General features: G+C 56.3%; 78 protein-coding genes (1 of these 78 cut by a window edge). 39 read left to right on the top strand and 39 right to left on the bottom strand.

Annotated elements, in window-relative coordinates; genetic code table 11:
• The first annotated feature begins 145 nt into the window (after positions 1–145).
• From ACQY5R_RS08525 to ACQY5R_RS08515, 3 genes are all read left to right on the top strand, one after another.
• Positions 146–1219 (top strand): hypothetical protein, encoded by a 1074-nt coding sequence (locus ACQY5R_RS08525; RefSeq protein WP_428606973.1) that lies wholly within the window; start codon positions 146–148, stop codon positions 1217–1219.
• A 143-nt stretch (positions 1220–1362) separates the two neighbouring features.
• Positions 1363–2355, top strand: a complete 993-nt coding sequence (locus ACQY5R_RS08520) for a response regulator (protein WP_428606971.1) — start codon at positions 1363–1365, stop codon at positions 2353–2355.
• Positions 2356–2357: 2 nt separating this feature from the next.
• On the top strand, positions 2358–3320 hold the full coding sequence (locus tag ACQY5R_RS08515) for a diguanylate cyclase (protein ID WP_428606969.1): 963 nt from the start codon (positions 2358–2360) through the stop codon (positions 3318–3320).
• A gap of 43 nt (positions 3321–3363) precedes the next feature.
• On the opposite strand, the gene tsaB is transcribed toward ACQY5R_RS08515, so the two are convergent.
• Positions 3364–4059: a tRNA (adenosine(37)-N6)-threonylcarbamoyltransferase complex dimerization subunit type 1 TsaB gene (tsaB, locus tag ACQY5R_RS08510; RefSeq protein WP_428606966.1), complete on the bottom strand. Its 696-nt coding sequence runs from the start codon at positions 4057–4059 to the stop codon at positions 3364–3366.
• A 161-nt stretch (positions 4060–4220) separates the two neighbouring features.
• Between tsaB and ACQY5R_RS08505 the strand changes: the two genes are divergently transcribed.
• Positions 4221–4613, top strand: a complete 393-nt coding sequence (locus ACQY5R_RS08505) for a PilZ domain-containing protein (RefSeq protein WP_428606964.1) — start codon at positions 4221–4223, stop codon at positions 4611–4613.
• A 125-nt stretch (positions 4614–4738) separates the two neighbouring features.
• Here the strand turns inward: ACQY5R_RS08505 and ACQY5R_RS08500 are convergent, their stop codons facing one another.
• The 5 genes from ACQY5R_RS08500 to ACQY5R_RS08480 all read right to left on the bottom strand — a co-directional run bounded on the left by ACQY5R_RS08500 (position 4739) and on the right by ACQY5R_RS08480 (position 11028).
• On the bottom strand, positions 4739–6685 hold the full coding sequence (locus ACQY5R_RS08500; RefSeq protein WP_428606963.1) for an ATP-dependent DNA helicase: 1947 nt from the start codon (positions 6683–6685) through the stop codon (positions 4739–4741).
• A gap of 8 nt (positions 6686–6693) precedes the next feature.
• Positions 6694–7191: a hypothetical protein gene (locus tag ACQY5R_RS08495; protein ID WP_428606962.1), complete on the bottom strand. Its 498-nt coding sequence runs from the start codon at positions 7189–7191 to the stop codon at positions 6694–6696.
• Between the two features lie 112 nt (positions 7192–7303).
• Positions 7304–7843: a tetratricopeptide repeat protein gene (locus ACQY5R_RS08490; protein ID WP_428606961.1), complete on the bottom strand. Its 540-nt coding sequence runs from the start codon at positions 7841–7843 to the stop codon at positions 7304–7306.
• Positions 7840–10215 carry a penicillin-binding protein 1B gene (gene mrcB, locus ACQY5R_RS08485; protein ID WP_428606958.1) on the bottom strand — a complete coding sequence of 792 codons (2376 nt, stop codon included), beginning with the start codon at positions 10213–10215 and terminating at the stop codon, positions 7840–7842. Before mrcB ends, ACQY5R_RS08490 begins: the two co-directional genes overlap by 4 nt.
• A 66-nt stretch (positions 10216–10281) precedes the next feature.
• Positions 10282–11028 (bottom strand): L,D-transpeptidase family protein, encoded by a 747-nt coding sequence (locus ACQY5R_RS08480; protein ID WP_428606955.1) that lies wholly within the window; start codon positions 11026–11028, stop codon positions 10282–10284.
• A gap of 188 nt (positions 11029–11216) precedes the next feature.
• Here ACQY5R_RS08480 and ACQY5R_RS08475 point away from each other — a divergent pair, with 188 nt between their 5' ends.
• Positions 11217–11627, top strand: coding sequence for a hypothetical protein (locus ACQY5R_RS08475; protein ID WP_428606952.1), 411 nt, complete (start codon positions 11217–11219; stop codon positions 11625–11627).
• A 62-nt stretch (positions 11628–11689) separates the two neighbouring features.
• Here the strand turns inward: ACQY5R_RS08475 and ACQY5R_RS08470 are convergent, their stop codons facing one another.
• The 3 genes from ACQY5R_RS08470 to ACQY5R_RS08460 all read right to left on the bottom strand — a co-directional run bounded on the left by ACQY5R_RS08470 (position 11690) and on the right by ACQY5R_RS08460 (position 13881).
• Positions 11690–12181: an STAS domain-containing protein gene (locus ACQY5R_RS08470; RefSeq protein WP_428606949.1), complete on the bottom strand. Its 492-nt coding sequence runs from the start codon at positions 12179–12181 to the stop codon at positions 11690–11692.
• Entirely contained in the window at positions 12174–13361 is a 1188-nt protein-coding gene (locus ACQY5R_RS08465) for a response regulator (protein WP_428606947.1), read from the bottom strand. The genes ACQY5R_RS08470 and ACQY5R_RS08465 overlap by 8 nt, the downstream gene beginning before the upstream one ends.
• A 256-nt stretch (positions 13362–13617) precedes the next feature.
• On the bottom strand, positions 13618–13881 hold the full coding sequence (locus ACQY5R_RS08460) for a DUF1127 domain-containing protein (RefSeq protein ID WP_428606944.1): 264 nt from the start codon (positions 13879–13881) through the stop codon (positions 13618–13620).
• 120 nt (positions 13882–14001) lie between these two features.
• Here ACQY5R_RS08460 and ACQY5R_RS08455 point away from each other — a divergent pair, with 120 nt between their 5' ends.
• Positions 14002–14874 (top strand): LysR substrate-binding domain-containing protein, encoded by an 873-nt coding sequence (locus ACQY5R_RS08455; RefSeq protein ID WP_428606941.1) that lies wholly within the window; start codon positions 14002–14004, stop codon positions 14872–14874.
• Positions 14875–14921: 47 nt separating this feature from the next.
• Positions 14922–15536 (top strand): riboflavin synthase subunit alpha, encoded by a 615-nt coding sequence (locus ACQY5R_RS08450; RefSeq protein ID WP_428606939.1) that lies wholly within the window; start codon positions 14922–14924, stop codon positions 15534–15536.
• Here the strand turns inward: ACQY5R_RS08450 and ACQY5R_RS08445 are convergent, their stop codons facing one another.
• The 3 genes from ACQY5R_RS08445 to ACQY5R_RS08435 form a co-directional block, all read right to left on the bottom strand.
• Positions 15537–16130, bottom strand: a complete 594-nt coding sequence (locus ACQY5R_RS08445; RefSeq protein ID WP_428606936.1) for a uracil-DNA glycosylase family protein — start codon at positions 16128–16130, stop codon at positions 15537–15539.
• Between the two features lie 181 nt (positions 16131–16311).
• Positions 16312–16761, bottom strand: a complete 450-nt coding sequence (locus ACQY5R_RS08440) for a CBS domain-containing protein (protein WP_428606934.1) — start codon at positions 16759–16761, stop codon at positions 16312–16314.
• 556 nt (positions 16762–17317) lie between these two features.
• On the bottom strand, positions 17318–18070 hold the full coding sequence (locus tag ACQY5R_RS08435) for a hypothetical protein (protein WP_428606931.1): 753 nt from the start codon (positions 18068–18070) through the stop codon (positions 17318–17320).
• Between the two features lie 309 nt (positions 18071–18379).
• On the opposite strand from ACQY5R_RS08435, the gene ACQY5R_RS08430 reads away from it, so the two are divergent.
• Positions 18380–19024, top strand: a complete 645-nt coding sequence (locus tag ACQY5R_RS08430) for a hypothetical protein (protein WP_428606929.1) — start codon at positions 18380–18382, stop codon at positions 19022–19024.
• A 129-nt stretch (positions 19025–19153) separates the two neighbouring features.
• Here ACQY5R_RS08430 and msrA read toward each other — a convergent pair whose 3' ends face one another.
• The gene (gene msrA / locus ACQY5R_RS08425; protein ID WP_428606927.1) at positions 19154–19744 is read right to left on the bottom strand and encodes a peptide-methionine (S)-S-oxide reductase MsrA; all 591 of its coding nucleotides are present in this window, start codon (positions 19742–19744) and stop codon (positions 19154–19156) included.
• A gap of 605 nt (positions 19745–20349) precedes the next feature.
• Here msrA and ACQY5R_RS08420 point away from each other — a divergent pair.
• The gene (locus ACQY5R_RS08420; RefSeq protein ID WP_428606924.1) at positions 20350–20592 is read left to right on the top strand and encodes a hypothetical protein; all 243 of its coding nucleotides are present in this window, start codon (positions 20350–20352) and stop codon (positions 20590–20592) included.
• 19 nt (positions 20593–20611) lie between these two features.
• Here ACQY5R_RS08420 and ACQY5R_RS08415 read toward each other — a convergent pair whose 3' ends face one another.
• The gene (locus ACQY5R_RS08415; protein ID WP_428606922.1) at positions 20612–21205 is read right to left on the bottom strand and encodes a hypothetical protein; all 594 of its coding nucleotides are present in this window, start codon (positions 21203–21205) and stop codon (positions 20612–20614) included.
• Positions 21206–21607: 402 nt separating this feature from the next.
• Here ACQY5R_RS08415 and ACQY5R_RS08410 point away from each other — a divergent pair, with 402 nt between their 5' ends.
• The gene (locus ACQY5R_RS08410) at positions 21608–22222 is read left to right on the top strand and encodes a DUF1326 domain-containing protein (protein ID WP_428606919.1); all 615 of its coding nucleotides are present in this window, start codon (positions 21608–21610) and stop codon (positions 22220–22222) included.
• Between the two features lie 26 nt (positions 22223–22248).
• Positions 22249–23046 carry a DUF2182 domain-containing protein gene (locus ACQY5R_RS08405; RefSeq protein WP_428606917.1) on the top strand — a complete coding sequence of 266 codons (798 nt, stop codon included), beginning with the start codon at positions 22249–22251 and terminating at the stop codon, positions 23044–23046.
• A 254-nt stretch (positions 23047–23300) separates the two neighbouring features.
• Here the strand turns inward: ACQY5R_RS08405 and ACQY5R_RS08400 are convergent, their stop codons facing one another.
• Together ACQY5R_RS08400 and ACQY5R_RS08395 are read right to left on the bottom strand one after the other, a co-directional pair.
• Complete coding sequence (locus tag ACQY5R_RS08400; protein WP_428606914.1) at positions 23301–24263, bottom strand: DUF1566 domain-containing protein; 963 nt, start codon at positions 24261–24263, stop codon at positions 23301–23303.
• A gap of 504 nt (positions 24264–24767) precedes the next feature.
• On the bottom strand, positions 24768–25151 hold the full coding sequence (locus ACQY5R_RS08395) for a hypothetical protein (protein ID WP_428606912.1): 384 nt from the start codon (positions 25149–25151) through the stop codon (positions 24768–24770).
• A 577-nt stretch (positions 25152–25728) separates the two neighbouring features.
• On the opposite strand from ACQY5R_RS08395, the gene ACQY5R_RS08390 reads away from it, so the two are divergent.
• Positions 25729–26151 (top strand): hypothetical protein, encoded by a 423-nt coding sequence (locus tag ACQY5R_RS08390; protein ID WP_428606909.1) that lies wholly within the window; start codon positions 25729–25731, stop codon positions 26149–26151.
• Between the two features lie 159 nt (positions 26152–26310).
• Here ACQY5R_RS08390 and nirD read toward each other — a convergent pair whose 3' ends face one another.
• Positions 26311–26634 (bottom strand): nitrite reductase small subunit NirD, encoded by a 324-nt coding sequence (gene nirD / locus ACQY5R_RS08385; protein ID WP_428606906.1) that lies wholly within the window; start codon positions 26632–26634, stop codon positions 26311–26313.
• Position 26635: 1 nt separating this feature from the next.
• Complete coding sequence (nirB, locus tag ACQY5R_RS08380) at positions 26636–29074, bottom strand: nitrite reductase large subunit NirB (protein ID WP_428606904.1); 2439 nt, start codon at positions 29072–29074, stop codon at positions 26636–26638.
• A gap of 376 nt (positions 29075–29450) precedes the next feature.
• On the opposite strand from nirB, the gene ACQY5R_RS08375 reads away from it, so the two are divergent.
• From ACQY5R_RS08375 to ACQY5R_RS08365, 3 genes are all read left to right on the top strand, one after another.
• Entirely contained in the window at positions 29451–30917 is a 1467-nt protein-coding gene (locus ACQY5R_RS08375; RefSeq protein WP_428606901.1) for a NarK family nitrate/nitrite MFS transporter, read from the top strand.
• A gap of 74 nt (positions 30918–30991) precedes the next feature.
• Complete coding sequence (locus ACQY5R_RS08370; RefSeq protein ID WP_428606899.1) at positions 30992–32701, top strand: protein kinase domain-containing protein; 1710 nt, start codon at positions 30992–30994, stop codon at positions 32699–32701.
• 167 nt (positions 32702–32868) lie between these two features.
• Positions 32869–33891: a thioredoxin family protein gene (locus tag ACQY5R_RS08365; RefSeq protein WP_428606896.1), complete on the top strand. Its 1023-nt coding sequence runs from the start codon at positions 32869–32871 to the stop codon at positions 33889–33891.
• A 243-nt stretch (positions 33892–34134) separates the two neighbouring features.
• On the opposite strand, the gene boxB is transcribed toward ACQY5R_RS08365, so the two are convergent.
• From boxB to ACQY5R_RS08350, 3 genes are all read right to left on the bottom strand, one after another.
• Positions 34135–35601: a benzoyl-CoA 2,3-epoxidase subunit BoxB gene (gene boxB / locus ACQY5R_RS08360; protein WP_428606893.1), complete on the bottom strand. Its 1467-nt coding sequence runs from the start codon at positions 35599–35601 to the stop codon at positions 34135–34137.
• Between the two features lie 4 nt (positions 35602–35605).
• A complete protein-coding gene (boxC, locus tag ACQY5R_RS08355) occupies positions 35606–37255 on the bottom strand; it encodes a 2,3-epoxybenzoyl-CoA dihydrolase (protein WP_428606891.1) in 1650 nt (549 codons plus the stop codon).
• 353 nt (positions 37256–37608) lie between these two features.
• Complete coding sequence (locus ACQY5R_RS08350; protein WP_428606889.1) at positions 37609–38529, bottom strand: hydrogen peroxide-inducible genes activator; 921 nt, start codon at positions 38527–38529, stop codon at positions 37609–37611.
• Positions 38530–38629: 100 nt separating this feature from the next.
• On the opposite strand from ACQY5R_RS08350, the gene ACQY5R_RS08345 reads away from it, so the two are divergent.
• The 3 genes from ACQY5R_RS08345 to ACQY5R_RS08335 all read left to right on the top strand — a co-directional run bounded on the left by ACQY5R_RS08345 (position 38630) and on the right by ACQY5R_RS08335 (position 40594).
• Positions 38630–39106, top strand: a complete 477-nt coding sequence (locus tag ACQY5R_RS08345; RefSeq protein WP_428606887.1) for a rubrerythrin family protein — start codon at positions 38630–38632, stop codon at positions 39104–39106.
• A 49-nt stretch (positions 39107–39155) separates the two neighbouring features.
• On the top strand, positions 39156–39320 hold the full coding sequence (locus tag ACQY5R_RS08340) for a rubredoxin (RefSeq protein ID WP_428606885.1): 165 nt from the start codon (positions 39156–39158) through the stop codon (positions 39318–39320).
• 131 nt (positions 39321–39451) lie between these two features.
• Positions 39452–40594, top strand: a complete 1143-nt coding sequence (locus ACQY5R_RS08335; RefSeq protein ID WP_428606883.1) for an FAD-dependent oxidoreductase — start codon at positions 39452–39454, stop codon at positions 40592–40594.
• Between the two features lie 131 nt (positions 40595–40725).
• Here ACQY5R_RS08335 and hybE read toward each other — a convergent pair whose 3' ends face one another.
• From hybE to ACQY5R_RS08295, 8 genes are all read right to left on the bottom strand, one after another.
• Entirely contained in the window at positions 40726–41262 is a 537-nt protein-coding gene (gene hybE, locus ACQY5R_RS08330; protein WP_428606881.1) for a [NiFe]-hydrogenase assembly chaperone HybE, read from the bottom strand.
• 7 nt (positions 41263–41269) lie between these two features.
• A complete protein-coding gene (locus ACQY5R_RS08325; protein ID WP_428606879.1) occupies positions 41270–41578 on the bottom strand; it encodes a HypC/HybG/HupF family hydrogenase formation chaperone in 309 nt (102 codons plus the stop codon).
• Positions 41579–41616: 38 nt separating this feature from the next.
• Positions 41617–42132 carry a HyaD/HybD family hydrogenase maturation endopeptidase gene (locus ACQY5R_RS08320; RefSeq protein WP_428606876.1) on the bottom strand — a complete coding sequence of 172 codons (516 nt, stop codon included), beginning with the start codon at positions 42130–42132 and terminating at the stop codon, positions 41617–41619.
• A gap of 238 nt (positions 42133–42370) precedes the next feature.
• Positions 42371–44071, bottom strand: a complete 1701-nt coding sequence (locus tag ACQY5R_RS08315) for a nickel-dependent hydrogenase large subunit (protein WP_428606874.1) — start codon at positions 44069–44071, stop codon at positions 42371–42373.
• Positions 44072–44107: 36 nt separating this feature from the next.
• Positions 44108–45247: a Ni/Fe-hydrogenase cytochrome b subunit gene (gene hybB / locus ACQY5R_RS08310; RefSeq protein ID WP_428606872.1), complete on the bottom strand. Its 1140-nt coding sequence runs from the start codon at positions 45245–45247 to the stop codon at positions 44108–44110.
• Between the two features lie 32 nt (positions 45248–45279).
• The gene (gene hybA, locus ACQY5R_RS08305) at positions 45280–46251 is read right to left on the bottom strand and encodes a hydrogenase 2 operon protein HybA (protein WP_428606870.1); all 972 of its coding nucleotides are present in this window, start codon (positions 46249–46251) and stop codon (positions 45280–45282) included.
• Positions 46252–46260: 9 nt separating this feature from the next.
• A complete protein-coding gene (locus ACQY5R_RS08300) occupies positions 46261–47394 on the bottom strand; it encodes a hydrogenase small subunit (RefSeq protein WP_428606868.1) in 1134 nt (377 codons plus the stop codon).
• Positions 47395–47699: 305 nt separating this feature from the next.
• A complete protein-coding gene (locus ACQY5R_RS08295; RefSeq protein WP_428606865.1) occupies positions 47700–48977 on the bottom strand; it encodes an acetyl-CoA hydrolase/transferase family protein in 1278 nt (425 codons plus the stop codon).
• A 120-nt stretch (positions 48978–49097) separates the two neighbouring features.
• Between ACQY5R_RS08295 and ACQY5R_RS08290 the strand changes: the two genes are divergently transcribed.
• Together ACQY5R_RS08290 and ACQY5R_RS08285 are read left to right on the top strand one after the other, a co-directional pair.
• Positions 49098–50006: a hypothetical protein gene (locus tag ACQY5R_RS08290; protein WP_428606862.1), complete on the top strand. Its 909-nt coding sequence runs from the start codon at positions 49098–49100 to the stop codon at positions 50004–50006.
• Positions 50007–50034: 28 nt separating this feature from the next.
• Positions 50035–51351, top strand: coding sequence for a protein kinase domain-containing protein (locus ACQY5R_RS08285; protein WP_428606860.1), 1317 nt, complete (start codon positions 50035–50037; stop codon positions 51349–51351).
• 193 nt (positions 51352–51544) lie between these two features.
• Here ACQY5R_RS08285 and nosD read toward each other — a convergent pair whose 3' ends face one another.
• Positions 51545–52849, bottom strand: a complete 1305-nt coding sequence (gene nosD, locus ACQY5R_RS08280) for a nitrous oxide reductase family maturation protein NosD (protein WP_428606857.1) — start codon at positions 52847–52849, stop codon at positions 51545–51547.
• A 102-nt stretch (positions 52850–52951) separates the two neighbouring features.
• On the opposite strand from nosD, the gene ACQY5R_RS08275 reads away from it, so the two are divergent.
• The 5 genes from ACQY5R_RS08275 (at position 52952) to ACQY5R_RS08255 (ending at position 61209) form a co-directional block, all read left to right on the top strand.
• Positions 52952–53674, top strand: a complete 723-nt coding sequence (locus ACQY5R_RS08275; RefSeq protein WP_428606854.1) for an SDR family NAD(P)-dependent oxidoreductase — start codon at positions 52952–52954, stop codon at positions 53672–53674.
• An 8-nt stretch (positions 53675–53682) separates the two neighbouring features.
• The gene (locus ACQY5R_RS08270; protein ID WP_428606852.1) at positions 53683–55194 is read left to right on the top strand and encodes a DUF4080 domain-containing protein; all 1512 of its coding nucleotides are present in this window, start codon (positions 53683–53685) and stop codon (positions 55192–55194) included.
• Between the two features lie 164 nt (positions 55195–55358).
• Positions 55359–58118, top strand: coding sequence for an XrtA/PEP-CTERM system TPR-repeat protein PrsT (gene prsT / locus ACQY5R_RS08265; RefSeq protein WP_428606850.1), 2760 nt, complete (start codon positions 55359–55361; stop codon positions 58116–58118).
• A gap of 218 nt (positions 58119–58336) precedes the next feature.
• Positions 58337–59092 carry a substrate-binding periplasmic protein gene (locus ACQY5R_RS08260; RefSeq protein WP_428606847.1) on the top strand — a complete coding sequence of 252 codons (756 nt, stop codon included), beginning with the start codon at positions 58337–58339 and terminating at the stop codon, positions 59090–59092.
• A complete protein-coding gene (locus tag ACQY5R_RS08255) occupies positions 59092–61209 on the top strand; it encodes a putative bifunctional diguanylate cyclase/phosphodiesterase (RefSeq protein ID WP_428606844.1) in 2118 nt (705 codons plus the stop codon). The genes ACQY5R_RS08260 and ACQY5R_RS08255 overlap by 1 nt, the downstream gene beginning before the upstream one ends.
• A 50-nt stretch (positions 61210–61259) precedes the next feature.
• Here the strand turns inward: ACQY5R_RS08255 and ACQY5R_RS08250 are convergent, their stop codons facing one another.
• From ACQY5R_RS08250 to ACQY5R_RS08235, 4 genes are all read right to left on the bottom strand, one after another.
• The gene (locus ACQY5R_RS08250; RefSeq protein ID WP_428606841.1) at positions 61260–62276 is read right to left on the bottom strand and encodes a zinc transporter ZntB; all 1017 of its coding nucleotides are present in this window, start codon (positions 62274–62276) and stop codon (positions 61260–61262) included.
• Positions 62277–62406: 130 nt separating this feature from the next.
• Entirely contained in the window at positions 62407–64866 is a 2460-nt protein-coding gene (locus tag ACQY5R_RS08245) for an EAL domain-containing protein (RefSeq protein WP_428606839.1), read from the bottom strand.
• Positions 64859–65326 (bottom strand): response regulator, encoded by a 468-nt coding sequence (locus ACQY5R_RS08240; RefSeq protein WP_428606837.1) that lies wholly within the window; start codon positions 65324–65326, stop codon positions 64859–64861. Before ACQY5R_RS08240 ends, ACQY5R_RS08245 begins: the two co-directional genes overlap by 8 nt.
• The gene (locus ACQY5R_RS08235) at positions 65323–67866 is read right to left on the bottom strand and encodes a sensor histidine kinase (protein ID WP_428606835.1); all 2544 of its coding nucleotides are present in this window, start codon (positions 67864–67866) and stop codon (positions 65323–65325) included. The genes ACQY5R_RS08240 and ACQY5R_RS08235 overlap by 4 nt, the downstream gene beginning before the upstream one ends.
• Positions 67867–67906: 40 nt before the next feature.
• Between ACQY5R_RS08235 and ACQY5R_RS08230 the strand changes: the two genes are divergently transcribed.
• The gene (locus tag ACQY5R_RS08230; RefSeq protein WP_428606832.1) at positions 67907–68110 is read left to right on the top strand and encodes a hypothetical protein; all 204 of its coding nucleotides are present in this window, start codon (positions 67907–67909) and stop codon (positions 68108–68110) included.
• Between the two features lie 113 nt (positions 68111–68223).
• Here the strand turns inward: ACQY5R_RS08230 and ACQY5R_RS08225 are convergent, their stop codons facing one another.
• Positions 68224–68448: a hypothetical protein gene (locus ACQY5R_RS08225; RefSeq protein ID WP_428606829.1), complete on the bottom strand. Its 225-nt coding sequence runs from the start codon at positions 68446–68448 to the stop codon at positions 68224–68226.
• A gap of 25 nt (positions 68449–68473) precedes the next feature.
• A complete protein-coding gene (locus ACQY5R_RS08220) occupies positions 68474–69919 on the bottom strand; it encodes a TrkH family potassium uptake protein (protein ID WP_428606826.1) in 1446 nt (481 codons plus the stop codon).
• Positions 69920–70088: 169 nt separating this feature from the next.
• On the opposite strand from ACQY5R_RS08220, the gene ACQY5R_RS08215 reads away from it, so the two are divergent.
• The 11 genes from ACQY5R_RS08215 (at position 70089) to ACQY5R_RS08165 (ending at position 81260) form a co-directional block, all read left to right on the top strand.
• Positions 70089–71597: a sensor histidine kinase gene (locus tag ACQY5R_RS08215; RefSeq protein ID WP_428606824.1), complete on the top strand. Its 1509-nt coding sequence runs from the start codon at positions 70089–70091 to the stop codon at positions 71595–71597.
• Positions 71598–71599: 2 nt separating this feature from the next.
• Positions 71600–72307 carry a response regulator gene (locus tag ACQY5R_RS08210; RefSeq protein WP_428606822.1) on the top strand — a complete coding sequence of 236 codons (708 nt, stop codon included), beginning with the start codon at positions 71600–71602 and terminating at the stop codon, positions 72305–72307.
• 434 nt (positions 72308–72741) lie between these two features.
• Complete coding sequence (locus tag ACQY5R_RS08205) at positions 72742–73986, top strand: efflux RND transporter periplasmic adaptor subunit (protein WP_428606819.1); 1245 nt, start codon at positions 72742–72744, stop codon at positions 73984–73986.
• Positions 73987–73988: 2 nt separating this feature from the next.
• Positions 73989–77165 carry an efflux RND transporter permease subunit gene (locus ACQY5R_RS08200; protein WP_428606816.1) on the top strand — a complete coding sequence of 1059 codons (3177 nt, stop codon included), beginning with the start codon at positions 73989–73991 and terminating at the stop codon, positions 77163–77165.
• 42 nt (positions 77166–77207) lie between these two features.
• Positions 77208–77564: a YciI family protein gene (locus ACQY5R_RS08195; RefSeq protein WP_428606813.1), complete on the top strand. Its 357-nt coding sequence runs from the start codon at positions 77208–77210 to the stop codon at positions 77562–77564.
• 83 nt (positions 77565–77647) lie between these two features.
• Positions 77648–77995, top strand: coding sequence for a GFA family protein (locus ACQY5R_RS08190; RefSeq protein ID WP_428606810.1), 348 nt, complete (start codon positions 77648–77650; stop codon positions 77993–77995).
• A 273-nt stretch (positions 77996–78268) separates the two neighbouring features.
• Positions 78269–78622 carry a DUF1428 domain-containing protein gene (locus ACQY5R_RS08185; RefSeq protein WP_428606808.1) on the top strand — a complete coding sequence of 118 codons (354 nt, stop codon included), beginning with the start codon at positions 78269–78271 and terminating at the stop codon, positions 78620–78622.
• A 2-nt stretch (positions 78623–78624) separates the two neighbouring features.
• Positions 78625–78996 carry a VOC family protein gene (locus ACQY5R_RS08180; RefSeq protein ID WP_428606806.1) on the top strand — a complete coding sequence of 124 codons (372 nt, stop codon included), beginning with the start codon at positions 78625–78627 and terminating at the stop codon, positions 78994–78996.
• Between the two features lie 43 nt (positions 78997–79039).
• Positions 79040–79444: a YciI family protein gene (locus ACQY5R_RS08175; protein ID WP_428606803.1), complete on the top strand. Its 405-nt coding sequence runs from the start codon at positions 79040–79042 to the stop codon at positions 79442–79444.
• Between the two features lie 97 nt (positions 79445–79541).
• Positions 79542–79946: a VOC family protein gene (locus tag ACQY5R_RS08170; RefSeq protein WP_428606801.1), complete on the top strand. Its 405-nt coding sequence runs from the start codon at positions 79542–79544 to the stop codon at positions 79944–79946.
• A 9-nt stretch (positions 79947–79955) separates the two neighbouring features.
• Positions 79956–81260, top strand: a complete 1305-nt coding sequence (locus ACQY5R_RS08165; protein ID WP_428606799.1) for an RNA polymerase sigma factor — start codon at positions 79956–79958, stop codon at positions 81258–81260.
• A 71-nt stretch (positions 81261–81331) separates the two neighbouring features.
• Here the strand turns inward: ACQY5R_RS08165 and ACQY5R_RS08160 are convergent, their stop codons facing one another.
• Genes ACQY5R_RS08160 through ACQY5R_RS08150 form a run of 3 tightly spaced genes read right to left on the bottom strand, consistent with a single transcriptional unit; the run spans position 81332 to position 86026 of the window.
• Complete coding sequence (locus tag ACQY5R_RS08160) at positions 81332–82486, bottom strand: osmoprotectant NAGGN system M42 family peptidase (protein WP_428606797.1); 1155 nt, start codon at positions 82484–82486, stop codon at positions 81332–81334.
• A gap of 4 nt (positions 82487–82490) precedes the next feature.
• Positions 82491–84242 (bottom strand): N-acetylglutaminylglutamine synthetase, encoded by a 1752-nt coding sequence (gene ngg, locus ACQY5R_RS08155; protein ID WP_428606795.1) that lies wholly within the window; start codon positions 84240–84242, stop codon positions 82491–82493.
• 11 nt (positions 84243–84253) lie between these two features.
• Positions 84254–86026: an N-acetylglutaminylglutamine amidotransferase gene (locus tag ACQY5R_RS08150; RefSeq protein ID WP_428606978.1), complete on the bottom strand. Its 1773-nt coding sequence runs from the start codon at positions 86024–86026 to the stop codon at positions 84254–84256.
• A gap of 152 nt (positions 86027–86178) precedes the next feature.
• Between ACQY5R_RS08150 and ACQY5R_RS08145 the strand changes: the two genes are divergently transcribed.
• On the top strand, positions 86179–86709 hold the full coding sequence (locus ACQY5R_RS08145) for a MarR family winged helix-turn-helix transcriptional regulator (protein ID WP_428606793.1): 531 nt from the start codon (positions 86179–86181) through the stop codon (positions 86707–86709).
• Between the two features lie 328 nt (positions 86710–87037).
• Positions 87038–89289: the 5' portion of an alpha/beta hydrolase gene (locus tag ACQY5R_RS08140; RefSeq protein WP_428606790.1), read on the top strand. 88 nt of this gene lie beyond the right edge of the window; the window shows 2252 of its 2340 coding nt (coding positions 1–2252); its start codon is at positions 87038–87040; its stop codon lies off the right edge, out of view.

Genomic DNA, 89289 nt, shown 5'->3' with positions numbered 1-89289 from the left:
AGTCCCAAGGCAATATCGAAGCACTCGAACAGTCGATCAGTAAGGCCGTCAACCAGGTCTATGAGGAGCGGATCCATCCCATCACCCAAGAGATGGAAGATATCAAGAAGCTGCTCCGGGACGGTTTCCGGCTACACGAGGACGTATGAACCCCGACAACAGCTTCGTCGACCTGCGGTTAAACCGCCAGGACGGCCAGAACCAGGAGAGTTTCTGGCCATCCTTTACAGACATCATGACCGTTATCGTGATGATCTTCGTGATCGCCATGGTGGTCCTGTTGCTGCGCAACCTGGAGCTGGTCAAACAACTGCGCGCCACCATGGAGGCGGAACGGGCGGCGGTCGAGCTGGCCAAGTCCACAGGGGAAGAGAAAGAGAGTCTGGCACTGAAACTGTTCGCTGCCGAAAACGATATCTCCATGCTGCGCATGCGTCTCATGCAACTGGAGGAGCAGCGCGAAAAGCAGGCCGGCACCATCGATGTCCAACACCGCGACATCGCCAAGCTGCAATCGGAGAAGGAGGCGTTGCAGATGCTGCGCGACCGCCTCAACGCTGAAAATTTCACCCTCAATCAACAGTTGAAGAAGCGTGACGCGCTGGTGCAACAGCAGCAGCAGAGCCTGGAAGATCTGCAGCAGACCCTGCACTCGGCACAACAGCAACTGAGTCGATTCCAGGAAGAAATCGCCTCCGCCCACTCGGCGCTGAACACGCTAGAAGAGAACTATGCGGCCGTGCAGGAGCAATTGGCCCAACTGCAACAACGCTACAGCAACCAGTCGAGCGAACTGCTGTCTGCACGGGTAGCCGAACGCGAAAGCGGCCGCCAGCTACAGACACTGCAGTCCGATTTCGAACAGTTGAAAATAAAATATGACAAGCTGATTCGCCCGGCCCGCTCACCAGCCGGCCACTATCTGGTGGAGGTGCGCTACACCAAATCGGGCGGACAGATCCAGGCGGAATACCAAACCCAGGAAAAGCCGGGCTATACACCCATCTCCCAGGCGGGTCTGGAAAAGGTGCTCGGCAAGCTGAAAACAGAGCAACCTAATGGCCTTTATATTAAAGTCATCTTCCCCGAGAAGAGCGGACTTACCTTCACCGAGGCGTGGGGACTCACCTCCCACCTGCACGGCCAATACGACTACTACTTCCAGGGTGGCGGGCCGGAACTGGTTCCGGTGCTTCCTCCCCTTGAGAAGAGCGAGTAACCCGCCGATGGGCAATCCAACTGTGATGAACGGCAGACAATAGAGAGGCGAATTGCCCCATTATGGGGCACCCCTTCCCTTATCATGGTGTTTTGTTGTTATACTCGGCCGTTAGTGCAAAATAATTATAAACCGGTCTGCCTATGTCCACGCCCGTCATCATTTGTGACGACTCCAGTTTTGCCCGAAAACAGGTCATGCGCGCCCTCCCTTCCGGTTGGGACGTGGAGCTGACACTCTGCGAAAACGGACAAGAGGCGGTTGCAGCAATCGAAGCAGGAAAAGGGGATATCCTCCTGCTCGACCTGACCATGCCGGTGATGGACGGCTTTGAAGTACTGGAGTACATCCGTAAAAAAGATCTACCCACCCTGCCTATCGTTATCTCCGGTGATATCCAGCCGGAGAGCCACAAACGGGTCATGTCCCTCGGCGCGGTCGCCTTCATCAAAAAGCCGGTCGATGGGAATGAGTTGACCCGAGTACTCGAGCAATTCGGTGTGTTGGGCATCCTGACCGAAACCGACTTGCCTGCCGATGATCGCCAAATTACCTTCAATGAGTGGGTACAGGAGATCACCAACGTCGCCATGGGCCGGGCGGCGGACTTGCTGGTCCGGGTGATCAACGAAAAAGTGGAACTCTCCATCCCACATGTCAGCCTGATGGAACAGGGCGAACTGGAAATGACCCTGAACGCCACGGCTGACGGCGATAGCTTCTCTTGTATTACCCAGGGATTTATCGGCGGCGGCATATCCGGCGAAAACCTGCTGCTGTTCCATGACACCGATATCCGCCACGTCGCCAAGCTGCTCAATTTCGATCTCAATAGTCTGGAAGCCGCTACCGAGATCGAACTCTATATGGATATCGCCAATGTACTGGTCGGCGCTTTCCTCAAAGGTTTTGCTGAACAGCTGGATGTCAACTTCAGCCAGGGACACCCGCGCATCACCATCCATAACGAAGACAGTGCGGTTTTGTTGGCCAACCATCAAGGACAAGAGAGAATTTTGACCATCGAAGTCAACTACGTGATTGGTGACAATCAAGTGAGTTGTAATCAACTGGTGCTGATCACACCGGAATCAATACCCGCACTAAAGATACGTTCAGGTGAGGAGATTATCTAACAATGAGCTCACTCAATGACGATATCGCCGAGATGCACCAACTAATGGGAATCGTCCACAATGTGGACGTCGGACTGGTGGTCCTCGATCGCGAATACCGTATTAAAACCTGGAACCATTTCATGTGGAACCACAGCGGCATCAGCCCTTTTTCCCTGAACGACAAGAATCTGTTCGAGGAGTTTCCTGAATTACCGACGCTATGGTTGAAGAAGAAGCTGGACACCGTTTTTTTACTTAATAACCGCTCTTTCTCCTCCTGGCAACAGCGCCCCTATATTTTTAGATTTCACAGTTACAACCCCATCACCGGCCGTACCGATACCATGTATCAAAATATGACCATCTTCCCGCTGACCGGCATATCGGGCGCAGTCGAGCATGTCTGCCTGATGCTCTATGACGCAACCGACGCCGCCATGGATGAGGTGGCCTTGCAGTCAGCCAATGAAGAGCTGGACCGGCTGGGACGCACCGACGGATTGACCGGTCTGCTGAATCGCCGGGCGTGGGAAAACCAGCTTCAATCCGAGTTCAAACGCTTTCCGCGCAGTCAGAAAGTCTCCACGCTGGTGATGTTCGATATTGACCACTTCAAAAAGGTGAACGATACCTACGGCCATCAGGCCGGCGATGAAGTCATACGCGCCACCTCAGCCCTGTTGCAGGATACCAAACGGGAAATTGATATTGCCGGCCGCTATGGCGGTGAAGAGTTCTGCGTGATCCTGCTGGATACCGACTGCCAGGGCGGCATGATCTTTGCCGAACGTTTGCGCAAGGCGATAGAGTCGGTGACGGTCAATTATGAAAATCTACAGATCAATTTCTGCATCAGCCTCGGCGTCGCAGAGATCAGCAAAAACATCGATAGCCATACTGCCTGGCTGGAACAGGCGGATAAGGCGCTTTACCAATCCAAGGAGGGGGGACGGAACCGCGCCACGCTTTATACTCAGGCGTGAGCCGGTTTCCGGCGACAGACACCACCTTGATCGGACGGGAAGGTCATTTCTCCTGTCTCTCCCCCGGCTTGGAGGCCACCTTGTCACGCAGATAGACCGGCGCGGCCTGCTCCGCCGCCACCGCTTCACCATTGGCCAGTGCCGCCACGGCAAGCGACGCCACGTCATGGGCACTGCAAAGTAGATCGCCTTCAACCGACACCACGGCGTTGCCCAGCCGCTGTTCCAGCAGCGGTCGATAACTGTTCCAACCGGCGCCGACCCCCTGCCAACCGTAACCTGACGGCTGGGTTACCCGATCCGGTGCGGCGACTTCATCGTCAACGCATGCCACGACCAACCCTTGCGGCCCCACCTCGTAAGCCCCCCAGTAGACCTCTTGCATACGGGCGTCGTAAGCCGGCAACAAACGCTGCCAGCCCAGCTCGCGGTAACCGCGCTGCGCCAAGGCAGCTAAAGTGGAGATTGGCACCACCGGCAGATCGCCGGCGAAGGCCGCCCCCTGTGTCACGCCGACGGCGATGCGCACACCGGTAAAGGCCCCCGGACCGCGACCGAAAGCGATGGCATCCAGCGCGGTCAGCGCCAACCCGGCCTCGGCCAGGAGTTCATCCATCATCGGCAAGATCAATTGGCTATGCATGCGCGGCTGTACCTGATAGCGCTCGATGACGTTACCGTCAATCAACAGCGCGGCGGAACAGGCTTCAGTGGCGGTTTCTATGGCAAGTATCTTCATGACATCAAATTGTATCTCAGCCGTTGCTGAAAGCGACCCCTTTTACCGCCTACCGGGCCAATTCATTTACTGGTAACGGCTCCGCTACAGAGAAGGAGCATGCATGCTATTTTATGGCTACAATTGGGGTAATCGTATGTGCTGAGCTGGGAGTCCCTGATATGTACTTTGGTAAAAAATACGAAACCGCTCCTCATGGTGACAGTGTGGCTGACGAACGCCGGGCCATCCTGCGTCGTCATCTCATTTACTACCTGCGGGTCTGGGATACCGCCACCAACAAACTGCTCGGCCACATCGTGGATATCAATACCGATGGCCTGATGCTGATCAGCGAAAAACCGGTCGAGACCGGCAAAGAGTTCGAACTGGAAATTCGTTGGCAGGATATGGAAGGCAAACCGGAAGATATCCGCTTTTCAGCCATCAGCCGCTGGAGCAACAACGACATTAACAGCGCCTTCTACGATACCGGATTCCAACTGGTCGACCCTTCGGAAGAGATACTGGAACCCATTCGTAAGATGATCCACCAATACGGTTTTGGCGAGTAACGCCGGAACCGCCAGAGGCCCGTTCCGGGCCGAATAGGCGTTCCCACGCAGAGAGTGGGAACGAGGAACCTCCCCTCTGTAGGAGACCCGCCTCTTGGCCGATTATCGCGGCGGTAGCGCCTTTCCTACGCGTCTTCGTTTGTGCTGCCGGCAGGTGGCCCGGCCTGAAAAAACTGCACCACATCCTCCAACTCCCGGGTACGCGCCATCGGCGGCATGCTCTCCAGGAACAGATGACCGTAACCCTTTTTCAGCAGGCGCGGATCGCAGATAACCAGCACCCCACGATCGGTCTCATCCCGAATCAATCTTCCTGCCCCTTGTTTCAAGGCGATGGCCGCCTGCGGCACCTGAAACTCCATAAACGGGTTGCCGCCCTGTTTTCGTAAGGCATCGATACGGGCCTGCAACACCGGATCCCCCGGTGAAGCAAAGGGTAGCTTGTCGATAATGACGCAGGAGAGCGCCTCGCCCCGCACATCCACCCCTTCCCAGAAACTGGCAGTCCCCAATAGCACGGCATTGCCCAACTGACGGAAGCGGGCCAGCAGTTCCCCCTTTGGCATGCTGCCCTGTACCAGCAGCGGGTAGTCAAGCCGGCTCTCCAGACTCTCGGCTGCCTCCCGCAACGCCCGGTGACTGGTAAACAGGATAAAGGTACGTCCCTGGCTGGCCTCTATCACCGGTACCGCCACATCCAGCACCGCCTGGGTGTACGCCCGTTCACGGGGTTGCGGCATCCCTTTGGGGACAAACCAGAGTGCCTGATGTGCATAATCGAACGGACTGTCCCAGCAGGCGGTACGCGCTTCATCCAATCCCAGTTGACGCTGAAAATGGTCAAAGCGCCCGCCCACCGCCAGGGTGGCGGAAGTGAAGACCCAACTGCCCGGATGACTGGCCATGCGCGCCTGGAACAGCGCGGAGATATCCAGCGGCGTGCGATTCAGCCGAAAGCTCTGGCGATAGGTTTCGAACCAGCGGATATATTCGCCCTGTGTCTCGTCTTCCTGGGTCAATTCATTGAGGCATTGGCGCAGCGACTGGCAACGCGCCAGGCAACTGTCCAATCCCTTGCCGCGTCCCTCGACCAGTTGCAGCAGCTCGATCATTTTCGCCAACGACTCGTCCAGCTGATTCAGGGCACGCTGGATCTGCGGGTCATCCGCCATCTCCGACCAGGGGCCGCGCCGCAGATCCAGGCCGAATAGCAGCCGCAGGTCTCGTGTCACCTTGGCCAGTTGCGCCGACTGTTCCGGCACGGCCTTGAGATCCCCCGCTTCACGCTGATATTCGGTATCGATATCGCGACAGAGATCCAACAGCTGCCGGCCGCTGATCCCGGAACCGAAGAAGTTTCCCGCCACCTCCGGCAGCTGGTGTGCCTCATCCACGACGAAACAGTCCGCCCCCGGAAGCAGTTCTCCGAAACCGCCCTCCTTCAGGGCAAAATCGGCACACAGCAGATGGTGATTGATCACCACCAGATCGGCTTCCTGAGCCCGACGTCGCGCCTCGACCAGATGGCAGGCGCTATAGGCACCGCACTCGGCACCCAGGCAGTTTTCCGTGGTCGAGGTCACCAGCGGCCAGATACGGGCATCTTCCGGGATCTCGGTAAGCTCCGCTACGTCACCGCTACGGGTACGGCCCGACCAACGTTGGACCTGCATCAACTGGTCCACCATTTCACGGCTATTGAGACGCCCCTCCAGCAGGGTCATCTCCATTCGATGAATGCAAAGGTAGTTGGCGCGACCCTTGAGCAAGGCGATATCCGCCGGCACGGCCAATGCCTGTTTGACCCGGGGTAGGTCACGATGGAATAACTGGTCCTGCAAGTTTTTGGTACCGGTGGAGATTATCACCTTCTGGCCCGACAGCAGCGCCGGAACCAGGTAAGCGTAGGTCTTGCCGGTGCCAGTGCCCGCTTCGCTGATCAGCACTTCACCATCGTTCATCGCGGCCATCACCGCCTCGGCCATCGCCTCCTGCTGCGGGCGGTAGGTAAAACCCTCCACGCAGCCGGCCAACAGGCCTTCGGGGCCAAGAATTTCGCTGATTTCAGACATACTGAGGATTAACCGGCCTGGTTGTCCCACACCTCGGGGGCCAAGCCTTCATCACGGGACCAGACCAGACGGCCGATGATCTTGAAACGGGCCACCGAGAGGGCACCGCGCTTGGAACGCCCGCTGCTGGAGTGTTCCATGAATTCGAGCAACTCATCCCGATCCGCCTCATAGAGTTCGTAGGGCTCATAATCGTCATCCATGAGTACCAGCACCACGGCGTCCCAGGGTTGTTCAGCCTTGATCTGGCCGATGCGCTGACCGGTCTTGCTCTCATCGAAAATGGTCCGGCTCTTGATCTGGATGCGCCGGTCGTCCCGTGCCGGATCGACCGCATCGAATCCGCCCACCGCGGCATCGACCGGTTTAAGGTTCAGCAGGCGGATCGCGTCATGCAAAGCGATCTCGTTGCTGATGCCGGGCAAAGGTTTGCCCATGGTGCGCCGGTACTCCGCTGCGAGTTGGCGTGCCTGGCCGATCAATTTGTCAGCGGCATAGAGGCTCATGCCGATAAATCTCCCCGGATTTCAATGGCTTTCAGCAGGATTGTATCCTAAACCTTAGGTAACTGCCGCATCCTTGGTAAAACCGCCCGCAGCGCCGTTCGGCACGCGAGTATCAATTGAGCATGCGCGCCTTGCGCTCGGCCACCTTTGCGCCGGAAATATCTCCTGTCGCCCGGCGCGCCCGGGCAATCAGTTGCCAGTTTTCCCGCTTCAGCGCGACATCCGCGCCGGCCAGTGAAAGTGATTTAGTGGCCAGATCGGAAGCCAGTGCATGGCGGCCCTGGGTCATTCGCAGGGTGGCCAAGCGGTACCAAAGGTGGGCATTGCGCGGTTCAATACGCAGTGCCCGCTCAATGGTACCGACTGCACCGACCAGATCGTTGTTCCGCTCCTGCTGCTGGGCGGTATTCAACAACGCCCCCACCGCCTTGCTGTGCAACGGTGTCAACGGCGCTGCCGGGGCCGGCTCGTAGGCGCTGATCTGTATCTCCTTCTCTTCCGCGGGCGTCACCACGGCGCCGCCACTTGCTGGGTCATAGTTAGGGGTAGTCTGTCGTGGCGCGGCCGGTTCTGCGGGACGTTGCGGCGCCGTATAACAGCCGGCCAACAACAAAACCGGCAAAACCAGTGCGCTATACCTTTTCCAATTCATTCAAAAAAACTCCGAAACAGCCGCCGAATCGAGTTCCCCGTCCGCCCCACACAGGAGGCGGTAACCGTAGGCGCCGAACCGACTATAAATGGGTACTGCCGTGCCTCTTCGCACCCTTCATCGGCCCGGAAACCGGACGCCGGATCAATCCATATCGTCTCGACCGATTCCGGACGTAACAGTGAGAGTGGCATCGGGTGCATACGTCGCATCATATCACCCCACACCTGCAGTGCGCCCGTCGCTCCGGTCAATCCGGCCGGTTTATTGTCATCGCGACCGACCCAGACCACCGCCACCTTGTCACCGCTGAAGCCGGCGAACCAGCTATCGCGCAACTGGTCGGTGGTGCCGGTCTTGCCGGCAATATTCAGCGAACTGTCGAGATAGTTTGCCAACCCGCGCCCGGTACCGCTACGCACCACTTCCTGCAGATTGCGGTTCAACAGATAGACCGGCCCGGCATCCACCGACTGGCGCACCGTGAGCGGATAACGCTGCAACGGTTGGCCACTGCTGGACTGGACTCCTCGAATGGCGCGCAGGGGGGAGTAAAAACCGCCGGCGGCAAAGCTCTGGTAGAGCTGAGCCACTTCCAGGGGAGAGAGCGACAGCGCCCCCAACAGCATCGCCGGTACTTGTTCGATAGGCCGATTGATTCCGAGCCGTTCCAACAGGCCGGCAACCGAGCCGAGGCCGATATCCATACCGAGCCGCACCGTGGCCAGATTATAGGACTTGGCCAGGGCCAGATGCAGCGGCACCTGCCCATGGGAGCTGTGATCGTAGTTTTCCGGTACCCAGCGCTCCCCCTCCCGACTGGCAATACTCAGGGGACTGTCGTCCAGCGGTGTCACCAGATTGTATCGATCGGCGCGCATCAGCGCGGCCAGGTAGATGGCCGGTTTGACCAGGGAACCGATCGGCCTGATCGCGTCCAGGGCGCGGTTGAAACCGGCATATTGCGCACTTCGCCCCCCCACCATGGCCCGGACTTCACCGCTCTCGCCATCCACCAAGACGGCGGCGCCCTCCAGCTTTCCGGCCGGCAGGCGATACTGTTTCTCCAGCCGAGTCAGGCGATCTGCCACGGCGGTTTCAGCCTGCTGTTGCGCCCAAGGATCCAGGGTGGTGAAGATGCGCAAACCTTCCGAGGTCAAATCCTCTTCCCGATAATCCCGGTGCAGTTGCCGGCGCACCAGATCCATAAAGGCGGGATAACTGCCGCGACCGTCTCCTTTCTGTTGCACGCCCAGTGGCCGCTTTTGCGCGGCCGCCGCCTGCCCGGGAGTAATCATTCCCTGCTCCTGCATCACCTTCAGCACCAGATCGCGCCGTTCTTTGGCCCGTTGCGGATGGCGGCGCGGATCATAGTAGGAAGGTCCCCGTACCTGGGCGACCAGCAAGGCCATCTGGGACAGATCCAGCTCTTGCAGGCTACGGTTGAAATAGAAGTGACTGGCCAATCCGAAACCGTGAATGGCGCGCCCGCCATCCTGCCCCAGATAGATCTCATTGGCGTAGGCGCCCAGGATCTCCTCCTTGTCATAATGGGCTTCCAGCAGCAGCGCCATGGTCGCTTCGTTGAGTTTGCGCCAGAGGCTGCGCTCCCGGGTCAAATAGAAATTCTTCACCAACTGTTGGGTCAGGGTACTCCCCCCCTGCACCACACCACCGGCCCGCAGGTTGGCCCAGACCGCCCGGGCGATCGCTTTTGGATCGATGCCGTAGTGCTCATAGAAGGTGCGATCCTCCATCACCACCAGCGCCTGCACCAGGGGTTCCGGCAACTCTTTTCGCTGCACCAGAACCCGGTCTTCGTTGTGTGCCGGATAGATGCTGCCGATCTCCGGCGCTTCCAACCGCACCAGCGCCAGATCACCCTGGCCGACCTCCGACAACTGCTCTATACGCTGCCCATCGAAACGTATATCCAGGAAACGGCCCGGCGCCTTCTCGTCCCAAAAGTGGAATTCACGCGCTTTGACCAGGAAGCGCCCGCCATTGCGCGACCAACTGGCCGGCTGTTTGGGATAGCGGACTTTCTGATATCCCATCCGCTGCAGCTCTGCCACCAGTTGTTCCGGGGTGACTGGGGCACCCGGATAGAGTTCCAGCGGACGGCCATAGACCCGCGCCGGCACCGCCCAACGCTTGCCTTCAAATTTGATTCTGACGGTGTTATCCAGGTACAGCAGATAGACCCCCAGAACCAGGGAGAAGAGGAAACCAAGAGCCAGTAACCGACTGACCCAGCGACGTGATGTACGGCGTCTGGCGCCTGCCCGGCTTTTTGAACGACGCTTGCGGGTGCTGTTCGTGGGTGTCTTCTTGGTGGTCGAGCGGGTACGTTTTCGGGGTGCTTTAGCCATCGAGTGCTACTTGAATAATCGCTTTAAATTGAGATGCCTGCCAGGCAATCGGGTATGTCATGGGTATTAATGTTTGTCCGCCAGGGGGAACCGCTGCAGTTGACTGGCTATTTGGCTATGCAGATCGTGGACCCAGGCGGGCGCATCCGCGGGAATCGGCTGATCCGGCCGGAAACGGTAGTCCCGTGGCGTAATCAACACCGACACATTGGATTCGCCAACCAGGGCGGTCAATACAAACAGCTCCTCGGCAGCCCGATTACCGACGGCCAGGCAACCGGTTGACACACGGCCGCCGTGAATAAAAATATCACCGCCCAGATTGTTCCGCCCCTCCATGTCCGCCTGCTGGCGATCAAAGGTATTCGGGTAATCCAGCTTTAACGACAGATGGTAGGCACTGTTGGGGTTAAGAAGTTCAATCCGGTACTCCCCCTCCGGCACCTGTCGATCTCCCTCCTGGAGTTTGGGGCCGGCGCGACCGCTCATGGCCTTCACGCGATAGTCCTTAATATGTTGCCAGACACCTTCGCTCAACGCCCACAACTCGATCAGTCGGGTATCTTTAAAAGCCACCAGCGATACCCGCTGCGGCGGCCACGCCACATCGGCAAATTCAAAACGGGGCTGTAACCGCAATGCAACCTTTTCGCCATAGAGCCTCACTACATCATCCACCGTGCGCATGGCACCGAGTGCCATCACCGGCATCGGCTGGCATGAAAACAGTCCGATCAACAGGATTTTGATCAGCAGACGAAAACGAAACCCTGAGCAGGGTGTGGTTGATAACAGCAATGACGGAACGCTCATAGCCCTGCATATCTACACTATACCGCCGAAAAATGAAACCGCCGGCTCGGTCGGGGCCTGATAACCGGCCTTTTCATCGTGCGGCATTGGCGGACGGTAAATATGCGACCGGACGCACAGCAAATCGACCGCGGCCATCTAAAATGACGGGAGCCTACTCGATAACCAGGACAACAGGGCAACGGGTTATGTGGATCATCATCCAGGGAATTCCCCTCACCACCAATCAACAAGAGCTACAGCAATTTCTCAGCCAGCGGCTCAAGTGCGGCAGCTGGTTTGGCTTGCCGTTCAAACGGCGAAGTGGTTTGAAGAGTGTCTCGATCCTCAAGATGACCGATCGACTAACCGGCGAGGTGGAGTGTCACGGACTGGCGGAGCTGGATACCCTTTCGCCGAACGAGGAGACCTTGCGGACTCTCAACGGGCACCCGTTTCGCGGACGCCGGGTGACAATTCGCAAGTATTACCACCGTTCGTCCAAACCCTCACAGAAAGTACGGGGCAGCCAGCCGGTCCAACCTGAGCGACGCCGGCCTGACCTGCACATTGAGATGCTGCGGAACAAACCGATTGACGCCCTATTGAACCGTCGTTAACACCACACGGGTAACCGGCGCATCGACGCTGCCCTCTTCCGAAGGCAAGCGCTTCCTACCGGTCAGCTCTTTAACTCTTTCTCAAACGCTTTAACTACATCCTTGAACAGGGCCCGATTCTGTTCATTCAGGTCCATGAGCGCACGGTGCGCCTCCAGCAGTAAACGACTGTTGCGCTGATCGCCCGCCTCTTCCGGTTGGATTTCATCCAGATCCTCCGTCTCGGTATCTTGCCGGTCGACAATATTGAACACCTGATCGAAACCCACCGCATCCAGCAGTTCGTTGATATCCGGTTGATTGGAGATCAACGTCACTTTCGGTAAACCGGCCTTTTGCATCGCTCGAGCCAAGCGGGCCAGGATGCCCAGGTTGGTGCTGTCGATACTCTGCACATCGGTCAGGTCGACAACAAAGCCTTGCAGATCAGGCCGCTCCAACAGCTGCTGCAGGTAGCGGTCCAGCGCGACACATATCGTGTGCCGGACATCCCCGCGATAACGCAGAACCTCTACACCGTTGTGCGATCCGTGCAGAATTTGACCATCACTCATTTTGCTCACCACGCACAATAGATAGGAATGCGATATCGTCGGGAATCTCATCCAGGTTTTCGATATCAAACCGTTCGACCAGCGCCTCAATGGAGGGCGCCCCGCTCGTCACCATCTGTAACAGCCACTCGGTTCTGCGCCGTGCGGAGTCACGCGGGAACAGTTCCAGAATACCGTCTGAAATCACCAGCAGCTGTTGAATCGGTTGGAAGTCGATCTGATGTTGGGTATAGATGGAATCCTCGAACAGACCCACCGGTTTATCGTGGCTGGTCAAGGTATTGATCTGTTCGCCATCGAACAGTATGGGATAGGGAAACTGTCCGCCGGAACAGAAGCGTAACGCCTGCTCCCGGGTATCCAGCACACCATAGAAGATGGTTAGATATTTCTCGATCGGTGACTGATACAACGCCCGGTTCAGATGATCCAACATTTCATGGGGTTGGCGAATCACCTCCTCTTGAGCACGTTGAAACGCATCCAGATGTTTTTCAAACAGCGTCTTGAGCATGACCGTGACAAAGGCCGAAGCGGCGCCATGTCCGGAAATATCGGCAATGTAGAAACCTACTTCGTGATCACCGATTGGAAAGTAATCGACAAAGTCACCGCTTAACAGCAGTGAGGGAAAGAGTTGACGCCGAAACAGGAAATCACCGTATTGCACCTCGGGTGGAGGCAACAGGCTGGATTGCAGTGCACGGGCCGCTTCTTCATCTTCACGCAGTTGCCCCAAGGCTACCGACAACTCCTGGTTAAGTGCCTCCAGGTGTTTTTGATAATCCTGGTTTTCCTTGATCAGGCGCGCCCGATTGAGGGCCCGCTCGATTGCCGTATCCAAGACCTGAAAATCCACAATCGGCTTGGTGATGTAATCCCAGGCCCCGCGCTTCAGCGCTTGAATGGCATCACTGACCTGATTCGCTCCCGACACAATAATAATGGGGGTATCGGGCGCATTCTCGGCAATAGTGGAGAGCACGTCCAAACCATCCATACCGGGGAGCCGCAGATCACACAGCACCAAGTCAGGTTTGGACGACTCAAACAGGTCGATCCCCTCGGCCCCGTTTGTTGCTTCGATGTAGTCGTAATCCAGATCTTCCAGATGGGCGACCAGACTGCGTCGAACCGCGGTCTCATCTTCGATGGTTAAGATGCGTACTGCTTGATCCATTGCTATTCCAGGGACTCTTTATTATCGCTTGCCAACCGGATAACGGCACACGGCTCTGCGGGAAATGCCCCCTAATCGGTGCCTGACTATTAGTTTAGACAGCTTACGCGAGAAACGGGTAGATTAATTTGCCGGTCGGTATGGAGGATTGAATGGATCGGCTACTGCCGGGTAATAGAGTAGGAGCGGTATGAGAGTGCGTGACCTATCCGGAGCTGCCTGAATGTTTACGCCATGCAGCCCCGGCACAGGGGAATCAACGTCGGATCCCTTGATCATCCCAAAATGGTCGCCTTGCTTCGCTCTCGGCATCGAGTCGACTGATACCGATATCTTTCAACGTCGCATCGCTCAATGTCATCAGCAGATAGCGTTCACGTGAGAGCATGCGCCAGCGATGGAGGCTGTCAGCCAGCTTACGCAGCAGCCCAACCAACGTCCACTTGCACTGGCGCTCGAGGGTGACGCACGGCGATGCCGGGGTGAAAAAGGATGGATGGTCTGAGATAAACTGTTTCATAACGCCTCCTGATCGGGTTGACCGGTTCCTGTTCCGGTTGCAGAAAGTCTGGGCCCATGCTAAACATTATTCAAACGAATAGTTTTGATGTGACACATCAACAGACGTGATGGATTAGAGATGACCCCGATACTGGACAATGACCTGCTGCGTACCTTTGTCGCCATCGCCGATGCCGGCGGCTTTACCCGCGCCGCCGAGATGGTGCACCGCTCCCAGTCCGCCGTCAGCATGCAGATGAAGAAACTCGAAGAGTCGGTCGGTCGACCGCTGTTCGAGAAAGTGGGTCGTGGCATGGTGCTGACCCCGGACGGGGAGGTGCTGCTGAATTACGCCCGACGCATCCTGCGCCTGCATGAAGAGGCCGTCTCCACCCTGCAACAGCCGGATATGGTGGGCAGTGTGCGAATCGGCATACCGGACGACTATGTAGCCGCATTTATTCCGCGCATCATGGCCCGGTTTGCCAAATCCTATCCGATGGTTCAGGTTGAGGTGATCTGCCAGAATAGCGAGCATTTGACCAAGTCGGTTCGGGCCGGGGAACTCGATCTGGCCATCGTAACGGCAGTACCCGGCAGTATGGATGGAGAAGTGCTACGTCGTGAATCAACCGTCTGGGCGACCTCAAAGAACCACTTCATCCATGAACAGGAACCGCTACCGCTGGTGCTGTTCCAACCCGGCTGTATCTTCCGCCACTGGGCGATGAAAGCGCTGGACAAGAGTGGTCGTCCCTACCGGATCGCCTATTCCAGCCCCAGCATTACCGGCATCGAAGCGATCGTCAGTTGCGGGCTGGGTGTAACGGTGCTGGTAGGCAGTATCGTGAACGAAAATATGCGCATCTTGACCGCCGCCGAAGGATTCCCGGAACTGCCGGAATCGGCCATTACTCTGTTGCGTTCCAAGGTCTCCGCCTCGCCCGCCATCAACTGCCTGGCGGATTATATTTCTGAAGGATTCCGGGACAACCAGGCCAGCGCCGCCTGATACTCCGGTGATACAATCGGCGCTGAAGTAACAGTCGGAGAGTTCAGATGTTTACCGGAATCGTCCAAGGCACGGCAGAAGTCATCGCCATTGAGGAAAAACCGCAGTTTCGCACTCATACCGTCCGCCTACCGGCGGAGCGCCTTACTGGACTGGAACCGGGCGCTTCCGTGGCACACAACGGTTGTTGCCTGACGGTGACCGATATCGAAGATGACCGGGTCTCTTTCGACCTGATGCAGGAGACCCTGCGCGTCACCAACCTGAGTCTGCTGAAGCCGGGCTACCGGGTCAATATCGAACGGGCCGCACGCTTCGGCGACGAAATCGGTGGCCACGCCATGTCCGGACATATTCTCTGTATGGCTCCGATCACCCGCATCATTCGTAGCGAGAACAACCGCCAGGTCTGGTTCCGCCTGCCGGAAGCGTACCGTCGCTACCTGTTCACCAAGGGTTACATCGGTATTGACGGCATCAGCCTGACTATCGGTGAAGTGGACGGTGGCGATTTCTGCGTCAACCTGATTCCTGAAACCCTGGAGCGGACCAATATGGGTTTCCGCCAGGAACAGGATCAGGTCAATATTGAAATCGATCCCCAAACCCAGGCGATTGTAGATACGGTTGAGCGGGTGATGGCGGAACGCGCCGCTAACTGATCAGTCAGCGGCCATCAATTCCCCGACCCGCTGTTGCAGATGAGGGATCACCTCTTCTTCAAACCAAGGATTGCGCCGTAGCCAGAGATTATTGCGTGGACTGGGATGCGGCAGCGGCAGCAGTCCGGGCCCGAAATGTTGCCAATGTTTCACCGTCTCGGTCAGGTTGCTCTTGCGTTCCGCCCCCAGATGCCAAGCCTGGGCATATTGGCCGATAGCCAGCACCAGTCGGATATTCGGCAGATGTGCCAGCAGTTGTTCGCGCCACTGCGGCGCACATTCGGCGCGGGGCGGCAAGTCACCGTTTTTACCGGTACCGGGATAGCAAAATCCCATGGGTAAAATGGCGATGCGACGAACATCGTAAAACTGTTCACGCGTCACGCCCATCCACAACCTGAGACGATCGCCGCTCGGGTCATTGAACGGAATGCCGGTTTCATGAACCCGTCGCCCCGGCGCCTGGCCGGCTACCAAGATTACCGCCTTGGGATCAGCCCTGAATACCGGATTGGCGCCCATTGGCAAATGCGCCGCACAGATCGTGCAGTTGTTGATCTGATCAACCAAAGAGACAAAACGTTGCTTGGACATACCGAGGATCTCTTACAAGAGCTTCCCACGGACGATAGCAACTCAACAGGGAAAAGTGTAGTGACAACCCTTTGCGGTCATTTGGGTCGGTATCGTCAAAGACGCCAACCCAAATGACCCGGGATTATCATCGAACCGCTACAATCCCGGCACCTACGCGAACAGGGCACATAGATCAGGATTAGATGACCACCGCCTTGTTGGCACCGGCGATACTGGCCTGGAAGATCGCTTTATGCACATCGCCCAAACTCAGCATACCTTGCAGCACACCGCCTTCCGCAACCGGTATCCGGCGAAACTTGTGACGGACCATGGTGGTGGCCGCCTGCAGTATGTGATGGTTAGGTGAAACGGTAATCACATCCTTCGCCATCAGATCGGACACCTTGAGCGTCACCACATCCTTGTACTTATCCATCATGCCGGAATAATCGCCGGCGCCCAGACCATCGGTCATCATATCTTCCAGAGTGGGAAACAGACGGTGAAACACATCTTTCTCGGCGATAAATCCAACCATCTTTTCCCCCTCCATTACCGGCAGACCGCTATAGCGATAGAGGCACATCAGTGAAACCACTTCCAGCAGACCGGTTTCAGGTGTCACCGTACGCGGGGATTTGGTCATTATCTCTTTAACCTGCATAGCTTCATCCTCCTGGGTTTCGCACAACATCGGTTGAATGGTGCAACCCGGCTCGACATGGCAACGCTGTTCTTGTTATTTCGTTGTCGACAGCGGAAGCGACTTTCAGCAGCCGACCGACACACTGTCAAAACCGTGCCGAACCGTGGTTTACCTTAGTAATGGCCGATTTATGACTGTTTTGTCTACCCGGTTTATCTTTATGCGGGCATAAAAAGAGGCTCGAAAAATCGTAACAACTGCTTGTTTTGCGGACTTTTAAGGAAGGCATTCAACGCTTTAAATACGGGGTTTACGGCTTCTGAACCGAGACATTTATATCAATGGACGCATTACTGTTCCATTAGGGCGTCCCTTCTCACCAAGGGAGAATGGCAGGATGAGGGATAATAAAATCAAGCGGTTAACTGTATCCATCCCCTCACCCCAACCCTCTCCCTGTTGGAGAGGGGGCTTAGGGCACAGTAGTGCCATGGATGTAAAAAATGCCTTCGCACTGTGGTGCGATATTCTGCCGGCCGCACCTTGTCACTAACCGTTAACGGGCCAATATTCGGATCTTGCCGAATAGCGTCCGCATCTCGGTGTTATCGATAAACGAGAGATTGTACGGATGCTCGCAAACCAATTGTGGATAGCGGTTGGCACAGGGTATGGATTGAATCTGTTCGGCAATCTTGCCCCACAGTACCAGGGTGGGTAATTGCTCACCACGTGCCTGTTGCAAGCCATTTAAAAAGCGTTCCATGAACTGTTGCCAGTATCTCGCCTCCCGGTTGGGTTTGCGATCCGGATGCAGTACCGGCGTCGCGTTAAGCATCAGAAAACCAACCCGTTGCAGGGCTTCAAACAGTTCAGCAATGGTTTGCACCATACCCGCCTTGGGTACTTCCGCCACCAGGGATTGTGGGATTTTCCCCTCTTGAGTAGGAACCAGCCGCCCCTCTGCAACCAAAGCCGTTTTGAGAATATTACGTAGTGAAGTGGCCCGGTTCACCGATTTGGAAAGGCCCGAATCACTCCATAAACCGTCCACCGCCGCGTCATAAAAAGCGATACCGTTCGCCGACGCTTTACGTGGATAGGGCGACTCGCCAAACAGCACATATTGCACACCTTCCAGATCCCGTTGAAACGCGGCAAAGATCTTGTCCGGTCCCGGTAGCCAGGCTGAATCGGCCAATAAATCTTCCAGGTACGCCTCATCCATGGTGCGTCCCGCTTCCATCAGCAACGGTTGCCATCGGGGATGCACCTGTGAACGTGTGAGCAGTGATTCTATAGCATTCATGGGACCAACAACCGGTAGATAAACCGACCTAAAACAGATGGGCGCAAAGTTTACCATCAGCCGGAAAGCGGACTCGAATTATTTTTTCCAGACTGGCTGGTTATCCTGCTGGTAGGGGATTGCCAATCCAAACCCTGATAGTTAAGCGAATTATTTCCGGTTCCCGGCCAGCCCCTTTTTCACTCTATCGGACTCAAAAATATATCCACGGATTGACGCCGATGGGATAGCGGAGAATAAACTCTGTGTCTACACTGAATCCTGTATAACGAGCGTGCGTGCCATAAAAAGTCAACGGAGGATTCAACCATGCAGCATAAAGCCATTCTGTTAGTGATGGGAATGGGCGCCCTTGGCAGCTCATTCATATTGGAGGCAGAACAGCGCCCGATGGGATTTTTCGTCACCAGCGTCAGCATGGGGGACGGCGCCAACCTGGGCGGATTGGCGGGTGCCGATGCCCACTGTCAAAAACTGGCGACAGCTGCGGGCGCAGGCAATCGGGAGTGGCGCGCCTATCTCAGCACCGAAGAGGATGGCAAGCGCGGCATCTCTGCACGGGAACGCATCGGCAACGGCCCTTGGTATAACGCCCACGGTATACTGATTGGCGCCAACCCCACCGACCTGCACCTGTACAATAAAACCATCACACTTGAAACGGCACTGGATGAAAACGGCAATCGCATTAAAGGCCGTTATGACAAACCCAACCAACATGACATCCTCACCGGCAGCCAGGAAGACGGTACCGCCTATTTTCCTGACGAGGCAGATCACACCTGCAAAAACTGGACGAGCAACGGAGAAGGCAGTGCCCAGGTCGGTCACCATGACCGCCACGGCGGTGGCAACAGTTCCTGGAACTCGGCCCATGCCACACGCGGCTGCGGTAAGGATGATCTTCCCAAAACAGGGGGCAACGGCTATCTCTACTGCTTTGCTGCTGATTAAAGATAAAGCGGTGCCGAATTAGTCTAATTCCGGCACCGCTTTATTAACACGCTCGACTCAGTAGAAAAAGCGAACAGCTGAGCAGAGTGTCGATCATACTCAGGTATCGGCTCGCTCACTCCCGTTCGCTCAATGTGTCGCCTTCTCTCCCCATATCTGTTTCAGACGCTGATCCCGCCCGCAGTTCCAGCGGTAAAACTTATAGCGAACCGGATTATTCTTGTAGTAATCCTGGTGGTAACTTTCGTTGCCTTTAATGGGGTAAAACGTTGTGGCCGCCAAGATCGGCGTTACAACCTTTTGATCAGGAAATTGCGCTTCCACTTCTCGTTTAGACTCTTCGGCTATCTTCCGCTCATTATCATTCGCCACAAAAATCGCACTCAAATAACTATGCCCTTTGTCGCAAAATTGGCCGCGATCGTCGAATGGATCGATGTTCACCCAATAATAATCCAGCAGCTCTTTATAGCTCACCTTGTTCGGGTCATAGGTGATTTCCACTGATTCGTAGTGACCGGTGTGGTCCCCGTTATAGGTAGGGTTATTCAAGGTGCCGCCGGTAAAGCCGGAGACAACATCCGTGACGCCGCCCAGCTTTTCAAAATCGGATTCCATACACCAGAAACACCCACCGGCCAATATAGCCTTATCGGCAAGAACCGTTGATGAGCCACACAACAGACTGCTCAATAGAAAGACTGTCCACTTCTGTTTCACAATATTTCTCCCTCTAATTTAACGGTAAGCCCGTAGCCTGGGTGCGATAAATCCCCTATCCAAAGATCTTTGTTCAAGATAGCGGAAACACTTGGCACGACAGCCCATTAACTCTCTCCCTTAATGACCCGGCTGGCAATCAAAATACTTCAGACGTTATCATTTTGTTATAAATAGCCGGGTAGTTCCCCTATTTTGCGTCACCCAAACTAGGATTGTAGCGCGGCGTATGGCGGAATGACCGCTGGTACGGCTCCACACCGGTTCGCCGAAGCCGTGTTTTTAAACTATCTTTATAGACAAGCACCGAAATTGCGAGCGACTCATACACGGGATCGCCCCGGACAACTTGATCGGTCACTTACAACAACAGACTGACGGGGGCGAAGCAATTAGCCCGCGGAGGAGTTGACAATCTGCAGTGACCGATGGTTTTGTACGCAATGCAAACAAATTCGGTGCAGACAAAAAGTACAGCAGAAGCTGCTGTGGAGATTGCTGGGGAGTTAACCTAGCCACCGTCCTATCCGGGGCGGCGCGGCTAACGTTGATAACCGTGACCGTGAAGGAGACAAGACTGTTCCCGATCGGCTAAAGAGGCAGTCATGAAAACACTACTACTGCTGGCAACACTGACCACGCCACCCCTCTCATTTGTCTCTATTGACTGTACACAGTACGGTAAACCCGGTACACCCTATATGATCATGTCGCACCAGGGAACCGGTGTTACCGTACCGGTCAGAACACTGCACCAATTTCCACAAGCCTTGATGCTACTCAAAGATATCGAAGCGGTGGTGCATGAACGCTGGATCGACCCCAAATGCGAGTGGATCAAGTCATAGCCGTCGACGCCGTGTCACGTCATTCATGCGGCGAGGTAGATAGTGGCTTATCGGGATAGGCTGGATTGCGATGATAGCCCGGTCCCAACACAGGTGGTACAGGGCTGATCAGCTTACCGTCGATATTGGACCGGTAGTGCAAAACTGAAGACCACATGACACGCTCATCCACCCTGGAAAGCACACGCAATTCCACCCGATAAGGACGGCCGGCAATCACACCCTGCAAAGGAGGTGTTCGCAACTGAATCGGCTCATGCGTCAAGCCAAACTGTTTGCGCACCGGAATATCGGGGCCACCGGCAGGGTCTTCAAACCTGGCTTCGACGACATCGCCCACTTCAACCGAATGGACAGGCACCACGGCCACGCCGTAGAAGATATCGCTGACACGATAATTGAATATAAATCCGCCACCCAATACATGCAGATAGGGCTGCGTTCCGGTTTTCTCCGCTGTGAGCCAACCGATTCCCACCAGTAACATAACAGCCGCCACACCATAGGCGGCGAGATAGGGGAGTGGATTACTTTTTAACCGCACCATCCAACCACTGGTCCACTGAACAAATGCCGGCCAGTCACCGCCGTGATTCACCGCCAACTTATGCATGCTCATCCCCTCACGCTTTATTACATGACTGAATAATAGATCTGTTCTGGGTAAACGGACACCTTCCCACTGAAATACCTACTACATTTAAGTAGGCAACAGGTTCCCGAGGTGGCCCGTTGGCTTCAACCATGTAGCTACCGCCTAACGGGAAGGGTGTTGATGGAACAGCCGTGCTCACCACATTTAAATCGCCATAAACCACAAATAGCAAATGGTTTACTGCGCCGCCATAGAGCCAGCCGAGGACTATACTCATTTTCACCGTTGCCTCGGCAGCGGATCAAAGGCGACAGCCGGCCAAGTGGAAATCCAGTAAACGCCAGGGAAGCGGCAGAAGTCGAGTACCGACCGACTGCGCCCTCTAAATGAAATCAACAAAGAGTTAAGAGGGAGGCAAACATGGCTAACTGGCAGATCAAAGGGCAATACATGGAAACCTGCAACTGCAATTTCATTTGTCCCTGCATCGGGAGTAATTTGACGTCGGCACCCACCGAAGGAAATTGCAAGGCAGCCATCGCCATGCAGATCGACCAGGGACAGAAGGAGGGCGTAACATTGGACGGCCTGGCGTTTATCGTCCTACTCCAATCCCCGGGCCCGATGATTGAAGGCAACATCAAGATAGGTCTCATCATCGACGAGAAGGCCGATCAGGCCCAGTGCGATGCTATTACCGGAATTGCCTCGGGCGAAGCTGGGGGGCCCATGGCCGCCCTGGTACCGCTGGTCAGTGAAATTGCCGGTATTGAGAAACGCCCCATACGCTTTGAGATGGATGGGATGGATCGTCATGTCACTGCAGGTGAGCTGATCGACCAAGCCCTCAGCGGCATACCCAGCGCGGTCAAAGAGGGCGATACCCTGTACCTGGATAATGTGGCCCATCCCGTCTCGTCCAGAATCGCCCTGGCCAAAGCCACCCACAGCCGCTTCCACGCCTTCGGTATTAACTGGGAGGACAGCAGCGGACTGCGCAACGGCCATTTCGCGCCCTTCTCCTGGGCTGCCTGATTCCAGCACGGACCAAGCGTTACGGCATGTCCAGTCAGGGCCATATCGCCATCGCCCGGCGTGATCGGTGGACCATTCTTGTCAGCCTGTTTACGCTGGCCCTGCTGGCGTGGCTCTATTTATGGATCGACGCAGGGAAAATGGAAATGATGTCAGCACATGACAACATGGCAAACCGTACCATGGCTGACACCCTACCTTCCGCCCCCTGGCAACTGGAGTCACTGCTACTGACCTTCCTGATGTGGGCGGTAATGATGGTCGGCATGATGCTACCCAGCGCAGCACCGGCAATCTTGCTCTACGGTCGCTTGGCGAATAACCGCCAAACCGTCTCCCTCCTGCCCGCCACCGGGTTGTTCAGTTCCGGATACCTGACAGTCTGGACACTGTTTAGCCTGTCCGCCACACTGTTACAAGCGACATTCGAGAGCCAACGCATGCTGAGCCCGCTGCTGAGTTCATCAAGCACCTGGCTCAGCGCCACACTGCTCCTTATCGCCGGCCTCTACCAGTGGCTGCCACTTAAAAAGGCTTGCCTCAAGAAATGCCAAAGCCCGCTCAATTTCTTTCTCATGCACTGGCGCCCGGGAGCCCTGGGCGCCTTCTGCATGGGCATGGAACACGGCCTATATTGTGTGGGTTGCTGCTGGGTGCTGATGCTGCTGCTGTTCGTGGCCGGCGTGATGAACCTGCTCTGGGTAGCCCTAATCGCCGGCTTCGTGCTGGCTGAAAAGTTACTGCCATCAGGACATCTGATCGGCAATGTCGCCGGAATCGGACTGCTGCTAATCGGCTCGGGCATGCTCGTTACTGCCATCTAAACCAATAGTTCATCTACTTTCTTGTGATGGTCAAGGCCAACAAGATTCTAATCTTTTATACCTGCTTCCATTGAGGGGAAATCAAGTATATTTGATAATTATGGTCTTGTTCGTGGAGATCACCTTCCAGGTTCAAGAGCGTGATAGCATCAAGATCATCATAATAGGCACTATCTGTGTACTGACGCTGATTACCTATCCGGGATATTACAAACAATTGAATGAATAATGGATGTCCTTGTTCCTTTAATCCGCTAATTACGCACAAATCTAATGTATGACTTTACATGTCCATAATGAGACGCATTGTAGCTATTACCGTCTTTCATATTAAAATAGCGTGCATGCCAATTAGATTGAGTAGCATCAAATGTAGCAAACTCGCCAGTTGGCGTATTAGGAAAAACATCTGCATTAATCGTAGGCACACAAGCATTTAAGATTAAGTTATTCATCTCTGATTTATAGGGGATACGCCACCCCATACCATTACCGACATATAGCTTTTTACCAATACTTTCTGCCTGCCAAACCGTGATTTCCTTTGGATCACCTATGCAAGTTTCACCATCCCACTGTTGTCCATAACTACACCTCATCCATATGCGATTATTTCTTCTATCTTTTACTGTACCATCGCCGTTATCAATAAATGGGCATGACTGTTCCCCTAAACACCTTGCACACGTGCCCCCCGATGCGGCTTTTATACCGGGTTGTTGTACCATGGTATTGTCGTTGGAATTAACATCAGAGCTTAATAGCTTCTTTTTAGCAACAACTGGTTGAATAATTTGCTGATCGGTTACATAGACCACTTTTTGCGAACCCATAATGACAGATATATTGGCCGGGTACTCATACCCGCTACCCTTGGAGTGATCGATAACAGCCCCAATAACACCGCCAAATATAATATTTCCATACATACCAGCTGATGCACTTGATACAGCTCTGACAAATCCATTTTTTAAACCTTCCTTCTCGCAATCAATCAATAAATCCTGTGATGACTTATGCACTGAAACCACTGTTGGCGTCTCTATATCCCATTTTCCTTTATCATTAATAATCGAACATTTTGCCGCCGTTATTTGCTCACCCGTAGTTTCTTTGCTAGATACAGCAATCGACTGCATTTCAGAAGAAGTAATACTGGCACAACCACTAAGTACCAAAGCAATAACAGACAAAAACAAGATCCCCAAAATACGCATTACATAACCTCTAATTATTGATTAATAAACTATCTTTACTTCGTCGATCTGTTTTTTGGATAGAATCATTTAATGATCTAACGAATGATTACTGAAAACGGAATTTGAGGACACCCATCATTCTCCCACCACCTTTCATGTCACCCCTTTTCAAGTACGTGACGAACCGGCGTGAATCGGTACAACATTCTGACCTTTCCAAGTGTTGGATATCCTTGTTCTTGCCTCTGTCATTTAAGCTAATAGCTGGATAAAGGTTCTTCTACTAACTTGTGATGATCCATACCTATAAGATTCCAATCTTTTATACCTGCTTCCATTGAGGGGAAATCAAGTATATTTGATAATTATGGTCTTGTTCGTGGAGATCACCTTCCAGGTTCAAGAGCGTGATAGCATCAAGATCATCATAATGGGCACTATCTGTGTACCGACGTTGATTACCTATCCGGGATATTACAAACAATTGAATGAATAATGGATGTCCTTGTTCCTCTAATCCAACTATGCAAAAAAACTCAAATACCCCAGAACTAATCCTAGAAGAATAAAGCCAATTCCTGAAAGGCGTAACGTTTTAACCGTAGGCTTACCTGATTTAAGTGTTGCGCCTGGAAACACAATAATTGCTATACCTTTAGCAAGGTACATAAAACCTAATAGAGTAACCAGTATTGCTAAAAGGTTATCCCAAAGAAGATGATTCGTTAGAATTGCAGCTCCAATATACAAATGAATCGCTCCTTGTAAAGTGACAGCCAAAGAATCACTCTTACTCGAGTTCATTAATTGATTTGCGTAAAATTCTCGTGAAATAAGAAATCCGAGTCCATAAACCAGCCAATAGATTGCAGAGATCTTGCCGATGAATAAAGTTATTGGTTCCATATGATTATTGATATTAATGTTGCTCGCGCATTATTTGTAAAACTCGACTTATCCGTGCCGGGCATTGACCTTCCTGCTCTGTCGTAGTTGATCCGTCGGAATACTGATTTGGAGTAATTTTCGCATCCCGCCAAGCAGATATCCCTTACATTTTTGGAAGATTATCAAACAATAGGTGACGAGTGAACTAATTTCACATCAACAAGTGAGGAGCATGCGGAATAGCAACTGGATGTTGGGCAACTGGATGTTGGGTGTCCTCGTTCTGTTTCTTGGGCAACTGGATGTTGGGTGTCCTCGTTCTGTTTCTGCTTACTCGTTCTGCATTCTTTTGTTCTCTGTTCTTTCGTTCGTATTGTTACAAACAGATGACAACCATCCCTTTCAACCGAGCAAAACAAATATGACACTCATCCCTTTATGACGGCAAAAGCGTTGGCTAGGTCACAGTGAAGGCCGCACTTTTTTACTTAGAATGAGTCCTATTGAATTGAATCGGCACCACAACGCTATTTACTCGTTGAGCGCGACGATTGAATACAATCTTTGAGGCAAACTTCACAAGAAGGTAATCGCAATGAAAAAAAACGCATTGTTACCGCTTGACCAAGATGAAGAGTCTGTCGATCTGTGTCGACGCTCTGCACTCAAACTCTTTGGCCTTGTCCCTCTGGCCGCTTTTGCTGCCCCGAGTTTCTTAATCGTCAGTGAGGCCCATGCAGACGGTGATGGTGGTGGTGACGGAGGTGGTGATGGTGGTGGCGGCGATGGCGGGGGTGGTGACGGAGGCGGTGATGGCGGCGGCGATGGCGGTGGTAGTGATAGTGGCGGCGATTCGGACAGTGGCAACGATTCGGACAGTGGCAACGATTCGGACAGTGGCAACGATTCGGACAGTGGCAACGATTCGCACAGTGGCAGCGATTCGCACAGTGGCGATTCTATAGACGACAGCTCCGGCGGCTCATCTGACGTGTCAAGTGATGACTCCAAGGTTTAACTGCGGGTCAGGTAGATGATACTGTCTGAATTAGTTGTCACGACGCCGGCCTTTTTATCGAGGCCGGTATAACCAAAGACCTGTCAAGTTTGACAGGTCTTTTTTCAAGCGTGTTCTATTCTTATTACAGTTAGTGAGACAAGGCAATCCTCCACGGCATCATATCGCTAGTAGGATCATCTCCCCCTCCATCCGCACCGGGTAACTTCTGGCACAGCCCACGTCGGGGGCAACCGCCTCGCCGTTTTCCAGTTCGATCACCCAGTTGTGCAACGGGCAAGTCACCCGGTGACCGTGCAGGATACCCTCTGAGAGGGGACCTTGTTTGTGCGGACAGCGATTGGAGAGAGCAAACACACTGTCATCCGCCGCACGGAATATGGCGATCTCATCCGTAGCGGTACGGACTACGCGTGAGCCGAGTCTAGGTATCTCGTCCAGAGTTCCGATCTCCACCCACTTTTCACTCATTACTGCGGACATGTCACTCTCCTATCTGTTTTATCGGGGTGAACTCATGGGCCTCGGCGCCGTTGGCACGCGCGGTCCAGGGATCGTGCTGGGCCACTTCCTGTGATTCTAGGAAGCGTTCATACAGAGCCTTTCTACCAGGTACGTCTTCAACAATACGCTTTTTGATTTCGGAGAGGCCGACCCGCTCGATCCAGGGCGCGGTGCGCTCCAGATAGCGTGCCTCTTCCCGATAGAGCTGGATGAATGCGGCACAGTGCTCCATCACCTCTTCCTCGGTGGTGACACGACAGAGAACATCCGTGGCGCGCACCTTAACACCGCCGTTGCCGCCGACATGCAACTCGTAACCGGAATCGACACAGACCACGCCAAAATCCTTGATGGTAGCTTCGGCGCAGTTACGCGGACAACCGGAGACGGCCATCTTGAATTTGTGTGGCATCCAGGAGGCCCAGGTCATCTCTTCCAGCTTGATGCCGAGCCCGGTGGAGTCCTGGGTACCGAAGCGGCACCAGGTGGAACCGACGCAGGTCTTCACCGTACGCAGCGCCTTGCCGTAGGCGTGACCGGAGACCAGACCACGTTCGGTAAGGAACGCCCACATCGCCGGCAGGTCCTCCTTCTTTACGCCCAGCATGTTGATACGCTGGCCGCCGGTCAGGTTGACTTCACCGACGTTGAATTTATCCGCCGCATCGGCGATGGCGCGCAATTCATCAGGTGTTGTCTTGCCACCCAGGATGCGCGGAATTACCGAGAAGGTACCGTCCTTCTGGATGTTGCCGTGAACCCGCTCGTTGACGAAGCGCGACTGGGCATCATCCTTCGCCTTGCCCGGCCAGGCCGAGATCAGGTAATAGTTGATGGCGGGGCGGCAGACGTGGCAACCGTCCGGAGTACGCCAATCCATCTTGTCGAAAACCGCCTGCTTGTCGGTCAACTCATATTCGCGGATGGTGGAACGCACCTGGTCGTGGGTGAAATCAGTACAGGCACAGATCGGTTTGGCTTCCGGTGCCGAATAGTCGCCACCCAAAGTATTGGCCAGGATCTGCTCCACCAGACCGACACAGGAGCCACAGGAGGCGCCCGCCTTGGTATGCGCCTTCACCTCATCCACTGTGAACAAACCTTCGCTGGTGATCGCCTTGACGATGTCGCCCTTGCAGACGCCGTTACAGTCACACACCTGGGCCTCGTCGCCCATGGCCGAGGCCTTGGACTGGCCACCGTGTCCCGAGCTACCCAGATGCGCCGCTTCACCGAACAGCAGGCTCTCGCGCATATCGGAGATATCGGTACCTTCGCGCATCAACTGGAAGTACCAGGCGCCATCCACGGTGTTGCCGTAGAGCACGGCGCCACTGATACGGTTATCCTTGATCACCAGTTTTTTATAGGTGCCGCCGGCCTGATCCTGAAACACGATCTCTTCTGTTTTCTCGTCGCCGTGGAAATCACCGGCCGAGAACAGATCGATGCCGGTCACCTTGAGTTTGGTGGAGGTGACCGAACCCTCGTAGCGACCGTAACCCAGCTCGGCCAGGTGATTGGCACACACTTTGGCCTGTTCAAACAGCGGCGCTACCAGACCGTAGCAGGTGTCACGGTGCTGCACACATTCGCCCAGGGCATAGACACGTGGATCGTAGGTCTGCATGGTGTCGTTGACCACCACGCCCCTCTCGCAATGGAGACCGGCTTGTTTGGCCAGTTCAATGTTGGGACGAATGCCCACCGCCATCACCACCAAGTCGGCCTTGACCTCTGAGCCATCCTTGAACCGTACGCCAGTAACCCGTTCCTCGCCCAGGATCGCTTCAGTCTGCGCACCCATCAAAAAGTGCATGCCGTTCTCTTCCAAGGAACGCTTAAGCATGGCACCCGCCGCCTCATCCAACTGACGCTCCATCAGGGTGTCCATGAGATGAACGACCGAGACCTCCATGCCCTGCTTAATCAAACCGTTGGCCGCTTCCAGACCCAACAGACCGCCGCCGATGACCACGGCGTGTTTATACTGTTTCGATGCCGCCAACATCTGCTCGACGTCGTGGATATCACGGAAGCTGATCACACCTTCCAGGTCGGCACCGGGTACGGGGATAATAAAAGGCGACGAACCGGTGGCCAGCAGCAACCGGTCATACTCCGCTTCCACTCCGTTGGCCGCGACCACTTTGCGTTTCACCCGGTTGATTTCAACCACCGGCGACCCGCTGTGCAGAGTAATATTGTTCTGCTCATACCACTCACGCTTGTTCAGAACGATATCGTCAAACTTCTTTTCTCCCGCCAGCACCGGGGAGAGGAGGATACGATTGTAGTTCGGGTGTGGTTCGGAACCGAAAACCGTAATCTCATACTTGTTCGGCTCCAGCTTGAGCAACTCTTCCAGCGTACGCACGCCGGCCATGCCGTTACCTATTAATACCAATCGTTCTTTCATGTTTTGCCTCTCAACACATCGGGTCGATCAAAACTCCCAAATACATATGACCCTCATTTGCAACCGCTATGCCAACTTTCACTTGAGCCGTAAATAACGGGGGTTTCGCGCTGATGCGGCAGTTTCAGGTAGATAAAAAATGAATCAATCTGGTGCCGGAAGGCGACTAAACGCACTGAAATATGGCATGCGAAAAATCGTTTGCCGAAACTGACCCGAAATCGGGCGACATTCCTTTTGCTTGCACCCGGAGAGTGCGCAAATCGTTGACCCATCTCAAAAAAATGAGTTTTTAATGTTATTTTTCATATGGTTACAAAATTGGCACAGGCAATGCTATAGACAGGCAAACGTTGTCAATCTCTGGAGCACGTCCATGTCAGAAAGCAAATTAAACCTCTTCTCCTTTAGCGGAAAGATACGAACGCTACATATCACCTGGTTCGCTTTTTTCCTCTCCTTTATGGTCTGGTTTAACCATGCCCCATTGTTGGCGTCGATTCAGCAGACCCTGGGACTGAGTGCGCAGGAGGTGAAGGCGCTGTTGATCCTGAACGTCGCACTAACCATCCCGGCACGCATTATTATAGGTATGCTGGTGGATAAGCTGGGACCGCGGATCGTCTACTCCACCTTGCTGTTCATCTCCAGCTTTATCTGTTTCGCCTTTGCCATGGCCGACTCCTTTGAGGCACTGGCCATCAGCCGTTTCCTGCTCGGGTTTGTCGGTGCCGGTTTTGTAATCGGTATCCGCATGATCGGCGAATGGTTCCCGGCCCGTCAGGTCGGTCTGGCTGAAGGTATCTATGGCGGTTGGGGCAACTTCGGCTCCGCCGCAGCCGCCCTCGCCCTGCCTACCATTGCCCTACTGTATGGCGGTAATGAGGGCTGGCGCTATGCCATCGCCTCCACGGGTGCTATCACGCTGGCCTACTCCCTCATCTACTATAAATTGGCGCGCAACACTCCCAAGGGATCGACCTATTTCAAGCCGAAAAAGACCGGCGCAATGGAGGTCACCAGCAAGGGAGACTTCTATTTCTACCTGTTTATGAATATCCCCATGTATGCCGCGCTGGCAATCCTGGCATGGAAACTCGGCCCATCTAATCTCGGCTTGCTGAACGAGGCCGTCACCTACAGTATCTACGTCAGCCTGATTCTGCTCTACGGGTATCAGACCCTGCAGGTCTGGCGCATTAACGGCCACATCTTCGTTCAGCCCGTACCGGAACTCCACCGCTACAAATTCAAACAGGTTGCCATTCTCGACGTCGCTTACCTGGTCACCTTTGGATCCGAGTTGGCTGTGGTCTCCATGCTGCCACTGTTCTTTAAAGATACCTTTGATCTCTCGCTGGTGCAGGCGGGCTTATTGGCTTCGGGTTACGCTTTCATGAACCTGTTGGCCCGCCCCACCGGGGGTCTGTTCAGCGACAAATTCGGTCGCAAGAAATCTTTGACCATTCTGATCGGCGGCCTGGCAGTCGGCTACTTTATATTGAGCAGCATCACTTCTGAGTGGCCGATCGCCCTGGCGGTAGTGGCTACCATGGCTTGTTCATTCTTCGTTCAAGCCGGTGAAGGGGCGGTATTTGCCATCGTACCGCTGGTTAAACGGCGCATGACCGGTCAGGTAGCCGGTATGGCGGGCGCTTATGGTAATGTAGGAGCCGTGCTGTTTCTGACGGTCTTCTCCTTCGTCACGCCGCAGCTGTTTTTCCTGGTGATCGCCGGTGCGGCCATTGTCACACTGGCCGCCGTACAGTTTCTGGATGAACCGGAAGGTCAGACCGCTGAAGTGTTGCCGGACGGCACCGTGCAGATGATCGACGTCAGTTGATCGCCCCCGATACGCTCCGACACGGATAAGGTCGGGGCGTATCGGCACCAACCTTTGGCGTATGCAGAATAGCGATGAAGAACACCCTGGAAATTGATTACGCCTGCTGTACCGAAACGGGTGCCAAACAGCAAAATGCCGACGCGGCAGATGCCCGGATACCACCGGATGACCTGCTGCTGAGCAAAGGTGTGGCGGCCGTGATCGCCGACGGCATGAGCAGCAGTGAGGGCGGTCATGAAGCCAGCCAGATTTGTGTCACCGGTTTTCTAAACGACTACTTCAGTACGCCCGAGTCCTGGAGCGTCAAGACATCCGCCAGCAAGATTCTCAGCGCACTGAACACTTGGCTGTGCGGCCAGGGACAGAGCCGCTACGACTCCCCCAAGGGGATGGTCACCACATTAAGCGTGGCGGTGATCAAATCCACCACGGCCCATCTGTTCCATGTGGGTGACAGTCGCATCTATCTCTACCGCGAACAGCGACTGGAACAGCTGACCAAGGATCACCGGGTCTGGGTCTCCAAGGAGCAGGATCTACTCTCCCGTGCCATGGGCATAGACAGCCACCTGGAGATCGACTACCGCTCCATTGCGCTGAATCCGGGTGACTTGCTGATCTTCTCCACCGACGGGGTGCATGATTTCCTTACCGACCGCGAGTTACAGCGGCTGATCAAAACCCATCAGGGCAACCTGCCGCAGGCCGCCCGGGCCATTACCCAGACCGCGCTGGAACAGGGCAGTAACGACAACGTCACCTGCCAACTGCTGCGGGTGATCTCGCTCCCCGACGAGCAGATTGACGATATCTATCAGCGGGTGGCGGAGCTGCCGTTCCCACCCAACCTGTTGCCCGGCATGAACATCGACGGTTATGAGATTGTGCGCGAAATCCACGCCAGCAAACGTAGTGAAGTGTACCTCGCCATCAACAGTGAAACCGAAGAACAGGTGGCGCTCAAGACCCCGTCGGCCAACTTCAACGACGATGCGGAATTTCTCAACAGTTTCTTGAATGAAGAGTGGATCGGCCGCCGCATCAACAACCCACACGTATTGCGCGTCTACAAACCGGCACGGCGGCGTTTTCTCTACCACGTTACCGAATATTTGGATGGACAGACCCTGCGCCAGCGCATAGATGACTTGGGCCAGATGAATATCGAACAGATGCGAGACTATCTGACCCAGATCATCAGTGGCTTGCGCGCCTTCCACCGCATGGAGATGGTCCACCAGGATCTGAAGCCGGACAATATCCTGATTAATAAAAATGGCGTCCTGAAGATCATCGACTTCGGTTCAACACGTATCGCCGGGGTACAGGAACTGCGCCAAGACAGTCCGGCCACCCCCCTGGGGACCATCAACTATTCGGCCCCAGAATACCTGGATGGCAGCCCGGGCACGCAACGTTCCGATATTTTTTCTCTCGGAGTGATCGCCTACGAGATGCTGACCGGCGCGCTCCCCTATGGCGACCATGAAAAACCGCTGCCGGCACACAAACTGCGCTACCACTCTGCCCGGGAATACAATCCCGCTATCCCCGCCTGGATCGACGGCGCATTGAAAAAGGCCACCCATCCGCTGCCGGAAAAGCGTTATGAAGCGCTCTCCGAATTCCTCCAGGATATGACGCGGCCGAACCAGCAGTTGGTCGACGATCGACCCAAGCCGCTATTGGAGAGACACCCATCCATGTTCTGGAAGATACTGGCCGGGCTGTTGCTGATTGCCAACCTCGCCACATTGATATTCCTGTTTGCCGGGAGATAGACAAGCCCCACGCCCTGGCTAATAATGACCGCACACAAGATAGATTTTCAGTGGTTATTCCAAAACGGCCTGACAAGCGCCATCCGGCAAGATGGACGGCAACTCACTGAATAGTATCGCAATATTAGAGCCGGATAGCGGCCAGATGGACCCCGTGGAGGATAACTATGTTCAACCGTTTAGTCGGCGTCATCGGACTTGTCTGCTGTACCCTGTTCAGCCTGCAGAGTGTCGCCACCACCCAGCCGGGCAAACTCACCGGCGGCGTACCGACGATCCATCCGGACTGGTTCAAGGAGAGCTTTCTCGACATTGCCAGCGACGCCCAGGAAGCGGCCGAATCGGGCAAGCATGTCATCCTGTTCATGCACCTGAACGATTGCCCGTACTGCGCCAAGATGGCCGATGAAAATTTCGCCCACGCCCCCTACACCCCCTTCATCCGGAAAAACTTTGATGTCATCTCAATCAACATCAAAGGGGACCGGGAAGTGGCCTTCGATACCCAGACCAGCGTCAGCGAAAAGGAGCTGACCAGAATATTGAAAGTGCGATACACCCCGACCATTCTGTTTCTCAATAAGGAGAACAAAACCGTCCTCCGGCTCAACGGCTACCGTTCGGTTCCCGCCTTCAAGCATGCGCTCGACTATGTTCAGCAGAAGGCGTACCTGAAAACCAGCCTAAGCCGATTTATCGAGCAGCAGCAAACCACGCCGGTCTATCGATTCCGCGAACAACCGATGTTTAAGGCGATCAGCGATCTGCAGTCTGTCGCCGGCCAACCCCTGGCGGTCCTGTTTGAAGACAGCAGTTGCGATGCCTGTGACGACTTGCATGACGGTCACCTGAAAAACCCGGAAACCCTGAAGATCCTGGAGAACTTCACGGTGGTGCGATTGGATGCCAATAGCAACGATCCGATCATCGACCCGGCCGGCAACAAAACCACACCCAAGGCGTTTGCCGAACAGCTGGGTCTCACCTATCGGCCCGGCATTGTGCTGTTCGACCAAGGCAAGGAGATCAGCCGCATTGACGGCCTGCTGTTTACCTATCACTTCCAGGAAGTGTTGCGTTATGTCGGAGAGCGGCATTATGTGCAGTACCCGAATAGTTTTTATCAATACCTCAACGTGCGCACCGCAGAGATCCTGAAAAGCGGGCGCAATATCGATTTATCGAAATAGCCGGCATCCGGGAAGGACAGAGACAAGGGCCGGCACAGGGGCCTGCCCCTACAACGACGGGCGGACGCAACACCTTCCCGTTTATCGGACCTCGGTCTGTAGCCCCCCCGTGGTTGCCCGCCCATCCCGGGCAAAGCCGCTTCCGTTCTGCTCCCGGCCATCCCTGGCCTTCACGGCATAAGGCCGTCCTTGGCCAAAAAAAGGGCAGCCCTCGGGCTGCCCAACTGGGGAGTTGTCATTCGGTTAGTTCAGCGCGACATATTCAAAGTCACCCGGTTTCTTGTCGATGCCCTGTTTCGGCGGTGCAATCCAGTCGGCATACTTGCCTTTCTCGGTCACCGGTTTCATCAGGCTCAGCAGATAATCCTCATCCGCCTGGGTCGGCAGCCACTCATCGCGTTTGGCCTGCCACGCTTCGGCGCTTAGCAGATTGCCTTGCGGGTCCACGTGCACGTCGCAGAACTCGCCGACCCGCCGATGGAACGCCTTGTGCGGAGGGGCGATCTCGAAGTCCACGCCGCTATTCTCAAACAGCTTGTTCCAGCGTTTCACGCCGGCGGTGGCATCGGCAATGTAGTCGTCCAGCAAACGCGCATTGATCGCGTTCAGCGCCGGCTCTTCTACCACTTTCAGTTCGCCATCCACATGACGCAACACCGGGTAAGTGGCATCCAGTAACTGGTGATCGTCCTCCAACTTGTCTTCGCGGTAGCGCCCCTTGATACCGGCGTTAAAGGCGTTGGCCGCATTGGTGGAGACTTCGGCGCCAAACAGATCCAGCGTCACCGAAAAGTGGAAATTGACCTTGCGCTGCAGGGTCGGCAGATCCACGACCCCGAGGGCACGCACCGCTTCCACCTCGTTGGGATCGCTGATGCCGGCTTCCTGCATCTTTTCCAGTGTGCGCCGGATGGTCCGGGCCACGCCCGATTCGCCGACAAACATGTGATGCGCCTCTTCAGTCAGCATGAAGCGGCAGGTGCGGGCCAGCGGATCGAAGCCGGACTGGGCCAGGGACTCCAGTTGCATCTTGCCGTCCCGGTCGGTGAAGAACGTAAACATGAAGAATGACAGCCAGTCAGGGGTCTTTTCGTTGAAAGCACCGAGGATACGCGGCTTGTCTTCATCGCCGGAGCGGCGATCAAGCAGTGCTTCGGCCTCTTCGCGGCCATCCTTGCCAAAGTATTTTTGCAACAGGTAAGCCATGGCCCAGAGGTGACGACCCTCTTCTACGTTGACCTGGAACAGGTTGCGCAAGTCATAGAGTGAGGGACAGGTCTTGCCCAGGTAACGTTGCTGCTCCACCGAGGCCGGCTCGGTGTCACCCTGGATCACAATCAGTCGCTTCAGCATGGAGCGGTACTCACCCGGCACCTCTTGCCAAGCCGGCTCACCTTTGTGTTTGCCGAAGGGGATGGTGCGTCCCTCCTCTTTGGAAGCCAACAGGATGCCCCAGCGGTACTCCGGCATCTTTACATAGTCGAATACCGCCCAACCCTTGGGATCGGCACCGACAGCGGTGCGCAGATAGACTTCCGCCTCCTGGAAGCCATCCGGCCCCATGCTCTTCCACCAGTCGATAAACTCCGGTTGCCATTTCTCCATCGCGCGCTGCAGTCGACGGTCTTCGGACAGATTCACATTGTTGGGAATCTTGTCGGCATAGTTGACTTCGATGGTGGGGCTCATTTCTACGGTCTGTTCACTCATTGTGTTACACCCTTTTCTGATCATAGTGTGGACGTTCGCCCGTGCCGAAGCACTTCAACGCGCCGTGCTCCCCAACGGCGTTGGGGCGTTGGAATATCCAGTTCTGCCAAGCGCTCAGGCGACCAAAAATCTTGGTTTCCATGCTCTCCGGTCCGGCAAAGCGCAGATTGGCCTCCATACCGGTTAAGGCATCCGGCGAATAGCTGGCCCGCTCTTCCAACAGGAAGCGGATATCGTCTTCCCAGTCGATATCGTCCAGGGCGAAGGTCACCAGGCCGGCTTCGGCCGCCGCCGCCGCCGCCAGCGACTCGCCAAGCAGCGATTGGGCCCGCTCCAGACTGGCGGGTTCACCCAGGAAACGGGTCTCCAACCGGGTCAAGCCGTTACCCATCAGCAAGCGGCCAAAGTTCAACTCAGAGATACGGATCTCCGGGGCCGGACGCTCATCGCCCGGGAACTGCCCCTCCAACATGTAGCTGCGATCCACAGCGAACAGGATCTCCGCCAGGAAACCGCTGAAACAGCTACCCGGCTCAATAAAGGCAAAGGTACTGCGAGAGGTGTAATCGATCCGTTTCAGAGTGCGCTTGAGATAGAGCAGCACTTCGCGGATAAACCAGTCATCCTGATGTTGCAGCAGAAAGCGCTCATAAGCGGTCACCTGCTCGGCATCGCCCTGGGTCTTGAAGATGAGGGTGCCGGTTTCCGGCTCATTGGTGCGCAGGTGCAACAGGGCGTTATCCAGCTCCCGGACCAGAGCCAGCGGCCAGAAGTCGCAGCCTTCCTGCTTTGCTGCAGCCAGATCAGCCGGCACGGCTTGATCGGTACCCTTCAGTGTCAGAGTGGCCACGCGAGACTGCCGGTCCACCGAGAGATCCAGGTGGTTATAGTGCAGGTGGGATTCATCACCGCCGATCTGCAACGGCTTGAGTTCGATACCCGATTCATCAGCGGGCCGATCGGAGCTTTCCGCCATCTGCTGCGCACGGTTATCCACTGCCTCTTGGAATTTTGAGGAGACCACCACTTCATCCACCAGGCGCCAGTCAACCGCCCGCTGTCCTTTCACCCCCTCTTCAATGGAGCAAAAGACATCGGCCAGGTCACGTCGCATCTTGCGCTTGTCCACCAGCCGGGTCAGACCGCCGGTACCCGGCAATACCGCCAGCAGTGGCACTTCGGGAAGGGAGACGGAAGCATTGCCGTCATCAATCAGCATGATGTGGTCAGCCGCCAGCGCCAGCTCGTAACCGCCGCCGGCCGCCGTGCCGGTAATCGCACAGAGATAGCGCTGACCGGAGAATTCGCTGGCATCTTCGATGCTGTTGCGGGTTTCGTTGGTGAACTTACAGAAATTCACCTTGTGCACGTGGGTCGAGCTGCCGAGCATGCGGATATTGGCACCGGCGCAAAATACCCGCTCCTTGGCCGATTCCAGAATCACACTCTTAACCTCCGGATGCTCAAAGCGCAGACGCTGAACGGCGTCATACAGTTCGATATCCACACCCAGATCATAGGAGTTGAGCTTCAGCTCATAGCCCGGTACCAAACCGCCATCCTCTTTGACATTCATCTTGAGGTGGGCGACCGGCCCGTCGAAAGCCAGCTGCCAATGCTGGTATGCCGCAGGATTGGTCTGAAAACTGATCATTAATACCCCCGTACTGTGATCATGAATAAGCACTATATTTCCTACTATTTGGGTAAGGATATGGCATTAAATGACATTTGTCACGTTTTTATTTATGAATTATATTTCATTTTGTATGACTTAAATTCATTTCAGATACCGAATTCATTGCCAAACAGCTAGATACACCCGCTCTTCGGGCTATCGCTTGGCCCTATCTATAATCTTAGTGGGGTTCAGGAATCGGGTAGACACGGGGGCCTACCCCTACCGGGACGGGCGGTGGTTATAACAGACACAAGGGGCAACCCCCTGTGGGTGCCCTTATCGCCGAGTCTCTGGATATAAGGTAGACATGAAACCAGCCCTAGGTCTCACGCTACTTTTTGCGGATAGCAGGCCGCCAACAGCCCATGCATAGAGTCAGCAAGCAGTGCCAAATCGGCTTTACGGTGGTAGGAGGTACGCCACACCAGACAGAGTTCACGATGCGGCCCTTTCTCCACCAGCGGGCGGACGGCTATCGCGTTTTGTGCGAGAAAATCCTCATCTACCGCCATCTCCGGTAAAAAGGTGATGCCCTGTCCACCGGCCACCATCTGCACTAGGGTGTAGAGACTGGTGCCTTGGAACGACGCCCGCTTTGCCACCGCCTTCATGTGGCATACCGCCAGTGCGTGGTCGCGCAAGCAATGCCCCTTTTCCAGTAACAACAGTTCACTGCTCGGCAATTTTTGGGAAGCGATGGGACCGCCTTGGCTCAGGGGATGGTCCGCCGGAAAGGCCACCAGGAAATCTTCCTGCCAAAACACTTGATATTCCAGTCCGCCCAAGTCGAACGGCAAGGCGAGAATCGCACAATCCAGTTCTCCTGCCGCCAACCTCTCCAATAGATTCTGTGTCTGATCCTCCAAAAGAAACAACTGCAATTCCGGATAGGCGTGGCGCACACCCGACAACACCTTGGGCAGTAGGAAAGGGCTGATGGTGGGGATCACTCCCAGACGCAATTCACCGCTCAGCGGTTGGCGGTCAACCTGGGCATCCAGCACCAGGGACTCGGTCATACTGATAATCTCCCGCGCCTTGTCCGCCAGCTCCATCCCCAGCTTGGTCGGGATCACCTTGCGCTTGGTGCGCTCCAGCAGTTGCACACCCAACAACGCCTCCAACTCCTGGATGGCGGTACTGAGGGTCGACTGGGTGACGAAGCAGCGTTCCGCCGCCTGCCCGAAATGGCACAACTCCACCACGGTCACCAGGTAGTGCAACTGTCTCAATGTCGGCAGATTCATAAATCGTTTTTTCCTATTAAATTTAACTTTTAATTCAATTGGACCGAATTTACACCATTCCGTAACCTACATCCATCGAATCAAACCACTGGAGAAGATCATGACCGAGCAAGACGTTTCACAGACAGTCAATAACCTTGAAGCTGCCTTTGCGGGCGAATCGATGGCCAATCGCAAGTATCTCTATTTCGCCCGCATCTGTCGCGAGTTGGGAGCGGACGATGTGGCAGCGGTATTTGAAAAGACCGCTGAGCAGGAGACCGCCCACGCCTTTGGCCATCTGGACCTGCTCTATCCGAAGGCGACCTTAACCGTAGAGAAAATGCTGGAACTGGCGATTGAAGGCGAAACATACGAATATACCGAAATGTACCCGGCTTTCCGTCACACGGCACTGGAAGAGAAGAATTACCAGGCCGTGCAGGAGATGGATGAGCAAATCGCCGAATCGGCCGAACACGCCGAACGTTTCTCCAAACTGCTGGAGACCGCGGCCAAACGTTTTAACGCGCTGGCGAAGATTGAGGAGCGGCACGCCAATCACTACCGTGATGCCCTCAACAAAGTCAGCAGCTGAACAAGACGATTTACGCTAACCGATAAATTTATGAGAGAAGGAATAAGGCATGAAAAAGTACCAATGCGTAGTTTGTGACTTTATCTATGACGAAGCCAAAGGGCTGCCCGAAGAAGGCATCCCGGCGGGGACCAAATGGGAAGATATCCCGGACGATTGGGAGTGTCCGGACTGCGGCTCTTCCAAAGATGACTTCGAGATGGTCGAAATCTGATAAACAGCTGGAAACCGTGCCACCGGGGACGGTGGCGCGGCGGCCGGTGATCCGGTTACCGAACCCATACCGTACATAAAAAAGGCTGCCGATATGACGGACAGCCACGTTGTAGATAAAAGGTGAAGTGTATGTCTATCGTAATCATCGGCACCGGCATGGCCGGCTATAACCTGGCACGGGAAATCCGCAAGGCCGACTCCGAAGTATCCCTGGTGTTGATCACGGCAGATGGCGGCAACGCCTACCCGAAACCGGCGCTCTCCAACGCACTGATCCAGGGTAAACAGCCGCAACAGATTATCTCTGCCGATGCCGCCACCATGGCGGAAAGGCTGAATGCCGAAATTCACACCCACACCCGGGTGCAAGCCATCGATACGGCTACCGGGCAAGTGATCACCGACCAGGACTCCATCCCGTTTGACAAACTGGTATTGGCGACCGGCGCCCGTCCCATCCGGCTCCCTTTCCAGGGCGATGCCGCCGATGAGCTTATGTCGGTAAACAATCTCGAAGAGTACACCCAGTTTCGGCAAAAGATCGAGCAAGCCAAACAGATCGCCATTATCGGCCCCGGTTTGATCGGCTGCGAGTTTGCCAACGATCTGTTGGTATCCGGCCGCGATGTCGAGGTAATCGGGCCCGATCCCTACCCCATCAGCACCCTGCTGCCGGAAGCGGCCGGACGCGCTCTACAAAAAGCCCTGGCTGAAGCGGGTGTGCGTTGGCATCTGGGCAAGGTGGCGAAGCAGATCAGCCATAACGATGGCAGCTATCGACTCACGCTGAGCGACGGCACAACCGTAGAAACCGATGTCATGTTGTCGGCCATCGGCCTGAAGCCCAACCTGACCCTGGCCCAGTCCATCGGGCTGGAGACCAACCGCGGCATCGTTACCGACCGGCTACTGCAAACCAGTGTACCGGGTATCTATGCCCTGGGGGATTGCGTGGAGGTAGCGGGGCTGAACCTGCCCTTCGTGATGCCGCTGATGAATGCCGCCCGGGCATTGGCCAAGACGCTGACCGGTACCGACACAAATCTTACCTACCCGGCGATGCCGGTCAGCATCAAGACACCGATCCACCCGATCGTGATATCGCCTCCTGCGAAAGGAGCCGAAGGCGATTGGGAGATCGAACAGTGTGACACGGGTGTGCGGGCCCTGTTCCGGTCACCACAAGGCGAACTGTTGGGTTTTACGCTCACCGGCAGTTATGTCGAGGAGAAGAGCCAGTGGAGCAAGCAGGTGCCACCGGTGCTGGCGTGAGTTGAGCTGCGGAAATATTGTTTCGTTGGATGGATTGAGAAAACGGCGCACCGATACACCGCCAACCCACCCTACAATACTGGATTGGCACCTGCACCGGGAGGGCAGCAAAGAGATAGCCTCGTTCGGCGTTACTTCATCCGCCCACGCAGGAAATCACGCCGGCTGCCAGCGGTTTGATCGACCGGCTTGGCCTCGCGCTCAATATCCAGACGCCCCGGCATGGCCACCTTTACCGGTTCACTCTGTGGCTTCTCGGCCGGCGGCTGGAAGAGCAGCTCCATCACCTCTTGTGCCGTTTGCCTGATCGCGCCCTGGGACGGGAAATCATGCAGCGGGGACATCAGCGAACAAGCCATGTAGACACCGAGATGGGAATTATCCGAGGCCATAAACACCACGGGCCCCTGGGGGAACTCCAGCGTGCGGTAATCACCGTCCCGCAGGCACTCTGCTTCGGTAGTAGCCGGCAACAGGATCAACTGCAGGGTCCAGGGAGTAATCAACGCCCCAACCCAGTGCTGTTCAAAACGGCGCAGACCTACCACCTCCGTCGTCAACTGGTCATTACAGACCGGCAAGCCATGCATTGCGTCCTGCTCGATCTGACGGAAGGAATGGGTGATCTCGGCCGCCGGGCTGGCGGAAAAAAAGGCGGGACGGTTCATGGGTGCATCAACTCTGATCGTTGGGAAAACTGCCGGGTTTACGGTTGGGATCGGTCAGATCGGCGAAGTAGGTATCCACATCCACTTCACCTTCGCTGTTCATAATCTGTTCCAGCGCATCCAGCGCATCATTGGTCTGTTTCGCTTCCGCCTCGGTCAGCACTTCGCGGGCGGAACCGATAAAATTGAGTATCCATGTACCGGGCTCCTGCGGACCGATCAGCATTGTGTTCACCATCTCTTCACGTCCGCGTCCGCGGCACAGGGCCATCAGATCGCGCTGTTCAATCACCTGCATGGGAATTCCGATACACATGTTTTACCTGACCTTATCTAAATGGATCTTTATGGCTCTTAATGACCCGCTTCCGCCCAGAAGCCCCGGGCTCCATCCTGCCTGGGTTTGACCACGATGCCAAGGGATCGCAATTCATCTGCCAGCATCTCCACCATCTCATCCATTTTCGCATCGACCCCTTCGGTCAGACCGATGCGGGTCTGCAGGGAAGCCGGGACCATACCGATAATAGTGATCTTTTCCGGCGCCTGCCCTTGCACCGTCAACAGTGCCAACAGGTCGGACAGGCCGATCTGGTGGGGTGAAATCTTGGTCTGGAAAAACTTGGGTACCGCTTCATCCGCCAGACGCACCAGGGTACAGGGCGGTGCGCCGGTCTTGACGGAGTCGGCAATGATCACCTGTTCATGGTTGCTGAGCGGATTGAGCAGATCCATGGCGGAAGTGCCGCCATCAATGACTTCGACCGAATCCGGCAAGATATAACGCTGTTCCAACAGTTCGATGGCACGCACGCCTAACCCTTCGTCGGATAACAGCACATTTCCCAGTCCGATCACCACCACGCTCATATTGCCTTTACCTCAATCAGCAGCCAGAAAGACCTTTCTGACCAAACTATTTTGGTCCACCACGCCCCGGAAACAAACTGTAGGGTGCGGGTGAGCTTGCGAACCGCACCGTTCGTGCCCAACTTGATGCGGTTCGTTTTACTCACCGCATCCTACTCGACTGTTTTCCCATCCTGGAAAAAACCCTCTCTCCCGGAAAGGGAGAGAGGGAAGGAGGCATCCATTGCTGTTCAGATGCTCAAAGCGCCTTCACTTTGACAATCTCCTGCTGCTCGGTATCCACCAGGTGGATGGCACAGGCGATACAGGGATCGAACGAGTGAACGGTACGCAGCACTTCCAATGGCTGTTCCGGATCCGCCACCGGGTTGCCCATCAGTGAAGCTTCGTAGGGGCCCATAGCATCACTCTCATTGCGTGGACCGGCATTCCAGGTGCTGGGCACCACACACTGGTAGTTCTTGATCTTGCCATCGTTGATCACCACCCAGTGCGACAACACGCCGCGCGGCGCTTCGTGGAAACCAAAACCCTTGATCTCGCCTTTGGGGAATACCGGCTGATTAAAGGTGTCGGTATCACCCTTGCCGATATTCTCCACCAGCCTGTTCCACTGATCGTTCATGTTGTCCAGCATTACGGCGGTACGCACCGCACGGGCCGCATGCCGACCGATGGTAGAGTGCAGCGCCGCTAGCGGAATCTCTTTACCGGCCACTGCGTTGAGGGTGCCCATCGCCGTCTTCAGATGCTTCGCCGTGGGCTCATGCCCGGCCGCCGCCATGCACAGCACGTTGGCCAAGGGACCCACTTGCGCCGGCTTGCCGTAGAAGGTGGGTGACTTGATCCATGAGTACTGCCCCTCATCCTGGAAATCGGTGTACTGGGGATTGGTCTCGCCATCCCACGGATGCAGCGCCGCATCACCCTCATACCAGGAGTGCTTGGAGCTCTCCTTCACACCGTCACGGAACAGGGCATCCTGGTAGCTGGCAATCGGCTTGAAGGTGCTCAAGTCACCACCGGTGATATAACCGCCCGGCAGGGCAAACTGCGTCCCCTTCGTGTCGATCGGCATATCCGGCACCGACAGGTAATCGGTGACGCCCTGGCCATAACCGGCCCAATCCAGATAGAAGGCGCCCACCGCCGGCACGTCCACCATGTAGACGTTGTTGACGAAATCGGAAAGTTTGTCGATCCACCCCTTGATCGCCAGCAGGCGCTCCATGTTCAGGGTCGACTGACTGTCCAGGTTAATCGAGTTGGAGATGCCGCCCACCGCCAGGTTCTGGATATGCGGGGTCTTGCCGCCCAGAATGGTGACAATCTTGTTGGCATAACGTTGCACTTCCAGCGCTTGCAGATAGTGCGCCACAGCCAGCAGATTCACTTCCGGCGGCAACTTCATCGCCGGGTGTCCCCAGTAACCGTTGGCGAACGGTCCCAGCTGTCCGCTGGAGACAAAGGCCGCCAACTTATCCTTCACCGCCTGCATTTCATGCACGCCGTTGCCGCCCCAAGTGGAGAGGCTCTCCGCCAGTTTGGCGGTCGCCTTCGGATCGGCATCCAACGCCGAAACCACGTCCACCCAATCGAGAGCGGAGAGGTGATAGAAATGGACGATATGATCATGAATGGCCTGGGCCGCCACGATCATGTTGCGCACAAACTGGGCATTCAGCGGGACTTCCAGGTTCAGCGCATTTTCCACCGCGCGTACCGAAGTCAGTGCATGTACCGTGGTGCAGACACCGCAGATACGTTGGGTAAAGACCCAGGCATCACGCGGATCACGACCGACCAGGATCTTCTCAATACCCCGCCACATCTGGCCGGAAGACCAGGCATTATTGACCTTGCCATCCTCAACCTCGACATCAATACGCAGGTGCCCCTCAATGCGGGTTACGGGATCAACAGTTATACGAGTAGCCACAATATTCTCTCCTACTTAAGGAATGTCTGTTCTGCCTTACGCATGTTCAGCAGAATGCAGAACGGGCAGTTTCTTAACGAAGACCAGATAGGCCATGATTTCAATCGCGATGATGCCGATGGTTACCATAATCTCCGGGATCGACGGGAAATAGCTGTACCCGGGACCCGGATTGAAGGTAATCAGGAAAGCATTGAAGCGGTACAGGCCACCGGCAAACAACAACGAGACTGCAGCGAACAGCAGTACCCGGGCATTGTCGCGGCGCCCGCGTGACAACATCACCACCAATGGGAAGATGAACAGTGCCGTTTCCAACAGGAACATGTTGCCGGCCAGATCGCCCGCGAAGATATAGCCGAGCTTGCCACGGACGATCAGCTCGGCGAATCGGACCACCAGGAACACTGAGATCAGGCCGATAATTGCGTTACTCAAATGCGCCAACAGCGGTGTCTCGGGACGACGATTGAATCCGACCGCCGCAAAAGAGGCTTCGAAGATCACGATGGAGAAACCCATAGTGAGTGCGGTCAGCAGTGCCATCAGGGGCTGCAACTGCAACGATTGCCACAACGGGTGCACCTTGGCCCCCATGATGATCAACAACGATCCCAGTGAGGATTGATGCATGGTCGGTAACAGCACGCCCAGGGCAATGAAGAAGAACAGCACCTTGTTCAACCAGCGCAGGGCGTTCTTGGCACCGATTCGCTCCAGTACCACCGGAGCAAACTCGATAAACAGCACGAAGATGTAGGTGATCACACAGAGACCCACTTCGAGCATGACCGAGTTGAAGTTCCAGTTGGAAGGCATGGCAATGTTATAAAACTGCCAGTAGCGTCCCATATCGAAAAAGGCGCCAAAACCACCCAACGCGTAACCGAACAGACTGGCCAGGATGGCCGGCCGAATCAGCGGGTGGTATTTACCTTTGTTAAAGACATAGATCACAAAGGCCAGGGCGTAACCGCCACAGGCCAGGGCCGTTCCGACCACCACGTCATAGACTACCCAGATACCCCAGGGATAGCCCGAATTGATGTTGGCGACCGCACCCAATCCATCGGCAAAACGCACACCGAGGAAATAGAGCCCAATCGCGGCCAGTACGCCCAGGAACATGAATGGCAGGGTAAGGATCTTACCTTCTACCGGCTGATGTTCACTCATGGTTCACCTCAATTAGTTAGGGCCAGGGACGACTATTCGTCATCCTGGTCCGAGTTGCTGGTGTTGCGCTTGACCACATAGGCCAGCCCCGCCAAGGCGATCGCCGGTGCGATCATGCCCTTATAGAGCGTGTGCTGAACCCCTTCCGCGATCGACGCGTAGGAGCGGTCAGGCAGTTCCGGCATACCCAGTTTTTTCAACGGCACACCCGCGATATGCATCACCTGGGTTCCCCCCACCTCATGCTCACCGTAAATATGCTGCTGATAGGTGGGCGCCGTCTTCTCATGGGTATGCAGCGCGTCATTCACGTTGCCCCGTGGATAGGTGTAGGTGTCACCCGCCTTGGCGGCGAGGCGTCGCTTCGCCTCGGCCAGCAGATCCTTACGCGGACCAAACAGCGTAGCGCCGGTCGGACACACCTCGGCACAGCCCGGCAACAGCCCCTGGGAGATACGCTCCACCCCGGCCTGATTGCAGAAGAAGCACTTCTGGATCTGCCCTTTGGCGTTGTGGAATTCGTATTGAGGGATGCTGAATGGGCAACCCACCATGCAGTTACGGCAACCGATACAGGTATCCGGGTTGTACTGCACAATGCCGGAAACTGGATTCTTGGTCAGCGCGGAAACCGGACAACCGGATACACAGGCCGGATCGACGCAGTGCATACAACTCTTCTTGGCAAATGAAAAACCGTCGATCTCTCGATCTTTCTGCTCGGAGTTACCGTTCTTGTATACCTTGATCACGTTGTAGGTTGAGCCGGACACCCCGCGCGAGGCGTCGTACTGCACATCCTCACCCATGGCCACAGGCGGCAGACCGTTGATCTCTTTGCAGGCCCGGACACACGCCTTGCAACCGACACACAAGGTGGCGTCATAGAGGATACCGATGGCATTCTCCAATGGCTCCTTGTTGGGCCTGGCCTCGGCGCTACCGGCACTGCAAAGTGCGGCGGCTCCGCCGGCTGCGGCTTTAAGAAAATCTCTACGTTTCATAACGCCCCCTTAACCCTGACTGTCGCCGTCACCCGCCTTATCGCTATTTCCCAGCTTTTTGGCAGCCATGGCTGTGGCGCCGACTGCGGCACCAATCACACCACCTACCAGTGCGGCAGCACCCGGCGTGGCACTGTTGGTTCCCGGACGGTCGTTGACATAAGGGAAGGCATTGGGTGGCGCATGGGTCTTCACATTCGCCAGCTGATGAATACCTTTGGTGAATCCCACGCCTTGCTCGGTACACCCGAAGCAGGGATGGCCCACTCCGACCGGCCAGGCACCACCGCCCACATCACCGAATTCAACGGCGGGGCAGTTGGCGTAGGTCTCGGGACCTTTACAACCCAGTTTGTAGAGGCAGTAGCCCTTCTGATGACCCTCGTCGCCAAACTCCAATGCGAAACGCCCGGCGTCGAAGTGGGGACGGCGCTCGCAGTTCTCGTGGATCAACCGGCCATAAGCAAACTTGGGTCGGTTCAGGTGATCCAGCCCCGGCAGTTTGCCGAAGGTGACGAAGTGCAGCACGGTGGAGAGGAAGTTATAGGGGTTGGGCGGGCAACCGGGAATAGTTACCACCGTCTTGTCCGGTAGGATATCCGGGGCACCCTTCGCTTCAGTGGGATTGATGCCACTGGAGGGGATACCACCCCAGGAAGCGCAGGAGCCGATGGATACGATCGCCGCCGCACCTTCAGCCGCTTCCTTTACATGTTCCAACATAGTCTTGCCACCGATCTTGCAGTAGATGCCGCCATCCTTGACCGGTGTCGCCCCCTCAATCACCAACAGGTACTTGCCCTTGTTGGCTTTCATGGATGCCTGCTTGGCCGCTTCCACCTGATGTCCGGCCGCAGCGGCCAAGGTCTCATGGTAGTCCAATGAGATCAGATCAAGGATCAGCGTCTCAATGGTGGGGTGCTCGGAACGTAGCAGGGATTCGGTACACCCTGTGCATTCCTGACCATGAAGCCATATTACCGGCGGCCTCGCCTTTGGACTGGCAACCGCCTTGGCCATCGCCATCGCATCGCTGGTGGTCAGTCCCATGGTCGCAGCTACGCCGGTACAGAACTTCATAAAGTCCCGTCGCGATACGCCCAGTCTCTTCTCGAGTTGCTCGAAATTGCGCTCGTCGTTCATTAACCCCTACCTCAATTGTCGGTCCTGGAAGGTTAGTTATCTGGTATGTCTGTGCATCTGGCAGTCTCGGTGCCGCCATTCCAGGGGTAAGTACAATTTCCATGCCAAGGAAAAGGTAGAGTGGATTTTGATCAACGATTCATGGGCTTGGCAGGACATCTGACATATGTCAGATGCCAGTATCGGAAGGAGAAATTTCAGTAAAAACTATAAAGCGGTAACTTTGTTGTCATATTTAGAGCAAAAATCAGACATGACCATTTCCCACTCTTTTGCCCTGGAAATAGAGATACCATAATATTTCCTCAGCCACTCAGAGCACGAATGGCGTGCCACTGACGTGACAGCGATTCACGATCATCCGGATGGGCGATGGCTATCAGCGCCTCGGCCCGCTCATTCAGGGTCCGACCATACAGGTTGGCGACACCGTACTCGGTAACGATGTAGTGGACATGGGAACGGGTGGTGACCACGCCGCCACCCGGCTTGAGCGTTGGCACGATACGCGAGGCGCCATGGCGAGCCCGGCTTGGTAGGGCGATGATCGGTTTGCCACCTTCCGACAGCGAGGCGCCACGGATAAAGTCCATCTGCCCCCCAACACCCGAAATAATGCGGTGGCCGATCGAGTCGGCGCAGACTTGACCGGTCAAATCCACTTCGACGGCGGAATTGATGGCGGTAACGCGCGGATTCTTGGCAATCTCGTGAGGCGAATTCACCCAATCGATCCGCGCCTGGATGACCGACGGATTATCGTCAATAAAGTCATAGACCCGCCGGGAACCCATGATAAAGCCCGAAACCGTCTTACCGCGGTGGGTCTTTTTGCACGAATTATCTACCGCGCCGTTTTCGATCAGATCAAGCAGGCCATCCGACCACATCTCGGTATGCACCCCCAGATGGCGATGCCCCCGCAACGCCGCCAGCACCGCATCCGGAATGGCGCCGATCCCCATCTGCAGGGTGGCACCATCCTCAATCAGCGCCGCCGCATGCTCGCCGATTGCCCGCTCTACCTCCCCTAATCGGGGGCGCGGCACTTCCGGGATCGGGTCATCCACCTCGATGCAATGGTCGATTCGTGAGATATGGATAAAACCATCCCCATGCACCCGCGGCATTTGCGGATTGATTTGGGCGATCACAATTCGTGCCACATGGATTGCTTCCAGGGCCACATCGACACTGCAACCCAGGGTACAAAACCCCTGTCTATCCGGGGGGGAGAGATGCACCAGGGCCACATCAATCGGTCGTTCGCCGGAGCGGAACAGGGCCGGTATCTCAGAGAGGAAACAGGGTAGATAATCGACCCGACCGCCATCGAAATAGCCACGCATATTGCCACCCACGAACAGATTGGCGACCCGGAAACTCGCCGCAAAGTCCGGATCGGCATAGCGGGCCTCGCCAAAGGTGTGCAGATGCATCACCTCTACATCCCGAAGTCGGCCGGCATGGGAAACCAGCCCCTCGATCAAGCGCAACGGGGTCGAGGCGGCTCCCTGAACAAAGATCCGTTGCCCGGAATCCACGACTGACAACGCTTCATGCGCATCTTTATGTTGTTTCATATTGATTACCTGATTCCCAGTGTCGGATTTTAGGCGTAAAATTTGGCCGCGTGGCCGGTGGAGTGAGTCATTCTACTTCAGATTGGCGGTCGGTTAGATGAGCTAAGTCAGAACTGGAAAATGAGCAACAACCCTGAAAACGGCACACGCCGTGTCATCGCGGATAAAGAGTGCGTCTTTTACGACGGCTACTGGATCCGCTACTACCCCACCCCGGAAAACACCCTGGCGAATCGTAAAAAGCTGATTGACGATCTGACCCGGCGCGCCTTCCATCACACAGAAAGCGGCATCAACACCCCGGGTGAAAGGCTGGAAGAGGCGCGCGAAGCCTATGAGCAGGAGCATGACCCGGCACGTAAGCGGGTTAATGGAGCCATGCTGGCCGGCGCCCTGTTCAATCGTGCTTCCGACATCTTCAATGCCATCGTTGACCTGGAAGCCAAGGGCGTCAAGGTCAGCCCGGATAATGAGCTGATGGTCCGCTGCGGCGATTATTTCAAAGAGGCGCTGGAACTCGGCAAACTGGTCAAGCATTACAGCGGACACGAGGGTATCGACGAACTCTGGGGTGAGCCCTTCAAGGCGTTTTCCCAACCACTGGACCATCTGTTCGAATCACGCTATCGCAAGATCGCCCAATCGATGAAAGATATCGACCGCATCACCACACACATGGTGAACAGCTTCATCGATGACGGAGTCTTTGGCGCCGCCGTCCCCTACATCCGTAACTACTGCCGGGCCGCCAAACAACAGATCGAGCTGATCAAACAGGATAAGGCGCTGTTTACCGTCTGGCCCGAGTTTGTGGCCGCACGGGAGATGGTGGAACAGTTCTTTATCAACCTGCCGATACCTTCAACACCGGAAAAACAGCAACATATTGATCAAGGCGTGAAGCTGATCACCGCAGGAACCCAACTTATCACCTATCTTTCAGGGGCCAGGGTACCCATGCCCAAGAGCACCAGTGAGTTTCTGGAACAGTGCCAGTTTTTCGATATGAATTGGTCGGCCAAGCCATAAAGCCAATCGTTGTCCTGTTTCAAAACTTTTGATCAAGCTACCGGAGAGACCGGTCATAGACGATCTGACCCGTACAACGATAGGTAAATTCCAGATCCGCAAACTGCTCGGCAGGGGTGCGACAGCCTCGGTTTATCTAGCCCAGGACCCGTTCTCCGACAATGAAGTGGCGATCAAGATTGCCCATCAGAATATTTTTAACGAGCCGGTGAACGGCGCCCGCTTCAAGAAGATGTTCATCAACGAAGCCAGCCTGGCCGGCAAGCTGCGCCACCCCTATATCGTCACCGTATTCGATGCCGGCACCGAGCGGGACATGCACTATATCGTCATGGAATACGTCAACGGCTATACCCTGCGGCGTTATACCAAAGCGGAAAACCTGCTGCCGATCCATGACGTGGTGGAGATTATCTTCAAGTGCTGCAACGCCTTTGAATACGCCTTCGTCAATGGCTTGATTCACCGTGACATCAAGCCGGCCAATCTGCTCACCACCGGCGGAACCGAAATCAAGGTCACCGACTTCGGTACGGCCCTGTTGGCCGATTCCGATCTCACACAGGTGGTGGATGCGGTCGGCACACCCAGTTATATGTCGCCGGAACAGATCATGGGACACGAGCTGAGCCAGCAGGCGGACATCTACTCCCTGGGTGTGGTGATGTATCAATTGCTGAGCGGTAAGTTACCCTTCACCGCGGAAAACCAGTACGACCTGATCCAGAAGATCTCCCATAGCCCGCCGATCCCACTACGGGATGTGCGGCGCGACATACCCAAAGGAATCGTCCGCATCGTCGAGCGCTGCATCCGCAAAGAGGCGGCGGACCGCTATGACAGCTGGGCCGATCTGGCCTGTGATCTGGCAGCCGAGCATGAGCAACTGGAACACGCCTCCAATGTCGATGTTTCGGATACCCGTAAATTCAATATCCTGAAGACGCTGCCGTTCTTCCACGACTTTACCGACGTGGAGCTATGGGAAGTGTTGCGGATCAGCAAGTGGCGCCGCTTCCGTGAGGCCAAGACCCTGATCGATGAGGGCAAGATCGGCGGTTCCATCTTCATCCTCGCTTCCGGCGACGCCCGCATTATGAAGAACGACGCCTTCCTCGGGGTGATTGAGGCCGGCCAGTGCTTCGGTGAGATGGCCTATATCCACGGCATGAAAAAACCGCGCAGTGCCAGCGTGGTGAGTAACTCTCCGGTCACTGTGATCAAGATCCGTACCGAGGCACTTCAGCAGGCTTCGAGTCAGCTGCAGACCAAGTTCAACAAGGTACTGATGCGCACCCTGGCCGACCGGCTGGAAAAGACATCCATGATGGCCTCGGCGCTCTAGGCCGGGCGCCGTGCATTCCCAATTGCCGTGGGATTGATCCGGTTTCGTAGGGGCAACCCCGTGGTTGCCCTTGGGGATCGCACCGAACCTGGGCAGGCACGGGGCCCTGCCCGACGGTTGGCCGGATGATTGGATTTCTCGTTCCCACGCTCCGCGTGGGAACGCATAAACCACACCGGCTCGGCAACATCATTCAGCAGAGGGAACAGACCGATGCCCCGCCCTCCCGCACCACGTTTTCCACATCATACTCCCGCAACCGTGGCGTCAGATCCCGTACCATTAATCTCGGTTCAGTGAAGGGTGCCAAGCGCTCCAGGAAATCCAGGAGACTGAAGGTGGGACTGGCGACAAAGAACTGGGTGCTGGGATAATCCAGCCAGAGCTGATCGGCGTAGGCATAGAGTTCGTAAGGGGTATCGCCGGTACCGTCATCGTTTTGATCAAAGCCGGCATAACCGCTCCAGAAATTACCGCGCCAGCGATTCTTCATTGCCCCACCACCGTTGCGTACCGCCACCGGAATATAGTTGTCGTGAAAACGGTTGGCATTAAGGTGGTTGCCGCCCCGGTCACTCAAAAAACGGATACCCACCGTGTTATAGGCAATCAGATTATTCTCCACCCGATTGGGCAACTCTTCATCTTCCGGCGACAGATCCAGTGCGATACCGATCGTGACATTGAAAATCCGGTTGCCCTCGATCACGGCGCTGGAGCTCTCCTTCAGACCGATGCCAACACCGGTGACATCCCGGATCTCCGCTACCAGATTGTTGCTGATCACCAAACCATTGGCCTTCAAGCCAAAGATGCCCGCTTCATTACCGACAAAACGGTTACCACTAATCCGGGTACCTCGGGAGTTGACCACATGCAAGGAGTAGCGTCCGCCCGTCACCCAATTGTCGGTCAGGTTGTTGTCATGGGAATCGAGTACAATCAGGTCCCGGGCATCCTCCACCCGATTCTGCATCACCTTGTTGCCATGGCTGTACCAGATGCGAATGGCATCACCGCGTTGGGCGACTTCCTTGACTTTGGAGCGAATCCGGTTACGCCGCACGATGCCATATTCGGATTGATGCAGGGCAATACCGAACAGCACATCGTCCAGTACATTGTCCTTGATGACATTGAACTTGCCAGACACCCGGATCCCGGCATCCAGTTCATTATGCCGATCACCCGATCCGGTGATCCGGAGATGGCTCAGCCGGGCCCCGTCCGTATCGATGGTGACCACCGTACCCTCACCGCCGCCGTCGATAACCGCTTCGTTGCCGCCGTCCAGGGTCAACGGCTTATCGATCCGCACCGGACCGCTATAGCGGCCGGGGGCGAGCTGTAAGGTACTGCCGGGTTGGGCCGCATCGATCAGCGGTTGCAGCGGCGTGTCCGCCGCCACAGCGAGTGGCAACAGGAGGCAGCAGAGCAACAGGTACTGGGCAAAGCGGCTTAGCAAAGGTAACCTCACTGGCTGGAACGGTGGAGTCATTCTCCCTGCGTCGCGGAACGGCCCGAGTATTTCGAGAGCGGTCCCGGAGCGGCGCAGCTTAGCAGGCGATGTTAAAACATTAATTGATATGGGTTAAGCAGTATGAGCAGAACAGTTTTGATCACCGGAAACAGCAGTGGATTGGGGCGCGGATTGACCGAGGCTTATCTGGAGAAGGGCTGGGAAGTATATGGTGTGAGCCGTCGCGGTTGCACCGACCTGGGCGGCAAGTTGAAGGATATCCGTTGCGACTTGACCGATTACGAGGCGGTACCGCTGGCGATGGAAAATCTGCTAATGGGCATCAGCCATCTGGATCTGGTGATTCTCAACGCCGGCGTCCTCGGCAAAATGCAGGATCTGGCTGACACCCCCCTGCAGGATATCCAACCAGTGATGGATGCCAACGTCTGGTCCAACAAGGTGCTGCTGGACTGGCTGTTGGGATCGGGGATCCGCATTGACCAGATCGTGCTCATCTCCTCCGGTGCATCGATCAACGGCAGCCGGGGGTGGGGCGCCTATGCCCTCTCCAAGGCAACCCTGAATATGCTCACCCAACTTTACGCCCATGAATTCCCCCACACCCACCTGACGGCGCTGGCACCGGGACTGGTGGATACGGCGATGCAGGACGTGCTGTGTGACCCGGCACAGGTGGATGAGACACGCTTCCCGTCGGTTGCCAAGCTGCGCGCCGCCCGCGATACCGCCGACATGCCCAAACCGGGGGAGGCGGGACAACGGATCGCGGAAGCGATCCCGGGCCTGAAACAGTTGCCCAGTGGCAGTTTCGCGGATATCCGCACCCTGGATAGACACTGAGCAGGGCGATGCCGGAGATCATCCTCAGCACGCTGAACGCGAAGCACATACACGCTTCCCTGGGGCTGCGCTATCTGTACGCCAATCTGGATGAGCTGCAACCGCGGGCGGCTATCCGCGAATTCACCATCGAGCCCTGGCCGATCGACGTCGCCGAACAACTGCTGGCAGAGCAGCCGCGCATTATCGGCCTCGGTGTTTACATCTGGAATGTGGAGCGCACTCAGCAATTGGTGACGCTGCTCAAACAGATCAGTCCGCAAACACTAATCATATTGGGCGGACCGGAAGTGAGTCATGAGTGGCAGGGGCAGCCACTGGTGGAGCAGTCAGACTACCTGATCACTGGACAGGGCGATCTCGCTTTCGCCCAACTCTGCCGGCAACTGTTGCAGGGAGAACGGCCGATTCAGAAGGTGATCGAGGCACCGCCACCGCCACTGGATGCCCTGCAACTGCCCTACGCCCACTACTCCGACCAGGATATCGCCCATCGACTGATCTATGTCGAAGCGTCACGCGGCTGTCCTTTCAAATGTGAATTCTGCCTCTCGGCCCTGGATAAAAGCGCCCGCCCTTTCCCGCGCGAGCGCTTCATGCAAGCCCTGGAGCAACTCTATCAACGGGGTGTCCGGCATTTCAAGTTTGTCGACCGCACCTTCAATCTGAACCCGGAACAGAGCGTAGCGCTGCTGAAATTCTTCCTCACACGTCTGGATGAACAGCTGTTCCTCCATTTTGAAGTGATCCCGGATCACCTGCCGGAACGCCTGCGAGCCGTCCTGAAGCGCTTCCCCACCGGCTCATTGCAGCTGGAGATCGGCATCCAGAGCTTCAACCCAGAAGTACAGAAAATCATCAGCCGCAAGCAGGACAACGACAAGAGCCGGGCCAATCTGCACTGGCTAAGAACCGAAACCCAGGCTCATCTGCATGCCGACCTGATTATCGGCCTGCCCGGAGAAGACATGCACAGTTTCGCCGACAGTTTCGACCGTCTCGTGGCACTCGCCCCCCATGAAATCCAGGTCGGTATCCTGAAACGGCTCAAGGGTTCACCCATTATTCGCCACAGCGAACCATTCCGCATGCGCTACAACCCGGCCGCCCCCTATAACATACTCTGTACCGACCGGATCGACTTTCCCACCATGCAGCGGCTGAACCGGTTTGCCCGCTACTGGGAGATGATCGCCAACTCCGGTCGGTTCCCACAGACACTGCCGCTACTATTGGGCGAACAACCCTTTAAACGATTCATGCAACTCAGTGACTGGCTGTTCGCCAATACCGGGCAAGTCCACCGCATCGCCCTGAAGCGGCTGTTCGAACTGCTATATACCGGTTCGGTCGAATCGTTGGAAATCGATCCGGCGGCGGCCAGACAGACACTGGAGTCGGACTTTTCCCGCTCCGGCATCAAGGGGCGTCCCACTTTTTCGCAGCCCGTCAGCCCCTCCGACGCCGACACCGCCGACCGCACCGTTCGGTTAAGCACGCGCCAAGCCAGGCATCGATGAGGTCGACAATCTGCCCCGCTACGTTGGACCCCCTTTCCGGGGTATGATAATTTCAGTTCAAGCCCTCAACCCTGCGACAGGGACAACTCATCACAACGTGCGCGTATCATCTGAATCGTATAATCAGAATAGCGATACGTGCAGACAAAAAGGAATGTCGAACCATGAAAGTACTTCGTAACCTGACCGCCTGTACGCTCCTGCTATCCACTTCATTGCTGAGCGCGACGGAGACCGGGCAATATATTAAAGAAGCCGAGGCCTACCTGAAGAAAGGTGAAGCCAAGGCGGCGGTCATCCAGCTGAAAAACGCCCTACAGGAAAATCCCTCCAGCATTGAAGCACGCCTGATGCTGGGCAAGATCTATCTCCAGGCGGGAGACGGCCCGTCGGCAGAAAAGGAGTTCGAGCGGGCCAAAAAGCTCAATGCCGCAAAGAGTTACTGGGAGTTGGATCTGGCCCAGGCTTACCTGATGCAGGGTAAATTCCAGGAGATCCTCGACAACATACAGGAAGATCCCCGTAGCGATGTCGAGAACCGGGTAACCATCTGGCTGCTGCGGGGTGACGCACACCTCGGTCTGCGCCAATACCTGGAAGCGCGTAGCGCCTACAACGAAGCCAAACAACTCCAACCCGAATCCCAAAAATCGATGATCGGCCTGGTGATGGTCGACGTAGCGGAAAATAATCGTCCGGAAGCGCTCAACAAACTGGACACCCTGCTGACGACTTACCCGGACAATACCACCGCACTGGTACTGAGAGGTGAGCTGAATATGCAGACCGGGGGTACCGAATTGGCCCTCGCCGATTACAACCGTGCGCTGGAACTTCAGCCGGATAACGTACAGGGGCTGCTGGGACGGGCGCAAATCAACCTGGCCGGTGGCAAGCTCGAGCTGGCAAAAAAGGATGTGGAGAAACTGCAGACGCTGGCACCGGGGCACCCCAAACTGCTCCACCTCAGTGGTGCAATCGCGTTGTTGGAGAAGGATCTGGATAAGGCGGAAACCCTATTGCAGAAAGCGCTGAATGCAGACCCCAACAATCTGCAGACCCAAACCCTGCTGGGCGCCGTTAACTTCTATAAAGGCAATCTGGAAGCCGCCCATGAATATCTCAGCCAGGTCCTCAAGGCGCGGCCAGGACTGCTGCCGGCCATCAAGATGCTGGCATCGGTACAACATAAGCTGAAACAGTTTGACGCCGTGGTCAAACTGCTGGAACCGGCCTATCGGCAATACCCGAGCGACCCACAACTGATGGCCATGTTGGGTACCGCCTATATGCAGGTCAAACGGTTCCAGGAAGGGTCCGATCTGATGAGCCGGGCGATCGAAATCTCACCCAATCTCGCCGCCTACCGGACGCAACTGGCGCTGGGTCTGCTGGCCCAGGGAAAAAATAGCGAGGCGATCGAGCAACTGGAGAACACCATCGACATCGACAAGGATTTCGTCCAAGCGGATATCCTGCTCGTACTCTCCCACCTGAACAAAAAGGACTATGACAAAGCACTGGAAGCAAGCCAGGCGATGGAGAAGAGAATGCCGGACAACCCGATCGGCTACAATCTATCCGGTCTGGCCTACATGATGTCGGGAAAAATGGAGCAGGCAGAACAACGTTTTGAGAAGGCGCTTGAGATCGACCCGAACTTCACTACTGCCGAAGCCAACCTGGCCCGCATGGCGCTGCAGAGGAATGATGTCAATCAAGCTCGTTCCCATTACGAAAGCGCCTTAAAGAAATCACCCAAGAACGCCAACCTGCTAATCGGACTGGCTGAGTTGGCCCGGCGAGACGGTGACGCCGAACGGATGCACGAACTGCTGGAACAAGCGCAAAATGGCGAACCGAAAACCACTCGTCCCGGCCTGATAGCGGCCCAGGCTTATCTAGCGGAAAAGCAACCGCTCAAGGCGCTGCGCACCACCAGTCAACTCGCCGCCGATTTTCCGGGCCATCCCGCCGTCCTGCTTATTCACGGAAAAGCACAGCTGGCAGCGGGCGACGCTATCAATGCCGTCACCACTTTCAGAAAACTGACCGAGCAGCAAAAAAACGCCGAGACCCTGCAATTACTGGGCAATGCACAACAGGCGGCCGAACAGCCGGATGCCGCCCGGGAGAGCTACCAGCAAGCGCTGGAGGAGAAACCGGGATACGTGCCGGCACTTATCGGCTTGTTCAGTCTGGAATTGAAGGCCGGCCATCATGAGCTTGCCCTGAATCACGCCAAATCAATTCAGCAGGCACTGCCGGACAATCCCACCGGTTTCGAGTTTGAGGGCACGGTCCTGGCTGTACAGGGCAAGGTCAAGCCTTCCATCGATCTGTATAACAAGGCCTATACCCTACAACCCAGCGAGCGCTTGGCTATCCCACTGGCACAACAGTATGTGCGTGCCGGTCAGACCCAGCGCGGCCTGGACCTGTTGAAAGAGTGGGCCGAAAAACCCTCGGACACGCAAATAGCCCGGATCAACCTGGCGGGTATGCAACTGGCCCAGGGAGAGCATGACGCCGCCATTCAAACCTATGAAAAAGTACTGCAGGCAGACAGCAAAAATCTGGTAACGCTGAACAACCTTGCCTGGCTCTACTCCACCCGGGGTGACAAACGGGCGGTGGACCTGGGTAAACGCGCTTACGAGCTGGCTCCCACCCGTTCCGAAATTGTCGACACCTACGGCTGGATCCTGGTCCAGACAGGCGATATCCAGGAGGGCTTGAACATACTCAAACAGGCCGCGGAACTGAATCCGAAACATCAGGAAATCATCTATCACCTGGGTTATGCACTAAACAAGCAGGGCGACAGCAGGGCGGCCAAATCCCAACTGCAACGAGCTATCGCATTGGATGAAAACAGCAAGATGGCGCAAACCGCCCGCGAACTGCTGAAATCGATACATTAGGGCCTGTCAGCCCCACCCCCTGATCGTCCCGAATCAGGGGGTGGGGATTGATTGCGAAAAACTTTCCCCCTATCGCACCACGTCGGACCCATCCGCACCATTGTGTTTGTGCAGTAGTCAACGGTCACCAGTTAGGCCATAATCCACACTATAAACCTGCTTTAAGCTCTTGGTCGCGCAGGGAGCGGCGCTCAATACGCAATTTACTGGAGGCCGTCGTGCGGCGGATACTATTTAGCCTCGGACTCTTCTGCATTTGGTCTGCCACGCTGTATGCGGAACCGCTGACCGTCTCTATTACCGGTACCGTTGAGCGATTTGCCGCCCCCAACAGCCAGGGGGACCTGCATGGCTTCAATGTAGATATCGTGAATGAAATTTGCCGCCGGCTGCAACGCGAATGCCTCCTGCAGGTGCGCCGATTTCCAGCAGTGCTGCCGGAAATCGAATCCGGCGGCGCCGATATCGGCGTCGCCAATCACCTGAAGACGCCAGAGCGGGCAGCCCGCGTCGCCTTTTCCATACCCTATTGGCGCTCCACCTCCAGTTTTGTCGCCCCCCTATCCCTGTCGCCAAACGACATGGATCTGACCCTGGCCAATCAACCCATCTGTGTTATCAAGGGCACGCGACAGCAAGCCTATCTACAGCAGGTGCATCACGTCGATTCGCAACGTTTGATAACCACAACATCCACTAAAGAACTTGAGGAAAAGGTCGTCAATGGCGCCTGCCGTATCGCCTTGCTGCCAACTTTACAGATTCTCACTTTCCTGCAATCGGAACCCGGCAGCCGATTCACCTTTTACGGTCCTTCTATCGACAGCAATGGCCTGGGGGGCAATGTCCACATCATCGTGCGACCGGATCGTCCCCAGCTACTGAAACAGGTTAATGAGGCGCTGTCACAGATGATTGCGGACGGCACCCACGAGCGCATCACCCAGCGCTACTTCCCATTCAGCATCCGCTAATGCCGGATAGTAGAAACAAACCATCCTTGCCGGGTGATAAACCACGGACATCATTGCGTCGACTCACTGCTTGGTTGACACTCCTGCTGATTGCAGCCTTGGCGGTGTGCGCAGCCTTGCTGGCCAGCTTGTCGCTCAGCGTCATTCAACTGGCGGAAAAAACCGATCAGGAGATGGCTCCCGAACTGATGCGATCCGTCCGGTTTGTCGGCAACCTGGAACGACTGATGGCATTGGGGGACCAACTGATTTTTGTTGAAGATCCGAAACAATGGCAATCCATTACCCTTGCCATGCAGGCATTGGTCTCCCACCCGTCCATGCAATTGAATGGACAGCGCCCGCCCTTGTTGCAGGAAACCTACCAAATGGCGGACCGGATACGACGACTTCGACTAAGCACCAACACGGACGCCAGCAAGACCGATGAAGCCCGCCAACTGTGGCGGGAATACCGACAACGTCTTGAAACACTATCCGGCAACACAGCTGCCTCCACCGTAAGCAACACCACCTCCCTGGCTAAGAACATTGCGCAAAGCGGCCACTCCATTCTAATAGCGGGTCTGCTCGGTGGCCTGCTTTCAATCATCTCCTGTATTGCCCTGTTCTGGGTGATGAAGCGACATCTGCTGCGGCCCCTGCTGACTATCTCCGATGCGCTGCGGGCCGGTGTGCACAATCCCAGCGTACTGGACGCCATGCCCGCCCCGCACTCTGCCGAGATCGCTGATGTTACCACCGCGGTAGCACAACTGGTAAAGGCCCATGATCAACTCAACCATATGGCGACCCATGATCAATTAACCGGTCTGGCGAACCGCTATGCATTGGAAGTTCGTCTGGAACAGGCGATGAACAGTTGCCAGCGTCACCAGACTCGTCTGGCGCTCTGCATGATCGATCTGGACAATTTCAAATCCATCAACGACTCACTGGGACACAGCGTCGGCGACCAACTGCTGTGCGGAATCAGTCAGCGACTACAGGATGAAGTGCGCCACTCGGATACGGTGGCCCGGCTCGGCGGAGATGAGTTTGTCATTCTGCTGGGTGATGCCGGCACCCCAACGCAGGTAGTCCAGATCATCCACAAATTGCTCAAACAGATACAGACCCCGCTACACGCCGGCGACTATCGGCTGGATACCTCCGCCTCTATCGGCATCTGCTACTACCCCGGCGATGGCGAGAACGTCGAGACCCTGTTGCAAAATGCCGATATCGCCATGTATGCCGCCAAGGAGACGGGACGCAACGGTTACCGTTTTTTCGATATGGAGATGAACCGGTTAGCCAGCGAACGACTGAAACTGGAGGCGGCCCTTAGGCGTGCGTTAGAGAAGAATGAACTATTTTTGCACTACCAACCGCAAATTCTGACCGCCACAGGTGAAGTGGTTGCGGTTGAAGCACTGCTGCGCTGGCAGCCCGAAGGGGAGGCGATGATCCCGCCGGACCGTTTCATCCCGGTAGCCGAAGAGACCGGCTTGATCAACCGCATCGGCGAATGGGTACTGGCGGAGGCGTGCCATACCATTCATGCCTGGCGCCAGGCAGGAGTAGAGGATGTCCGAGTTGCCGTCAATATTTCCGCCCGACAGATGCAGTATGACCTGATCGTTCTGCAGACGCGAACGGCACTAGACGAGAGTGGGCTGCCACCCCATTTGCTCGAACTAGAAATCACTGAATCGGTTGCGATGAGTGATGCACAAGCTACCATCGAATGTCTCAACGCGCTGAAGGAGCAAGGTATCAGTCTCGCCATTGATGACTTTGGTACCGGCTACTCTTCGCTGGCGTATTTGAAACGCTTCCCGATCGATCGACTGAAACTCGACCGCACCTTTGTCAAAGACATAGAGACCGACCCGAACGACGCGGCTATCTGCGCCGCCAGTATCGAGCTGGCGCGAAGCCTGGCACTGGAGATTGTTGCCGAGGGCGTGGAGAGTAACGCCCAGCTCGACTACCTTACCCAACTGGGTTGTGATCTGGTACAGGGTTTCCATTTTGCACGGCCATTGCCGCCGGATGATGCCCTGCGCTACATTTTGTCACACCGCTCCAACGCCGCCGCACAGGGTCGCTCCCGGCTACATACCGGCTCCTGATCGAATTCCCGTATCTCAACTCAACCTAGAGAATCGCCGGCGAGCGGGCATTAGAACCAGCGTCGCCAACGGAAAAACGCCAACAGGCCTACTCCCACCAGCAGCATGCCCACCACCACCAGCGAAAAACCAAGGGGATTCTCGGCACCGGGTATGCCGCCCACATTGATGCCGAGCAGGCCGGTCACAAAGGAGAGGGGTAGAAAGATAGCGGCGATAACAGAGAGAATATACATGCGGTTGTTGGTCTGTTCGGTCAGGCTGCTGACCAGCGACTCATGCACCACGCCGGCTCGTTCCCGCGCCGCATCCAGATCTTCCACAAACCGGGTCAGACGATCGGCTGCCTCACGTAGATAGAGGTGATGTTCATCGGAAAACAGCGCTACCCGTTCCGCCGACAATCGGTTCAGCGCTTCCCGTTGCGGTGCCAGGAAACGGCGCAGGGTGATCGCCTGCCGGCGTATGCCGGCCAACCGTTCCCGTTGTTGATGATCTGAGGCGATCAGCACCGACTCCTCGAGTTGATCCACCAGATCATACAGATCGTCGATCACCGCCCCGACCCGGTCAAGTAGTAAGTTCACCAGCATGACCAGGAAATCCCCCGGTCCTTCAGGGCCGCTGCCCCGCGCGATCAACTCACGCAGATCGTCCAGCGACAACAGGCGACGTAAACCCAGGGTAAAGATGCGTCGCTCTTCGATCCAGATGCGCAAACTGACCATATCCTCCGGATCGGCTCCCGGGTTTAGATTGACGCCGCGCAGAAAGATCAACAGGCCACTCCCGGTCTCCACACAGCGCGGACGGGTCTCAGCCTGCAGCAAGGCCTCTACGGTCAACTCGTTCAGACCACTGTATCGATACATCCACTCCTGCACCGAAGTCTTGGAGTAGTCAAGATGTAACCAAAGCCACTGCTCATCGGTTAGTTCAAGAACGGCGACCTGTCGTCCGCTCAACTGCTCCCCGCCACCCCGGCCATTCAGCAACCAGGCATCGGTCAAACCATCCAGTTCTCCAACAGCGCCCAGCTCAAACAATCCGCCACTTTCCCTCTGCATATGACAGCCTCTTTATTAGAAAACCTTCTTCGCACTGGCTGATGCAGATTAACACATCCCCTTATTCCCTGGAACGAACTGCTGTCTATGGCCAAACTGAAGCCCTACCTCACCACCTTGGCGATCGAATTTACCATTGCCAACGCTTGGGCAGTAATTCGGCAAATACATCGCAGGATAAAGGCCGACTTAGAAAATATCCCTGAACCATATTGCAGCCACGCGTTTGCAGAAACGCCAATTGCTCTCGCGTCTCCACCCCTTCTGCGACCGTTTCCAGACCCAATTTCTGCGCCAACGAAATACTCGCTTCCACAATCGCTTCATCGCTGCGGTCCCGACCCAAATCGCCGACAAATGTCTGATCTATCTTCAGCACATTCAATGGGAACTGTTTGAGATACGCCAGCGACGAGTAACCGGTGCCAAAGTCATCAATCGCGGTACGCACACCCATTGCATGCAGCGCATCAAGTGTTGCCGCTGCGTTAACCGGATCACGCATAACGACGTTTTCGGTAATCTCCAACTCCAGGCAGTTACCCGGCATCGCCTCCTCATGAAGGATCTGACCGATCTTTTTCATCAGGTTCCCGTCACTAAACTGGGCAGCAGAGACATTGACCGAAATACGCAATTTGTCGAACCCGGCCTCACACCAACTGCGGTGTATACGGCAGGCCTCCCGCAACACCCATTCACCGACAGGTATGATTAAACCGGAACTTTCCAGCAACGGAATAAACTCGGCCGGGGATATCAGTCCATGGGAAGGGTGTTGCCACCGGAGTAGCACTTCAGCGCCCACCATCTGCCCGTCTTGCAGATTAATCTGCGGTTGGCAATATAAGTGAAACGCCTGCTGATCCAGAGCATGACGAAGATCAGCCTCCATCTCGAGATACTCATGCCCGCGGGCATTCATTTCCGGCGTATAGAAACAGTACTGATTGGAACCGGATGCCTTGGCTTGATACATGGCGGTGTCGGCATGGCGCAACAGATCTTCTACGCTATCCCCATCATTAGGATAGAGGGCGATACCGGTGCTGAATGTCACGTAAACTTCATGATGGCCCAGCTTAATTGGTTGTTCAAAGGCGTCATGCAGCTTTCGTAAAACGATCAGTGCATTGTCTACATATGCCAAATCATCCGCCATGATGGTAAATTCATCGCCACCATGACGGACTATTGTATCGCTGGGTCGCAGACATTGTGTCAACCGTGACGCCACCTGCTGCAGCAACCGATCACCGGAGGCATGGCCCAGGTTATCGTTTATTCTTTTAAAGTTATCCAGATCGAGAAACAGCAAGGCAATACAGCGGTTATTGCGGCGCGCACGCTCCAGTGCCGATTGGAAGTAATCGATCAGGAAAAAGCGATTCGGCAAATTGGTCAATGCATCATGGGTTGCACGGTGCCGCAACTCCTTTTCATAGCGGTGCCGCTCAGATATATCCCGCGCGATGATCGACAGGTCTTCCAACTCACCCTTTTCATCCTGGTGGGCGATAACCACCAACGATACCGGCAGAGATCTATTTTCAACAACAGTAAGTACTGTCTCACCTTTCCAATATCTGTGTTCACGTACATAGGGAATAACATCGACCAACAGCTTCTCTGCCGTATCTTCCGGAAATATATCCTTCAGGCAGCGTCCTTCCAGGACATCATCGCTCTTCAGATCCAACAGGTGACGACCGGCGCTGTTAAGATAACGTAAGCGACCATCGGGTTCGTGAATGGCAACCAGGTCTGGTGTCGCCTCAAGTATTGAGGCAAGTCGTTTTCGTTCCGCTTCGGCTTGTATACGTGCGGTAATATCCCGGCCGGTAGAGACATAGTGCGTCACATCCCCTACATTATTCTTTAAAGGCGTGATCACTTTCTCCTCGTAAAACAGTTCCCCATTTTTGCGCCGGTTGACCAAGGTGTTGTAATAGCTTTCGCCGCGACTGATACAGCCCCATAACTTTTCATAAAAGTTGTCATCATGGTAGCCGGAACGCAGCAGCGCCGGTGTTTGGCCTTTGATCTCCTCCGCGTTATAACCGGTTAATTTCTCAAATGCCGGGTTCACATATTCAATTCGACCCGCTGGGTCGGTAATAAAGATACTGTCGGCAGCCTGTTTGACCGCCAGGGAGAGCTTGCGTAGGGTCTGATCAGCTTCACGCCGCTCCCGCCGCAACCGGGTATCACGCAGTTCGCGATCGACGATCGGCAACAGGCGCGTATAATCACCCTTGATAATATAATCCTGCGCACCGGATCTAATTGCTTCCGCTGCAGCGGTTTCGCCGATGGTTCCGGAAACAAAAATGAAGGGGATATCCGGATCACGGGCACGTACCAGTTCCAGCGCCCGAGAACCCCCAAAACCCGGCATGGAGTAATCGGAAAAAATCATGTCCCAAGGTTTCTCCAGCGCCGCCAGCAATCCGGGCTCGCTGTCAACAAGCTGCCAATCAAAAACCAGACCGCCAAACTTAAGATGATCAATAAACAACAAGGCATCGTTCTCATCATCCTCGATGAGAAGAATATGTAACGGATCCGGACTGGCAAGCAATTTACTCATGGGTAATCTCTTTGTCTCCCGCGCAGTCCGGTGGCGGTTGATTCAACAGCAGCCAATAGAGTCCAAGCTGGCCAGCCACCTTGACAAATTCGTCAAAGTCCACGGGTTTGCGCACATAACTGTTGGCGCCCAGGCTATAGCCCTTAAGCCGATCCTCCTCTTCATTGGAAGAGGTCAGGATAACCACCGGCAACAAGCGTGTGCGCCCATCTGCACGTATCTTGTTCAACACTTCAAGTCCATCTATTTTCGGCAGCTTCAGATCCAGCAGAACCACGGCCGGCAGGTCATTTATATTTCGGTCTGAAAAGTTTCCCCTGGCAAACAGATAGTCCAATGCCTCTACACCGTTACGCGCCACCACAACGGGGTTTTTTACCCGATTGGCCGACAATGCCTCGATGGTTAGCAGTTCATCATCGGGGTTATCTTCCACCAGCAAGATAGTCTTTTCACTCATTGACTCCTCCCTGTTTGGTCCAATGTAAAATAGAACGTGGCACCCTCTCCCACCGTGCCTTCGGCCCAAATCTTTCCGCCGTGTTTAGTAATCACACGCTGCGCGGTAGCCAGACCGATCCCTGTACCGGGAAATTCACGGGTATCATGCAGACGCTGGAATGCACCAAATAACTTTCCAGCGTAAGCCATATCAAACCCGGCTCCGTTGTCCCGTACGGAGTAGACGCAACCCGACTCACTCCCAGGTTCACTGCCGACAACGATTTCTGCACGATCACTCTGGCTGGTGAACTTCCAGGCATTGCCCAAAAGATTGTCCATCAATACACGTAATAGCCGTGCATCACCCTGCGCATACATTTCCGGCTGAATGACCACCTGCACCTGCCGTTCCGGATCTCTTTCCACCAACTCGGCGATCACCTCATGGGCGATTTGCGATATATCCACCAATTCGTGCTTGATTTCGGCACGGCTGACCCGCGATAGCTTCAACAAGTCATCGATCAATCTTGCCATGCGCTGGGCGGCGGCACGCACCCGCTCAAGACGGTCCTTGCCTCGCTCATCCAGAGCCCCGGCATAGTCATTCAGCAGGGTGCGGCTGAAACCGTCGATTGCCCGTAGCGGCGCGCGCAGGTCATGTGACACTGAGTAAGAGAATGCCTCGAGTTCCCGGTTGGTGGTTTCAAGCGCCAAAGAGCGGGCACTCAGACGGTCATTCAGCTCACGAATCTGCATCTCATTCTCCAGTCGTTCCGTAACATCTTCGACAATCCCATCGATATAACTTTGACCGGATGCATCCTGTTTCATCACAGCCGTTATCGCGGCGTGGAAACTGTTGCCACGTAACGTCTTTAAGTGGTACTCCCGTGCATGCACCGATTTTTTCTGCTGCAACATCTTACTGAATGCCTGTTGATCATGATGGTCACTAAAGAAGTCACTGATCGCATATTCCATCAACTCCGCGACCGACTCCGCTTCAAAGATATCCAGCATCGTCCGATTCACTTCAATCAAGTGTCCCGTTTCACCGACCACATTCCGATAAACGCCTATCGGCAAGTTATTGACCAACTCCTGATAGCGCGTCTCAATCAATCGCTGCGCCGACTCGATCTGCTTGCGCGCGGTAATATCCCGGATGATGCCGGTTATCAGCATCTGCCGATCGATACTCAATGGGCTCAGACTGATCTCGACCGGGAACTCGGTGCCATCCTTACGCAGCGCATACAGCTCAGTTTCAACTCCCATTGGTCGTGGAACCGGTTGCGCCGCATAACCATTCCGGAAAGAGACGTGATGCTCCCGGAAACGCTCCGGCACCAACCGCTCCACCGGTTGCCCGACAAGTTCATCACGGTGGTAGCCAAACCAATTCTCGACTTGTGTATTAACCAGTTCGATGCAGCCCTCTTTGTTGACAATGACAATGGCATCCGGAGCCGAATCCAATAGCCGCCGGAAACGTGTTTCGCTGCTACGGATACGCATCTCGCTAATACGCCGCAAACGATCCTTCTGTGCCACCACCCCGCTGATGATCGCCAACAGCAAGGCCAATAATATGAACGTAATGGTCAAATGGCGGCTACGTTCAGCCATATTGGTAACGAATACCGACTCCGGCACATACGTGACCAGAAACCAGGGCTCGGCGTTGCCCCCCAGCGGGGAAGATGCCGGGTCAAGTCGGTGATAGGTGACCAATGCACCGTCATGCAGGAATTGTGATTGCGCCGCCCCCGTCTGCAGCCTTTTCCAGACTTGCGGATAGGTTCGAGCGAAACTGTCCGACCTTTCAGCGTACATAAAACGCCATTCCAGCTCCGGACTGGGTCCCAACAGCCAGTAGCCATCACGGTTGAGCAACCACACGCCGGCAGGACTCTGCCCCTGAATATCACGCAGTCGCTGTAACAGCCGTTGGCCCAGATAATTAACCATCACAAGCCCGCGTATTCGGCGTTCCTGATCAAACACCGGTGAACCTAATCGAATCATTGGTTTTATCGGTTGCTGGAGGCGTCCGTTTTCCACATTCAGGTCAAACGGAGATACATAGACCTCCCCCTCATCCAGAGACAAAGTTTCGGAAACGTAGTAACGGGAAGACTTATCTTGCAGGGCCTTGGCGGGTACCTGCCTGGGTTGCCCATTATTCCAATTGATGCGCACCACCTCACGTCCCAAGTTGTCCAAAAACCTGACCTGATCGTAGAGTCCACGGTGCCGGGTAAAGGCAAGCAAATCCTCACTCAGACGGGCCAAAGCGATCGGGTCATCTGAATCCACCCAACGGTGCAGAGACGATTGCTCCGCAAGATAACGCGTGTCTCCACGCAACATATCGAGTTCGGCGGCAATGATCTGATAGGCCAGTTGAACAGTGTGACGCTCATCGGCGCTCATCACCATTTTCTGCACATTTATATCGGATCGGAACAGCAACCACAGGATCGTCACCAAGAGCCCTATCAACGGCAGCAGTAGGGTGAAAAACTTATAGACAAACCGCCTGTCCGGCATGACCGATCCCAATCCCTGAGGCTACTGGAGAGTATTCACAATGGACCTGCAGGCAACTTTAGACCACTGCCTGGAATATATTAGTATTCTAGTCAAGAATTATGAAACCGCTCGCAAATCTGTGATCGGCGTGTTGATTTTTTATGCCGGATATTTCCCTGTTGTCGCCCCGCCAGAGGGCAAAGCTGCGGACCAATCAGGCCCAGTAAATTGCTCCATTAATCTAGTGAAATTAATGGGTTAAAAACTTTGCAGGAATGTTGTCGAAAGGTAGCCGCAGCGACTGTTCGTGATTGGTTACAAAGAGGGTACATGTTGATGACAGCCCTCTGAATTCTCATACGGAAATTGAGGTTTTCAGATGCCCGGAGCGTGCTGTCGGAGCACGCGCTCCCCCGCCGGCGTCAAGCGATACAACAGACGCGACATTTCCAGTGGCAGCCGTCTCTGCGGTTCAGAGACAATCAGCCCGAGTATTTCCAGGTGGTGTAAGACTTCGGGTAGACAGGGAGTGAGCACCCGGGAGTTTCCGGCCGCTATTGTCTTGAGACAGCGTAGCGCCTGGTCGCCTATTTGTTCCATGTCGATACCTCACGGCAAAACCGATTTAGCGGCGCCAGAAAGAGGGACTCAGCACCACCAACAGGGTAAAGATCTCCAGCCTTCCCAGCAGCATGGCAAAAGAGAGAATCCACTTTGCCGAATCGGATACCGACTGGAAATTGGTAGCCACATCGCCGAGACCGGGACCCAAATTGTTCATGCAGGTCGCCACCGCGCTGAATGCCGTCACCTGATCCAGGCCTTGCCCCATGAGAAACAGCATGAACAGGACGAAGGTGGCGACGTAGACGCTGAAGAAACCGCGTACCGCGTCCGCCACCCGCACATCGATCACCTTGCCCTGCAACTGCAACGGCTTGATCATGGACGGATGCACCAAACGCTGGATCTCCAGTCCGGCACCTTTACCCATAATCACGAAGCGGATCACTTTCATACCGCCGGCCGTCGACCCGGCGCAACCGCCGACAAAACTGATCAGGATCAGCAACAACGGCAACAGCGTGGGCCAAACAGAGAAATCATCGATACCGAATCCGGTACTAGTCACTACCGACGCCACAGTGAAGGAGGCGTAGCGCAGTGATTGCAGAATCCCCGGCTTCGCACCTTCAAAGTAGAGCACGGCGGTGGTCAACAGAATCACCGCCAAGACAAAGAGCAAAAACACCCGCACTTCGATGGCTTGCCAGTAAGGTGCCGGTGACAGCTTTTTCCAGGCCAGGTAATGCACCCCGAAATTGATACCGCCAATCAACATGAACAGGCTGGCGACCGTTTCGATAAACACACTGTTGAAATAGCCGAGACTGGCGTCATGCGTGGAGAATCCGCCGGTGGAAACGGTGGAGAAACTATGGGCAATGGCGTCGAAAGGATTCATGCCGCCCACCCAGTAGAGCAGCGCACAGGCCACCGTCATTACCAGATACAACCTCCACAGCGCCTGGGCGGTGTGGGCAATCCGCGGGGTCAGCTTCTCATCCTTCATCGGACCCGGCGTCTCGGCCTTGAACATCTGCATACCGCCGATACCCAGCATCGGCAGCAGGGCGATGGCGGAAACCACCACACCGATACCCCCGAGCCACTGCATCTCCTGACGGAAAAACAGGATCGACTGCGGCAGTGAATCCAAACCGGTCATCACCGTAGCACCGGTGGTGGTAAAAGCCGACACCGATTCAAACAGGGCATCAGCGATACTCAAACCGGGACCGAAGATAAAGGGCAGGCTCCCCAGCACACTGGTTACCAGCCACAGTACCACCACGATGATAAAGCCGTCGCGGGTACGCAGTTGCGTCTTGTGTTTTGCCGACATCAGCCAGACTACCAGGCCACTGATAAGACTCAGCAGTACCAACAGGGAGAAATGCACGGTCTCGCCGTCGTGATATAGTAGCGACGTGATCAGGGGCGGCAACAGACTGCCGCTGAACATCAGTAACCAGATACCCAGGACGCGGGCGATAATGGAGGGATTCATAAAACCGTGATGAGACTCATTGACTGTCCGATAATCTTATTATCGGAACGATGTTCAATACGGTCACATAAAAAGAGTGTAAAAATTTTACGTTTTTTTTATCTATTGGGATGTCTGCCGCCGGCTCAATGACATCGACAAGATCAGCATAGTGTTAACAGGCCCTAGCATGCTCCTCCAGGACGATAACGACGATCAACTGTTCACGGCCCGACCTCTCGCCTATGCCGGCGCCGTGGTTATCGTACTGATTTCCGTCAGCCTCTCCTTCCTGCTGCACAGGCTGATGCCGCATGCCAATCTATCCCTGCTGTTTCTGACCGGTGTACTGATCATCTCCGCCCGTACCGGTCTGGGCCCCTCGCTGGTGGCCAGCGTTTTAAGCTTTCTCGCCTTCAACTTTTTTTTCACGCCGCCTTATTACACCTTTGAAGTCGCCGATGACGGCGATGTGGCCACGCTGATTTTTTTCCTGCTGATGGCGGCCATTACCGGCAATCTGGCGGCGCGCATGCATCAGGAGATGATCAAGCGACGCCTCTCCCTGCGACGCATCTCCAACCTCTACGAATTCAGCCGCCGCATGTCTTCCGCCACCGACAGCCAAGAGGTGTTGAATACGCTGGTGAATCATTTCGCCCGGTCACATCACTGTGCGGCGGCCGTTTACCTGCCGGACAACCGGAGCGCACCGGTACAGCGTGCCGGCTCCGGTCCTGAGGATAAACTGCCGGACCTGGATATCGAACAAGCCTGGTCAACAGCCAGTATCGACCCGGTCATGCAGGATGCGTGGCAGCTACTCCCCCTGATCACCGATCGGGAGCGGGTCGGCCTCTTGACCGTGCATAGTGGTGAGATGGACAGTGAACAGTTGCAGCTCTCCCGCAGTCTTTGCGAACAGGCGGCGGTGGCCCTGCACCGGACTCAGCTGGTCGCCGACCTGGAGCAAGCACGGCTGGTTTCGGAGACCGAACAGCTGCGCTCCGCCCTGCTGTCATCGGTGTCGCACGATCTACGCACCCCGCTTGCCTCGATCATCGGCTCCACCACCAGTCTGTTGGAGTATGGCGACAGCTTCAGCAACGAAAATCGCACCGAGTTATTGAGGACCGTCGTCGAGGAGGCGCAGCGGCTGGACCGCCACATACAGAACCTGCTGGACATGACCCGCCTGGGCCAGGGTACCCTGAGCCTGCGGCGCGATTGGGTCGATCTGCACGATATCGTCTCCAGCGCCGTGGAGCGGATGCGCGATACCCTGAAGGGGTGGCCGCTGAAGATCGATATCGCCCCCGACGTACCGCTGCTATGGGTGCACGGCGTATTGATCGAGCAAGCCCTGGTCAATCTGCTGGACAATGCCTTGCGCTTTTCCCCGGTCGACGGTCAAATCAGCCTGACCGCTCGTTATGTGGATGACCGGGTGGAGATCCGCCTGTGCGACGAGGGCCCCGGCATCCCGCCCGATGAACGAGAAAAGATATTCGACATGTTCTACACCGCACGTCAGGGTGATCGCGGCAACCTGCACGGAACCGGTCTGGGTCTGGCCATCGTACGGGGTATGATTGTGGCGCATGGCGGCACGGTCACGGCGCACGGTGGGGACCGGGGGCGCGGCACCTGCATGCAGATCCGGCTACCTGTCGGACAATCCGAAAACGGCGAATCCTAACCATGCCAAACGAAACCATCCTGATTGTTGAAGACGAAGCGCAGATACGTAAATTTCTCCGTATCAGCCTGGAAGCGCACCACTATCGGGTGTACGAAGCACGCCTCGGCGAAGAGGGGCTGGCGCTTTGCGCCTCGGTTCAACCGCAATTGATCATACTTGACCTGGGGCTGCCCGACCTGGACGGCCAACAGTTCATCACCCAACTGCGCGAGTGGTCCCACATCCCCATCATCGTATTGTCGGTACGCGCCGATGAAACCCAGAAGGTGGCGGCGCTGGATGCGGGTGCCAACGACTATGTCACCAAACCGTTCGGCATCAGCGAATTGATGGCACGCATCCGCGTCGTACTGCGCGACGCCCATCCCTCCTCCGCCACCGAAAGCCTGTTCGAGTCCCAGGGGCTGCGCGTGGACCTCTCCCTGCGTGAGGTGAGCGTCGACGGCAACCCCATTCACCTGACCAAAAAGGAGTATGAGCTGTTGCGCCTGCTGATCGCCTCACCCGGTAAAGTGTTGACCCACCAGCAGATCCTGCAGGCCATCTGGGGACCCGCACAGCAGGAAGAAACCCACTACCTGCGGGTACTGGTCGGGCAATTGCGTGGTAAATTGGGCGATGACCCGGCCAATCCGCGCTTTATCATCACCGTACAGGGGGTCGGCTATCGACTGGCGATTCCGATCGCGCTGGACGATCGCCGTTGAATACAAACGCCCTATCTATAAAGTCCGATATATCTTGTGCTTTTTTCTTGTCAGGACAAGGCGGTAAAATAGCCGCTTAATGCCCTACTTGGACTCGCATCGCCACGGATGAGCGTCCGATTGTCCCGTCACCGAATGATCGGACATCAGGCCTTAGACGTGATGAAGGACGCCAACAGAAAGGAAGCAAGCGTGTACAACCGCCTGACACAGCATGATTTTCAACTGTTTTCCCATGACGCACCTTGCCTGGACGTCCCGGGAGCCAACCGGAAAGTCAGCCCCTGCACTGAATGTTATTGAGCGAACCCGTGTCGATCTGCCGTGGTCTCATTCGTCGATAGGAGAGATTCAGCGGTTGCAGAGGCACCCGCTGACAACCGATACGGAGTATCCAGCATGACCCAGTCTCTTTTTCTCAATCAGCCCATACTATGCCTATGAATCCGCGTAACCGTGCCATCTTTACCTGTCTCGCCCTGGGCCTGCTTCCCCTGATGTTGGCCGGGTGCGGCGAGAGTGAGTCACAACCGGCGGCCAATGCCATGCCGGCCGCACAGCAAGTCACCGTGGTGGCATTGCAACCGCGCGACCTGCCGGCCCGGTTCGAATATATTGGCCGCCTGGAGGCCTCGCGAGAGGTGGAGATCCGCCCCCGAGTCACCGGACTGATCGAAAAGCGGCTGTTTGAAGAGGGCAGCCAGGTGCAGGCCGGACAGCCCCTGTTCCAGCTGGACCGCGCCCCGTTCGTTGCCCGAAAACGGGCCGCCCAGGCGGCACTGGCCGAGGCCAATGCACGCCTGATTCAGGCGCACCGGGAAGTCAAACGGCTGACCCCCCTGGTGAAATCCCTGTCGGTGAGTCAGCGCGACCTGGATGACGCCCGCTCTGCACGCGACCTATACCGCGCCGGTGTCGCGGCGGCCGAGGCAGAACTGGCCCAGGCACAATTGGACCTGGATTACACCGAGGTGACTGCGCCGATCAGCGGTCGCACCGGCCGCGCCCTTGAGGTAGAGGGTGCGCTCATCTCACCGACCAGCGGCCCGTTGCTCAAGCTGGCTCAGATCGATCCGATCTATGTGCGGTTCTCCGTCGCCGAGAACCAGCAACTGGAGATTGAACGGCAACTGGCCGAAGGGGCCCTGAAGCTACCGCCGCCGCAACAGACACAGGTCGAAGTGCAGTTGGCCGACGGATCAATCTATCCCCTGACCGGACAGGTCGACTTCAGCGATTACCGCACCGACCGCCAGACCGGCGCCTACGACAGACGGGCCACCTTGCCGAACCCGGACGGCCGGCTCAGCCCCGGTCAATTCGTTCGCGTACATATCCAGGGCGGCATTATTCCACATGCCCTCGCGGTGCCGCAGCGGGCGGTACAGGAAGACGCCAAGGGAAAGTTCGTTTATGTGGTCGGCAAAGGTGACAAGGGCGTCAGCATCGCCCAGCCGCGACCGATCGAAGTCGGCCCCTGGGTGGAGCCGGACCAGACGGGCGACACAGAGCGTCTCTGGGTGATCCGCTCCGGCCTAAACGCCGGCGACCAGGTGGTGATCGAAGGCACGGCCCGTATCTTCTTCCCCGGTATGCCGATTCAACCCGAGCCACTGGAAGCGAAAGCCGCCGCCGAACCGACAACCGCCGCCCAGGCACAACCGGGCGAGGGACACTGAGCATGTTGTCGCGTTTCTTTATCGATCGCCCGATCTTTGCCGCGGTGATGTCGATCTTCCTGGTGCTGGCCGGACTGTTGGCCATGCGCATCCTGCCTATCGCCCAGTATCCGGAGATCGCGCCCCCGGTGGTGACGGTACGCGCGGTCTATCCCGGTGCCTCGGCCGAAACCATCGAACAGACGGTGGCGGCGCCCCTGGAAAACACCATCAACGGTGTCGAAAACCTGATGTACATGAGTTCCACCTCCGCCTCCAACGGCGTGCTGGAGATTCAGGTCACCTTCGAGATCGGCAGTGATGTGGACCAAGCCGCCCTCAACGTCAATAACCGGGTCAAGCAAGCCGAACCGCGACTGCCGGAGGAAGTACGCCGCCAGGGGGTAACGGTGGAGAAAGGCTCCTCGGCCTTTCTCCAGGTAATCGCCTTCTTGTCACCGGACGGCCGTTTCGACGATATCTACACCAGCAACTACGTGACCCTAAACGTGCTGGATCGTTTGAAGCGTATTCCCGGTACCACCAACGTGCAGATATTCGGCGCCAAGGATTACGCCATGCGCATCTGGCTGAAGCCGGACCGAATGGCCGAACTGGGTGTCACCGCCAGTGAAATCTCTGACGCCATTAAGGAGCAAAACGCCCAATTTGCCGCCGGCAAGATCGGCCAGCCGCCGATCGGCGGCGGCCAGGAGCTGGTCTACACCATCAATGCCCAGGGCCGTCTCTCTTCCCCGGAAGAGTTCGGCAACATCATCCTGCGTACCGGCGAAGGCACGGCCCTGCTCCGGCTGAAGGACGTGGCGCGAATCGAACTGGGTTCGAAGGATTACGACTTTACCGGTCTCTATAACGGCAAACCGGCGACCCTGGTGGGTATCTTCCTGCAACCCGGCGCCAACTCGCTGGCAGTCGGTGACGAAGTCAAGGCGACGGTTGCCTCCCTGGCGAAACAGTTCCCCGAAGGGATGACCTACTCCATCCCCTACGACACCACCCGCTTCGTCGAGGTATCGATCCGCGAAGTGCTCAAGACCCTGGGCGAGGCCATTTTATTGGTGGTGCTGGTGGTGTTCATCTTCCTGCAGAACTGGCGCGCCACCCTGATCCCGGTGATCGCCGTGCCGGTGTCCCTGCTCGGCACCTTCGTCGGCCTGCATCTGCTCGGCTACACCATCAACACCCTCACGCTGTTCGGTATGGTGCTGTCGATCGGTATTGTGGTGGATGACGCAATCGTGGTGCTGGAAAACATCGAACGCATCATGCATGAAGAACGGCTGGCGGCCCGCGAGGCGGCCCTGAAGGCGATGCGCGAAGTGACCGGGCCGGTGATCGCCATCGTCCTGGTGCTCTGTGCGGTGTTTATCCCGATCGCTTTTCTCGGCGGCTTGACCGGCGAGCTGTACCGTCAATTCGCGGTCACCATCGCCATCGCGGTGGTGCTCTCCGGCTTTGTCGCCCTGACCCTGACACCGGCGCTATCGGTGATCATCCTGCAGAATCAAAGCCGTCACCCGGGACGCTTTTTTGCTGCTTTCAACCGCGGCTTTCACCATTTCACCCGCGGTTATCTGGCCGGTGTAGGCTTCCTGTTACGCCGGGTCAAACTGGCCATTCTGCTCTATCTGATGATGGTCGGCGCCGCCCTGTTCCTATGGGACATCACCCCCGGCTCACTGGTCCCGAGCGAAGATCAGGGCTATTACATCGGCGCCGTCTATCTGCCAGACGGCTCCAGTCTCAGCCGCACCGAAGCGGTCACCCAGCGGGTGATCGAGATCATGCGCTCCGACCCCGACGCGGAACACGTGGTGGCCTTCGCCGGGCTCGATTTCCTTGGCGGCGGCTTCCGCAACAGCGCCGCCACCATCTTTGTCGCGGCGCGTCACTGGGATGAGCGTCAGCGCTCCACCGACGACATGGTCGGCCAGCTGATGGCAAAAAGCGCCGGCATCCGCGAAGCGCTGGTGATCGCCTTCGGGCCGCCCCCGATCTTCGGCCTGGGCAATGCCGGCGGTTTCGAACTCTACCTGCAAAACCGTGGTGAGGGCGGCCCCAAGGCCCTGGCTGCCGCCAGCGAAAAGCTCCTCGGCGAACTGCGCAAGGATTCCCGTATCGTCCAGCCGCTGTCGCTCTGGCGTTCCCGGGTGCCCCAACTCTACATCGATCTGGACCGCTCGAAAGCGAAGTTGCTGGGTGTCGATATCGACAGTCTGTTCACCACCGTGGCCGCCACCCTCGGCACCTTCTACGTCAACGATTTCAACAAGTTCGGCCGCACCTGGCAGGTGCAGATGTCGGCCGAACCGGGCTACCGTGCGACGCCGGAAGATATCGGTGCGCTCTATGTGGCCACCCGGGATGGCGCCCAGGTTCCGCTCTCGACGCTGGCTAAGGTCGAGTACACCTCGGGACCGGAGACCCTGGATCGTTACAACAATGTGCAGGCGGTCAAGATCTTCGGCAATGCCGCCCCCGGCATCAGCTCCGGACAGGCGTTGCAGATTGTCGAAGAGATTGCCGACCGGACCCTGTCCAAGGAATTCAGCTACGAGTGGACCTCGGCCTCGTTCCAGGAGAAGCGTTCCACCGGCACCGCCAACCTGGCGCTCGGCCTGGCGGTGTTGATGGTGTTCCTGATCCTGGCCGCCCAGTATGAGAAATGGTCGCTGCCGATCGCCGTGCAACTGGCCTTGCCGTTCGGTACCTTCGGTGCACTGGCGGCGGTCTGGCTGCGCGATCTCAGCAACGACGTCTATTTCCAGATCGGCCTGGTCACCCTGCTGGGACTGGCCGCCAAGAACGCCATCCTGATCGTCGAATATGCCCTGCTCAAAAAGGCCGAAGGCTACTCCGCCACCGCTGCCGCGCTGGAGGCGGCGCGCCTGCGGTTCCGGCCGATCCTGATGACCTCTCTGGCGTTCATTCTCGGCGTGGCGCCGTTGGCGATCTCCACCGGTGCCGGGGCCGGCGCACGCCACGCGGTCGGTACCGGCGTAGTCGGCGGCATGTTAGCGGCCACCTTCCTGGCTATCTTTTTCATCCCTCTGTTCTATCGTCTGGTTACGGACCGGCGCCTGCGCACCGACCCGCAGGAGTTCGAACAGAAGCCGCACCTGGCACCACACCGGTCACCCCATACCCCCAGCCACCACCCGGGGGGGCCGCAAAGTTAGTGCGGACAGAATGCGTCACCCATCTATACGAAGGAGACTGTCATGGCCTATATGTTGCTGATCCTGGAGCCGCACGGGCAACGCGCCGAACGAACGGAAGCGGAGGGGCGCGACGCCTACGCCGAAATGGTGCGTTTCGGGGAGGGACTTAGCGCGCGCGGCCTGTTACTGGCTAGCGAATCGCTGCGCGGTGATCATCAAGCCGTCCGCGTGCAGGTACGGGAAGGCAAGCCGGCACTGCGTGACGGCCCCTTTACCGAAACCAAGGAGATGGTGGGCGGTTTTTTCCTGCTCGACGGGGTTACCCGGGACGAGGCGATCGCCATCGCCGCTGAGTGCCCGGCGGCACGCTGGGCGACCGTGGAAGTGCGTGAACTCGCCCCCTGCTACAGCGGATAAGCGGGAGAAAAAACGCCTATCAACACGAGTAAAACCGACTCAATTTGACGTTTAAAAGCGTCACCACCCTAAGGAGAGAAAATATGCTCTACAAAGGAAGCTGCCATTGTGGCCGTATCGCATTTGAGGTGGAAGGCGAGCTGGAACGCCTGATGGACTGCAACTGTTCAATCTGTTCCCGCAAGGGTTCACTCCTCTGGTTCGTACCACGCGACAAGCTGCAACTGCTGACCCCCGAGTCCGACCTGAGCGCTTACCAGTTTGGAGCACGAAGCATCCAGCATCACTTCTGCCCCGTCTGCGGTATACACCCCTTCGGCGAAGGCAGTGATCCGGCCGGCAAGCGGATGGCGGCTGTCAACGTTCGCTGTCTCGAAGAGGTGGACTTTAGTTCGCTACCTGTCGATCACTTTGACGGCCTTAAACTCTAATACCTGGCGGCTGAACAGCTATCCGGCCACCCGGTGCTACCACTACCCAGGGTCGGCAAGGTGGCTCGCGATAACCCGAACTGATCCGGGCGCGGCGACCGCGGCTCCGTTGGTCTGTGTCCTGGCCGCGTGACGGGTCATCGACGGGGCACCACCCACTCTCGAAAAAAATTTTCCAGTCATGTCGATTCCGGCCTGCTTCATACGTCATCAAAATAACGGCGCCCTACCGGGGCACCGGCCAACAACCGATCAACATGGAGGAGGAATGAAATGTCTTATGTAGATGGATTTGTGGTTCCGGTACCAACCCGGAATAAAGCGGTATACCAAAAGATGGCCGAAACAGCCGCCGTCGTATTCAAGGAGTACGGGGCGCTGAAACTGGTCGAGTGCTGGGGAGACAATGTACCGGATGGCAAGGTCACCTCTTTTCCCCTGGCCGTCCAGTGCCAACCGGACGAAACGGTGGTCTTTTCCTGGATTATCTGGCCCTCCCGCGAGATACGCGACAAAGGGATGGAGAAAGCAATGACCGATCCGCGCATTCAACCGGATGCCGACGGCATGCCGTTTGACGGGGAACGCCTGATATACGGCAGTTTTGAAATGATCGTGGAGGCGTAGCCATGAAACATAACCCGGTTATCTGGTTTGAGATCTACGTACAGGAGATGGAACGCGCCAAAAGGTTCTATGAGTCGGTCTTCCAGGTCAAGTTGGAGAAGTTGAATACCCCGGATCTGGATATGTGGGGTTTTCCGATGGACATGAATGGCCTGGGAGCGTCCGGCGCACTGGTAAAAATGGCCGGTGTACCCTCAGGCGGCGTCAGCACACTGATCTATTTCGCCTGTGAGGATTGCGCCGTCGAAGAGGCGCGCCTCATCGAAGCGGGCGGACGCATCAAACAGGCCAAGATGTCCATCGGCGAATATGGCTTTATTACCCTGGGCTATGACACAGAGGGCAATCTGATCGGTCTGCACTCCATGCAATAGCGCCACTGACAGAATGCATCAGGAGGAGATTCACATGCGATTCATGATGATTGTAAAAGCCACTCTAGATTCAGAAGCCGGCGTGATGCCCGAAGAGTCTTTGATCGGCACCATGGCCGCCTACCACGAAGAGCTGGTCAAGGCCGGCGTACTGCTTGACGCCTCCGGCCTGCAACCCAGCAGCAACGGTTGGCGGATTCACTACAACGGCGAAAAACGCCGGGTGATCGACGGTCCGTTCACCGAAACCAAGGAGTTGATCGCCGGCTACACGCTGATCCAGGTGTCGTCGCGGGAAGAGGCCGTCGAATGGGCAAGGCGATTTCCCAACCCGGCCGTGGACGGCGGCGAAGCGGAGATCGAAATCCGCCAACTGTTCGAGTTGGATGATTTCGCCCCCTCCGAGTCGGTGGAACGATTCCGCGAGATGGGCATCGGCGAACAGTAGTCAGGCGGTCACAGGAGCAACGCAGCATGCAGAAGATCGATATCGCATAACTCAGACACGTAAAGGAGCTACTCTAAACGTGAAGGAGGATACCCAAATGCAGATTGAACCCTATCTCTACTTTGAAGGCTGTGCGGAACAGGCCGCGCATTTTTATCAGACCGTGCTGGGCGCCGAGATTCTGGCCCTGCTGCGCTATTCGGATTCCCCCGACCCGACCATGTGCCCGGAAGGCGGGGCGGACAAGGTGATGCACATGAACCTGAAGATCGGCGACAGCATCATCATGGGCAGCGACGGGCGTTGCACCGGACAGTCGCAGTTCCAGGGCTTCGCCCTGACCCTCAATCTAAAAACGGTCGAGGACGCACAACGCCGATTCGACCGACTGGCCGAAGGGGGGGAGATACAGATGCCGATGGCGGAGACCTTTTTCTCACCCGCATTCGGCATGCTGACCGACCGGTTTGGCGTTCCCTGGATGGTCTTGGTGCAGCCTTAAGGCGTGTACGTGGACGGGACAGATGCACGACGTGCCATCGAGGCGGTCTGGCGTATCGAAGCCGCCAAGGTGATCGCCGTCGTGGCACGGCTGACACAGGACATCGGCCTGGCCGAAGAGTGCGCCCAGGATGCCCTGGTCGCGGCACTGGAACACTGGCCCGAGAAGGGGATCCCGGCCAAGCCGGCGGCCTGGCTGATCACCACGGCCAAAAACCGCGCCCTCGACCAGTTGCGGCGTACCCCGCTGCTGGAACGTAAGCACCGGCAACTGGCACAGGCATGGCACAGCCAGCGCGAAGCCGCGCACAACGATTTTCAGGAAGCCATCGACATGGCACTGGACGACGATATCGGCGATAACCTGTTGCGGCTGATTTTTACCGCCTGTCATCCGCTGCTCGCCGCGGAAGCACGGGTAGCCCTCACCCTGCGACTGCTCGGGGGATTGACCACCAATGAGATCGCCCGCGCCTTTCTGGCAGCGGAACCGACCGTCGCCCAACGCATCGTGCGGGCTAAGCGCAGCCTGAGCGCCGCCCAGGTCCCCTTCGAAGTGCCGCGTGCCGAAGAACTCGCCGGCCGGCTCAATTCGGTACTGGAGGTGATTTACCTGATCTTTAACGAAGGTTATGCGGCGACGGCCGGTGATAATTGGGTGCGCCCGGCACTCTGTGAAGAGGCGCTACGTCTCGGCCGTATTCTGGCCGGTCTGATGCCGCAAGAGGCGGAGGTACAGGGTTTGGTCGCCCTGATGGAGATCCAGGCGTCACGCATCCATGCCCGGATAGACCCGGAGGGGGAGCCGATCCTGCTGCCGGATCAGGACCGTACCCGCTGGGATCCGTTACTGATCCGGCGCGGGCTGGCGGCGCTGGATCGGGCCTTGTCCGCCGGTCCGGCGCTCGGCCCCTACAGTCTGCAGGCCGCCATAGCCGCCTGCCACGCCCAAGCCACCTCCGCGGAGGAGACAGACTGGGAAAAGATTGCCGCCCTCTACGATGCCCTGGCCCAATTGACTCCTTCACCGGTCATCGAATTGAATCGTGCGGTGGCCATCGCCATGGCATTCGGTCCCCTGGCCGGACTGGAGATCATCGAAAAATTGTCGGGTGATGCCGCCTTGAAAGATTATCATCTGCTACCCAGCGTCCGGGGCGATCTGCTGTTCCGCTTGGGACGCTGGCAAGAGGCGCGACAAGCCTTCCTCCACGCCGCTTCGCTCACCGCCAACAACCGGGAACGGCGCCTGCTACGGCGCCGTGCGGCCGAGTGCGACGCCGCGCCGGGCATCATGGATTCAGATTCAACCTAGGGGCAAGGGGCTGGATGGCCTGTTTGCCGTTTCCGCCGCCAAGCCGCTCTGGTGTTCCCTTGATCAAACCGTTATTCGGCTGTCGACTTATCCAGGCTGAGATCGTCATCCCAGTCGCGGGGATCTTCGGGGAAATCGTCCAGTGGTCCGAGGGGCCGTTCGTCACGCTCGAACAACTGGTCGCTCTGCATGTACATGGCCAGCAGACGGGCCACCGCCAACACCGATTTCTCGTGGGTACGCTCATGGCCGTGCGACGCATCCAGGGCGAAACAGATCAATCCGGTGCGGATATCGTTACCGGCCTCGACAGCCGAGGCCGAATCGCTGCGGTAAAAGCGGAACACGTCGCGGCTATGCTCGATTCCACAGGTTTGGCAGAGGGAGATCAAGCGCCGCGTCAGATACCAATCGAAGGGGCCACTGGAGTCCTGCATGGCGATGGTCACGCCGTATTCAGAGGTGTTCTGTCCCGGTGCGATAGTACCGTTATCCACCGCCAACAGTTCCGCCACATCACCGTGCAGGATATGGGATGCCCCGACCCCGGTCTCCTCCGAGATGGTGAACAGCAGATGACAATCCATCGGCAACCGCAACTTGGCTTCACTGATGGCCTTGGCCGCCGCCAACACCGCGGCCACACCCGCCTTGTCATCGAGAAAACGGGAGACCCAAAAGCCGTTATCGAGAAACTCCGGCTGTGGATCGATGGAGATCATGTCACCCGGATAGAGGCCCAGGTTCTCCAGATCACTTTTGTTGTGTACCAGTTCATCCAGACGCAGCTCCAGGTTTTGCCAGCTCGCCTCCTGGGTATCCACCTGTTTGCCGAACACATGGCCGGACGCCTTCAGCGGCAGTAGCGTCCCCCGATACTGCGTCCCCTTGTCGGTATACAGGGTCACCCGCGCCCCTTCCGCCGAACGGGCCGGCCAGGTGCCGACCGAAACCACTTCCAGCCGTCCATTGGACTTCAAATTTTTGACCATAGCGCCCAGGGTATCCAGATGGGCGGCAATGGCCCGGTCGGGTGAATGCACCTGTCCGTATAGATTGGCGCGGATCGCACCCCGCCGGGTCAGCTCATACTCCACCCCCATCGCTTCCAGCTTTTGACACACCAACTGCACCACACTGTCGGTCATACCGGTAGGGCTTGGCACCTGCAACAGTTCCAACAGGGTGTCGCGGAGATAGCTGCGGTCGATATTCAGTACCTTCATAACATCACCTGTGATGCGCCAGGGCGGTCTGCGGAAACAACATATCCAATAGCCGCTCCGCGGTGGGTTGGGGTTCGTGATTGGCCAGGCCGGGCCGCTCATTGGCCTCGATAATGGCGTACTCCGGACGCGCCAGATCCGGCACGATAAAGTCAAACCCGACCAACGGCATATCCAGCACCTGGGCGCCGCAGACGGCGGCCTTGACCAGTTCCGGATGCAAACGATCGGTGACATCCTGCATGGTGCCGCCGGTGTGCAGATTGGCGGTCTTGCGCACCCTCAAGTGGTGCCCCTTTGGCAACACCTGTTTTAGGGTGAACCCGGCGTCGCAGACGCAGCGCTGGGTCTCATCGTCCAGCGGAATCACGCTCTCACCCTGGGTAGCAGCGGCCCGGCGCCGACTCTGCTTGCGAATCAAATCATTGATGCTGTGCACACCGTCACCCACCACCGAAGCGGGATGACGCACGGCGGCGGCCACCACTTCGTCATGGATCACAATGATCCGCACATCATCGCCGGAGACAAAACGTTCGCCCACTACCCGCTCACAATAACCCGAAGCCAATGCATAGGCCGCCTTTACCTCTTCGGCGTCACTTAGATCGACACAGACCCCGACCCCCTGCTCACCGCGTGCCGGTTTGATGACGATACGTTGGTGACGCTGCAGAAACGCCAGCGCCTCGGCCTCATCCTGCAGCAACTGCTGCTCTGGCACGTGCAGGCCGGCCCGGGATAGATAGCGACGGGTAACCGCCTTGTCGTCGCAACGGCTCATGGCCACGGCACTGGTGAGATCGGTCAGTGACTCGCGACAACTGACCGTACGACCGCCAAGGCTCAGATCAAAAAAACCGCCCGCGGCATCAACAATATCCACCACAATGCCGCGCCGATACGCCTCATCGACAATGATCTGGGCATAAACATTCAGCTTCTCAGCGTTTTTCGGACCGATATAAAGCTGCTCGTTGATGGCGTTCTTGGTCTTGATGCAATAAACCGGCACCTGGAAAAAACCAAGCTTTTCATACAGCTGGATCGCCTGCTCATTGTTGTGCATGACCGACAAATCCATAAAGGATCGGCCGGCCGATTTGAAGGCATTGGCCAGGGCGATCACCAACGCTTCACCGACACCGGCATGCACACACTGGGGATCGACTGCCAGGGCCCAAAGGCTGGAACCGTTATCCGGGTCTTCAAAGGTCAAATAGTGGTCCACACCGGTGACACAACCGATCACGGCACCGCCCCTTTTTTCCACTGCCAGCAGGATCTGCAACTCCGGATGCTGTTGCTGGTAATCGAAGAAACCGTCACGCATCGGCACCATGGAGCGTGACTTATAGATCCGGTTGACCTGTTCCACATCCGTGGTGTCGGCAATCGGCCGGATCTCCACTCCGTGGCTTGGCACCTCATCCAAATTGGCCCGCTCCAGATTCAACCGGTAAGTGAGAGAAGGATCGATAAACAGCTCCTGGGGAGCCCGGGATACCACCACCTGGGGATCGCGACTGTAGAGCGCCACGTCGCGCCGGCCCAGACTTTCATCACGTAACTGGTCGGCCAACTTTAGGCTGGAGCGGAAGGTCTGGCCGAAGATGAGACGGCCCCATCCGCAATCCACTACCGCCTGTTTGTCCAGCTCATCGGCGATCGAGCTCGGTGGGGCGCCCCAGTGCTTGAGCGATCCCATCTGCTCAATATTCAAATTACCGTTGATTCCATTTTCTGGCTTGCTCATGGATCCGTGCTCTAGAGAAGATGGCTCTGCAACCAGAGTTCCAACAAGGCAACCTGCCACAGCTTGGATCCCCGTAGCGGGGTAATGTGCGCTTTCGGATCATCCAGCAGACTCGTCAATTGATCGTAATTGAACAGGCCGCGATTGATGGCACGGCTGTCGTTCAACGCATCCCGCACGAAGTCCAGGTAGGGACCCTCAATATACTTCAGCGCCGGTACCGGAAAATAACCCTTGGGTCGGTCGATTACCTGGTGCGGAATCACCTGGCGCGCCGCCTCTTTCAACACCCATTTGCCCTCACCACGCACCTTCAGCTCAGCCGGCACCCGGGCCGCCAGTTCCACCAGTTCATGATCGAGGAACGGTACCCGCGCCTCCAAACCCCAGGCCATGGTCATGTTGTCGACCCGTTTTACCGGATCATCCACCAGCATCACCGTGGTATCGAGCTGCAACGCCTTGTCCACCGCCAGCCCCCCGTTCTCATCGGCAAACTGCTGTTCGATGAAAGTACGGGCAAAGTCAGACTGCACATATTCGGACTGCACCAGGCGACTGTATTCGGCAAAGTCGCGATCCATGAACAGACGGGCATAATCGGCCGCACCCGCACCTTTTTCCAGTAACGGCGGGTACCAGTGGTAACCGCCAAATATCTCGTCGGCACCCTGCCCCGACTGCACCACCTTGAGGTGTTTCGACACTTCATGGGAGAGCAGATAGAAGCCGATGTTGTCGTAACTGACCATCGGCTCCGACATGGCGCTGAAGGTCTCAGGCAGGGTCTCCAGCAAGCGGCTGGAGGGGACCATGATTTTGTGGTGGTCGGTCTGGAAGTGTTCGGCGATCAGGTCGGAGTACTGGAACTCATCACCGTTCTCACCGCCGGCCGCCTCAAAGCCCACCGAGAATGTGCTCAGGCCGGTCTGGCCCTGTTCCGCCAGCAGCCCGACAATCAGACTGGAATCCACACCGCCGGAGAGCAGCACCCCTACCGGCACATCCGCCACCATACGACGGCGCACCGCGCGACGTAGCGATTCCAGGACCCGCGACTGCCACTCTTCAGCCGTCACCGATTGGTCCGCTTCACGACTACCCACCTGCAGGCGCCAGTAGGTCTCGCTATGATGCGAACCATCCTGTTCATAAACATGGATCGTGGCCGGCGGCAGCTTACGCACCCCTTTTAGCAGGGTGAAGGGGGCCGGTACCACGGCATGGAAACTGAGGTAGTAGTTGAGGGCCACCGGGTCGATAGCGGTATCGATATCGCCGGCCTGCAACAGTGCCGGCAAGGTGGAGGCGAAGGCAATGCGTCCATTCGTCGCGGCGATATAACAGGGCTTGATGCCGAGACGGTCCCGGGCCAGCACCAAGCGTCCGGAATCCCGCTCATGGATGGCGAAGGCAAACATGCCGTTGAAGCGCTTGACACACTCCCGTCCCCAGGCGTGATAAGCCTTGAGTACTACCTCCGTATCCCCCTGGGAGAAAAAGCGGTACCCCTGGCCCTGCAACTCTTCGCGTAACTCACGGTAGTTGTAGATACAGCCGTTGAACACCAGATCCAGCCCCAACTCGGCATCCACCATGGGTTGCTGGGCGTGCTCGGACAGATCGATCACCTTCAGGCGACGGTGTCCCAGTGCCAACCCATTGCGAGTCAGGATCCCTTCTCCGTCCGGACCCCGCGGGGTCAATCTGCGGGTCATTCTCTCCACCCGCGCCACATTTGATTCACGCATTCCGGGCGCATAGATCCCGGCAAAACCACACATATAACCTGCTCCTGTCATCCGATACGGCCACCTCGGCAGGCGGCCAGGTCCGGCACATCCTGCCCTGGACCCTTCTCACGGTTATTCTAATCGACTATTATTACACTTCTAATGTTTAGAGTTCAAATTATTTGGCGGAAATTGGTTGAACGATGAAAACTGGCTATAATCCTCCACCCTGCAAATTCAACCTGACTCCACTCATGGCCGAAAATCAGTACTGGCACGACGTACTCGTCTCCCTGCGCCGCATCATTCGCGCAACGGACCTGCAATCCAAACGCATGGTGAAAAACTGCGGCTTGACCATTCCCCAGGTAATGGTATTGCGAGCCATCAATACCCTGGGCGATGTTACGGTTAAGCGGATTTCCGACGATGTCTCCCTCAGTCAGGCGACCGTTACCACGATCCTCAACCGCCTTGAGGACAAAAAGCTGGCCGAGCGGGTACGCAGCAATGTGGATAAACGGGTGGTCAATGCGCGCCTGACAGAGGCTGGGAGCGCTATACTGCTCTCCACGCCACCGCTGCTGCATGAAAAATTCATCGAACGCTTTGAAGCGTTGGAGGATTGGGAAAAGACCCAAATTCTCTCCGCCCTGCAGCATGTCGCCACCATGATGGATGCCGAAACCATCGATGCCGCCCCACTGCTGGATATCGCCTCACCCAACCCCTGACCCATCCCTTGGGCGATGGGCCGCCAGCATGGCTGGCAACTTGTTTCGACCAATTATTGGTGCGCTGACGGTTTTTAACTTCTTACTCTCCTAAGCAAAACCGCCGAACGTCATGCTTCCCCTATAACATGTTGCGCTTCCTACGGCTTAGCACGACAGCCCGCATCCGGGTGCCCCCATGGCGCGAACGACCGAATCAGTAGCAGACAGAGACCCCGTCAGGGCCTATACTTTTTGCAATAAAACAGTACGGAGCGCTTGCCTTGCACGGCTTAAACCTTTATCCGCAAGCCCTGAAGGCGCATCAGCAATACCAGGGGGAACCGATTTGACCGATCGGCAGGATGAAGTAAAAATCAATATCTCCACCTATCAATGGTCGGTGCGCCTCTTTTCCACCCTCAAGCGTCTGTTAAGCGTCAATATCAAGATGCATCACGACCGGGGGCAGGTGGCCGAGGGCGAGATATTTCTGTTCAATCATTTCGCCCGCTTTGAGACGTTCATTCCGCAATATCTGATCTATCAGGAGACCGGGGCCTATTGTCGCGCCATTGCGTCCGGAGAGTTCTTTACCGGCGATGATGCCGTGTCCAACTATCTGCTGAATGTCGGTGCAGTTCCCCATAACCATCCGCGGCTGATCCCCTATCTGGCAGAAGAGATCCTGCGCGGCTACAAAGTGATCATCTTTCCTGAAGGCGGCATGGTGAAGGATCGCCGCTCCCAGGATAAGCGCGGTGGTTACAGCATCTACTCACGTACCGCCCTGGAGCGACGCAAACACCACACCGGCGCTGCCGTACTGTCATTGGCGGTGGATATCCTCAAGCAGTCGATTCAGCTCGCCTTCGAACAGGACAACCAACCCCTGATCCAACACTGGGTGCAGAAACTGGAGATGGAGACAGCAGATGCACTGCAGCAGGCGGCAGCGCGTCCCTCCACCATCGTACCGGCAAACATCACCTTCTACCCGATGCGCGTCAGCGACAATCTGCTGCACAGCGGCTTTGAGCTGATCAATCGCGGCATCAGCCGTCGCTTATCGGAAGAGTTGCTAATCGAGGGCAACATCCTGCTGAAAAACACCGATATGGATATCCACCTGGGGGATATCCTTTACAGCCGGGATTACTGGAGTTGGTGGGTCAGGCCGATCGTCAAACAGTTGGCCCCGGACATGCAATCACTGGATGAGTTGCTGAACCGGGATACCTCACAGCAGAGCCTGAAATATCGCCTGCTCACCAGCCGCCTTCGCCAGAACGCCCTACGCCTGCGCAACGACTATATGAAGGCGATCTATAACGAGGTGACCATCAACCTGAGTCACTTGGCTGCGCTCATCATTTATCAACTGCTTGAGCGAGGGCAACAGGCGATCAATGTAGACCTGTTTCACCGCATGCTCTACCTGGCGGTCAAAGCGGTACAGCAGTTACCAAAGGTCAATCTGCAACGCAGCCTCATGGATCCCGACAATTATGGGGAACTGATGACGGGCCGCTGTGCCGGCCTCGATCAGTTCTTCCTGACGGCGGCACAACTGGAGTTGATTGAGCACGAAGGCGACCACTATCTGTTTATGCCCAAGCTGTGTGAGGAGCATGAGTTTGACTCGATCCGCCTGGAGAACATGATCGAGGTTTACGCCAATGAAGCGCGCCCGATCTCCAGCATTAACGAGTTGATCGGCCACGTCATTAAACACGCACAAACTACCACACCGGTGGAACTCGCCGCCCACCTGTTTGATGACGAGCGGATCGGATACCGCTGGGACAAGCAACGCTTTTCCAAACCCCGTCACCAAGAGTTGAACAGCAAAGAGACGGCCACCCAAAGCGGAGAACCGTTCCTGATCCTACCGGAGAACCGGAACCGCCTGGGCATTGTGTTGGTACACGGTTTTCTTGCCTCACCGGCGGAGGTCAAGCTGTTTGCGGATAAATTGAGTCATCTGGGGTTTGCCGTCATCGGTCCGCGTCTCAAGGGTCACGCCACGTCACCCTGGGATCTGCGTGAGCGCAGTTGGAAAGATTGGTTGGCATCGGTACAGCGGGCCTGCCATATCATGCAACACTATTGCGAAGACATCTGCCTGGTCGGTTTCTCCACCGGGGGCGCCCTGTCGCTGTTACAGGCGGCGGAGCAACCGGATGGGCTGGCCGGTGTGGTGGCTATCTCCACACCGGTAAAATTCCGCAATAAAAATATGATCTTCGTACCGCTGGTACATCACGCCAACAAACTGGTGAGCTGGCTGCGGGCCTACGAAGGGATTATGCCGTTCCGCCCCAACGACACGGAGCACCCTGATATCAACTACAGCACCATGCCGGTACACTCCCTGTTCGAACTGCGCCTGATGGTCAACCAACTGGTGAAACGTCTGCCGGATGTGCACTGTCCCGCGCTGATTGTGCAGGGCGATGAAGATCCGGTGGTGGTACCGGACAGCGCCAATCGGGTTTATGACAAGATCAGCAGCCGCACCAAACATCTGGAGTTTGTCCACTCGCAGCGCCACGGTATCCTGTACGAAAACATCGACAACACCCAGGGGATTATCATTCA

It is taken from the genome of Sedimenticola sp. (assembly GCF_050289425.1).
Classification (GTDB): domain Bacteria; phylum Pseudomonadota; class Gammaproteobacteria; order Chromatiales; family Chromatiaceae; genus Sedimenticola.
This window is presented reverse-complemented; position numbering and strand designations above follow the sequence as displayed.

What these genes read in the sequence shown, in the direction of transcription:
- ACQY5R_RS08405 (WP_428606917.1), top strand. Translation starts at nt 22,249, where the DNA reads ATGTCCAGTCAGGGCCATATCGCCATCGCCCGGCGTGATCGGTGGACC.
- ACQY5R_RS08445 (WP_428606936.1), bottom strand. Translation starts at nt 16,130, where the DNA reads ATGTCCAAGCAACGTTTTGTCTCTTTGGTTGATCAGATCAACAACTGC.
- ACQY5R_RS08450 (WP_428606939.1), top strand. Translation starts at nt 14,922, where the DNA reads ATGTTTACCGGAATCGTCCAAGGCACGGCAGAAGTCATCGCCATTGAG.
- ACQY5R_RS08345 (WP_428606887.1), top strand. Translation starts at nt 38,630, where the DNA reads ATGACCGAGCAAGACGTTTCACAGACAGTCAATAACCTTGAAGCTGCC.
- ACQY5R_RS08270 (WP_428606852.1), top strand. Translation starts at nt 53,683, where the DNA reads ATGCCGGAGATCATCCTCAGCACGCTGAACGCGAAGCACATACACGCT.
- ACQY5R_RS08490 (WP_428606961.1), bottom strand. Translation starts at nt 7,843, where the DNA reads ATGAATTGGAAAAGGTATAGCGCACTGGTTTTGCCGGTTTTGTTGTTG.
- ACQY5R_RS08170 (WP_428606801.1), top strand. Translation starts at nt 79,542, where the DNA reads ATGCAGATTGAACCCTATCTCTACTTTGAAGGCTGTGCGGAACAGGCC.
- ACQY5R_RS08500 (WP_428606963.1), bottom strand. Translation starts at nt 6,685, where the DNA reads ATGTCTGAAATCAGCGAAATTCTTGGCCCCGAAGGCCTGTTGGCCGGC.
- ACQY5R_RS08295 (WP_428606865.1), bottom strand. Translation starts at nt 48,977, where the DNA reads ATGAAACAACATAAAGATGCGCATGAAGCGTTGTCAGTCGTGGATTCC.
- ACQY5R_RS08240 (WP_428606837.1), bottom strand. Translation starts at nt 65,326, where the DNA reads ATGAGTGAAAAGACTATCTTGCTGGTGGAAGATAACCCCGATGATGAA.
- ACQY5R_RS08525 (WP_428606973.1), top strand. Translation starts at nt 146, where the DNA reads ATGAACCCCGACAACAGCTTCGTCGACCTGCGGTTAAACCGCCAGGAC.
- ngg (WP_428606795.1), bottom strand. Translation starts at nt 84,242, where the DNA reads ATGAGCAAGCCAGAAAATGGAATCAACGGTAATTTGAATATTGAGCAG.
- prsT (WP_428606850.1), top strand. Translation starts at nt 55,359, where the DNA reads ATGAAAGTACTTCGTAACCTGACCGCCTGTACGCTCCTGCTATCCACT.
- boxB (WP_428606893.1), bottom strand. Translation starts at nt 35,601, where the DNA reads ATGAGTGAACAGACCGTAGAAATGAGCCCCACCATCGAAGTCAACTAT.
- ACQY5R_RS08235 (WP_428606835.1), bottom strand. Translation starts at nt 67,866, where the DNA reads ATGCCGGACAGGCGGTTTGTCTATAAGTTTTTCACCCTACTGCTGCCG.
- ACQY5R_RS08160 (WP_428606797.1), bottom strand. Translation starts at nt 82,486, where the DNA reads ATGAAGGTACTGAATATCGACCGCAGCTATCTCCGCGACACCCTGTTG.
- ACQY5R_RS08375 (WP_428606901.1), top strand. Translation starts at nt 29,451, where the DNA reads ATGTCAGAAAGCAAATTAAACCTCTTCTCCTTTAGCGGAAAGATACGA.
- ACQY5R_RS08400 (WP_428606914.1), bottom strand. Translation starts at nt 24,263, where the DNA reads ATGCGTATTTTGGGGATCTTGTTTTTGTCTGTTATTGCTTTGGTACTT.
- ACQY5R_RS08195 (WP_428606813.1), top strand. Translation starts at nt 77,208, where the DNA reads ATGGCCTATATGTTGCTGATCCTGGAGCCGCACGGGCAACGCGCCGAA.
- ACQY5R_RS08320 (WP_428606876.1), bottom strand. Translation starts at nt 42,132, where the DNA reads ATGAGCGTGGTGGTGATCGGACTGGGAAATGTGCTGTTATCCGACGAA.
- ACQY5R_RS08175 (WP_428606803.1), top strand. Translation starts at nt 79,040, where the DNA reads ATGATGATTGTAAAAGCCACTCTAGATTCAGAAGCCGGCGTGATGCCC.
- mrcB (WP_428606958.1), bottom strand. Translation starts at nt 10,215, where the DNA reads ATGGCTAAAGCACCCCGAAAACGTACCCGCTCGACCACCAAGAAGACA.
- ACQY5R_RS08370 (WP_428606899.1), top strand. Translation starts at nt 30,992, where the DNA reads ATGAAGAACACCCTGGAAATTGATTACGCCTGCTGTACCGAAACGGGT.
- ACQY5R_RS08145 (WP_428606793.1), top strand. Translation starts at nt 86,179, where the DNA reads ATGAAAACTGGCTATAATCCTCCACCCTGCAAATTCAACCTGACTCCA.
- ACQY5R_RS08410 (WP_428606919.1), top strand. Translation starts at nt 21,608, where the DNA reads ATGGCTAACTGGCAGATCAAAGGGCAATACATGGAAACCTGCAACTGC.
- ACQY5R_RS08430 (WP_428606929.1), top strand. Translation starts at nt 18,380, where the DNA reads ATGCAGCATAAAGCCATTCTGTTAGTGATGGGAATGGGCGCCCTTGGC.
- ACQY5R_RS08150 (WP_428606978.1), bottom strand. Translation starts at nt 86,026, where the DNA reads ATGTGTGGTTTTGCCGGGATCTATGCGCCCGGAATGCGTGAATCAAAT.
- ACQY5R_RS08350 (WP_428606889.1), bottom strand. Translation starts at nt 38,529, where the DNA reads ATGAATCTGCCGACATTGAGACAGTTGCACTACCTGGTGACCGTGGTG.
- ACQY5R_RS08335 (WP_428606883.1), top strand. Translation starts at nt 39,452, where the DNA reads ATGTCTATCGTAATCATCGGCACCGGCATGGCCGGCTATAACCTGGCA.
- ACQY5R_RS08515 (WP_428606969.1), top strand. Translation starts at nt 2,358, where the DNA reads ATGAGCTCACTCAATGACGATATCGCCGAGATGCACCAACTAATGGGA.
- ACQY5R_RS08390 (WP_428606909.1), top strand. Translation starts at nt 25,729, where the DNA reads ATGAAAAAAAACGCATTGTTACCGCTTGACCAAGATGAAGAGTCTGTC.
- nosD (WP_428606857.1), bottom strand. Translation starts at nt 52,849, where the DNA reads ATGACTCCACCGTTCCAGCCAGTGAGGTTACCTTTGCTAAGCCGCTTT.
- ACQY5R_RS08275 (WP_428606854.1), top strand. Translation starts at nt 52,952, where the DNA reads ATGAGCAGAACAGTTTTGATCACCGGAAACAGCAGTGGATTGGGGCGC.
- ACQY5R_RS08290 (WP_428606862.1), top strand. Translation starts at nt 49,098, where the DNA reads ATGAGCAACAACCCTGAAAACGGCACACGCCGTGTCATCGCGGATAAA.
- ACQY5R_RS08210 (WP_428606822.1), top strand. Translation starts at nt 71,600, where the DNA reads ATGCCAAACGAAACCATCCTGATTGTTGAAGACGAAGCGCAGATACGT.
- ACQY5R_RS08180 (WP_428606806.1), top strand. Translation starts at nt 78,625, where the DNA reads ATGAAACATAACCCGGTTATCTGGTTTGAGATCTACGTACAGGAGATG.
- ACQY5R_RS08440 (WP_428606934.1), bottom strand. Translation starts at nt 16,761, where the DNA reads ATGACCAAATCCCCGCGTACGGTGACACCTGAAACCGGTCTGCTGGAA.
- ACQY5R_RS08250 (WP_428606841.1), bottom strand. Translation starts at nt 62,276, where the DNA reads ATGCAGAGGGAAAGTGGCGGATTGTTTGAGCTGGGCGCTGTTGGAGAA.
- ACQY5R_RS08300 (WP_428606868.1), bottom strand. Translation starts at nt 47,394, where the DNA reads ATGAACGACGAGCGCAATTTCGAGCAACTCGAGAAGAGACTGGGCGTA.
- ACQY5R_RS08245 (WP_428606839.1), bottom strand. Translation starts at nt 64,866, where the DNA reads ATGAGTAAATTGCTTGCCAGTCCGGATCCGTTACATATTCTTCTCATC.
- nirD (WP_428606906.1), bottom strand. Translation starts at nt 26,634, where the DNA reads ATGTCCGCAGTAATGAGTGAAAAGTGGGTGGAGATCGGAACTCTGGAC.
- hybB (WP_428606872.1), bottom strand. Translation starts at nt 45,247, where the DNA reads ATGAGTGAACATCAGCCGGTAGAAGGTAAGATCCTTACCCTGCCATTC.
- ACQY5R_RS08415 (WP_428606922.1), bottom strand. Translation starts at nt 21,205, where the DNA reads ATGCATAAGTTGGCGGTGAATCACGGCGGTGACTGGCCGGCATTTGTT.
- boxC (WP_428606891.1), bottom strand. Translation starts at nt 37,255, where the DNA reads ATGATCAGTTTTCAGACCAATCCTGCGGCATACCAGCATTGGCAGCTG.
- ACQY5R_RS08190 (WP_428606810.1), top strand. Translation starts at nt 77,648, where the DNA reads ATGCTCTACAAAGGAAGCTGCCATTGTGGCCGTATCGCATTTGAGGTG.
- ACQY5R_RS08460 (WP_428606944.1), bottom strand. Translation starts at nt 13,881, where the DNA reads ATGAAACAGTTTATCTCAGACCATCCATCCTTTTTCACCCCGGCATCG.
- ACQY5R_RS08465 (WP_428606947.1), bottom strand. Translation starts at nt 13,361, where the DNA reads ATGGATCAAGCAGTACGCATCTTAACCATCGAAGATGAGACCGCGGTT.
- ACQY5R_RS08480 (WP_428606955.1), bottom strand. Translation starts at nt 11,028, where the DNA reads ATGAGCGTTCCGTCATTGCTGTTATCAACCACACCCTGCTCAGGGTTT.
- ACQY5R_RS08455 (WP_428606941.1), top strand. Translation starts at nt 14,002, where the DNA reads ATGACCCCGATACTGGACAATGACCTGCTGCGTACCTTTGTCGCCATC.
- ACQY5R_RS08255 (WP_428606844.1), top strand. Translation starts at nt 59,092, where the DNA reads ATGCCGGATAGTAGAAACAAACCATCCTTGCCGGGTGATAAACCACGG.
- ACQY5R_RS08325 (WP_428606879.1), bottom strand. Translation starts at nt 41,578, where the DNA reads ATGTGTATCGGAATTCCCATGCAGGTGATTGAACAGCGCGATCTGATG.
- hybA (WP_428606870.1), bottom strand. Translation starts at nt 46,251, where the DNA reads ATGAAACGTAGAGATTTTCTTAAAGCCGCAGCCGGCGGAGCCGCCGCA.
- ACQY5R_RS08475 (WP_428606952.1), top strand. Translation starts at nt 11,217, where the DNA reads ATGTGGATCATCATCCAGGGAATTCCCCTCACCACCAATCAACAAGAG.
- ACQY5R_RS08200 (WP_428606816.1), top strand. Translation starts at nt 73,989, where the DNA reads ATGTTGTCGCGTTTCTTTATCGATCGCCCGATCTTTGCCGCGGTGATG.
- ACQY5R_RS08215 (WP_428606824.1), top strand. Translation starts at nt 70,089, where the DNA reads ATGCTCCTCCAGGACGATAACGACGATCAACTGTTCACGGCCCGACCT.
- ACQY5R_RS08420 (WP_428606924.1), top strand. Translation starts at nt 20,350, where the DNA reads ATGAAAACACTACTACTGCTGGCAACACTGACCACGCCACCCCTCTCA.
- ACQY5R_RS08340 (WP_428606885.1), top strand. Translation starts at nt 39,156, where the DNA reads ATGAAAAAGTACCAATGCGTAGTTTGTGACTTTATCTATGACGAAGCC.
- ACQY5R_RS08505 (WP_428606964.1), top strand. Translation starts at nt 4,221, where the DNA reads ATGTACTTTGGTAAAAAATACGAAACCGCTCCTCATGGTGACAGTGTG.
- hybE (WP_428606881.1), bottom strand. Translation starts at nt 41,262, where the DNA reads ATGAACCGTCCCGCCTTTTTTTCCGCCAGCCCGGCGGCCGAGATCACC.
- ACQY5R_RS08205 (WP_428606819.1), top strand. Translation starts at nt 72,742, where the DNA reads ATGCCTATGAATCCGCGTAACCGTGCCATCTTTACCTGTCTCGCCCTG.
- ACQY5R_RS08495 (WP_428606962.1), bottom strand. Translation starts at nt 7,191, where the DNA reads ATGAGCCTCTATGCCGCTGACAAATTGATCGGCCAGGCACGCCAACTC.
- ACQY5R_RS08220 (WP_428606826.1), bottom strand. Translation starts at nt 69,919, where the DNA reads ATGAATCCCTCCATTATCGCCCGCGTCCTGGGTATCTGGTTACTGATG.
- ACQY5R_RS08395 (WP_428606912.1), bottom strand. Translation starts at nt 25,151, where the DNA reads ATGGAACCAATAACTTTATTCATCGGCAAGATCTCTGCAATCTATTGG.
- ACQY5R_RS08230 (WP_428606832.1), top strand. Translation starts at nt 67,907, where the DNA reads ATGGACCTGCAGGCAACTTTAGACCACTGCCTGGAATATATTAGTATT.
- ACQY5R_RS08435 (WP_428606931.1), bottom strand. Translation starts at nt 18,070, where the DNA reads ATGAATGCTATAGAATCACTGCTCACACGTTCACAGGTGCATCCCCGA.
- tsaB (WP_428606966.1), bottom strand. Translation starts at nt 4,059, where the DNA reads ATGAAGATACTTGCCATAGAAACCGCCACTGAAGCCTGTTCCGCCGCG.
- ACQY5R_RS08520 (WP_428606971.1), top strand. Translation starts at nt 1,363, where the DNA reads ATGTCCACGCCCGTCATCATTTGTGACGACTCCAGTTTTGCCCGAAAA.
- ACQY5R_RS08185 (WP_428606808.1), top strand. Translation starts at nt 78,269, where the DNA reads ATGTCTTATGTAGATGGATTTGTGGTTCCGGTACCAACCCGGAATAAA.
- ACQY5R_RS08470 (WP_428606949.1), bottom strand. Translation starts at nt 12,181, where the DNA reads ATGAGTGATGGTCAAATTCTGCACGGATCGCACAACGGTGTAGAGGTT.
- ACQY5R_RS08365 (WP_428606896.1), top strand. Translation starts at nt 32,869, where the DNA reads ATGTTCAACCGTTTAGTCGGCGTCATCGGACTTGTCTGCTGTACCCTG.
- ACQY5R_RS08225 (WP_428606829.1), bottom strand. Translation starts at nt 68,448, where the DNA reads ATGGAACAAATAGGCGACCAGGCGCTACGCTGTCTCAAGACAATAGCG.
- nirB (WP_428606904.1), bottom strand. Translation starts at nt 29,074, where the DNA reads ATGAAAGAACGATTGGTATTAATAGGTAACGGCATGGCCGGCGTGCGT.